The sequence below is a fragment of the Mesorhizobium sp. ESP-6-2 genome (assembly GCF_020164675.1).
In the GTDB taxonomy this organism is placed as follows: Bacteria; Pseudomonadota; Alphaproteobacteria; order Rhizobiales; family Rhizobiaceae; genus Mesorhizobium.
Window position 1 is genome coordinate 1 of the sequence record NZ_JAIUGT010000006.1, and the last position, 111,411, is coordinate 111,411.

Sequence of the window (111,411 nt, forward strand, 5' to 3'; positions counted from 1 at the left end):
TCTCTTCACGAACAGGCCCGCCAAGGGATCACGGGCCGCGAAAGCGGCCCTTTCATTTGGTGAGCCATCTACCTATTTGTAGGCCTCGGCCTACCGCCAAGGTGACGCGGGGTGGAGCAGCCCGGTAGCTCGTCAGGCTCATAACCTGAAGGTCACAGGTTCAAATCCTGTCCCCGCAACCAAATCAAAACAGCCCGGCTCACCCCGGGCTGTTCTTGTATCCGGCTGATCGTCCCCGGCTGATTTGAGAACCCTCCTCAGAGCCCAGCAAAAACCCAAACCGAAGCCCCGGGACAAAACCAAATCCCGCAACACCAAACACAATCCGCCCGCCAGAACCATACAAGCCAAGCCAAAGCGTCACGGAGCCAGGCAAACCGGGCCACCGCACAAAAGACAGACCTTTCGCCGAAGATAATCCAGCCGGCAAAGCAATCGCGTCCGCCGTGTAAGCCGTCAACACTGCCATCTCGACCTGAACCGGCGGGTGGGTTTGTCCCACCGCCGGCATAGGTGGTTCAACTCTTGATCTCGATCCGCTTTGCCTGCGCTTGCGCTTTCGCGGTCTTCGGCAATGTAACCGTCAGGACGCCGTTCCTGAAGCGCGCTTCGACATTGTCTTGCTCTACCTCGACGCCGAGCGGAATGCGGCGCTCGAAACGGCCGTAATAGCGCTCGGAGAACTGGCGCTCCTTGTCCTCGGTCTCGGACCGCTTTTCGCCCTTCAGAGTCAGCACGTCGTCATCGAGCAGGACCTCGATGTCTTTTTCCTCCATGCCGGGCACTTCGGCCGTGACACGGACCTCCTTTCCAGTGTCGGAGATCTCGACGCTTGGCCAGCGTCCGCCGTCCGCGGCAACGGAAGACAAGGACGGCAGACCGGAGCCGAAACCGCGGAAAACATCGTCGAAAAGACGGTTCACCTCGCGGTGCAACGACATGAACGGATCACGTTCGCCATCGCGCAAAAGGCTGGGCACCTGGCCTCGTTCCCGGCCAAAAGGAATGAGATCACGTACGCTCATTGTCTTTCTCCTCTTTGCTTGCGTCTCCACCCACCGGACGACCGGCGTCCGGGGGTGGAAGCCTTGACCCGAATTGCCTCACGCGGCCTGTTTTTCCACTTGCACGGGCTTTGCCGCGGATTTTTCCTTGGCTCTGGCCATGCTGGTGCCGATCTCGATCTTGCGCGGTTTCATCTCTTCGGGAATCTCACGCTGGAGATCGACGCTCAGGAGACCGTTGACGAGGCCGGCGCCGGTCACCTTCACATGGTCGGCAAGTTCGAAGCGTCGCTCAAACGGTCGTCCGGCGATGCCGCGATGCAGGTATTCGCCATTGTCCTCTCCGGCACGCTCGCCGGCGATGACGAGCATGTTGGGCTCATGCACGATGCTCAATTCGTCTTGACTGAAGCCGGCCACCGCCATGGTGATGCGGTAGGCGTCGTCACCGGTCCTGGAGATGTCGTAGGGCGGCCAGTTGTCGACGTTCGCCGTGCGGCTGGCATTCTCCAGCAGGTCGAAAATACGGTCGAAGCCTATGCTCGACCGATAGAGTGGTGAAAAGTCGAAAGCGGTTCTCATAGCCACATCCTCCTTCGCTGAGCAACATGGGTACGAGGAGTGCCAAGGATGCGGCACTCCTTGACCTGCCAGCCCTTCCGGCGCCGGCGGAATCGATCTGGGAACTGACGGGCGTGGCGTCAAGAGGCCTGATCGAACGTCTCGTCGAAATTCCGGCGGCCCTTGACGCGGCCTGAACGGCTGACCATCTCGATCACGGATGGACGGTCGCCGGTGACGCCATCCGATTGCTTACTCGCAAAAAGACGTCAAAAGACGGAGGAGGTGATGAACGATATTCGGTTTCCTCAGCCGATTACCCTCGAATTATCGGATGCCCCACGCAAGGTCGCCAGCAGCTTCGAGGCTCTGGAATGCCTGGATCAACAATGGCCGAAATGGGCGCGCGGACCAAGCTGGCGCGCCGCAGGTCGTGCATGCCGTGATGCGCTGGATGGCTGGCGCAGCGGGCGTGCTGCCTACAAGGCTTTCTTGAAGGCGGCCAAGCGAGCCGGTCTGACGAGGGGCCGCTCCGCTTCGCCCCAGCAATTCCGTTCCGCGACGATGTCAAGGGCGGCCCGGCCGATGGCTGTCAGAGCAGGATGACATGAATTCCACCACTCATCCTGCTGGGAAGCTCTGACTTTAGGTATGCTCAATCGGGCCTTTGAGCGCGCCGCGTTGCAGGCGACGCGCTTCAGGTTTTTTGATCCGCTCAATGCGCTCCGCTCAATGGATGACAACGATGCGTCAACGGCGCGCCATTCCGACGGTGTGATTAGACGATGATGTGCGACGCGCACGGAATGCAGCGCGCCGTCCAGTTCGCTTTCCCAATAGCCAAGGAAGCCCTTCAGCTCCGGGAAATCGGGAGCGAGGTCGTATTCCTGCCAGACATAGAGCTGCAGCAGGTTGGGGTAGTCAGGCATACGATAGTGAATCTCGGCCGTGGTCAGGCCGTAGCCATCCATCTGCAGGCGGAATTCTCTGCTGACCGCAGTCACCATATGTTTCTCCTTTCGCTTACGACCTATGCATTCATCCTGGCGAAGTCGTGCCGGAATTCGTCCGGCGTGGACCGCGGCGCCGACACGTCGATGTCGAGCTTGCACAAGGCCTCCATGATACGGTCGAAGGAAACCGGCCGCGCGACTCCCGGCGGCAGGCGCAGTTCCGGCATCGACTCCACCGCGCAGGCATCCGAGGCCCAAGACGACAGGATCGCCCGCTTTTCCCAGAGGTCGAGCGCGTCGTTTTCCAATACCTCGTCAGGATGTTTGAAGTGCCTCGCCGGCGAAAGCAGCCGGTCAAGCGAGGTGTCGGGCGTATCAGTCAGGGAAGGCATGATCGGCGAAAATTTCTGTCGGTCCATCGATTGTCCTCCGTCTGCAAAAACTCCTCGATAGCATCCAGTTTCCGGCTGTGCTTCGGCAGCGCCGGCCAGGATAATCTTGTTGGCTCTTTGCCAAAATTCAAGCGGTGAAATCGTCGACATGGCGAGAATTCCTGCATGATAACAACGCGTTGTCACTCTCATGCGACGAGTGCCAAAATTTTTGCGCGAACCTCTTGAAACCGGAAAATTCCAAAACTAGCTCGATATGCGCGCGCGATGCCTGAACAAGGGTCGCGGCACCTCGTGCCGGGCCGATATTGCCGGTCCGGCGCGGAGGAACCTCAAAAACTGTTTGTCCTTGAAGGAGAACGACATGACGTTCCGCCCATTGCACGACCGTATCCTGGTCCGCCGCATTGAAGCCGAGGAAAAGACGGCTGGCGGCATTATCATTCCCGACACAGCCAAGGAAAAGCCGCAGGAAGGCGAGGTGATCGCCGCCGGCCCCGGCGCCCGCAACGAAGCCGGGCAGCTACAGCCGCTCGACGTCAAGGTGGGTGACCGCATTCTGTTCGGCAAATGGTCCGGCACCGAGATCAAGCTCGGCGGCCAAGACCTGATCATCATGAAGGAAAGCGATGTGATGGGCGTGATCGAGCAGACCGCGACCGTGAAGAAGGCCGCCTGACGGCTTCTTGCCAAGTTACCAGTCAACGAAAGCTGCCTAATTGAAGGAGTGATCCAATGGCTGCCAAGGAAGTGAAATTCCATACCGAAGCCCGCGAGAAGATGCTGCGCGGCGTCGACATTCTGGCCAATGCGGTGAAGGTGACGCTCGGTCCCAAAGGCCGCAACGTCGTTATCGACAAATCCTTCGGCGCGCCGCGCATCACCAAGGATGGTGTGACGGTGGCCAAGGAGATCGAACTGGAAGACAAGTTCGAGAACATGGGCGCGCAGATGGTGCGCGAAGTCGCTTCGAAAACCAACGACATCGCCGGCGACGGCACCACGACCGCGACTGTTCTTGCCCAAGCCATCGTCAAGGAAGGCGCCAAGGCCGTGGCATCGGGCATGAACCCGATGGATTTGAAACGCGGCATTGACAAGGCCGTTGAAGCGGTCGTCGCCGAACTGAAGGCCAACGCCCGCAAGGTGACGAAAAACGATGAGATCGCCCAGGTCGGCACGATCTCGGCTAATGGCGATCCCGAGATCGGCCGGTTCCTCGCCGAGGCGATGGAGAAGGTCGGCAATGAAGGTGTCATCACGGTGGAGGAGGCCAAGACCGCCGAGACCGAACTGGAGGTGGTCGAAGGCATGCAGTTCGACCGCGGCTATCTCAGCCCGTACTTCATCACCAACCAGGACAAGATGCGCGTCGAGCTCGAAGAGCCCTATGTGCTGATCCACGAGAAGAAACTGTCCAACCTGCAAGCCATGCTCCCCGTCCTCGAGGCAGTCGTGCAGTCGGGCAAGCCGCTGCTGATCATCGCCGAGGACGTCGAGGGCGAGGCGCTCGCCACGCTGGTCGTGAACAAATTGCGCGGCGGCCTGAAGGTTGCGGCCGTCAAGGCGCCTGGCTTCGGCGATCGCCGCAAGGCGATGCTGGAGGATATCGCCATCCTCACCGGCGGCACGGCGATCAGCGAGGATCTCGGCATCAAGCTCGAAAATGTCACGCTGCAGATGCTGGGCCGCGCCAAGAAAGTGGTGATCGAAAAAGAAAACACCACCATCGTCGACGGCGTTGGCCGCAAGGAAGAGATCCAGGGCCGCATCGCCCAGATCAAAGCGCAGATCGAGGAGACCACCTCCGACTACGACCGCGAGAAACTGCAGGAGCGGCTGGCGAAGCTCGCCGGTGGTGTGGCCGTCATCCGTGTCGGCGGTTCGACGGAAGTCGAGGTGAAGGAGCGCAAGGACCGTGTCGACGACGCGCTGCATGCGACCCGTGCGGCGGTCGAGGAAGGCGTACTCCCCGGCGGCGGCGTCGCGCTGCTCCGGGCTGCCAAGGCGCTCGATGCCTTGCCGATGGACAATGCCGACCAGAGGACCGGTGTCGAGATCGTGCGGCGTGCGATCGAGACCCCGGTGCGCCAGATCGCGGAGAACGCCGGCGCCGAGGGCTCGATCATCGTCGGCAAGCTGCGTGAGAAGAGCGAGTTCGGCTGGGGCTGGAACGCCCAGACCAACGAGTTCGGCGATCTCTACGGCCAAGGCGTCATCGATCCGGCAAAAGTCGTGCGCACCGCGCTTCAGGATGCCGCTTCCGTTGCTGGCCTGCTGGTCACCACAGAGGCGATGGTGGCCGAGAAGCCAAAGAAGGAGGCCGCGACCCCTGCCATGCCCGCCGGCGCGGGCATGGACTTCTAGGACGCTGGGAGGCCGCCCGCTCCCACCAGTGGGAGCGGGCGCTTCCCGGGGAAAGTTTGGAGAGAGACCACTATGACCGGCATCGGTTCCGTTTCGGCGCCCACGCATCCGGCAAACGAATTTCTCGCCTACGAGGCAGAATGCAGGAGCGTGCTGGGGCCATTGTTGATGCGCGTTCTCGACATGGCCGAGTCCGCAGGCTGGAGCCGCCGTACGGCGTCGTCGGCGCTGATGTTCCTGGCCGCGCAGCATGTGTCGGCAGCCTCGGAAGGCTCCGGCGGCTCAACCAGGGATGGAGGACGCGATCATCGGAGCACCACAGCGAACGATGGACCGATGTCCGGTTGGGAAGAGGACCGACATGATCGTGGGCCAATTGCGTGAATGCCTGAAAACGTTGAGGTGGAAAGCGGCAGACCTCGTCGACGAGCTTGGTTGCCCGCAAAGCCAGGTCGCCGCCTGGCTCGATGGGCGGGCGCTTCCGCCGCTTTCCGTCCTTGCCTGGCTCGAGGCGCTCGCCAAGGCGCATAGGGCGCTACCGGCGCCCGGCCGGGGCTCGCCAGTGCTCAAGCCCAGCCCGGTCGAGCCAGCCGAGATCAGGCTCGCGGCTGCCGGAAATCCGACGACACCGGCGCATCCGCCCTATCCGCGCCGACCTGTCTTCGCGCACCAGGCTGCCCGACATGCTTCGGTTCGTTTGCCGTCGAATGGAGGTTTAAATCATGGCACAGATGCGCTTTGAAGAACCCGTGACGATCTTGGTCGGAATGGGGCTTCCGGTGACGATCGAGACTGCGATGGAAGCATATGCCGTGTTGCAGGACTGGCCCGTTGCCAGCCGGAACGGCGCCCATGCCGTCGCCCTCAACGCTTGCAAAGCCGGTATTGCCGGCGAGATCGATGCGGAAACCGTGCGGGCGACCTTGATCGCCTTCGCGCGCCGCAATGACATTCTGGTGCCGAATATGATCTCGCCTGTGAGTACCGCGCCCAGCGGCCGCACCGTGCGAACGAATTGAGGATCTGTTCGCCACCTGTCGGTGGGCGCCCCAGCGACCACGGTCGCGCCCGCAGCGCTTCACCGTCGGTTATTGACTAGGCAGGCCTGGCCAGCTCGAAAGCGAAACGGCTTTCGAGTTGGCGAGCCCGCTGCTTCTTGTCCACCAACGTTCTAAACGTCGCCCGTCATCATCGCTCGCAGCCATGCCGTAATGGCATCGAAGTCGATCGGTTTCGTCGTGTCTACGTCGAAGAGCGGGCCGCGCCGCAGCGGTTCGGCGCGCCCAGCGAGTTCGATCAGTTCAGGAATATAGGCAGCGCCGGGATGACCCGGGAGACGCTGGCCGAGCCGGGCGCCATAGCGTTCGGCCAAAACCTCGCCCGGCGCGTGGCACCAGATTTCGAAAGTCTGTTCGACACCGGCATTCCGGAGATGATCCTCAAGCAGCTCGCGCGGCTGGAAACCGAACCAGGCGTCGACAATGAATGTGGAGCCCGCTGGGGCTTCGCCGACGACTGACCAGATCGCCTGATAGCTGGCGCGGCCGAGCGTGCGGTTGAAGGCGCGGTCGCCGCCGCCGAGCGCTTCGAGAAACGGATTCTTGATCGTATCGAGCGCAAGCAACGGCCATCCCATGCAGTCGGCTAAGCCGCGCGAGACCGTGCTCTTGCCGCTGGCCGGGATGCCGTTGACCAGCACGGCGCGCCTGGCGCCGCCGGTTTGGACAAAAGACCGGCCTAAAATCGGCGCGGTCGCCGTGTCTGTTCCGGCCAGCGCCTGCAATCCCGCGCCGATCACGCCGGCCTCGTCGCCGAGCTGCGCCGGCTCGACCGGGCATTGATACCACGGCGCCAGGGCCGGCGCGCGGCCGAGCGCCTTGTGTGCCGCCCGGCCAAGACCGCCGCCGAGCAGGACGAGATCGGGGTCGAACAGGGCGACGCTGGTATCGATGGCGGCACGCAAGGGCGTTGCCCAGGCTTCCAGTATAGCGCGCGCCTGGATGTCTCCGGCGGCGTCGCGGGCAAAGAGCTGGTCGACCGAAAGATCGGGACGCAAGCCGGCCCGCGCAATATGACGGCCGAGCGCGGTGCCCGAACTGGTGGTCTCGACACAGCCGCGCCGGCCGCAGGCGCATATCTCGCCATTGACGTCGACGGTGATGTGGCCGAGCTGCCCGGCCGTTGCCCGGCCACGCAAGATCCGCCGATCTTGAGCGACGGCGCCGCCAATGCCGGTGCCGATGGTGAACATGGCGATGTCGTCGTGACCCCGGCCGGCGCCGAGCGCCATCTCGGCGACCAGTGCCATGTTGCAGTCATTGTCGATGACGACGGGCTTGCCGGCCATGTCCTCCAGGCACTGCGCCAGCGAGACGGAGGCCAGATTGACGTAGCCGCCGGACAGGACCGCGCGGCGATGCGCGTCGACGCGACCGGGAACACCGATGCCGATGGCTGAAACCTCAGATGTATCGAGCCGGCGCACCATCCCGGCGATCCGCGAGAGCACAAGCTGCGGATCTGGCGCGCTCTTTTCGGACAGGCGTTCGAGGATTTCACCGGTGCCGGAAATGCGCGCGGCCCGCAGATTGGTGCCGCCTATATCTATCCCTATGCTGAGAGGCATGACGTCCTGCACGTGCCGGTGATCCAACGCGGATATCAGGCGGCGGCCTTGCGCCGGTGATGCCCGATTACCGACTGGATCTCACGCAATCGCGGCACCGCGATGGTCTTAAGCCTTTCGCGTTGAATGTCACGATCGAGCGAGATGCAGTCCTTCCACAGCGAGCGGCCGGCGATGACGCCGGAGGCGCCGTTCTGCATGGCAATCTCGACCTGGCCTAGGAAGGTGGCGTGGTCGACGCCGGCCGAAAGCACCGCCCATGGCACCTCGCCAGCCATTCTCGTGATGTTGGCGCAGGCTTCCGCCGTTCCGGGATAGGGAAGCTTCAGAACCTTTGCCCCGCACTCCAGCGAGATCCTTGTGCCTTCCTCGACGAGCCACGGGGTCTTCGCCGCATAATCTTGCGGGCTTTCGCTTTCGAGCTGATAAGTCAGGAATTCGACGACGAGCAGCAAGTCTTCCTGCCCGAAATCGGCGATGCATTGACGCAGGATGGCGATGTTGTGCTCATTCGCGTCGGGCTTGTCGGCCCGTAGATACACCATGATCTTGCCGCCCGTGCCGCCCAGCTCGCGCACGCGGCGCGCATCGATGCCGGGGACAAGGCGCGACAGGCGATAGCCTTCAGGCGAGACGTCGAAGCCCGAGGCGTCGAGGCCGATAAGCAGCGCGGTATCGCGATTCAGCACGCCTTCCTCGACGACCCGCGGCACCGCGCAAAGCGGGTCGAGCAGCACGCAGGACGCAGCACTTGCAAGGTAGCGCGTGATGTCGGCCTTGGTGTCGCCGAGCATGTCGTTGGTGATCCTGGCCTGTTCGGCCAGATCCGACGCCAGCAAGGTGCGCATGCCGCCGCGCTGGTCGCAGGCGATGGCCACCATGGCCCCGTCCTTGCCGCATATCTGCTGATAGCCGCGCAGCTCCGCGGTGGTCATCTTTGTCATGGTCTCTGTCCGATGTTGGCGCTCTCTGGCCGAGGGCGCGGATCCCGTGAAAACAAGAATGTTCAGTTTGCCCGCCTGCCGGCAGGGGAGAATTGCCGTCTGGATGCGCCGTCGATTGCCCGGAAAAGCACACCTTGCCGGCGCCTGGGCAGGAACGGCCTCAAGTTGCGAGTTCGCCGGATTTGCGCGATAACTCTTATCGGCGTATGTGTGTAACACGTTGCTGAAAGGAATTGCAAGCTGGCTGTCCCTCCCATTCAGGACGCGACCGCATCGCGCACGATGCTGCACACGGTCGCCAAACTGCATTACGAGGCGGAGATGTCGCAGGTCGACATCGCGCGGCAGCTTGGCGTCTCCACCGCGACCATTTCGCGCCTCTTGCAGCGGGCGCGGGCGGAAGGGATAGTCCGTATCGAGGTTCTCGATCTGGCGGCACCGGAAGAGATCACCGGGCAACTGATCGACAGGCTGGGCCTCCGTGACGCGGCAGTGGTCGAGACGCCGGCCGCAGGCGCACTGACGGCGCTGGCCGGTCCGCTCGGCGGTCTGCTCAAGCAGGCGCGATTGGGGGCCGGCTCCGTGATCGCCATCGGCTGGGGACGCGCTGTACGCGAGGTAATCCGCGCCGGCCTGCCTCGCATTCCGGGCGTGCTGACCGTTGCCGCCACCGGCGGCATGCAGCAGCACGCGGCGCATTTTCAGGTCAACGAATTCGTCCGCCTCGCCGCCGAGGAGTTCGGCGGCACGCCGCACTTCATTCATGCGCCCTACCTGCCTTCCAGCGAATTGCGTCAGGTCTTCCTTGGTGATGCCGCCATCAGCGATGCCGTCGCGCTGTGGGACAGGACCGATGTCGCGATCGTCGGCATCGGCCTGCCGCATGCCATCAATGCACCCGAGGCGAGCGCAGCCACGCCGAGCGAGCAGGCGCTGGTCCATGCGGCTGGCGATGTCCTTCGGCATTATTTCGATGCCGATGGCGCGCTGATCGCCTGGGAAGGAGAGGGCCGGATGATTGCCATGTCGCCGGCGCAGCTCAGCGCCGTACCGCTGGTGATCGGTGTCGCGGCGTCGCCGGAAAAGGCGACGGCCATCATCGGCGCCGCTCGCGCCCGGCTGATCAACGCCGTGATAACGGATACGAAGACGGCGCAAGCCATCCTCGCTGCCCTGCCGCCGCGATAATGCCGATCGCCCAACGTGACGTCGCCGCCTTACCAGTTCGCAAGAGCGATTTTACGAAATCGGTTGTGCCGCCGAGAAGTCGAGGCAATAGTTCGCCGGGCCTTTGTGGAGCGGTCAGATGTTGCGTGAAGATCCGGCGCTGCTACCCGGAAAAACCGAGTTGCAATTTATTTCTGCAAAGTGTTACAAGTTTGTGGACCTTGGCGTGCGATGCATGCCGGGTGCTGTGGTTCTCTGACCTCGCGGAGGGCGAGGAAGTGACCACGGCTATCGTACCGGTCGGCCAGACCGGCTGACATATCGACTGGAGGGCGCTTGGGAGGAGCTGCCCGCGAAAGGCAAACAGGCGTTTCCGGCCGTCTTGTCCCAAGCGGATGACGGCCATTCGATGTCACTTGCAACGGCAGATCTGCCAACACAATGAGGAGGATGTCATGAAGAAGATCGTTGCCGCGCTCGCGGCTCTTGCCGTCAGCGCGACGGTGCTTATCGCGCCCGCGCAGGCTCAAGACAAGAAATACACCATCGCGCTCGTTCCGGGCCTGACCACCGACGGTTTCTACATCACCATGCGCAAGGGCGCCCAGGCCGCAGCCGACGCGCTTGGCGTGAACCTGGTCTTCCAGGGCGCTCCTGAGTTCAATCCGGTCACCCAGGTGCCGGTGCTTGACGCGGTCATCGCCAAGAAGCCGGACGCGATCCTGATCGCGCCGACCGACAAGGTCCAGTTGGTCGAGCCGCTGCGCAAGGCCAATGACGCAGGCATTCCGGTCATCACCGTGGATACGTTCATCGGCACCGGCGCCTATCAGACCGGCGCGGGTGACGCCGATTTCCCGCTGGCCTACATCGCCTCGGACAATGTGCTGGGCGGCGAGATCGCGGCGCGGGCGCTTGCCAAGGCCGTCGGCGACAAGGGCAAGGTCTATGTCTCCAACGTCAAGCCCGGCATCTCGACCACCGACCAGCGCGAGGAGGGCTTCAAGAAGGAGATGGCCAACCATCCCGGCATCACCGTTCTCGAGACCCAGTTCAATGATGACGATGCCAACAAGGCGGCCTCGCAGCTGCAGGCGGTGTTCGCGCGCAACCCCGACCTCGTGGGCGTGTTCGGCGCCAATCTGTTCTCGGCGCTGGGCGCCGCCAATGGCGTCAAGCAGGCAGGGCAGACGGGCACCGTCAAAGTGGTTGCCTTCGATGCTCCGACCAGCATCGTCGACAACATCAACACCGGTCTTGTGGATGTGGCGATCGCCCAGCATCCCGCGGAGATCGGCTATTTCGGCGTCGTCTCGGCCTATGCCCATCTGACCGGCCAGTCCATCCCGGTCACGATCGGCACCGGCTTCACGATCATGGACAAGTCCAACATCGCCGATCCGAACATCTCGAAGTATCTCTACTCCGAGTAAGTCCGGACCAGCTTGGCTCTTCCCGGTCCGCCGGGAGGAGCCCGTGCCGGTCCCCGCCAGAGGCGGGACCTGTTTGAAGCAGCCGCGCCGCGGAGTACTCATGACCTCGACATCACCAGCACAGCCAGCCGAGAAGCATGTCGCCCCCCAGGCCGACCACGGCGATCCGGCCAGGAGCTGGATCGCACGCATCGCCGAGGGGCGCGCCTGGCTGTTTCTCGCCGGCCTGATCATCTGTTTCGAAATCTGGTCGCGAAGCGCCTTCGGCGCCACTTTCGTGCTCAATCCGTTCAATCTGCAATCCATCGCGATCTTCGCCGTGGCGCCGCTGCTTTTGGCGACCGGGCAGACCTTCGTCATCATTTCAGGCGGCATCGACCTGTCGCTCGGCTTCATCATGGGCCTTGCGGCGGTCATCGCCGCGCATGCCACCAACATGGCGGGCGCCGCCATTCCGTTGCCGTTGGCCATGCTTGCCGGCATCCTTGCCGCGGTGATCGTGGCCGGCGTGCCCGGCGTCATCAACGGCTTGCTGATCTCGCGGCTCAGGGTCCCGCCCTTCATCGGCACGCTCGGCATGTTCGGCGTCGCCCGCGGTGTCGCCTTCCTGCTTGCCGGCGGCACGACGGTGCCGGTACAGAATTCCTGGTTCGCACTGCTCGGCAACGGCAAGTTCTATGGCGTGCCCTATCTGGTTATGATCGCCGCTGTCTTCGTCGTCGTGATGCACTATCTGCTCAGCCAGACCCGGTTCGGCCAGCACAATTACGCCATTGGCGCCAATGTCCAGGCCGCGCGCCGCGCCGGCATCGACATCAGGGGCCACATCCTGCGGCTCTATGTGCTGTCGGCAATGTGCGCCGGGCTTGGCGGCGCGCTCTATGCGGCGCGCTTCACCGCCGGTGCCGCGCAGGCCGGCGAACCGCTGCTGCTCGACAGCGTCGCGGCGGTGGTGATCGGCGGCGCCAGCCTGTTCGGCGGCTCCGGCACCATCTTCGGCACCGTCGCCGGCGCGCTGGTGATCGCGGTCATTCAGTACGGGCTCGTGTTCGTCAATGTCGAGCCGTTCTGGCAGTTCATCGCCGTCGGCGTCGTCATTATCATTTCCGTTCTCATCGACCAGGCGCAGCGCCGGTTCAGTGGAGCCCGTCAGGATGAATAGCACCGAGCCTCTCCTCGAAGTCCGGAACCTTTCCAAGCATTTCGGTGCCGTGCGGGCGCTCAATGATTTCTCCATGGCCGTGCGGCCGGGCGAAGTGGTGGCGCTTGCCGGCGACAATGGCGCCGGCAAGACGACGCTGATCAAGGCGATCTCGGGCGTGTTCCAGCCGACGGGCGGAGAAATCCTGCTCAGGGGGCAGCCGGTGGCTTTCGCCACGCCGCAGGAGGCGCGCGAAAAGGGCATTGAGACGATCTACCAGGACCTCGCGCTGGCCGATAATCTGTCGATCGGCGCCAACATCTTTCTCGGCCGTGAGCCCATGCGCAAGGCGTTTGGCTTCCTGCCGGTGCTCGACCGCAAGGCGATGGCCGAGGCCGCCAGGGAGACGATGAAGCGGCTGGACTTCCACGTCAGCCGACTGAACGCGCCGGTCAGCAATTTCTCCGGCGGCCAGCGGCAGGCCGTGGCCATCGGCCGCGCCGTCTACTGGGATGCGCAAATCCTGATCATGGATGAACCGACGGCCGCGCTCGGCGTGCCGGAGCAGCGCAAGGTTATTTCGCTCATCCACCAGCTCAAGGCGCAAGGGCGCGGCGTGATCTTCATCTCGCATAATCTGCAGGACATCTTCGCCGTTTCCGATCGCATCGTCGTGCTGCGGCGCGGGATCCAGGCCGGCGAGCGCAAGATCTCCGAGACCAACCATGACGAGGTCGTCAAGCTGATGGTCGGCGGCTAAGGCCGTCAATTGCTATCCGGCATCGCGGTTGGTCAGCGTGATATGGCAGCAGCCGCTGCCGTGGCCGGGCGTCCAGGTGACATTGTCGAAACGCACGCCGGTCGCCTCGAACAGGCCACGGTCGAAGGCGCCGGCGATGCGGCAGAGCGTGGCGAGTTTTTCCTCGCCGACGCCAGCGTCGACCCAGGCATCCTTGAGAGGGCAGCGTTTCACCTTGAAAGCGATGCGGTCGGGCCCGCGTTCGACATCCGTCGGATACATCCGGCCGTCATCCGGGCTGACCGACAGGAAAGCTTCGCCTATCGAACGCGCGTCGCTGGGACCGAATGCGGCGAAGGCGGCTGCGGCCACTTCCTTGCCGCGCTGCTCGATGGTCCGGGTCATTATCGCCTCGGCTCTTTCGGCGCCCAGCTCAGCGGTCAACTCATCCAGGAACAGGCGATAGAGGTCGGCCCGGTTGCGGAATGCGGAATCGAGTTCGCGCGACAGTTTCTCGGCTCTGGCTTCGGGGTCGGTCATGATGCTTCCTGCGTGGTTCTTCTGAGCTTTGGTGTGGCCGCCACGAGCGCCTTGCCGATAGCCGATCGCGGCGCATCGATGACGGCGCGGGCATCGCCGCTCTCGGCAATCCGCCCGCCGTCGAGAAGGATGACGCGGTGGGCGACGGCCCTGACGACGCCGAGATCATGCGAAATAAAGAGATAGGCGATCCGTTCCTGGCGTTGCAGGTCGAGCAAAAGATCAAGGATCTGTCCGCGCACCGAGACATCAAGCGCCGACACCGCTTCGTCGAGCACGATCAGCGAGGGTTTCGTGGCTATGGCGCGGGCAATCGCCACCCGCTGCCGCTGGCCGCCCGAGATTTCGTGGATGGCGCGCGAGGCAAGCTCCGCCGTAAGGCCGACGCGCTCCAGCAGGGCGGCGATGCGGCGCGGGCGCTCGGAACGGGAGGCGACGCCGTGGATGCGCAAGGGATCGTCAAGCACGCGCGCCACCGTGGCGCGCGGGTTGAACGCGGCAAGCGGATCCTGGAACACCATCTGCAATCGAGCGCGACGCGCACGCAAGCCGGCGCCGCCCAGAGCCAGGAAATCATGGCCTTCGAACTCGATCCGGCCGGCATCCGGCTCAATCAGCCGCAACACCAGCCGCGCGATCGTCGACTTGCCGCTGCCGGAGGGGCCGGCCAGCGCCAGCGTCTCGCCGGGCCTGATTTCGAAAGAAACGTCGTCGACCGCGGTAACCGTCTTGCCGCCACGGCGGTAATGCCTGGTAAGGTTGGAAACCGCCAGCACCGGGGCGCTCATGCGATCATACCGGGGTGCAGCGGTTCGGCGTCGAGGCCGATATGGGCGTCGAGCAGCGCGCGCGTGTAGGCTTCAGTTGGCGCACCGACGATCTGTTGCGTGGCGCCAAGTTCGATCAATTCGCCATGCCGGAACACGGCAATGCGGTCCGCCAGCTCTGCGGCCAGCGCAATGTCGTGACTGATGAACAGCAGCGTCATGCCGTCTTCTGTCGCCAGCCGCCGGATCAGTGCGACGATCTCGGCCTGCACGATGGTGTCGAGCGCGCTGGTCGCCTCGTCGGCGATCAAAAGTCTCGGACCGGCTGCGATCGCGGCTGCAATCGCCACACGCTGCTTCTGGCCACCGGACAGCTGATGCGGATAGGCGCGCAGGGCGGAGTCCGGGTCGGGCAGGCGGACGCGTTCGAGCAGGTCCTTCGCTTTGGCGTATGCCAGAGGCCATGTGAGACCGAGGTGGGTGCGGGAGACTTCGGCGATTTGTTTGCCGACAGTCATGACAGGATCGAGGCTGGCGGACGGGTCCTGAAAGATGAAGCCGATATCGCGGCCGAGGAGGGGTGTGGGGCCTGGTTTGGAAGTGGTCTTTTGAACGCTGCGTTCTATGAGGGGCGCCTTGGCACCCAACCTCGACGGTCGCAAAACCCACTCGATACGTCCGTCAATCCTGGCGCTCGCCGGCAACAATCCCGCACTCGCCAAAGCCAGCGTGCTTTTGCCCGAGCCGCTTTCACCGATCACGGCCAGCCGCTCGCCAGCCATGATGTCGAGGCTGATGTCTCTCAGCGCCACCACCTCGCTGTCGTCGCGGCGATAGGTCACCGCGAGGTGGCGGATCGAAGCCAGCGCGGTCACGACAGGCCTCTTCTGACCGCCGTGGTCTCGACGATGCCTTCGCCGGCGAGGTAAACACCGAGCACCGTCAGAACCAGTGCTATGCCGGGTACGATCGACAGGAAGGGCGCGGTGCGCAGCACCGCGCGGCCCTCTGCTATCATGCCGCCCCAGGTGACCCGATTGGGGTCGCCAAGGCCGAGGAAGGACAAAGCCGCCTCGGTGAGGATCGCCGCTGCCACGATCACCGAGGACAGCGCCAGCACCGGCGGCAAGGCATTGGGCAGTACCTCGCGAAAGGCGATTTCCAGCGGATGCATGCCGATGACGCGCGCGCCGGCGACGTAGTCGCGCTCACGGATCGACAGCACTTCCGCGCGGGCGACGCGCGCGGGCCCTGTCCAGGTGCCGAGCGCTATTGCCGCCACGACGACGCCGAGCGAAGGGCCGACCACGCTGACGAAGGCTAGCGCCAGCAGAAAGCCCGGCACGGTCTGGAAGGCATCGGTGACGCGCATCAGCACCTCGTCGGTCAGGCCGCCGGCAAAGCCGGCCAGCGTGCCAACCACCGCGCCAATCGCAAGAGCGGCAGCGGCGGCCGCCACGCCGACGGCCAGCGACGTGCGAGCACCATGGAAAAGCTCGGCCAGCACGTCACGGCCGAGGCGGTCCGTGCCGAGCGGCAGCGACCAGTCCTGGAAGGGCGGCAGCAGCGCCGGGCCGGCGATGGCTTGCGGGTCGCCCGGAAACAGCAGCGGCGCCGACAGGGCCATGGCGCACAATGCCGCCAGGAGGATGGCGCCGGCGACCGCCTCCGGCGTGCGCAGAAAGCGGCGAAGCGTGCTCATGTGCCGACCTCGCTGGCACCGACGCGCGGGTCGAGAAAGGCATAGGCGATATCGACGAGAAGATTGATGACGATGACCAGGACGGCGCTGACGAGAATGATGCCGAGCAGCAAGGGCGTGTCGCGCGCGGCCACTGCTTCCTGCGCCAGCCGGCCGAGACCGGGCACGGCAAAGACACTCTCGATGACGACGCTGCCGCCCAGCATCTGCGCCGACTGCAGGCCGAGCATCGTGACCAATGGCAGCAGCGCGTTGCGGGCGACATGGGCAAGCACGATGCGGGGGCGCGACAAGCCCCTGGCGCGGGCGGCCAGCACAAAATCCTGCCGCCAGACCTCGGCCATGCCGGCGCGCATCATCCGCAAATAGAGCGCCAGGTAGATGAAGCCGAGGGCGCAGACCGGCAGGACGAGATGGATGGCGATGTCGGCTGCGCGGTCGAGACCGGCCTTGCCGGACGCGATGGTCTCGATGCCGCCGATTGGCAGCCAGCGCAGGTCGACCGCGAAGACGACGATCAGCACCAGGCCGAGCCAGAAGCCCGGCACGGCATAGAATGCCAGCGAACCGATGGAGAGAAAACGGTCGCGAAAACTGCCCGGCCTGGCGCCAGCATAGATGCCCAGCGCCGAGCCGAGGCCGAAGGAAAGCGCGGTGGCGCTGCCCATCAACCATAGCGTGGTCGGTAGGCGCTCGAGGATCACGTCGCGGATCGGCCGCGAAAAGGTGACGGACTGGCCGAGATCGAGATGCAGCAGCGCCCAGAGATAGTTGGCGAGCCGCGTCAACTCCGACTGGTCGAGGCCCCAGCGATGGCGCAACAGCTCGATCATGCCGGCATCGCCGCCGGTCGAGACGATATAGGCATCGACCGCGTCGCCCGGGGCGGCTTCGAGCAACAGGAACGTGCCGACGACGACGATCAAAAGCACGAAGACGCTACCGACGAGGCGGCGACGGAGGAGCGTGAGGGCGCGGTTCATGGCGGCGTCGAAGAGGTGGTGAGACGACTGAACAAAATGTCGCGCTTGAGCGCCCCCCTCTGTCCTGCCGGACAGAGGGGGGCCTCGTAGAACTCAACGCCTACGATGATTTCGCGAACGTTCATCCGCGAAATACTGTCACGATTCCAGATAGGTGTCCGCCCAGTTCGATACCGCCCAGCGCGGATTGTTGGCGATGTTGCCGACAGTGTCGCGGGCGACGCTGATGAAGCTCCATTCGGCGACATTGATCAGCGGCAGGTCGGCGGCCACCTCTTTCTGGAATTCCTTGTAGAGGTCGGTGCGGGCCGATGTATCGAGCGTCTCGGACGCCTTGGCGATGAGGGCATCGAGCGCATCGTTCTTGTAGCCGCCCTGATTGGAGAACGGCACGCCGTCCGGAATGCCGCTCTGCACCAGGATGGTGGTGGAGATCGCCGGGTCGCCGCGGAACACCGGCGGGCCGACGGCGAGGTCGAAAGCGTGGTCGGTGTAGACGGCCTTGATGTGCGCGGCGGAATCGTTGTTGACGAGCTCGGCGTCGACGCCGATGGCGGCGAGGGCCTGGCGCAGATAGTCGCCGAACTGCTTGGTCTCGTTGAAATAGGGCGCCGGCAACAGTTTCAGCGAAAAACGCTTGCCGTCGGCGCCCTTCTTGTACCCGGCCTCTTCGAGCAGCGCATTGGCCTTGGCGACGTCGAAGGCATAGGTCGGCACATCGGCGGTATAGAACTGCGGATCGTTCTTCGGCACCGGCCCGGTGGCGGTGGCGGCATAGCCGAGGAACACCGTCTTGACGACGAAATCCTTGTCGATGGCATGCGCGATGGCCTGGCGCACCTTGAGGTCGGCGAGCTCCTTGCGGCGATGGTTGATCTCGACGACGAGCTGGTAGGTCAGTCCCTCATAGCCCTTGGTGATCACTTTCAGGCCCGGCACTTTCGAGATGCGGTCAAGATCGGCCAGCGGCACGGCGGAGAAGGCGGCTAGCTGGATCTCTCCGGCCTCCAGCGCGCTCGCCGCCGAAGTGCGGTCGGGCAGCACCTGGTAGATGACCTCATCGAGATAGGGCTCGTCCTTGCCCCAATAATCCGTGTTCTTCGTCAGCCGGTAGTACTGGCCGGCCTTGTATTCGCCGAACTTGAACGGCCCGGTGCCGATAGGCGCGTTGTTGGCCGGGTTGTCCTCGATCTTGCCGACTTCGTAAATGTGCTTCGGCACCACGCTGCTCAGCGCCGGCAGAGCGTTGCGGATCAGCTGGAAGGGCGTCGGCTTGGCGAATTTGAACACGGCGGTCAATTCGTCAGGTGTATCGACCGCGGCAAGATCCTTGAACACGGTGCGGCCGAGATTCTGCAGCGGCTTCCAGATCTGCAGCGCCGAGAAGGCGACGTCGGCCGAGGTGAACGGCTTGCCGTCATGCCATTTGACCCCTTCGCGCAGTTTGAAGGTCGCCGACAGCCCGTCGGCGGCGCCTTCCCAACTGACCGCCAGGCGTGGTGCAAGCCCGTCCTTGCCGTCGAAGGACGCTTCGGCCAGCGTTTCGACGATCTTGCTGGAGATGAAGAAGACACCGTTGGAGGCGACGATGGCCGGGTTGAGGTTGCGCGGCTCGGAATCTGCGGCGAGCACCAGGCGTCCACCTTTCTTCGGCGTCTGCGCCCAGCTCGGGGTCGGCATCGCGGTGGAGGCCAGAAGCACGGCAGAGCCGGCAAGCACCGTGCGGCGTGAAATCCTGAACTCCGGCATCACCCTATTACCCCTCTATCTCATATCTTCCACGGAGGCCCTTCGGGCGTTTCCATGCACATTTGATTATGGGCCTTGCCGAGGGTTTCGCCAGAGACGGAATTGGCGCATCGTGGCGTGGCTTTGAAATTTTTGTTCGCTGGACCAGTTACGGGACAGTGGTCGGTAGACCTGGTCTGGTAAGACCAGATGATGCGATGCGTCCCAGATTACCGGCATCAGCGACGGCCACTCAGTTGGGCGACCTGTTTCTGGCTGGACCAGATACACCAAAATGGTGCAGATATGGCCCCGAAGTCGGGAGATCGGGATCAGGCAGCCAACAGTCCAGCCGACCGGCGCCGGAATTCAGGGAGAGAGACAATGAACATAGCCCCGGGCAAGAACGCCGTCGGCGACATCCCATTCGACCACGTCAGGGTCGATAGCCTGATGGAAGAGGCTGATATCGACGTCCTGCTCGCGACATCCAAGCACAACACCCAATATCTGCTCGGCGGCTACAAGTTCATCTTCTTCGCCGCCATGGATGCGATCGGCCACAGCCGCTATTTGCCTATCGTGATCTACGAAAAAGGCGGCCCGGACCACGCCGCCTATATCGGCAACCGCATGGAGGGCGGCGAACACCAGAACCACCCGTTCTGGACGCCGACGCTGCATGCCGCCTGCTGGGGCACGCTCGATGCCGCCAATCTCGCCGTCGAGCATGTGCGCAAGATCGGCAAGGGCGACGCTCGCATCGGCATCGAGCCAGGTTTCCTGCCGTCGGACGCCTATGCCCTGATCCGCAAAGCGCTCCCCGACGCCAGGCTGATCGATGCCACCGACATGCTGGAGCGCATGCGCGCCATCAAGACCGAGGCCGAACTGGAGAAACTGCGTATCGCTTCCGAGCTGATCACCGATTCCATGCTGGCCACCATCCAATGGGCGCGCGAAGGCACGACCAAGAGCGAGATGATCGAACAGCTTCGGCGCGAGGAAACCAATCGCGGCGCGCATTTCGAATATTGCCTGCTGACGCTGGGCTCCAGCCACAACCGCGCCGCCTCGTCGCAGGCGTGGAAAAAGCGCGAAGTGCTGTCGATCGATTCCGGCGGCAATTATCATGGCTATATCGGCGACCTCTGCCGGATGGGCATTCTGGGCGAACCGGACGCTGAGCTCGAGGACCTGCTGGCCGAAGTCGAGGCGGTGCAGCAGGCGGCGTTCTCGAAGGTGAAGGCGGGTACGCTGGGCGGCGACATGATTTCCCATGCCGAAGGCGTGCTGAAAAAATCCAAGGTCGCGCCCTACACGGATTTCTTCGCTCACGGCATGGGCCTGATCACGCATGAGGCGCCGTTCCTGATGACCAACCATCCGGTGACCTATGAAGGCACCTACGCGGCCAAGCCGCTGGAGAGGAACATGGTGCTGTCGGTAGAGACGACCATGCTTCACCCGACGCGCGGCTTCATCAAGCTGGAGGATACGGTGGCGGTTACCGATACCGGCTATGTGATGTTCGGGGATCGGGGTCGGGGATGGAACCGAGGTGGCATGTAACCTGCCACATTGCAAATGAGCGTGCCGGTCTCGATTGTCTCTAAAGCGCGTCGCGTCGAAACGAATTCATGCGCGGTGCTTTGTCGTTGCCGCTAAACAGAAATCACTTTTGCGCGACATGCATTAAACCATTCCTGTGCAGACGACTTCCAATCTTCCGTCGATCGTCTGGGTGCAGCATATGGTAAGCCCCTCGGATGCGGAGACGACGGCGCAATCGGATGCAAACGTTGACGCCCACGGACTGCCGGACTTGGCGTTGCGATGGAACCAGGAAAGTTGGCTCTGAAGCCCGGCCATGATCATAAGCAGGGCATTGATGTCACGTTGATCCGGCGAGGGCGGTGTAAAAGCGATCTTGACCAGCGGATGCTTGTGGTCTTTGCAGTTGACCGTCCGTACCTGCTCGACCGTCTGGATCAAGCTCAGCGGCACGGGTATCCAGGATTCGCAGGACAAATCGGTCGAAAAGAGAAGCGTTGACGGATCGGCGTCGTTGGCCTTGACAATACCGCCGACCGTCATGGCCGGGTTGCCGTCCGGCAGGCTGCCCGTTGCGAGCTTTTCCACGAATTCCTGGGGACTGAAACGCGTCATCGCACGATCATTCTCTCTCAAGGAGGCATGCTGGAACATAGCATATCGGAAGGGCGCCTCAAAGTCGCGAGCGAGGGGAATTCCCGGCCGGCAGCAACCTGAAATCCGGCAGTTCGCGCAATCCCAATTCCGGCCCTGCCGGTGAATAGACGACGAACAGCTGCATCGGCCCGTCGCCGGTGTTGAGCGTCGAGTGGAAGCGGCTCTCGGGCACGTAGATGGTGCAGCCAGGGCCGACCTTCTCGACAACCGGAGTGCCTTGCTCGTCCTCGACCATCTGCTCGCCATGACCGGAGATGACGAAGATGATTTCTTCCGCGCCGGGATGGTTATGACGGGTATGGCCCTTGCCCGAGGGCAGGTCGACGAGGCCGCCGGAAAAACGGGTTGCGCCGTTCACTTCCGGTGCGACGGTCAGCGACAATTTTCCCCAGTCGAACCCGAAGGCGCTGACATCCTTCGGATACACGAACATCTTGCTCTTGTCGGTCATTCTCATGATCCCTTCTTTTTCTTCGTGGTCGTCTTCAGGCCGCCAAGCGTGACGGCCTTGAAATCGGCGGTCTGCCGGGCGATCGCCGCTTCCGCCGGCAATCGCTCCATCGAGCTCGCGCCATAGAAGCCGTGCAGCCCCTTGCAGCGTTCGAGGATGTAGCGCGCGTCGTCCGGCATCGAGATCGGCCCACCATGGCAAAGCAGGATGACATCCTTGCGCACCGAACGGGCCGCTTCGGCGATCGCGTCGATGGCGACCACGCAATCGTCGAGCGACTTGGCAGAGGTGGCGCCGATGGAGCCCCCTGTCGTTACCCCCATATGAGCCACGACGATATCGGCGCCGGCCCTGGTCATGGCGCGCGCCTCGTCCGGGTTGAAGACATAGGGCGTGGTGAGAAGATCGAGCTTGCGGGCTTCGGCGATCATGTCGACCTCAAGCCCAAAACCCATGCCGGTCTCCTCGAAGCTCTGTCGCATGCTGCCGTCGAACAGGCCGATGGTGGGGAAATTCTGCACCCCGGAAAAACCCATCGTCTTCAGTTCGGAGAGCAGCAGCGGCATGATGACGAACGGATCGGTGCCGTTGACGCCGGCCAGCACCGGCGTCTTCCTGACCACCGGCAGCACCTCGTAGGCCATCTCCTTGACGATCTCATTGGCATTGCCATAGGCGAGCAGGCCCGCGGCCGAACCGCGACCGGCCATGCGGTAGCGACCGGAATTGTAGATGATGATGAGGTCGATGCCGCCGGCCTCCTCGGCCTTGGCCGACAGGCCGGTGCCGGCGCCGCCGCCGACGATCGGCACGCCCTTGTCGATCATTCCCCTGAATTTCTTCAATATGTCCTTGCGCGGTATTGCCGGCATGTCTTGGATCTCACTGTCTGGCGATTTCGAGGAAAGCCGCGACCGCGGCCTTGGCGAATCGGGGATCATTGATGTGCAGCGGCAGGCGCGTCAGCCGGCGCGTCGCGTTCGGCTTGATCGTGCGCTCGATGGCTTCGAACAGGGCGGCATCGGCTTGCGGGTCGAAGAAGGCGCCGCCTTCGATGTCGAGCGCGGAGACGCCTTTCTCCGGGATAAGGAAATGCACGGGCCCCTCGCAGCGGGCGAGCCTTGTGCCGATCCACTCGCCGATCTTGCGGCATTCCTGCGCCGTCGTGCGCATCAGCGTGACGTTCGGGTTGTGCTCGTAGAACAGCCGCCCGCGACAATGGTCCGGAACGGTCGAAGGCGCCCAGAAATTGACCATGTCGAGCGCGCCGACCGAGCCGACATAAGGCAGGCCGGTGCGGGCAACGGCACCGAAACGATCCTCCGTCGCCGGCAGCACGCCGCCGAACAGGAGATCGCAGACCTCCGTGGTGGTGATGTCGATGAGGCCGGACAGCAAGCCGCTGTCGGCCAGTTTCTCCATGCTGCGGCCGCCGGTACCGGTGGCGTGAAACACCATGCAGTCATAGGTCGAACGGAGCTGATCTGCGATTGCCGTCACGCACGGCGTGGTGACCCCGAACATGGTGAGGCCGATCGACGGCTTGCCCTCGGGCGGCGGCGGCGGTCCGGCGGCCATGCCCGATATCGCCTGGGCCGCATTGTGCAGAACGACACGCGAGAGCTGGTTTAGCCCGGCCATGTCGGTCACCGATGGCATCATGATGATGTCCGAGATGTCGACATAGGGCGCGGTGTCGCCGGAAGCGAGCGTCGAAACCATGATCTTGGGCAGGCCGAGCGGCAGCGTGCGCATGCCTGCGCTGATGATCGACGTGCCGCCGCCGCCGCCGATGCCGATCATGGCGGCAATGTCGTTTCGCGATTGGGCAAAGCGAGCGAAGGCGATGCCCATGGCGGCGACCGCCGCGCCGCGGTCATTGCCGGCGAGCACCGCGTCTCGCCCGCCAGGATGGTGGCCCGCCACATCCTCAGCGGCAATGTCGACCGGCACGCTCGCGCCGCGCGTTCCGACGTCGACCCGGCAGACAGCGGCACCCGTGGCGGCGATCGCGTCGGCCAGGAAGGCGAGTTCCTCACCCTTGGTGTCCGCGGTGCCCACCACATAAATGCGCTTCATCGATGCCTCCCTCTGCCGGTCCAAGTCACCCAAAGGCTCAGTGCTCTACAGAGCGTCAACCTAGCCATTCCGAAAACGAGGAGGTCATTGCAATTTTTTGAGACGCGCGTATCATATTGACATGAATGTCTCACGTCAACACGCCGCAACAAGCGACGACACCGCCGGGGGATCCGAACGTGGACCACGCGCGCGCACGAAACGGCTGATGCTGGAGACGGCGACGAGGCTGATGCAGGCAGGCGCAACACCTTCGGTCAGCGAGGTTGCCGAGGCGGCGCAGGTGTCCCGCGCCACCGCCTATCGGTATTTTCCGAGCCAGGCGGCACTGGTGCAGGCAGTGGTCGACGAGGGGCTCGGGCCGATCCTCACCTGGAAATCCACTTCTGCCGATGCCGAGCGCCGCGTTGCCGAGCTCTTCGACACGGCCATGCCTCGCATCGAGGCTTTCGAGGCGACATTCAAGGCGGCATTGAAACTGTCGCTCGATCAGTGGGCGCGGCGCCAGGCCGGTACTTTGGGCGGCGAACCGGCCTTCAAGCGCGGCCACCGCGTCGAATTGCTTCAGGACGCGCTCGCTCCGCTCAAGGGCCGGCTGCCGCCGCGCGACCTCAAGCGGCTGGCGCAGGCGCTGTCGCTGATCTTCGGCGTCGAGGTGCTTATCGTGCTGAAGGACATCTGGGGACTGGACGGTCGCCGGACGATGTCCGTTGCCCAGTGGGCGGCGGTCGCCCTGGTGCGCGCGGCGATCGCGGACTCAGTGTCCGAAGCACAAGCGATCGAACCAACAAGGGTCACGAAATAGCAGGTATCTGGTTCTACCAGATTTGCATGCCGGCTGCCGATATTAACCGCAATGCTGAAGCATGAACAAGGCCGATGTCTATCAATGAGTAGGAAAATTTAGGAAAAACAGGCAGATAAGACTGGAATTCGAGACTTCGAGCTGTCACCATTGCTCAAGAAAGGGCTTGACGGAGCTTCAAAATTGGTAATACCAGATCAAAGGAGAAAAGCGGATCGAAAGTGAGGGCTGCGATCCATTTCCGGACGGGCGAGGAGGCTCCAAACCGGAAGGCGCGACCAAGGGAGGAACTACCAGGGCCGGCCCCGTTTGCCGGCTCGCTTGATACGGTAGAATGCGCACAAGGGAGGAAACATCATGCGCAAGATAGTGACCAGCTTGCTTGCTGGTATCGGCTTGACACTCGCCTGCGGAACATCCGTCTACGCCCAGGACAAATCGCTCACCATCTTCTGGGCGGAATGGGATCCGGCCAACTACCTCCAGGAACTCGGCAACGAGTACGAGAAGGAAACCGGCGTCAAGATCACGGTGGAAACCACGCCCTGGGCCGACTTCCAGACCAAGGCCTTCACCGAGTTCAACGCCCATGGCGACGCCTACGACCTGGTCGTCGGCGACTCGCAATGGCTCGGCGCCGGCTCGACCGGTGGCCACTATGTCGACCTCACGGAATTCTTCAACAAGCACAAGCTCGGCGAGGTGATGGCGCCGGCGACGGTGAAGTACTACGCCGAATATCCTGGCAACAGCGGCAAGTACTGGGCCATCCCGCTCGAAGGCGACGCCGTCGGCTGGTCCTATCGCAAGGACTGGTTCGAGGATCCCAAGGAGAGGGAAGCCTTCAAGGCCAAATACGGCTACGACCTCGACGTGCCGAAGGATTTCAAGGCGCTGCGCGATATCGCCGAATTCTTCCACCGGCCGGACCAGAAGAGATACGGCATCGCCATCTACACCGACAATTCCTATGACGCTATGGCGATGGGCTTCGAGAACGCGCTGTTCTCCTATGGCGGCGAACTGGGTGACTATTCGACCTACAAGGTCGACGGTTTCATCAACTCCGACAAGGCTGTCGCCGCGCTCGACGCCTATAAGGAACTCTACAAGTTCACGCCTCCGGGCTGGGCCAAGTCGTTCTTCGTCGAGGACAACCAGGCGATCACCGAAAACCTGGCCGCGATGAGCATGAACTACTTCGCGTTCTTCCCCTCGCTAATCAACGAGGCGTCGAACCCGAACGCCAAGAACACCGGCTTCTTCGCCAATCCTCCCGGGCCGAACGGCGACCAGTTCGCCGCACTCGGTGGCCAGGGCATCTCCGTCGTCTCCTACTCGCAGAAGCAGGACGAGGCGATGAAGTTCCTGGAATGGTTCATCAAGGACGAGACCCAGAAGAAGTGGGCGGCACTCGGCGGCTACACCTGCAGCGCAGCCGTGCTCAAATCGGAAGAGTTCCAGAATGCGACGCCCTACAACAAGGCCTTCTACGAGACCATGTTCAAGGTGAAGGATTTCTGGGCTGTGCCGGAATATGCCGAACTGCTCCAGCAGCTCAACCAGCGCGTCTATCCCTACATGATCGGCGGCGAAGGCACCGCCAAGGAAACGCTCGACGCACTGGCCGCCGACTGGAACGCGACCTTCAAGAAATACGGCCGCGGCCAATAATCGTTCATGTCCCACGGAGGGGGCGCTCATGCCTCCTCCGTTTCTTTTTCTTCAAGCGGGAGCAGGGTCTTGGCGACCACGATGATCACCACGCTGGACAGATCTTCACGCGCGGCCGCGCGTGGCCTTAGCGATATTTCAATCCGCAATCTTTTCATCATCCCGACGATCCTGTTCCTGATCGTCTTCAACATCTTTCCGCTGATCTATTCGCTCGGCTATTCCTTCACCGATTTCCGCGCCTCGACCAACGCGGCGGCGAATTTCGTCGGGTTGCAGAACTACCGCGACCTGCTCAGCGACCCCTATGTCTGGTCCAACTTCGCCATCACCGCCAAATACGTGATCATCTCGGTCGCCGGACAGTTGCTGGTCGGCTTCGGCGTGGCGATGCTGCTCAACCGCGATATCCCGCTGAAGGGCCTGCTGACGACCCTGCTGCTGCTGCCGATGATGCTGTCGATGGCCGTCGTCGGCCTGTTCTGGAAACTGCTTTACGACCCGTCATGGGGCGTCATCAACTATGCGCTCGGGCTTGGCAATTTCGAGTGGCTGGCCGACCCCAAGATGGCACTCTACGCGGTGGCGCTGACCGACATCTGGATGTGGTCGCCCTTCGTCATGCTGCTGTCGCTGGCCGGCCTCTCGGCGGTGCCGAAGCACCTCTACGAAGCCGCCGCTATCGACCGCGCCGGTCCGTTCTACACCTTCTTCCGCATCACCTTGCCGCTGGTCGCGCCGATCCTGATGATCGCCGTCATCTTCCGCACCATGGAAGCGTTCAAGACCTTCGATCTGGCCTATATCCTGACCACCCAGCCGACCGCTGAACTGATCTCGATCCGGCTCTACAAGATGGCGTTCCAGGAATGGCAGACCGGGCGCTCCTGCGCGCTCGCCTACATCGTGCTGATCATGGTGCTGGCCATCACCAACATCTACGTCAAATATCTCAACAAAGTGAAGGAGCGCTGAGATGGCCGCCGTCCGCACTTCTTCCGAGATCGCCCTCAACCGCGTCGCAATCGTCGCCGTGCTGGTGGCGACAGTGATCTTCCTGGCGCCGATCTACTGGATCGCCTCGACGGCGTTCAAGCCGCGCAATCTTGCCACCACCATCCCGCCGACCGTCGTGTTCCAGCCGGAGATATCGCCCTTCGTGAAGCTGTTCACCAAGCGCTCGCAATTGCGCAGCCCGCCTTCGCCGGAAGAATACGCGGCGGCGCCCTGGTGGGAACGCGTCGTCTTCGACGGCGGCGAAAAGATCGTGCGCGACGGCAAGGGCCAGGTGCAATGGTCGGGCTATCCGAACCGCTTCATGAATTCGCTGATCGTCGCGATCACCTCGACGGTGCTGGCGGTCGGCATGGGCACGTTCACCGCCTATGGCTTCTCGCGCTTCAGGGTCAAGGGCGAGGCGGACCTTTTGTTCTTCATCCTGTCGACCCGCATGCTGCCGCCCGTGGTGGTGGCGATCCCGATGTTCCTGATGTACCGGGCGGTCGGCCTCAACGATTCCCATATCGGGCTGATCATCCTCTACACCGCCTTCAACCTGTCCTTCTCGGTTTGGCTGATGAAGGGTTTCATGGACGAGATCCCGAAGGAGTACGAGGAAGCGGCGCTCGTCGACGGCTATACGCGCATGGAAGCCTTCTTCAAGATCGTGCTGCCCGAAGCCGCCACCGGCATCGCCGCCACGGCCGTATTCTGCTTCATCACGGCATGGAACGAATATGCCTTCGCGCTGATCATGACCAATCGCCGCGCCCAGACCGCGCCGCCCTTCATCCCGAGCCAGGTCGGCTCCGGCCTGCCGGACTGGACGGTGATCGCCGCCGGCACTTTCCTGTTCCTGCTTCCTGTCGCCATTTTCACCTTCCTGCTTCGTAATCACCTGTTGCGCGGCATGTCCTTCGGAGCGATCCGCAAATGAGCTTTCGCGCCATCAACCAGAAATATCTGGAACCAGGCAGCCAGGTGCTGATGGTGCTCGGCATCGTTGCGCTCTGCCAGCCCTGGAACTTGCTGCTGCACAGCTATGGGCTGACCATCATCCTGATCGGCCTGATCGGCTTCAACATCACCTCCAAGATCGCACCGCAAGAGGAAGCCGGGACCGGCCAGTCAGGCGATCCGCAGCGAAATCCGGGAGCGCAGCATTGACCCAGATCGAGCTTCGCGGCGTCCAGAAGTTCTTCGGCGCCGTCCAGGTCATCAAGGACCTCAACCTCAGGATCGAAGACAACGAGTTCATCGTGCTGCTCGGCCAGTCGGGCTGCGGCAAGACGACGACGCTGCGCGCCATTGCCGGGCTGGAGACGATCGACGAGGGCGACATCCTCATCGACGGCAAGCCCATCCAGCATCTGAAGGCCGCCGACCGCGACATCGCCATGGTCTTCCAGTCGTTCTCGCTGTACCCGCATATGAGCGTCTACGAGAACATCGCCTTTCCCTTGCGCGCCACGCGAAAGAGCAAGAGCGAAATCGACCAGGAAGTTCGCTCGGTCGCCAAGACGCTGCAAATCACGGACCTGCTCGGCAAGAAGCCGTCGGCGCTGTCGGGCGGCGACATGCAGCGCGTGGCGATCGGCCGGGCGCTGGTGCGGCGGCCGAAGGCGATGCTGATGGACGAGCCGATCGGCGCGCTCGACGCCAAGTTGCGCGAGGAAATGCGGGCAGAGATCAAGCGGCTGCACATCAAGCAGGGCTCGACCACCATCTACGTCACCCACGACCAGATCGAGGCGATGAGCCTCGCCGATCGCATCGTCATCATGCATGAGGGGGTGCTGCAGCAGGTGGGCTCGCCCGACGAGGTCTATTCGCACCCGGCCAACCTGTTCGTGGCACAATTCGTCGGCAGTCCGGTGATGAACGTGGCCGACGCGGCGGTGGCCGAAAAAGCCTCGTCGGCCTCGGTGACGGTGGGTGATGCGCCAACCGGCTTCGAGTTCCCGCGCGCGCTCCTGTCGAAGCTCAACGGCCATGCGGGCGGCCGGCTGGCACTCGGCATCAGGCCGGAAGGCGTCCTCATCCGCCGTGAGGCGGCGGAGGGTTTCATGCTGGTCGAGACGCAGATCGTCGAGCCGCTCGGCTCGTTCGACATCGTCGACCTGAAAGTCGGCTCCAAGATGCTGCGCGCGCGCACCAAGAGCGGCTTCATTTCGGGTCCCGGCGAGAGGGTGTTCGCCAGGATCGATCCGACACAGGCGCATTTCTTCGACGCGGCGAGCGGCAAGTCGCTCGGAGTGAGACTCTGATGGCCCATATCCAACTCAAGAATATCTCCAAGACCTTCGGCAACCACACCGCGCTGACCGGGCTCGATCTCGACATCGCCGATGGCGAGTTCTTCGTCCTGCTCGGCGAGACGGGCGCGGGCAAGACAACGACGCTGCGGCTGATCGCCGGACTGGAAAAGCCGAGCGAGGGCCAGGTCTTCATCGACGGCATTGACGTTGCCGACTGGGGCGCCGCCGAGCGCGACGTGGCGCTGGTGCTACAGCAATATTCACTCTACCCGCGCTATACGGTGCGCGAAAACCTCGAATTCCCGCTGAAGCCGAAGATCCGGCGGCTGCCCGACGCCGAAATCAAGGATCGCGTCGACCGCGCGGCGCGCACGCTCAGGATCGAGCATCTGCTCGACCGCAAGACCGACCGGCTTTCGGGCGGCGAGATGCAGCGCGTCTCGATCGGCCGCGCCATCGTGCGCAAGCCGCGCGTGTTCCTGATGGACGAGCCGCTGTCGGCGCTGGACGCCAAGCTGCGCGAGGCGCTGCGCACGGAACTGAAGAACCTGCAGATGCAGCTCGGCGCCACCTTCCTGTTCGTCACCCACGACCAGATCGAGGCGATGTCGATGGGCGACAAGGTGGGCGTGCTCAACCATGGCCGCATCGCCCAGACCGGCACGCCGCATGAGATTTACAACAATCCGCGCGACACCTATGTGGCGAGCTTCGTGGGCTCGCCGCCGATGAACCTCATCGACGGCAGGCTTGTCAACGATCGTGCGATCATGGCGCCGCTGAATTTCGAATTGCCGCTTTCGGGGGGAGCCAGGGCGAGTGCGGCGACCGACGGTCGCCCGCTCGTCTTCGGCATCCGCCCCGAGGATGTCTATCTCGAGAGCGGTGCGCCGGTCGAGGCGCGCGTCCACGACGTCGAAAACCATGGCGTGGAAAAGATCCTGACGCTGCGCGTGGGCGAGACCACGCTGCGCGCCACGGTGCCGGCGAGGACCGATGTCGCGATCGAGCAGCCGGTGCGCTTTGCCTGGAATCCGGACAAGGTGGTGCTGTTCGACAAGGGCAGCGGCGTGAGTTTGCGTCACGCCGGATGAGGCGAATATCGCGAATGCTATGTTCCGGACAGCGCCCTAAACAAAAAACCCGCCTTGCGGCAGGGCAAGGAATCCGGGTTAACGGGTCCCTCCGGAGCCTTGGTCGGTGCGCTGTTGCTGAAGCCTTGAACGGAAAAACCCGCCTGTGCGGCGAGTCCCTGGCGCAACTCAGCACCATAACCAAATATCTACCATAGTTGCCTTCACCCAGTCAAGAAAAAATTCCTATCATGGGAAACTGCCACAGCGGGACTGGCTGTGGTCAGGTCTTGTCAACCCGAGTTCTGAAGTCCCGCAGCAATGCCGGTCGACAGCCGTCCCGCACCTCTACTTCGGCAGGTAGGTCTCATAGGGCTCGGTGTTGATCAGCAGGATCACGCACTCCGTGTCCGAGAGGCAGGCGTCGTCATGCATCTCATTGGCCTTCTGGGTCCAGTAGGATCCGGGAGGCAGCTCGACCTTGCTCGCCTCGCCGCCTTCCATCTGCCAGTGCGCCCATAGGCCCTGGATCACCACGGCGCGATAATCGGCGGTGTGCGCGTGAACAGGAGCGCGCCAGTTGCCCGGGACTTTCAGCAAGGTACCCGCGGGGCCCTTGGCCCTTTTTCCCCATAGCGGTCCGAGACGCTGCGGTTGGTCCGGCGCCTCAGAAACATAGGGAATCTTGTTGGCCGGCAGATAGCTGTCCTCAAGGGCAAAGGCATGGTCGGGGATAATGAGCATTGCGGCCAGCGTCAGGATTTTCAGATGATTTGGCATCGCTTCCCCTCTTCGTGCCGAGTTGCCGCCGGCGCTCGCCTTTTGGACGGCAAGCTATTGCAAATGGCCAAACCGGGAATGGCATTCTGTCCGGAACACTTGGCAATTCATCCAGGCCGGAAATCGCCACTCCAAACAGCGTTGATTTAGCCTTTTCCCGAGCCGCCGCCCGCGGCGCGCAAATGGCTGGGCGGGCTGCCGACGATGCGCTTGAAGGCCCGGCTGAACGACGCTTCCGAATCATAGCCCAATCTGGCGGCGATCACCGACACCCGCACCCCTTCTTCCACGAGCCACCGCCTTGCCTGATGCATGCGCACCCCGGCGACATATTTTGCCGGTGTCTCTCCGACGACGGCCGTGAAACGTTCGGCAAAAGCCGACCGTGAGGCGCCCATTTCGCGGGCCAGCGCTTCGACGGTCCAGTTCCTGTCGGGCTGCCGATGAATTGCTACCAGCACGCGGCCGATGTCCCGATCCTTGATCGCCGCGATCCAACCCGTGATGTCACCGGTGCTGTTCTCCACCCAGGAGCGGATGATGGCTGCGGCCAATACATCGGCCAGCCGCGCCAGCATCATGCCGGAGCCGGCCCGGTTCCTCGTCGCCTCGTCGGCCATGGCTTCCAGCAAATGCGGGATGCCTGGCTCGCCGGCCATCAGCTCCTTCGCGCGCAGCATATCCGGCATCATGGCCAGCAGTGGATGCGAGCCATCGTGGTTGAAGTGCATGCTGCCGCAGAACAGCAGGGTTTTTGCACCATGGCCGCCGTTCGAGACGGCGTGGACATTGTCCTGCAGGGGCTCGACGCTGTAGCTTTCGAGCGGTTCGGCTTGCACACCGGGTGCGCTGGCGAGGATATGCTCGGCGCCCCGCGGCAACAGCAATGCATCGCCGGCTTTCAGTTCCATCCATTCGCCTAGTGGCGAAAGCAGCCAGCATCCGGCACGGCCGATGAAGTGAAACCGCGCCGCCTTCTGCACGGGAAAGAGCACGGCCCACGGCGCGCCCAGTTCGCAGCGGCCATAGTCGACGCCCTCGAGCCGCAGCGCGCGCAACATCTCGGTCAACGCACCCCCCGGGCCCGGCACAGTATCGTTGGGCGAGGTCAACTCCATGCCGATTCCTACAGCAGTTCAGCGTCCCACGGAACGCTGAACTGCCGTATCTCTTCGGGCAATTCGGGATGGAATTGCTCCAGCCTGAAGTCACGGCCTTGCGCTTCAGCCGGCCTGGCGGATCTCTGCATGTTCCTCGGCACGCAGGTGGCTGGGAGCCGAGCCGATGACGCGCTTGAAGGCCCGGCTGAAGGCGGCGTCCGATTCGTAGCCCAGGCGTGTGGCGACGACGGAAATCTTCTGGCGATCGCGCACCAGCCATTGCCGGGCCTGGTGCATGCGCACCTGGGTGACGTACCTGGCCGGCGTCTCGCCGACAATGGTGGCAAAACGCTCGGCAAAACCCGATCGCGAGGCGCCCATCATCCTGGCAAGCGCCTCGACGGTCCAGTCGCGGTCCGGTTCGAGATGGATGGCGGCCAGAACGCGCCCGATGTCCGGGTCCCTGACCGCCGCGATCCAACCGCTTGAATCGCCGCAGCCGCGCTCGACCCATGAGCGGATCACGGTGGCGGCAAGGACGTCGGCGAGCCGCGCCAGAATGCCGCCGGAGCCGACGCGCTCCATCGTCACTTCACGCGCCATCGAGTCCAGGAGATGCGGTATACCCGGCTCATAAGCTTCGAGTTCATGCGCGCGCATGACGTCAGGCATCATGCCGAGCAGGGGATGCAGGCCATCGATGTTGAAGTACATGCTGCCGAAAAAAAGCAGCGTGCCCGGACAGCGACCATCGGGGCACATGGCCTCGTTGGACATGCAATAGACGTCCTTGCAGACTTCTTCGGCAGCGTAGCCCTGGATCGGCCAAGCCTTGGTGCCCGGTTCGCTTGCCAGCACATGCGCTGCGCCACGCGGCAGCAGTGCCGCGTCGCCAACCTTGAGCTCTACCCACTCGCCCGAGGGCTGCATCAGCCAGCAGCCCTTGCGGCCGATGAAGTGGAATCGCGCCGCTGCCTGGGCCGGAAACTGGATGCCCCAAGGCTCCCGCATTTCGCAACGGGCGTAGTCGACGCCGTCGAGACGCAGCCCGCGCAATATGTCGGTCAGCGGATCGCCAGTGGTCGAAGTTTTGGACGAACGGTCAAACATAATGGTGTTTCTAGCATGGAAACTCCAGGCCGTCACTCCCTATGTTGCAGTGCAGCCAAATGTTGCGCTGCAACTTCATCGGAGACTGACCATGGCCGAACCCGCGACGGGCGTCGTCGACGCCGCCCTATTGAACACTGTCGATCAGGAGGAACGAACGGAGCCGGCATGGGGGGCCGTTGTTTCGCTGGCGCTTGGTGTTTTTGGTCTCGTCACGGCGGAATTCCTGCCCGCCAGCCTGTTGACGCCGATGGCGAGCGATCTCGGCGTCAGCGAAGGCGTTGCGGGACAGGCGGTCACTGCGACCGCGATCGTCGGCGCCATTGCCGCTCCGACCATGGCGATCATAACACGGCGCATGGACCGCAGGCTGGTGATGTGGATGCTGACGGCATTCCTCATCGCCTCGAACCTTTTGGCCGCCTTTGCCTCGTCGCTGTCCATGCTTCTGCTTGCCCGCGTCGTGCTCGGCGTTGCGCTGGGCGGCTTCTGGGCGATGTCGGCGGCCATGGCTTTGCGGCTGGTGCCGATGCGGCTGATGCCACGCGCCATGTCGATCATCCTGACCGGCGTTTCGTTGGCCACCGTCACCGCCGCCCCTGTCGGCGCCTATGTCGGCGATATCTGGGGCTGGCGCACGGCTTTCATGATCGCCACGGTCGTCGCTGCGCTGGCGTTGCTGGTGCAGGTGGCCACCATTCCGAAGCTGCCGCCGATGGGCGTGGCAAGTTTCCGCACTTTGCTCGAGGTGCTGGAGCGCCCGTCGATCAGGGTAGCGCTGCTGGTCGTGCTGCTGGTCGCTTCGGGGCACTTTGCCGGCTTCACCTATGTGCGCCCCTTCCTCGAGAAGATCCCGATGCTCGGCATCGAGACAATCTCGCTGGTGCTCCTGGCCTACGGCATAGGCGGCTTCTTCGGCAATATCGCCGGCGGCATTCTGGCCGAACGCAATCTCAAGGCCGCCGTCGCGTTGGCGCCCCTGCTGATCGCAGCGGCCGCCGCTTCGATGCTGGTCTTCGGCGCTTCGCCGGCGGTCGCCGCCGCCGCCGTCGCGGCCTGGGGCTTTGCCTTCGGCGCGGTGCCGGTCGGGCTGCAGACTTGGCTGGTGCGGGCCGCGCCCGATCAGGCCGAGAGCGCCGGCGGCCTGATGGTCGCGACCTTCCAGGTGGCGATTGCGCTCGGCGCCGTCTTCGGCGGCCTGCTGGTCGATCATGCCGGCGTCGCCAGTGCCTTCGCCTATTGCGGCGCGGCGACCTTGCTGGCCGCCGTCGTGGTGTTCCTGCTCGGCCCAAAACGCGCCGGGTAGGCTCTCCCGACAATCCTCCCTGACGTGGGCAACGGCCCGAGAACCATCAAGGTTCTCGGGCCGTTGCCGTTGCGATGGCGGCGTCGCTGACAGGCGGGCACGGCAGGCCGCTGGTGAAATTCAGGCTGAACGCCCGTCGAAGTCGAAGATCGACAAGGCGGAAGGATCGACATCGGCGACGCAGTTGATGTTGATATAGGCGCTGCGTTCACTCCCCTCGCGCACATCCTCGGCGAAAGGATGGATGCCGCAGGTGCGACAGAAGCGGTGCGCGATGGCGTGGTTGCCGAATGTGTAGGTGCCGATCTCGTCGCCCCAGGCCAGTACCCGCAGCGCCCGATGCGGAACGGCGCACAGCAAGGCCCCTTTGCGCGCGCAGATCGAGCGATTGCACCGCACGGCTCCGGTCAGTTCCGCCTCGAACTCGAAAGCGACCTTGCCGCAATGACAGCTGCCTTTGTAGAGCATCGTTTTCTTCCTTGCGTCCGCCAGGGGTGCAAAACCGCCCGCACCGGGTTAAGTCTCGGTACGCCACGCGCCGGCTGCTAAGCTTAAGACGTCCCAGAGGTCCGGAGTCCGACACCGAATATGCAATCCGTCCGCGATCACCTGGAAACTATCCTTGCGCGCCTCGCCGCCCGTGCCGGTGAAGAACGTGTGTTCACGAAACTCTATGCCGAAGCCGCGCGAGCCGCAGCCGATGCCGCCGACGCGCGGCGAAGGGCCGGCGTGAGGCTCGGACCGCTCGACGGAACGATCGTTTCGATCAAGGACCTGTTCGATGTCTGCGGCGAGGCGACCACGGCCGGATCGCTGCTGCTCAAGGATGCTGCGCCCGCAATTGGCGACGCCATGATTGTGCGCCGGCTGCGGCAAGCCGGCGCGGTGATCATCGGCAAGACCAACATGACCGAGTTCGCCTTTACCGCCATCGGCGACAACCAGCACTACGGCACGCCCGGCAACGCGGCCGATGCCGACCGTATTCCCGGCGGCTCTTCCTCCGGCGCCGGCGTTTCCGTCGGCGAGGGGACGAGCGAAATCTCCATCGGTTCCGATACCGGCGGATCGATCCGTATTCCGGCGGCACTCAACGGCGTCGTCGGCTTCAAGCCGACGGCGCGGCGGGTGCCGCTCACCGGCGCCTTTCCGCTGTCGGCCACGCTGGACTCGGTCGGGCCGCTCGCGCGCACCGTGGCGCAATGCGCCGCGGCCGATGCGGTGATGGCGGGCGAGGAACTGGCGGTGCCGGCGCCACTCGCCCTTGCGGGGCTGCGCATCGGTCTCCCGCGCGGCGTGCTTTTCGGAGAGACTGAAGACGCGGTGGCGGCAGCGTTCGAGCGCTGCCTCGGCAAGATCGAGCAGGCCGGCGCACGGATCGCGGACCTTTCGATCGACGATATGATCGCGGACCTTCGCGCCGTCACAAAACGCGGTTCGATCGCCGCGATGGAAGGGGCCGAAGTGCATGCAGACTGGCTGGCGGCAGGCGCTCCGGTGCCGGTTGACCAGCATGTGAGCGGACCCCTGTCGCGGGCGGCAATGCTGCCGACCCCGGTCTATATCAGGGCGCTGCGTCGCCGTGCCGCGTTGGCCGCCGCCATGGATGAGCGGCTGGCATCGGTCGACGTGCTGGCTCTGCCAACCACGCCGGTGACGGCGCCGACCATCGTGTCCCTGGCGCAAGATGCCGAGCTGCGCGACCGCACGGAGGGCCTGCTGCTGCGCAACACGCAGGTAGCCAACCAGTTCGATCTCTGCGCGATCTCGCTGCCGATGCCAGGCATGGCGCTGCCGGCCGGCTTGATGCTGGTGGCGCGCCACGGCCATGACCACCGTCTGCTGAGCATCGCCGCCGAAGTGGAGAGGCTGCTGGGCGGCTGATCGGGACCGAACCGAATGTCAGTGTGCTGAGCAGTGCTTGCGCTCGCTGTCCTTGGCGGCGCGCTCGACGGCCGTCGCGACCAGCCACGGCAGGCTGTACTGCTTGCCCGTGATGGTCTGGGTGCGTCGCTCGATCGATCCCCTGACGACAATCCTGCCGGCAGGGAGCGCATCCGACGCCTCGATCATCGCCTTGTCCTTCGTCGGCACTCCGCCGGTGTCGATCGACACGCCCTTGATGATCTTGCCGGTGGCGAGGTCGAGCGCGCTGTTCGATGGGCAGGGAGCCTTGAAGCAGCGCAGCCCGTTGTCGCAATAGACATAGCTGCTTTCGGCCGCGGCGAGCGAGGGCAGCGAGCCCGCTGAGGTGGTGGCAAGGCACAGCAATGCGAGGCGAAGAACGGACATGGCTCCAGCGTCGCGAAGAATTGGGGCGAAACGGCGATGGTCTAGCTGTCGGCGGGAAACCGTCGCCGATAGTGCCCGACCACTTCCGGGTTGCGCAGATTGACCGGCAATTTGCCTGCCAGCACCAGGAGGGCCTCGCCGGCCGCGCCAACGCCCATACGCATCATCGATTCCTCGGTGATGCCGGCCATATGCGGGGTGATGACGACATTGTCGAAGCTGAAATAGGGATGATCCTGTGGCAGCGGTTGCGTCGAGAACACGTCGAGCGCGGCACCGCCGATGCGGCGCTCCCGCAAGGCCTCGATCAGCGCGTCGTCATCGACGACCGGCCCGCGCGATACGTTGATCAGCAACGCGTTGGGTTTCATGCGCGATATGCGTTCGCGGCTGATCAGGCCGCGCGTTTCCGGCGTCAGCGGGCAGCACAGGACGATGATATCGCTCTGCTCGACCAGCGCGTCGATCGACAGGAAGCCGACCTTGTCCGGTGCCGGCTGCATGCTGCGCGTCGTTGCCACCACTTTCAGGTCGAATCCATGCGCGGCGATATGGCCAACGGCCTGTCCGACCGCGCCGAGACCGACGATACCGATCGTCTTGCCGGCGAGCTCGACGTTGGAATTGGCGTGCTCGCGACCGGCAAGCCAGCCCTTGGCGCGCAGGTCGCGGTCGACGACACGGAACTGCCGAAGCAGGGCGAGGGCTGCAAACATAACATGCTCGGCCACCGAGCGTGCGTTGACCGCCGGCACGTTGGCGACCAGCACACCTGCCGCGGTCGCTGCTTCCATCGGGATCATGTCGAGCCCGGCGCCATGGCGGATCGCTGCCCTCAGTTTCCAGGCGCCCTCGAACAGCGCCGGCGGCAGCGGCGCGCGCACGATAACGATGTCGGCATCTTTCGCTTCCCGGGCCAAGGTGGCGGCATCGAGCGCCGAAGCGATCACAAGCTGGCCGGCGCCTGCCAGTTTGGCCGAGGCGCGCGGGTGCAGTGTATGGGTCGACAGGATCTTTGGGACGGTCTGAGCCACGATCAGGCCTGTTCGAGCGTCGGGCTTTGCGGCGCCGCCTCGAGGCCTTCGATCAGGCCCTTCCAGTAGCTTTCCGCGCCCTGCAGGTGGGCGCTCATCAGCGCCTGGGCGAGATTGCCGTCGCGCCGCAGAAGCGCCTCGTAGATCTGGATGTGTTCGGCATGCGAGCGCACGCTGCGCTCCGGATCGTTGAAGTAGATCGGCAGGCGCTGCTCGCCCATCAAATAGTAGACGCTGCAGATGTTGTGGAAGACGCCGTTCTTGGTGGCGCGCACGATCTCGAGATGGAACTCGCGATCCTCCTTGGCGAGGCCTTCGCCTGCCGCAATGCGTTCTTCCGAGGCCTTCAGGATCTCGCGCAGGCGCTCGAAATTCTCCTCGGTAGCACGCGAGCATGCAAGCTCGGCCGCCTTGATCTCATGGATCTTGCGCAATTCGACCGTCTCGTAGATTTGCAAGGGATCGAGCGGCAGGCCGGCGCGCGCGAACAGCGCCAGCGCCTCGACGCTCGCCTGCTTGGTGTCGATATAGATGCCGGACTTGGCCCTGCGCTCGACGATGCGCATGGCCTCGAGAATGGCGAGCGCTTCACGGATCTGGCCGCGACTGACGGCGAAATGCTCCGCCAGTTCGCGTTCCGACGGGGTTCGGCCCGTCTCCTTGTCGGAATGGGAGAACAGATAGGCGGCAAGCTCCGCGAGAAGGTTGTTTTCTTTCATCGTCAATTGCGTTGCGCGTGCGCCTCCAGGAACCGCTCCGAAATGGTGAACCCCAATCCGGGCTTTTCGGGGATCGCTATCATACCGTCCCTTGCTTCGACAGTCTCTTCGACAAGGTCGTGGATCATCGGATTGGCGCCGAGCGAGTATTCGACGGTGAAGCTCGACGGCGAGGCGGCGCAGACATGCAGCCCGGCGAAGAAGCATGGCGCGCCAGCCCATAGATGCGGCGCAAAGCGGAGGTTGAAGGCGCTGGCAATGGTGCCGATCTTCATGGCTTCGCTGATGCCGCCGCAGAAGGCGGGATCGGGCTGGAAGATGTCGGCGGCCTTGAGCACGGCGAGGTCGCGGAAGGCATAGCGGGTCGCATCGCTTTCGCCGGTGGCGATCGGTATGGCGCCGGAGGCACGGACTTCGGCAAGGCCGGACTTGTCGTCGGCGATCACCGGCTCCTCGAACCAGGCAAGGTCGAGATCGCCGGCGAGATGGATGAAGCGCTTGGCCTCCGCCACCGTATAGGTGCCATGGGCGTCGACCATCAACTCGACGTCGGGGCCGAGCGCCTCACGGGCGGCGCGAACGCGAGCAGCCGACACATGCGCGGCGCCGTCCATGGCGCCGATGCGCATCTTCAGCGCCTTGAAGCCGCCCCTGGCGACATAGGATTTGAGTTGGTCGCCGATCGCGTCGGCGGACGCCCAGCCGCCGGAGGCGTAGGCCGGCATGCGATCGAGCTTGCGGCCGCCGATCAGCCGCCAGACCGGCTGCCCGAGTGATTTGCCCAGGATGTCCCAGAGCGCGATGTCGACGGCGCTGATGGCCGCCACGCTCATGCCGCGCCGCGCCAACTGCGGCATGGCATGGCCGGCGCGCGCCGCGCTGTCGTGGCGCACGCCGTTGTAGAGCATTTCCCAGATGATGCCGATATCGGCCGGATCGCGGCCGACGAGCTGCGGCCCGACCTCGCGGTTCAGCATGTGGACGAGCGCGCCATAGCTGCCGGCGCTGCCGGCGGCGTTCTTGCCTTCGCCCCAGCCGACCAGCCCGTCATCGGTTTCGATGCGCAGGATGGCGGCGTCGAAGGTCGTCACCTGACCGAAATCGCTGCGGTGCTGCTTGGCCGCCTCGATCGGTATGCGAATCCACCAGGCCTGGACGCTTTTGATGCGCATGGTCTTCCCCGGCCCTGCCGCCGGATGGCGGGAGGGCTCATTCCCAATCGGATCGGCTACTTGATCAGCGGCAGCAGCGTTTCGGCAGTGATCCGCATCTGGTCGGTGTAGAATTTTTCCGTCAGCACGCTGGAGCCGTGATCCTGGATGAATTTGAGCTGCTCGGGCGAGATGTCGACCGGGTGGCGTTCGACCATGTCGGGGTAGGGTGCGGCCGGGGTGCGGTCGACAGGCGCGACGAACTCGTTGGTCAGCGCCCCGTCATAGCCGACCTCCCGCAAGGTCGCGACGATCTTCGGCCAGTCGATCTGGCCGAGGCCTGCGGCGAAGCGGTTGTTGTCGGCGACATGGAAGTCGAACAGGCGCTTTCCGACCTTACGGATGGCGTCATAGACGTTAAATTCCTCCATATGGATGTGGTAGGCGTCCAGGCAGACGCCACATTCCGGGCTGACGGCGTCGGCCAGCGCCAGGGCCTGGGCGCCGCGATTGAACAGGTAGGTCTCGAAACGGTTGAGCGGCTCGACCGCGATCTTGACGCCGACCTTCTTGGCGTGGGCGAAGCACTCCCTGGTGGCATCGACCACCCACTTCCATTCCTCTTCCTCGGTGCCGTCCGGCACGACCTTGCCGACGGTCGCGGGAACCAGCGTGATGATCTCGCCGTCGAGTTCGCTGACCATGGTCAACACGTCCTTGACGTATTGCACGGAGCGCTCGCGCTGGCCCTGGTCCCGGGCGGCAAGGTTGCGTTCGCCCAGCATCAAGGTCACTGCGCCCCAGCAGCGTATGCCGTGCTCCTTGAGAAGCGCGCGCGTCTCCCTGGGCTTGTACTGGTCGGGCTCGCCGGAAATCTCGATCGACTCATAGCCGAATTTCTTGATGCGCTTGAGCGTCGTCTCCAACGGTTCCGCGCGCATCCAGTTGTGCGTCGAAAGATGCATGGTCTGTCCTTCCCGGATCGTCCCTAATGGTTCGCCTGCAACAAGCCGTCACCGGATGTGACGGACGGTTCCTCCCCAAGGCGTTCCAGTATTTCGTCGCAAACTGGTTCGACCAATTGGGCCCAAGACGAGGTCTACAGCAATTTCCCACGCGCGGCAAGAACTGTGCGATGGCAACCTAATGTCTGGATTACTCCATTGATTATATTGGACTATGCTGCCCTCTCGTGGCACGGCGGAGGGCTCTGAGTGTGAGTGGCAAGGCTTGACCAAATCGCCACGTTTGGTAATACCAGAATGACAATGCACGCAAGTGACCGTTGAGAACAGGCCAAAGTGGCTGGCCCTGTCTTCAATCGGCGCTATGCTCGGTCGCGACAACAATGAGGGAGGATGCCGATGCCGACGACGATGAAGGGCCCTGGACTGTTCCTGGCGCAGTTCGCGGGCGATGCAGCGCCGTTCAATTCGCTTGCATCGATCACAAAATGGGCGGCTGGCCTCGGCTATAAAGGCGTGCAGATCCCGACCTGGGACGCGCGCTTGTTCGATCTCCAGAAGGCTGCGTCTTCCAAGGCCTATTGCGACGAGGTGAAGGGCATCTGTGCCGACGCCGGCGTCGAGATCACCGAACTGTCGACGCATCTGCAGGGGCAATTGGTGGCGGTACATCCGGCCTATGACGCGCAGTTCGACGGCTTTGCGCCGGCTTCGATGCACAACAACCCCAAAGCGCGGCAACAATGGGCGGTCGAACAGATGCAGTTCGGGGCCAAGGCGTCGCGCAATCTCGGGCTCGACGTCTCGGTGAGCTTCAGCGGCGCGTTGGCCTTCCCCTATCTCTATCCCTGGCCACAGCGGCCGGCCGGATTGATCGAAGAGGCGTTCGCGGAACTAGGCAAGCGCTGGAAGCCGATCCTCGATGTCTACGAGGACAATGGCGTCGACGTCGGCTACGAAATCCATCCCGGCGAGGATGTGTTCGACGGGGCGACGTTCGAGATGTTCCTCGACGCGGTTGGTGGTCACAGGCGCTGCAACATCAATTACGATCCGTCGCACTTCCTGTTGCAGCAGCTCGACTATCTCGAATTCATCGACATCTATCACGAGCGCATTAAGGCCTTCCACGTCAAGGACGCCGAGTTCAACCCGACCGGGCGGCAAGGCGTCTATTCCGGCTACCAGAGCTGGACGAACCGCGCCGGCCGCTTCCGCTCGCTTGGCGACGGACAAGTGGATTTCGGCGGCATCTTCTCCAAGCTGACGCAGTACAACTATGATTCCTGGGCGGTGCTGGAGTGGGAGTGCTGCCTGAAGCATCCGGAGGACGGCGCGGCCGAGGGCGCTCCCTTCATCCAGCACCACATCATCCGGGTGACGGAGAAGGCGTTCGACGATTTCGCCGGCGGTGCCACGGATAAGAAGGTGCTGCGCGCCATGATGGGAATCTAGCGCGGGTTTCCCTCTCCCTCGAGGGGGAGGGGTATCTCAGACACGAGGGAGACGACATGGTCGGTGCATCGAAGTCGGAAGCGGGAGGCGGCCCGATCCGCTATGGCATGGTCGGCGGCGGGCAAGGCGCATTCATCGGCGCGGTGCACCGGATCGCGGCGCGCATGGACAATGAGTTCGTGCTGGTCGCCGGCGCGCTGTCGTCCGATCCGGCGCGCGCCAAGGCCTCTGCCGCCGAGCTCGGGCTCGACCCTTCGCGCAGCTACGCGTCCTATGCCGAGATGGCCAAGGCCGAGGCCAAGCGCCCGGACGGCATCGAGGCGGTGGCCATCGTCACGCCTAACAATGTGCATGTGCCGGCGGCCAGGGCGTTCCTCGAAGCCGGCATCCATGTCATCTGCGACAAGCCGCTGGCGACGACGCTGGCCGAGGCAAAGAAGCTCGCGGCGATCGTCGAGAAGACCGGCAAGGTGTTCGTGCTGACCCATAATTACACCGCCTATCCGATGATCCGCCAGGCACGCGAGATGGTGGCCAAGGGCGTGCTCGGCGACATCCGCATCGTGCAGTCGGAATATCCGCAGGATTGGCTGACGGAGGACCTTGCAGCCACCGGTCAAAAACAGGCGGCGTGGCGTTCCGACCCCAAACAGGCCGGCGCCGGCGGTGCGCTCGGCGACATCGGTACCCATGCCTACAATCTCGCCCGTTTCGTCTCCGGCCTCGAGCTCGATTCGCTCTCGGCCGACCTCGACGCCTTCGTGCCGGGACGGCTGCTCGACGACAATGTCAACGTCATGCTGCGCTTCAAGCCGGTCGGCAAGACGCACGCGGCAAAAGGCATGATCTGGGCAAGCCAGGTGGCGCCCGGCCATGAGAACGGGCTGAAGCTGCGCATCTACGGCTCGAAGGGCGGCCTGGAATGGGTGCAGGCGGATCCGAACTATCTCTGGTACACGCCGTTCGGCCAGCCCAAGCAGTTGATCACCCGCAACGGCGCCGGCGCGCTGCCGGTGGCGGGCCGTGTCAGCCGCGTTCCCTCAGGCCATCCCGAAGGCTATCTCGAAGGCTTCGCCAACATCTACCAGGAGGCCGCACGCGCCATCCGCGCCGCGCGCAGGAAGGGTGGCAAGCCGGGCAAGGACGTCGTGTTCCCGACCATTCAGGACGGCGTCGAGGGCATGGCCTTCATCGAGGCCTGCGTGAAATCGTCGAAGAAGAATGGAGCGTGGACGAAGCTTTAAATTTGACCTCGCGGGGGGATCATTTGGGGGGGCGTCGATGAAAATCGGCATGTGCATGTTCTTGTGGACGACGGCCGTATCGAAGAAGCACGAGCCATTGCTTCGCGACATCAAGGCCACCGGCTTCGACGGCGTCGAGATACCGATCTTTGCCGGCACGCCGGACGACTACAGGAAATTGGGCGAGCTGCTCGATCGCATAGGGCTTGAACGGACCGCGGTCTCGGCGATGGGCGATCCCGCAATGAACCTGATCTCGCCGGATGCGGCAACGCGCAAGGCCGGTGTCGACTACATGAAATGGGCGATCGATTGCGCAGATGCCCTGGGCGCCCGAACTTTGAGCGGCCCGCTGCATTCGACGCTCGGCGCCTTTTCCGGGTCCGGCCCGACTGCGGCCGAGAAGAAACGCTCCGTCGCCTCGCAGCGCGCCATCGGCGATCATGCAGGCAAGAGGAACGTCACCATCGGGCTCGAGGCGCTCAACCGCTTCGAATGCTATCTCCTCAACACGATGGCCGACCTGTCGGAGCATATCGATGCCATCGACCGGCCGCACATCAAGGCGATGTACGACACCTTCCACGCCAATATCGAGGAGGCCGACCCGATCGGCGCCTATACGAAGCATCGCCGGAATGTCGTGCACATCCATATATCGGAGAACGATCGCGGCGTGCCGGGGCGCGGCAACATCCCCTGGAAGGAAACATTCTCGGCCATCCGCAAGAGTGGCTATGACGACTGGTTGACGATCGAGGCGTTTGGACGTTCGCTGAAGGATCTTGCGGCGGCGACCAAGGTGTGGCGCGATTTTTCCGAGAGTCCGGAAGCGGTCTATCGGGATGGGTATAACCATATCAGGAATGGGTGGAGGAAGGCGGCTTAAACCGCTCACTTCGTCATCCACGGGCGGAGCGGGAGCGAAGCGGACGCGGAGACCCGAGGATCCATGCCGTGACCTTTGAGCACGCCGACGGTGGGCAATATGCGGTTATTCTGAATCGCTGAATTCTACGGCGAACGTCACGGCATGGATCCTCGGGTCTGCGCCGCGTCGCTTCGCTCCTTGCTCCGCCCGTGGATGACGAAGATGTGATGGGCTGTTGTCAGTCACCCGGTCAGATCGATCACCCGTCCCCAGCCTGCAACCTGTTGTAGTCGTGGATCGTCCGGCTCAGCCTGCGGCGCAGGAAATTGGAAATGTTGTCGAAGATGAAGACCACGACCAGCGTCAGCAGCACCATGTAGAAGACGTTGGCCCAGTTGGAATTGGTGCGCATCGCTTCCCACAGTTTCAGGCCGATACCGCCGGCGCCGACGGCGCCGATAATGGTTGCGCCCCTGGTGTTGGATTCCCACTGATAGAGCGTCTGGCTGATGAACACCGGCACCACTTCCGGCAAAACGCCGTAGCGCTGCACCAGAAGACGGTTGGCGCCTGTCGACACAACACCCTCGCGCGGCTTGTCATCGATGTTCTCCAGCGCCTCGGAATAGGTTTTGCCAAGGGTGCCGATCTCGGTGAAGAAGATCGCGGCGCTGCCGGCCAGCGGACCGGGGCCGAAGGCGCGTGTGAAGAACAGCGCCCAGATCAGCATGTCGACGGAGCGCATGAAGTCGAAGAAGCGCTTGAGCAATTGGTTTAACAGCCGGTTGGGGGTGCTGTTACGGGCGGCGAAGAAGGCGAGCGGGAAGGCGACGATGCCGCCGAGCGCCGTGCCGAGAAAGGCCATGACGATGGTCTGCAACAGCTTTGTCCAGACATCGCCATGCTGCCACTGCGCATTGTTCCAGATGTTGTCGCCGGCGAGCGCCAGATTGGAGGTGCCCGGTTTCAGCTCGGGCCCCGATGTGATCAGCGATATCACTTCGCCGGGCGATTTTCCGAAGAAGGGCGAGTGTGTGTCGAAGACGAAGTTCGCCCAGCCGAGAAAGCGCTTGCGGATCCTGACGCGGTCGGGAGCAACGCGGACTTCGCCGGCGAAACCCATGTCGGCGACGACCTCATCCTCATGGACGGTGACCCAGTCGGGAACAGGTCCCGAGACCAGCGGCTTGCCGCTGTCCAGCGCCACTGGAACGCTCTTGCCAGCGGCGACGATCGTCGCTCGTGTCTTGTCGAAGGTGACCGACTTCGCCGTGCCGTCGATCAGGACCGTCACCGAACCATCGGCGTTGGTCCTGACCCAATCCGGGTCGGGATTGGGGCCGAGTGCCGAAAATCGAGGGTATTTGGCAACTATCTCAGGCTCGTCGAGGCGGAAGATCGGCTGCACGTCGTAGCTGATCCATTGGGTCAGGAAAAGCGGCAGCCGCTCCCAATGCGAGTCCCTCATGACCTGCGGCAGATTGAAGAACCACAGCGCATAGAGCAGGTAGAGCAAGGTGCCGCCGACCAGCAGCAGCGGCCCGAAACGCTTGTGGAACGGCCGGCGGAACACGTGCGGGAAGCGTTGCTCGATCGACTGGATCTCAGTGGCGGTCATGATCAGGCGCTCGCCACAAAGGCCTGTTCGCCGACCAGCTTGCGGCGCAGCCAGGCGGAGAACTGGTCGACGATGAAGATGGTCGTGAACAGGAGCAGCACCAAGGCTATCGTCTTGGCGCCGAAGCCGCGCGAGATCGATAGCTTCAGCTCCTCGCCGATGCCGCCGCCGCCGACGGCGCCCATGATGGTGGAGATGCGCACGTTGATCTCGATCCTGAGCAGTGTGTAGGACATGAAATTGGGCAGCACCTGCGGCAGGCCGGCAAAGCGCACCCGCTCGAACCAGTTGGCGCCAACCGCGCGCAGCCCTTCCTCGGCGCGCATGTCGATGTTCTCGTTGATCTCGTAGAACAGCTTGCCCAGCGCGCCGATCGAGTGCAGGCCGATTGCGATGATGGCGGCAATCGGGCCGATCGAAACGATGGCGGCGAACAGGCCGGCGATGACGATCTCGGGAAAGGCGCGCAGCAGTTCCATGAAGCGCTTGACGACGAGCCGCAGCAGCGGGTGCGGCGTCAGGTTGCGCGCCGCGATGAAGGAGAACGGCACGGCAAAGACGAAACCGATGAAGGTGGAGACCAGCGCCACGTTAAGCGTGGTCAGCATCAGCTCGAAATATTCGGGGATGTAGAAACCGCCCCAGACATAGGCGCGGCCGAGCGGAAAGTTGAATTCCTGCGTGCCGGTGTCATGCGGGGAGGCGATGTCGAACAGCGCCCGCCAGACATCGTTCCAGTCCTTAGGGACGAGCCAGCTCAGGAAATCCAGAATATGCGGCAGCCGGTCGAAGAAGTGCCCGGCATTGGCCTCGTCGGCGAACCACATGGTGCCGCCGAGTGCGACCAACAACAGGCCGACGCCGATGGCGGTGTAAAGCCGGCGCAAGGAGGTCTGGCGGCGCCAGGCGTCGGCCATCTGGTCAGTGGCGCCGGAAGGAGCTGTCACGGAAAGAGTCATGATCACACATGTAAGAAGGGCGGCGTTTTCTCGACGCCGCCCTTCATGATTTTGCCGTTAGCCGCCGATGGCTGCCTTACGGGCTTCGACGATGACGTTGTAGAAGTCCGCCTTCACCGGCACATAACCGGTGAAATCACCGCCTTCGACGCCTTCGAAGCAGGCCTTGTCCTTCTTGGGCAGGTCGGTGAAGAAGGCGGCGAGCTTGGCCGTCATCTCCTCGCCGAGCGCCGTGCGCACGACCAGCGGGCCGTTCGGGATCAGACCCGAGCGCCAGACTTCGACGAAATCCTGGGGGTCGACAGCGCCCTTGGCGACTTCCTTGTGGAAGGTGCCAGAGGTGTAGCCGTCCTTGAAGTCGCCGATGCCCGAGGAATCGTCCACCGCCACGTCGACCTTGCCGTCACGCACGGCGAGCACGTTGTTCTCATGGCCGCCATTGAACTGGGTCGAGGCGAAGAAGGTCTCGTTCGACGCGCCCGTGTCCTTCGGAATCTGCGTCAGCGGGATCAGATAGCCGGACGTCGAATCCGGATCGGCGTAGCCGAGCTTCTTGCCCTTGGCCGACTTGATGTCCGTGATGCCGGAAGACTTCAGCGCCAGGCCGATCGAATAATAGCCGGTGGCACCGTCGGTCTGCTGGGTGGTGAGGATCGGGGTCACCGCCTTGGGATCCTTGAGGACGACGCCGGCATAGCCGGAAGCGCCGAGTTCGGCGAAGTCGAGCGTGCCGCCGAGAAGGCCCTGGATCACACCGTCATAGTCGGCGGCCGGAAACAGCGAGACCTTCTCGAAGCCGAATTCGGCCTTCAGGTGATCGGCCAGGCACTGGTAGTTGCGCAGGCGGTCGGTTTCGTTCTCGCCGCCGAGGATGCCGACGCGGAATTCCTTCATATCGGCGGCATGCGCCGCGCCGGTGGCCATTGCGAGCACCGAAACGGCGCCAAAAACCATTTTCCTGAACATCTGATTTCTCTCCTGTAGGTTCCGGCCCCGCGCCGGCGGCGTTGGTGATTTTGACGGGTGCCCTGACGCGGGCTGGCGATCCAGGTCGCTCTCAGTAACCCGGGAACGCGGGTTCGAGCGGTCCGGCGGATGCGGCGATCTTTTGCTTGAAGGCAACGCTGGTCGAGGTGATAGCCTCGGAGATCTCGCCGCCATTGCTGTCGGCGCCATAAACGAGACGGACGGCCTCGCGGTTAAGCTCCTCCGGCGGCCCGTCGAACACGACCTTGCCCGCGGCCATGCCGATGATGCGGTTGCAATAGGTGCGGGCGGTGTCCAGCGTGTGCAGGTTGGTGACCACGGTGATGCCCTCGCGCAAATTGATGTCCTGCAGCGAATCCATCACCACCTTGGCATTGAGCGGGTCGAGCGAAGCGATCGGCTCGTCGGCCAGGATCACCCGGGGCTGCTGCATCATGGCGCGGGCAATGGCGACACGCTGCTGCTGGCCGCCCGATAAGGTGCCGGCGGGCTGCAGCGCGGTACGGGCGATATCGAGCCGCTCGAGGGCGGCTACCGCCTGCGCACATTCGGCGCGCGAGAACATGCCGAAAAGGTTCGACAGGGTCGGACGATGGTTCAGCCGGCCGAGCAGCACATTGGTCAGCACGTCGAGGCGCGGCACAAGGTTGAATTGCTGGAAGATCATGGCGCAGTCGCGCTGCCAGCGCCTGAGCGGCGAACCGCGCAATTGCGAGACCTCGGCGCCGTCGAAGAAAATCGATCCATGGCTGGGATCGATGAGGCGGTTGATCATACGCAGAAGGGTCGACTTGCCGGCGCCGGAACGGCCGATGACGCCGACCATCTGACCCTGCGGGATCGAGATGCTGACATCGTTGACGGCGGTGTTCTTGCCAAATCGTCGGGTGACGCCGCGGATTTCGAGCGTGGCTGACATGGTGCGTTCCCGTCCAGTCGCGGTTGAAGGTCCTGTTAACCCTCGCTAGCGCAGCGCCATGAACCTGCGGTGTCGGATTGATGTCAGTTTTGTTACCACCCACAGCCGTTTCGTGCGCGATCAGGCCAAGACCATCAGTTGCTCGAAATGCTCCATGTCCCTGAAGCTGCAGAAGGCAGGCGGCTTGAGAAGACGGCCTCCTGTCCGAACCCTAAGGGATGCGAATAGTGAGCAGCCCTGTTCCATTCACCACCGTCATCCGTCGTATTTTTCCAGGAAAGCTTCGGCCTCGAGCTGACGGAAATCGTCGAGGGCGGCGCGCAGCCTTGCATGGTCCCAATCCCACCAGGCAAGCGCCTGGTAGCGCTCGGCGGTGCGGCGGTCGAAGCGCTCGCGGACCGGCTTTGCCGGCACGCCGGCGACGATGGTGTAGGGCGCGACATCTTTCGATACCACCGCTCCGGCGCCGACGGCGGCGCCATCGCCGACGGTGATGCCGGGCAGGATTGTCGAGCCGTGACCGAGCCAGGTATCGTGGCCGATTGTGACGCGCCTGGCGCGGCGCTCAGCGAAAAATTCGCTCTCGTGTTCGGCATCGTCCCAATAGTCCGATGCGCGGTAGGTGAAGTGGTGCAGCGTCGGCCGCCAGGTCGGGTGGTTCGTGGCGTTGATGCGCACGCTTGCCGCGATGTTGGAGAACTTGCCGATCGTCGCACACCAGACGGCGCAGTCCTGCATCATGTAGGAATAGTCGCCGAGTTCGCTTTCCGAAACCCGGCTGCGGTCGGCGATCTCGGTCCAGCGGCCGAGCGTCGAATTCTGCACCTCCGCCGTGGGATGGACCAGCGGCGTCTCCGACAATTTCCTGCTCATGCGGCGAGCTTTCCCGGGGCAAAGGCGGTGACGTCGATGATGCGGTCGGCCACCGCTTCGCGCACATCATGGTCGTGGAAGATGCCGAGCAGGGCGACGCCTGCCGTTTTCTTGGCGGCGATGAGTTCGATCACCACATCGCGATTCCTTGCGTCGAGTGAAGCGGTCGGCTCGTCGAGCAGCAGGATCGGGTGCCCGGTGATGAAGCCGCGCGCGATGTTGACGCGCTGCTGCTCGCCGCCGGAGAAGGTCGCCGGCGGCAATGCCCAGAGCTTTTCCGGCAGGTTGAGCCGCGCCAGCAAGGCGCGCGCCTTGCTTCTTGCTGCCTCGCGATCCTCGCCGCGCTCCACCAGCGGCTCGGCGACGACGTCGAGCGCCGATACGCGCGGCACGGTGCGCAGGAACTGGCTGACATAGCCGATGGTCTGGCGGCGCACGGCAAGCACGGTGCGCGGGTTGGCGCTGGCAAGATCGATAAGCCCGCCTTCGTGTGTGACGATGATCTGGCCCTCATCGACGGCGTAGTTGCCATAGAGCATCTTCAGGATCGAACTCTTGCCGGCGCCGGACGGACCGCCGAGCACGGCGCATTCGCCGGCGCGGATCGAGAAGGAGACACCGGCGACGACAGGCAGTTTGATGCCGTCGCGCAGATGCATGGTGAAGCTCTTGGCGACATCGGAGACAACGAGAGGCGTCGGCATCAGAAGGTACTCCAATCGTCATTCGTTTGCGGGCAGGCCAGAGGGGGGTGACTTGGCGCCATCGTCAGACCTGCAGAATCGAAGAAACAAGCAATTGCGTGTACGGCGCGCGCGGGTCATCGAGCACGCGGTCGGTGAGGCCGCTTTCGACGACGCGGCCGTCCTTCATCACCATCATGCGCTGCGACAAAAGCCGCGCCACCGCGAGGTCGTGGGTGACGACGATGGCGGCGAGGCCGAGATCGGTGACGAGGCCGCGCAGCAGGTCGAGCAGGCGCGCCTGCACCGAGACGTCAAGGCCGCCTGTCGGCTCATCCATGAACACCAGCCGCGGGCCGGTGACGAGGTTGCGGGCAATCTGCAGGCGCTGGCGCATGCCGCCTGAAAAGGCGCGCGGCTCGTCATCGATACGATCTTCCTCGATCTCGACGCGTGACAGCCAGTCGACGGCGGTGGCGCGGATCTTGCCGTAGTGGCGGTCGCCCACCGCCATCAAGCGTTCGCCGACATTGGCGCCCGCCGACACCGTCATGCGCAAGCCGTCGGCCGGATTCTGGTGGACAAAGCCCCAGTCGGTGCGCATCAGGAAGCGGCGCTCGGCCTCGCTCATGCGGTAGAGCTCGCGGAACTGGCCGCCGCGCATGCGGTAGCTGGCGGTGCCGGAGGAGGGCAGCAGCCGCGTCGACAGGCAGTTGAGCAATGTCGTCTTGCCGGAGCCGGACTCACCCACGACAGCCAGGACTTCGCCTGGCCACAGGTCGAAGGTGACGTTGTCGCAGCCGACGCGCGAGCCGTAGAATTTCGAGAGCGCGGAGACGCGCAGCAAGGGTTCGTCGGTCATTGCGCCGGCTCCATGGTTTCTGGGGCGAGATGGCCGCGATGGCCTTCTTCGCGGCGCTTCTCGCAATGGTCGGTGTCGGAGCAGACAAACATGTGGCCGCCATGGTCGTCGAGAATGACCTCGTCGAGATAGACGTTCTCGGCGCCGCACAGCGCGCAGGGCTGATCGAAGGTCTGCACCTCGAACGGATGATCCTCGAAGTCGAGACTGACGACGTCGGTGAAGGGCGGTACCGCGTAGATGCGCTTCTCGCGGCCGGCGCCGAACAGCTGCAAGGCCGGCGAGCGGTGCATCTTGGGATTGTCGAATTTCGGCGTCGGCGACGGGTCCATCACATAGCGGCCCTCGACCTTCACCGGATAGGCATAGGTGGTGGCGATGCGGCCGTGCTTGGCGATATCCTCATAGAGCTTCACATGCATGAGGCCGTATTCCTCCAGCGCATGCATCTTGCGTGTTTCGGTCTCGCGCGGCTCGAGGAAGCGCAGGGGCTCGGGGATCGGCACCTGGTAGACCAGCACCTGGCCCGCAGCCAGCGGATGTTCGGGAATGCGGTGGCGGGTCTGGATGATGCTGGCGCTGGCGGTGTCGGTCGTAACCGCCACATTGGCGACCTTCTTGAAGAAGGCGCGGATCGAGACCGCATTGGTAGTGTCGTCGGCGCCCTGATCGATGACCTTCAGCACATCGTCGGGGCCGATGATCGAAGCGGTAACCTGGACGCCGCCGGTGCCCCAGCCATAGGGCATCGGCATTTCGCGGGAAGCGAACGGCACCTGATAGCCGGGAATGGCGATGCCCTTGAGGATCGCACGGCGGATCATCCGCTTGGTCTGCTCGTCGAGATAGGCGAAGTTGTAACTGGCGATGTCGGTCGGTTGCGCGCTCATTCCGCGGCCTCTCTCTTGTCTTCAACCTTGCCGCCGTTTTCGCGGGCATCGTACTCGGCGCGCATCCGGCGCACGAGGTCGAGTTCGGCCTGGAAGTCGACATAATGCGGCAGCTTCAAATGTTCGACGAAGCCGGTCGCCTGGACGTTGTCGGAGTGCGAGATGACGAATTCCTCGTCCTGGGCGGCGGCGACAATGTCCTCGCCCAGTTCGCTCGCACGAAGAGCGCGGTCGCAGAGTGCCATGGCCATCGCCTTGCGCTCGCTCTGGCCGAAGACCAGGCCATAGCCGCGGGTGAATTGCGGCGGCGCCTTGGCCGAGCCCTTGAACTGATTGACCATCTGGCATTCGGTGACGCGCACCGTGCCGAGCGGCGCCGCGAAAGGCAGTTCGGGCACGTCGAGTTCCAGGTCGACCTCGCCGATGCGGATCTCGCCGACAAAGGGATGGTTGCGGGCATAACCGCGCTGCGTGGAATAGCCGAGCGCCAGCAGAAACCCCTCGTCGCCGCGCGACAGCGCCTGCAGGCGGATGTCGCGGGCCATCGGGAACTCCAGCGGCTCGCGGGTGATGTCGCCGGGTGCATGGTCCTGCGGCATGTTTCCGTCCGGCTCGATCAGCCCTTCGCGAGCGAGGATCGCCGAGACGCGCGGCATTGCCTGCGCTTCCGTCTCGCGCTGCAAGGGCGCGGGGACATCGGCGCCGGCGGCAAGCTCGGGATCGAGCAGCCGGTGCGTGTAGTCGAAGGTGGGCCCAAGCAACTGGCCGCCGGGCAGGTCCTTGTAGGTCGCCGAAACGCGACGTTCGACCAGCATGGTGGCGGTGTCGATGGCATTTGTATAGCCAAAGCGCGGCAGCGTGGTGCGGTAGGCCCGCACTAGGAAGATCGCCTCGATCATGTCGCCACGCGCCTGCACCATGGCGAGTGCGGCGAGTTCGCGGTCGTAGAGCGAGCCTTCGCTCATCACCCGGTCGACGCCGAGCGCCAGCTGTTCGACGATCTGGTCGAGACGCAGCGCCGGCACCGAGCGATCACCGCGCCGACGGTCGGCGAGCAGGCTGTGAGCGTTGGCGATTGCCGCTTCGCCGCCTTTTACCGCGACATACATGGTCAAGCCTCCATCGTCTTGATGCGGGTGGTGCGCGGCAGGCAGGCGAGGCTGTCATGTGCCGCCAGGATGATGTCGACGCCGCGCGGAAAGCGCCTGATATTCTGCTTCCACTGCTCGATGAAATGACGCGGCATCAGTGCCGGCGCGATCGCTGCCGTCTTCTCGATGCCGGGACCTTCGAGCAGCAGCGGCGTGCCTGACGTGAGATCGCCGACCTGCAGGATCAATGTGGTCGAGCGGTCGGGATAGTCCTGCGTGCCTTGCGAGAAACCGTCGAGCGCCATCATCTCGGCCGGCGAGGCGATCAAAGCGAAATGCGCGTCGGCCGGGGTGTTGGCCAGGGGCGCACCGCTGTGAAAGCCGAGCCAGGACATGACCGCCGCCGAGGCGTGCAGGGCCGGATCGAGCCAGAGCGGCGTGTCATTGTCGCACAGTGCCAGCGCAACCGCGCCCGATGTCGCCGAAAGCGGCGCGGGCGGGCGGGCCAGGACCGGCAGGGGCTGCACGGTGCCCGGCCGCGCCATTGCGTCCATGACGGTGCGAAACACCGTCTGGGCGTTGAACACCGGATCGGCGAACCCACCCTCGATCGATTGCGCTGCGATATCCATCAGTCTTCTCCGCGAACCATGGTGAAGAAATCCACCTTCGTCGCCGCCGTTTCGGCGCGGCGCTTTTCTCGTACCGTGGTCAGGGCCGCCCGCAGCGGCGCGAGAAGGCCCGTTTCGACGGCCTGCCGGTGAGCGGGGTCCTGCCACAGCGCGTCGGCGATGGCCGCCAGCTTCGCCTTCTGCTTGTCGCGTCCGAGCGCATAGCAATGGCCGACCTGTCCGGACGGCAGGCGCACGGTGGCGCGGGTCACGGTGGCTTCGCCGACATTGAAGGGCGCGCCGCCGCCGCCGATGCGGCCGCGCATGGTGACCAGGCCGGTCTCGGGCCCGCGCAGCAGTTCGGCCTTGCTAGGCAGGCCCGATTCATTCCAGAGGCGAACGATGTCGTCGCCGCTGGACTGCGCCAGGGTTGCCATGGCCGCCTTGCGTTCGGCCTGGTCGCGGGCTTCTTGTCCTCGCATGAGCAACATCCTTGTCTTGCTTCCAATTTGTCTATTGATATAGACAACTATACGAATTATACCCATTACCTAACGCGAGTCCATGACGGGTGCGTGACAGGGGCCGGCCAAGGGCGAAACCGTGAACGGACAACACGTGGCTGACGGTATCGAGCGGCGCAGCGGCGTCTCATTGTGGCGCCAGATCGCCGACCGAATCCTGCAATCGATCGCCGCCGGCGATTTCGCCGAGAACGCCGCGCTGCCGCCGGAGGTGGCGCTGGCCGAGCGCTATGGCGTCAACCGCCACACGGTGCGCAGCGCCATCGCGGCGCTCGTGCAGGACGGGGTACTGCGGGCCGAGCAGGGGCGCGGCACTTTCGTGCTGTCCCGCAGGCGGCTGTCCTATCCGATCGGTGCGCGCACGCGATTTTCGACCGGCTTGCAGGGCCAGGCGTCAGAGCGGCATATCGTGCTGCTGGCCTCATCGGTCGAGCCGGCCAGCCGGCGCGTCGCCGAAGCCCTGGGGGTTGCCAGGGGATCGGATGTCATTCGCCTGGAGACGCGTGGCGAGGCCGACGGGCAGCCGGTGTCGCGTGCTTCCGGCTGGTTCGATGCCAGGCGCTTCGCCGGCATCGACACCGCCATGGCCGAGACCGGGTCGATCACCGCATCGCTCAAGCGTTTCGGCATAGACGATTATCTCAGGCAATCGACGGTGCTGTCGGCGCGTCACGCCGATGCTTCCGACCTTGCCGACCTAGATCTGCAGCCGGGCGGCATCGTGCTGGTCACGGTGGCCGTCAACATCACGCCGGACGGCCGGCCGATCCAATTCGCAGAGGCGCGCTTCCCGGCGGAGCGGGTGGAGCTGAAACTGTCGGCATTGTGAGTCGCGGAACGGGTGTCTATCCGATCTCTATCACGGCCTTGATCAGGCCGGATTTCTCATGCGCCCAGCGGGCGAGGTCACGTGGCGTGTCGGCAAGCGTGGTGCGGTGGGTGACGAGCTTGGCCAGCGGCACCGCGCCATCGCGGATCGAGGCCGCGACGTGGTCGAAGTCGGCCCGCAAGGCATTGCGGCTGCCGACAAGCGTCATCTCGCGCTTGTGGAATTCGGGGTCGGAAAAGGCGATGTCGTCCTTGACGACGCTGACCAGCACCAATGTCCCGCCATGCGCGACATGAGCGAAGGCCGACTGCACCGAGGCGGTGTTGCCGGTGGCGTCGAAGACGACGTCGAAGCCTTCGCCTGACGTCGCTTCGCTGACCAGATCGGATGCCGCGCCGCGTGACCCGTCGAGGGTCTTGAGGCCGAGTTCATTGGCGGCGAAGCCAAGCCTCTCGCTGCTCATATCGAGCAGCGTCACGTCGAGCCCGGCGATGCGGGCGAAGATGGCGGTGCCGAGCCCGATCGGTCCGGCGCCGATGACGAGCGTCCGTGCGCCGGGATCGGCACGCGAGCGCCGCACCGCATGGGCGCCGATGGCCAGGAATTCGACGGCCGCGGCATCGGCCAACGACAGGCCGTTGGCTGGATAGAGGTTTTGTTCCGGGACAAGGATCTGTTCGCACATGGCGCCGTCGCGATGCACGCCGAGCACTTCGATCCGGACACAGCAATTGGGCTTACCGTGCCGGCAGGCGATGCATTTGCCGCACGCCAGATAGGGATTGATGATGACCGGCTCGCCCGTGGCAAGACCAACGCCTTCGCCCGCCTCGACGATGGTCCCCGACACTTCATGGCCCATGATGCGGGGGTAGGCGAGGAAGGGATGCTTGCCCTCGAAGATGTGGTAGTCGGTACCGCAGATGCCGACATGGCTGACCGCCACCCGCGCCCAGCCGGGAGGCGGCGAGCCAACCGCGGGACGGTCTTCCACGACAAGGTCGCCGGGCGAACGGCAGACAACGGCTTTCATGCTTCAATCCAGTCGGTTTCATGGAATCGCCGGCCGATCTTCCGACCCGGCCGGCGATCGATTTTACTTGCCACCTCGGCGGCGCAGGCCGTCGAAATAGACGATGACGATGATCAACATGCCGGTGATGACGCGCTGCCAGAACGTGTTGACGTTGAGCAGGTTGGCGCCGTTGTTGATGGTGGAGAGGATGAACGAGCCGATTAGCGGCCCGTGCACCGAACCGATGGCGCCGAACAGCGACGTGCCGCCGATCACCGACGAGGCGATGGCTTGCAGCTCGTAGGTGTCGCCCTGCGTCGGATTGCCGATGCCGATGCGGGACGCGAGCAGCACGCCGACGAAGGCCGCGCACAGGCCGGACAGCACATAGGCCATGTAGATCGTGCGCGGCACGTTGACGCCGGAGAGGCGCGCGGCTTCCGCGTTCGAGCCGACGGAGAAGAGATAGCGTCCCCATCGCGTGTGATGCAGGAAGACGTAGGAGGGCAGGGCAACCACGATCACCATCCAGAACAGATAGGGGATCCCCAGCAGCGAGCCGCGCGAAAACGCCTGGAACGTGTCGCTGTTGATCGATATCGAATTGCCATTGGTCATCAGGAGACCGATGCCGCGCAGCGAGGTCATGGTCGCCAGCGTGATGATGAAGGGCGGCAGGCCCATCCTGACGATGCCGAAACCGTGGAACAGGCCAATGGCGACGCCGACCAGCAGCGTCGCCAGTACTGCGATCCAGACCGGCCAGCCGGCATTGATCAGCAGCGCGACGATGACGGTGGCGAAGCCGACGATGGCGCCGACGGAAAGGTCGATGCCGCCGGTGATGATGACGAAGGTCTGGCCGACGGCCAGGATGGCGATCAGAGAACCCTGGCGCAGCAGGTTGGTGATGTTGAGCGCCGAAGCGAAGGACGGCGTGGCGACCGCCAGGATGACCCACATCAGAAGCAGCAGGCCAAGCAGCGTCAGCCCGAACAGGGCATTGTAGTTGCGCTTCGGCTTTTCGGCAGGGATCGCCTCGGTGCTCATGTCTGTCCTCCCGTCTTTTCTTGTTTCTCGGCCAGGGCCTGGCTCAGAATGTCCTCGTGATCGGCGGTGCGGAAACCATGCGTTGCCACCAGCTTGCCGCGCCGGAACACATGCAGCGTGTCGGCCAGTTCGTACACCTCAGGCAGATAGGACGAGATCAGGATGATGCCCGCGCCCTTGGACAACAGCACACTGAACAGCCGGTAGATCTCGGCCTTGGTGCCCACATCGACGCCGACCGTCGGCTCGTCGAAGATGAACAGTTTGGCGCCGTGCGCCAGCCACTTGCCGATGACGATCTTCTGCTGGTTGCCGCCCGACAGGCTGGAGGCCAGCGCGCCGCGCGTCGGCGTCTTGATCCTGAGGTCGGCGATCTGCCGGTCCGCCTCGGCCTTCTCCTGCGCAGACGAGATCAGCAGATTTTTCGATATACGCTTGTAGATCGGCAAATTGAGGTTCAATGCAACCGGCAGGTTGAGGCACAGGCCCTGGTCGCGGCGGCTTTCCGGTGCCAGCGCCATGCCGAGCTTGATGGCGTCGTGCTCGGAGTTGACCTGCACCTCCTTGCCTTCCCAAAGCACCTGGCCGGCCGATTTGCGGTGGCGGCCGTAGAGGGTGGTGACGAATTCGCTGCGCCCGGCTCCGATCAGGCCGTAGAGCCCGACGATCTCGCCCGCGCGCACCGACAGCGAGACGTCCTCGAAACCCTTGCCGGACAGGTTCCGCGCCTCGGCGATGACGGCGCCCGGCGTGAAATGCTCCTTGTGGTAGATTTGCTCGATCGAGCGGTTGATCATCAGCTTGACCAGTTCCGGCTCGTTGGTCTCGGCGATGTTGCGGGTTCCGACCAGCGTGCCGTCACGGAGCACCGAGACGCGGTCGGCGAGCTCGAACACCTCCTCCATGCGATGGCTGATGTAGATGATGGTGACGCCTTCACCCTTCAGGCGGCGGATCAGCGTGAACAGCTGGTCGGCCTCCTTGCGGGTGAGATAGGCGGTCGGTTCGTCGAAAATCAGGAATTTGGTGCCGCGCACGGTGGCGCGGGCGGCGGCGATCAACTGCTGCTGGCCGATGGTCAGATCGCCGAGCACGACATGCGCCGGCAGGTCGAAGCCGAGACCGTCGATGATCTTCTGCGCTTCCCTGACCATGGCTCGCTGCTGGAGGATGCCGAAACGCGAGTTCTCCTCGCCGAGGAACATATTGGCGGCGACGGTCAGGTGACGGCAGAGCACGACTTCCTGGTGCACGGCGTTGATGCCGAGCGCCATGGCTTCGTGCGGCGTCGCCAGGGCAGCCGGCTTGCCTTCCCACACAACCTCTCCGGAGGTGCGCGGAATGACGCCGGTCAGGAGTTTGATCAGGGTCGATTTGCCGGCACCGTTCTCGCCGACGATGGCGTGGATCTCGCCCGCCTTGAAGGCCAGGGTCACCGGCTTCAGCGCATGCGTGCCGGGATAGCGCTTTTCCAGACCCTGCAGCTCGAGGATCGTCCTGCCGGGCTCCAGTACGGGGGCCGGATGCAGTTCCTGCGCGGTCGGCGTCATGGCAATCCTCCCTGTTGTTTCCGGGGCGCAGAGGCCCCGGAAACAGTTGCGCGTGCCGATGCTCAGTTGAGCTTCGGGTTGAGCAGCGCGTCGATCTTGGGATCCTTCATGTTGGCCTTGGTGACCAGGTTGGCGCCGGTGTCGACATTGGTCTCGACCTTTTCGCCCTTGGAGGCGGCAAGTGCGGTCTTGATGCCGTCATAGCCCATCCGGTAGGGATCCTGGACGACGAGGGCGGAAATGACGCCATCGTTGAGGAACTTGATCAGCTTTTCGTCGCTGTCGAAGCCAACCAGCGCCAGCTTGCCGCCGAGGCTGTTTTCGGCGACAGCCTGCCCGACGCCCTGCGCCATGATCAGGTTGGAAGCGAAAATACCCTTGAGGTTCGGATTGGCCGTGATCAGGTCGGTCGCGATGTTGAGGCCGGTGGTGGCCTGGCCGTCGGCATATTTGTCGGCAACCAGCTTCAGGCCCGGATATTTCGCCTTGAGCTGTTCGATGAAGCCCTGCTTGCGCTGTTCGAGCGAGCCGGCGCCAGGCGTGTTGGTGATCAGGGCAACGTCGCCCTCGATCTTGCCGCCATTGGCTTCGCCGATGGCCGCTGCGAGGCCGTCAGCGGCAACGCGGCCGCCCTGGACGTTGTCGGTGGTCAGGAAGGAGGTGAAGGCCTTGGAGTCGGCACCGGAATCGATGCCGATAACCTTGACCTTGGCTGCGGCTTCGTCGATCGGCTTGCCGAGCGCCTTGAACTCGGTCGGCGAGATGACGATCGCCGCCGGATTGCTGGCGACGGCGTTTTCGAGGATCGAGATCTGGCCGTTGACGTCAGTTTCTGCCTGGGCGCCGAGCTCCGGCACGTTGACGCCGAGATCCTTGCCGGCCTTGCGGGCCCCGGCCAGGACGATCTGCCAGTAGAAGGACGTGGTGTCCTTGACGATGATCGGAATGGTCACGTCCGCCGCCGAAACCGGCGCCGAGTGCATGACGCCGGCAAGCATCGACGCCGCCGCCAGCGCCATGACTGCGCGGCGATTGAGAATGCTGGTCACGAATTTCATGGAATTCCTCCCTAGGTCGCCCGGTGAACGATACGGAAGCTCGGTTCGGATAGGCGTGGCCAAACAGAACTTTATCAATAAAAAACAGTTACACTATTTTGATAGTGCATCGATCCGGTCGATGCAAGCGGTGTTTGTGCCATCCTCCGGGCCTGGTGGTCATGATCGCACTGGCGCCTTGCTCTTCCCTGCGCTGCCGACGCTTCCGTTTCGCTTGACTAATGTATGGAATATTAATTCCATACATTAGTCAACATGGAATGCCTGTTCCCTATCGGATCGCGGGATCGTGAAGCCCGCGATCGCACGCCTTCGCCCGGGTGGACCGGCAGCTTCATGCCAATTCCTGCACCACGGTGTAGGGGCGGTATCTGGCGTAGTCCGCCTGAGGCACGTCGACATCGAGCAGTTCGAGATTGCGGGTCAGGTTCGCCAGCTTGGCGGTGCCGGTCAGCACGGTGGCGACCGAGGATTCCTGGAGGGGGAACTGGAACGCGGCGGCGGCGAGCGGGTAACCACCTTCGGCGGCGATCCGCTCCATCGCGCCGACGCGGTCGAGCACGTCACCGCTGGCGGGCTTGTAGTCGAAATGGGCGCCCTGCACCGGTCCGGTCGCCAATATGCCGGAATTGAATACACCGCCGATGACCAGCGAAGTCTGTCGGGCGCGGCAGAGCGGCAAAAGTTCGGCTTCGGCGCTGCGATCGAGCAAGGAATAGCGGCTCGCGAGCAGGATACAATCGAGCGGCGCACGACGCATCACGTCGAGACATATCCGGACTTCGTTGACGCCGAGCCCGTAGGCGGAAATGACGCCGGAGTTTTTCAGTTCCTCGAGCGCCTTGAGCCCACCGTCCATCAACTGGCGAAAGTGCATTTTGGTCTTCTCGACGCCATGCGTGTACACGCCGATGTCGTGCACAAACAGGATGTCTATCCTGTTTAGACCAAGCCGGGCGTAGCTGAAGTCGGCCGAGCGCATGATGCCGTCATAGGAATAGTCGTAGTCGAGCGCGAAGGGCAGCGGATCGACGTAGGAGTGATCGGGGACCTGGTTCTCCGGAACGGGCCGGAACAGGCGCCCGACCTTGGTCGACAGCACATAGGAATCGCGCGGCTTATAGCGCAGGAAGTCGCCGAAACGTCGTTCCGACAGGCCGAAGCCGTAAAAGGGCGCGGTGTCGAAATAACGCAAGCCGGCATCCCAGGCGCCTTGCAGCGTCTCCATTGCCGCCTCGCGCGAACAGGCGCGGTAGAGCCCGCCGATCGCGGCACCGCCGAAGCTTACTTCGGTGACCTCGAGCGCCGTCTGGCCGATGCGGCGTTTTTCCATGCACAACTTCCCCATTGCCCGCCATCGTCCGGCGCGGCGGATTCCAAGACCTCAAGCCGCAGCATTCCAGGAAAGTTCGCCGCCACTTTCCGGACTGCGCGAATTCAAAGAGCTAGAGCGTCGCGCCGAGGTGCCAGGGCACGAACTCGTTGTCGCCGTAACCGAAATCCTCGCTCTTGGTCTTGCGGCCGGAGGCCGTCTCGACGATCAGTTCGAAGATCTCGCGGCCCATGCCGGCGATGGTCTTCTCGCCGGAGGCGATGACGCCGCAATTGACGTCCATGTCCTCTTCCATCTGATGATACATGGTCGAGTTGGTGGCGACCTTGATCGATGGCGTCGGCCGGCAGCCGAAGCAGGAGCCGCGGCCGGTGGTGAAGACGATGATGTTGGCGCCGCCCGCCACCTGGCCGGTGGCGGACACCGGGTCGTAGCCGGGCGTGTCCATGAACACCAGCCCGCTGCCGGTGACCTTTTCGGCATAGCCGAAGACGCCGTTGAGCGGCGTCTGGCCGCCCTTGGCGACCGCGCCCAGCGACTTCTCCAGGATGGTGGTGAGGCCGCCGCGCTTGTTGCCGGGCGAGGGGTTGTTGTCGATCGAGGCGCCGTGCTTGGCGACGTGGTCCTCCCACCACTTGACGTAGCCATCGAGCTTCTTGGCGATCTCGGGCGTCGCGGCGCGATAGGCGAGCAGATGTTCGGCGCCGTAGATTTCCGTCGTCTCGGAGAGAATGCCGATGCCGCCGACGCCGGCCAGAATGTCTACCGCAGCGCCCAGCGCCGGATTGGCCGTGATGCCCGACATGCCGTCGGAGCCGCCGCATTGCAGGCCGACGACGATCTCGCTCACGGGGATCGGTTCGCGCTTGAGCTCGCCGACTTCCTCGGCGATCTCGGCCAGTACGCCCATGGCCTTTTCGACCGATTTGCGCGACCCGCCGGCGTCCTGGATGTTGAAATGGCGCTTGCCGGCGGCCGCACCCTTCTGGCCGTACAGCGTGAGCTGGTTGACCTCGCAGCCGAGCCCAACCATCAGCACACCGCCGAAATTGGGATGGCGGGCATAGCCCGCCAATGTGCGGTGCAGCACCATCATGCCGTCGCCGGTGGCGCTCATGCCGCAGCCCTGGCCGTGAACGATCGGGACGAAGCCGTCGATGCCGGGATATTTTGGCAGCAGTGTGCGGTTGGCCGCGTCGGCAATGGCGTGGCAGACGGTGGCCGAACAGTTGACGCTGGCGATGATGCCGATGAAGTTGCGGGTGCCTGCCCGGCCGTCGGCGCGGCGATAGCCCATGAAGGTGCGGGCTCGGTCGGCCTCGGTCGCATGCTCGGCCTCGCTTGGCGGCACCACCGGCAGGCGGCCGGCCTCGAACACCAGATTGTGCGAATGGACATGCTCGCCGGGCGCGATGTCCTGCGTGGCGCGGCCGATCGCCTGGGCATACTTGACCACGGCGGACCCGGCGGGAATCGGCTTGATCGCCACCTTGTGGCCGGGCTCGATGACGGCAGCGGCAAGCGCACCGCCCGGCAACGCAGTGCCGATCTCGATGCGACCGTTGGCGACCGCGACATTGTCGGCTGGGGACAGAAGAATGGAGTTGGAGGCGTTCACGGGCGTTTCCTGGGGTGATCCTGGGCGGCGCGCGGATTGACACGCGCTTGTTAAGAGTTAATGTCTTTTATCGTGAAAAAACAGTTTTGCGTCAATTGTTTTTTCCCCGGCAGTCCCCGTGCCCCTGGATGAGTAGCGGCGCTGCAACCGGTAAGCGAGCTCCTCGGCAAAGCGATTCCGCTTTCAAGGGTGACGGGAACGTCATATTTGCGCTTCAAGCCGGCCGCCGCAAGCGCCGGCCAGCGATGGGTCAGGGCATGTCGAAGAGCAACAACGTCTATAAGGATGCCTACAACAGGTGCCTCAGGCTGCTCGACGAGACGCGCAGCCTGCCTTCGGAACCGGAACTGGGTACGCTGCTCGGCGTCAGCCGCACCACCGTGCGCAGCATCCTTGCGCGCATGGAAGAAACCGGGCTGATCGCCTGGAACAAGCGCGCCAAGACGGTGCTACGCGAAACGCGCCCCGATGATTTCTTTCCCGAGGAAGAGACCGACACGCTGGCCGAGATCATCGAGCGGTCGTTCATGCGCAGGCTGCTCGCCGGCGGCGCCGAGGCCGGCATGCAGATCAACGAGCTCGAACTGGCGCGCGAGATCGGCGTCGGCACCACCAGCGTGCGCGAGTTCCTGATCCGCTTCTCCCGCTTCGGCCTGATCGAGAAGCGCCGCAACAGCCATTGGGTGCTGAAGGGTTTCACTCGCGCCTTCGCGCTGGAGTTGACGGAAATCCGCGAGATGTTCGAGCTGCGCTCGGCATCGGCATTCACCGCACTGCCGCAGGATAGCGCGGTGTGGGCCGATCTCGACAATCTCGAAGAGGAACACCGCGGCCTGGCCCGTGACATCGCCACGCGTTTCAACGAGTTCTCGGAGCTCGACGAGCGCTTCCATCGGCTGATCCACCGCGCCTCGCACAACCGCTTCATCGTCGATTTCTATGATGTTATCGCCATGATCTTCCACTACCACTACCAGTGGAACAAGGCGCAGGAGCGCGAGCGCAACGAAATCGCGATCGGCGAGCATCTGGCCTATATCGCTGCGCTCAAATCACGCGACCTGGGCAAGGTCGATGCTGCCTGCCGCAAGCATTTGAAGTCGGCGCGCCAGACGCTGCTGACCTCGATCCCCGAGAGCCGGCACCCACAGAGGCCCTGATCGCGCCCCGTTGCCGCAGCACCGATTTGCCGATTTTCCGTCTCTTGCTGCCGTGGTAGACATCTTCCGGTGATCGCTTGAAGATGCAGATGGTTTGAACAGGCAAGTCATTTGACCAAAAAGGGGAGACGGTGGAGCATTCCGGTCGCACTTGTCGCGGCCTACCTGCTGCTGCTTCAGTCGACGCTGAGCGCGTTCGCCTTCGCCACCGGGCCGGCCGCCTCGCAAATCGACGCCTTCGGCAACGTCATCTGTACCCACGAGGGCACTGCCCAGCTTCCCGATGGCGGCCCGCATCCGTCGCATCTGCCGGCATGCTGCATGCTGGGCTGCAGCATGGTTTCAGCGGCCTTTGCGCCGCCAGCCGATGCCGGGCTTGCGCTGGCCTCGCTTTCGTTCGAAGCCGTCGTTTTCATCTTTCCGGCGGCCACGCATCTCGATTTCGCGCGCCAGCGCTCGCCGTCGAACCCACGCGCGCCGCCGCTGTCGGCCTGAGCCTGCTCTACGCTCGGCGGAACCTTCCGCCGGTGCTTTCATCCAAAGAACGGATCTTTCGCGACCGGCCATCGGCGCGATTCCCTATTCATGGAGCAAACCATGTCCCAAGCCTTTCATATCGCGGCGCCTCCTTCGGGCGGCCGCCCCAAATTCCTGCGCCGTTTCAACGAACGTGTCGGCCTTGCCGTGCTGGCGTTTGTCCTCTTGTTCTTCGGTGCCCAGGCCGTCTGCGCGCATGAATTCAAGGCCGGCGATCTCGAAATCGAGCATCCCTGGTCGCGCGCGACACCTACAGGCGCCAAGGTGGCCGGCGGCTATTTCACCATCACCAACAAGGGCAATGCACCCGACCGGCTGCTGTCGATTTCCTCCGACGTCTCCGAAAAGGCAGAGCTGCATGAAATGGGCGTCAAGGACGGCGTCATGACCATGCGGCCGGTGGTGGGGGGGCTGGAAATCCCGGCCGGCGGCAAGGTGGCGCTGGCGCCTGGCGGCTATCACCTGATGTTCGTCGGCCTGAAGCGGCAACCCAAGCAGGGCGAAGAATTCGCCGCCACGCTGACGTTCGAAAAGGCTGGCGCCGTCAATGTCGAGTTCGCTGTCGAAGGCATGGGCGGCGGCATGGACGACCACGCCAATTGACCGCGCCATCCACGAATATTGAATCCAGAAGGACTATCATGAACAAGTATCTTCTGTCGGCCGGCGCGCTCCTCGCGCTGGGGACCGGTGCCGCCTTCGCGCATGTCACGCTCGAAACCCAGGAAGCGGCGGTCGGTTCGACCTACAAGGCCATCCTGCGGGTGCCGCATGGCTGTGACGGCAAGGCGACGACCGCCGTTTGCGTGCAGATCCCGGAAGGGGTGATCGCGGTGAAGCCGATGCCGAAGCCCGGCTGGACGCTGCAGACCAAGAAGGGCAAGTACGAGAAATCGTACCAGCTCTACGGCCAGGCGGTGGCCGACGGCGTCAAGGAGGTCGATTGGAGCGGGGGCAATCTGCCGGACGAATTTTACGACGAGTTCGTCTTCCGTGCGATGCTGACGGCAGACCTCGCGGCGGGTCAGAAACTCTATTTCCCGGTGGTGCAGGACTGCGATGGCGCCGCCGACCGTTGGATCGAAATCCCGGCGGCCGGGCAGGACGAAGACACCCTGGAGAACCCCGCGCCCGGCATCAAGCTCACGCCGAAAAAGTAAGCTCTCGCGGCGCGCTCCATTGTCAGGAGCGCGCCGCATTTCATGGCAATGACATGACGGTGATATTCCCTTCCAGGATGGTTCGCACGGCCGGCAAGCTCATCGGCCGGGTTTCCGCTGGGCTGCTGGTCGTGGCCGTGCTGCTGATTGCAATGGCGGCGACAAATCAGGCTTTCGCCCACGCTGCGCTGATCAAGACCGATCCGGCCGATGGCGCCGTGTTGGCGCAGGCCCCGGCGCAATTCGCGCTGACTTTCAGCGAATCGGTCTCGCCGCTGGTGCTGACGCTGGTGAAGCCCGACGGCACGCCCGTTCCGCTGACGTCCTTCCGCCTCAGCGACCAGACCGTCGTGATCGATGATCCGCAGGCACTTGGATCGGGCACGCATGTGCTGAGCTGGCGAGTCATTTCCGCCGACGGTCATCCGGTCGGCGGCTCTCTGCTGTTTTCCATCGGCGCGGCGAGCCAGCCGCCGGCCGTTTCCGAAGCCGTCGACTGGCAGTTGCGCTCGGCGATCTGGATCGGCAAGGTCTGCCTCTATATCGGCCTGTTCCTCGGCGTCGGCGGCGCCTTCGCCCTCGCCTGGCTGGCGCGGGGTGGCCGCGCCGGACAGCGCTTCGTCGCCGCCGCAATCCTGTGCGGGCTGGTCGCGGCATCCCTGTCGCTTGGCTTTCAAGGGCTGGATGCGCTCGGCGCGCCGCTCTCGCATATGGCGCAGCCGGCCATCTGGACCGCCGGTCTCGGCACCAGCTTCGGCTGGACGGTGTTGATCGCGCTGATCGCGCTGGGGCTCGGTCTTTTGTCGCTGGCCGGGCCGCGCGCGGCCGCCAGGCCCCTCGCGCTCGCCGGCCTGGCCGGAACGGGTCTCGCACTCGCCGCCAGCGGCCACGCAAGTGCTGCCGAGCCGCAATGGCTGACGCGGCCGATGGTGTTCCTGCATGGCGCCGGCATTGCGTTCTGGGCCGGTGCGCTGGCGCCGCTGGGGCTCGCGCTGAAACGGCAGGATGCCGAAGCCGTCACGTTCCTTCGCCGGTTCTCCGCCGCTATCATGCCGGTGGTGGCCTTGCTCGCCGCCGCCGGCGTGGTGCTGGCCGTCATCCAGGTGCAAACACCCGCAGCGCTGGTCAACACCGCCTATGGCCGGTTGCTGCTGGTCAAGCTCGCGCTGCTGGTCTTCCTGTTCACGCTCGCCGCCGTCAACCGCTGGAGATTGACGGCAATGGCCGAGGCGGGGGCGACGGAAGTGCGGCGCAGGCTCACCCGTTCGATCGGCGTCGAACTACTGATCGTACTCGCCATCTTCGGTGTTGCCGCCGGCTGGCGCTTCACGCCGCCGCCACGGGCGTTGGCGATTGCCGCGGCGCAGCCGGTGTCAGTTCATATCCACGCGCTGAAGGCGATGGCCGACCTCAGCATCACCCCCGGCCATGCCGGGCCGGTCGCCGCCTCGATGATCATCATGACCGGCGATTTCGGGCCGCTCGACGCCAAGGAGGTGACGCTGGTGCTGTCGAAGCCGGACTCCGGCATCGAGCCGCTGAAGCGGGCCGCGACGAAGCCCGGCGACGGCAGCTGGCGTGTGGACGATCTCGTCATCCCGGTCCCTGGCCGGTGGACGGCGCGCATCGACATACTGGTCTCCGACTTCGAGATGGTGAAGATCGAGGCGCCGGTAGACATCAGGCCGTGATGGCTCTCCAACACAATTCGGCGAGGCGGTTGACGCGAGCCTGAAGGCCCGTCAATCATCCCCCGACAGAATGCATCTTGGCGAAACCCCGGCAATCGCGGGCTCGAACAAACAAGATCCGAAAGCAGGGAAGAAACATGGAAAAAGCCGAAATCGGCCTGATCGGCCTTGGCACGATGGGCTCCAACCTGGCGCTCAACATCGCCGAGCACGGGCACCGCATCGCCGTTTTCAATCGCACCAAGGCGCGTACGGATGCCTTTGTCGAGAATGCCGGCGCGCTCAGGGATATGGTTGTCCCCTGCTACAGCCTGGAAGAACTCGCCGCCGCGATCCGGCCGCCGCGTCCGATCATCATCATGGTGCTGGCCGGCAAACCGGTCGATGAACAGATCGCCGCCTTGCGCGGCGTGCTGTCCCATAACGACATCGTCATCGATGCCGGCAACGCCAATTTCCGCGACACGATGCGGCGCTTTTCCGAGCTGGCGGGCTCCGGCCTCACCTTCATCGGCATGGGCGTGTCCGGCGGCGAAGAGGGTGCGCGCCACGGGCCGTCGATCATGGTCGGCGGCACGGAAGAGTCCTGGAAGCGCGTCGAGAAGGTGCTGACGGCAATCTCCGCCAAGTTCAAGGACGAGCCATGCGCGGCCTGGCTCGGCACCGACGGCGCCGGCCATTTCGTCAAGACCATCCACAACGGCATCGAATATGCCGACATGCAGATGATCGGCGAGATCTACGGCATCCTGCGCGACGGCCTGGGCATGGGGCCGAAGGAGATCGGCGCCGTATTCGCCGGCTGGAACAAGGGCCGGCTCAACTCCTATTTGATCGAGATCACCGCCAAGGTGCTGGCGTCAGACGATCCCAAGACCGGCAAACCGGTGGTCGACATCATCCTCGACCGCGCCGGCCAGAAGGGCACCGGCAAATGGTCGGTCATCGAGGCACAGCAACTCGGCATTCCGGCGACCGCCATCGAGGCGGCGGTGGCGGCACGCGTCCTATCGTCGATCAAGGACGAGCGGCTTGCGGCGGAAAAAGCCTATGGCAACATCGGCGTCACCAGGATTTCGGGCGACAAGGCAGACCTGCTCAAGGACCTGGAATTGGCACTGTTCGCCGGCAAGATATCAGCCTACGCGCAAGGCTTCGCCGTGATGAGCGGCGCTTCGAAGGAGTTCAACTGGAACCTGCCGATGCCGACCATCGCCAAGATCTGGCGTGCCGGCTGCATCATCCGATCGCAGATGCTCGACACCATGGCCGAAGCCTTCGGCAGCGGCGGCGCTTCGACCAATCTGCTGATGGCCCCGGCCTTCATCACCATGATGCAGGAGGCGCATCCGTCACTGCGGCGCGTCGTGGCCAGGGCTTCCGAAGCCGGATCGCCGGTGCCGGCGCTGTCTTCGGCCCTTGCCTATTTCGACAGCTATCGCCAGGGCCGCGGGACGTCGAACCTGATCCAGGCACAGCGCGACTTCTTCGGTGCGCACGGCTTCGAGCGGATCGACGACAAGGGCGCCTTCCATGGACCCTGGGGGAGCGGCGCGGCCGGCTGACGGCTCGGCTTCAAATCAGCCGCGATAGGCCATAACCCCGCCCGGAGCGCTGAGCGACTGCAGCGAGCCGGGCGCCGCGCCGCCGATCCAGCCGAGCACGGCGCGGGCGAGTTCGGAGCCGGCCAGCCGGAAGTTCTCGTTGACGATCAGCAGTTCCCGGCGGAACAGATGCAGCAGTTCCGACGACTGTTTCGACACAACGTCGATGTCGCGGCCGAGCTTCAACCCGGCGTCCTCGATGCCTGCAACAATGGCGAGTGTGGCGGCCGCGGCGCTGCTGACGATGCCGTCCGGCCTGATGTCGCGCCGCATCAGCTGCGCGGTCCTCATCCTGATCTGCTCGATCGAGTGGTCGATCGAAACGGTGTTGAACGGCACCTCCGAGGCGCCGACTTCGCTCAGCGCGTCGGCAAAGCCGTTCACGGTGTGGCCGTGATAGGTCAGGCCGACCGGCGGCGTCACCAGGGCCAGCCGACGCCGGCCCAAGCCGGCCAGATGGCGCACCGCCTCGGCCGCGAAGGCGTAATTGTCGAAATCATGATAGGGGTGCACGAGCCCCATATCGGTGCGGCCGTGCGTTGCAAAGGGGATGCCGCGCTCCAGCATGTAGCGGGCCCTTGGATCGTTGGGCTGGGTGCGCGAAATGATGACGCCATCGGCGGAGCCGGTCTCCACCAGATAACGCACCGGGTCCAGCGGATCCTGCGAGCGCGAGTAGGGCGTGACGATCAGATGGTAGGGCGTATCGGCGATGACTTCGGTGACGCCGTAGATGATGTCTGAGACAAAGCTCATGATCTCGTGCTCGGTGTTGAGCACGAGGCTGATGACGTTGGTCTTGCCGGTTCGCAGGCGCACGCCGGCGCGGTTCGGCCGGTAACCGATCTGCTTGGCCACGAGCTGGACGCGGCGCCTGGTCTCGGCGCCGATCTCCGGCGCGTCCTTCAGCGCCCGCGACACGGTGGTGACGCCGAGCCCGGTCATGAAGGCAAGCGTCTTCAGCGTCGGCCGCTCCGTGGCCGACGTCTCGTCATCGCTGTCCGTGCGCCGTCTGTCCATTCATCCCGCCCCGTCAGGCGCTTAGCAGCCGCCGGGCAGGCCGGCAATCGCCGCCGTCGCTCCCATGGCGTGTCTCTTGAGCTGAACAAGCCTATACTGAAACGTTACAGCTTGTCACGACCGGTGTGCGACCAGGCCGTGGCCGAGGTCGAAAGCTCGCACGGGCTCGCCGTCGAAAAGCATTGGGAATCAGCAGGAAAGGCGTTAGGAGCAAGCTTCTTGCGAGCTTTCTGCCTTATCATGTGCGATTTTGCGTATTGCGCTGCACAATGGGTGCCGCCGTGAAAGGATTTTGTTCGCAGCTCGAAAAATATCGAGCTGACTTTCAAGGGAAGGGTTGCGCATGTCTTGCAATTGCCGTATCGAAAATCTGTAACGTTTCAGATTCTGGGAGGAAACCGAAATGCGATACAAATTCCTGACCGCCGCGCTTGCGGCGACGGTGGCGTTGAATTTTGCCGGGCCGGCAGCCGCAACCGATCTGGAAGTCACCCATTGGTGGACATCCGGCGGCGAGGCGGCGGCGGTCGCCGAACTCGCCAAGGCCTTCGACGCAACCGGCAACCACTGGGTCGACGGCGCCATCGCCGGGTCCGGCGGTACGGCGCGGCCGATCATGATCAGCCGCATCACCGGCGGCGACCCGATGGGCGCCACCCAGTTCAATCACGGCCGGCAAGCGGAAGAGCTGGTGCAGGCAGGCCTGATGCGCGACCTCACCGATGTCGCCACCAAGGGCAAGTGGACCGAGGTCGTGCGGCCGAAGAGCCTGCTCGACGGTTGCACCATCGACGGCAAGATCTATTGCGTGCCGGTCAACATTCACTCCTGGCAGTGGTTGTGGCTGTCGAACGCGGCCTTCGAGAAGGCCGGCGTGCCGGTGCCGAAGAACTGGAACGAATATGTCGCCGCCGCCCCGGCGCTGGAAAAGGCCGGAATCGTCCCGCTCGCGGTCGGCGGGCAGGCCTGGCAGGCGTCGGGCGCCTTCGACGTGCTGCTCGCCGCGGTGGGCGGCACCGACACTTTCCTCAAGGTTTACAAGGACAAGGATGCGACGTTCGCCGCCGGGCCTGAAGTCGCCAAGGTCTTCAAGGCGGCCGACGATGCGCGCAAGATGGCCAAGAACACCAATGTCCAGGACTGGAACCAGGCGACCAACATGGTCATCACCGGCAAGGCCGGCGGCCAGATCATGGGCGACTGGGCGCAAGGCGAATTCCAGGTCGCCGGCAAGACAGCCGGCAAGGACTATACCTGCCTTCCCGGGCTTGGCCTGAACGAGGTCATCGCCACCGGCGGCGACGCCTTCTATTTCCCGCTGCTCAAGGACGCCGAGAAGTCCAAGGCTCAGGAAGTGCTGGCCGAGACCTTGCTCGATCCCAAGACCCAGGTCGCCTTCAACCTCAAGAAAGGCTCGCTGCCGGTGCGCGGCGACGTCGACCTCAACGCCGCCAACGATTGCATGAAGAAGGGGCTCGACATCCTGGCCAAGGGCGCCGTCATTCCGTGGACGGACCAACTGCTCTCGCAGGACAGCCAGAAGCAGAAGGAGGACCTGTTCTCGGAGTTCTTCGCCAAGCCCGACATGACGCTTGAAGAAGCGCAGAAGCGCTTCGCCGACATCATCGCCTCGGCCGATTGACCCCGGCAAGCCGCCTCGCTCCCGGCCACCCCTCAGGGCCGGGAACGAGGGGTACTGACCTTGTCGCCCTTTCCCGATCCAGCATGGCTGCACCGATGAGCAAGAGCGAACGCCCGAGCCAACTCTTCCGCAACCTCAATGCGAAGGTTGCCTCGATCCCGATGATCCTCACCGCGCTGGTGGTGTTCGTCGGCGGCACAGCCTGGACGGTGCTTTATTCCTTCACGAATTCGAAGCTTCTGCCGCGGCTGCATTTCGTCGGGCTCGACCAGTACTACCGGCTGTGGGCGACGCCGCGCTGGCTGGTCTCGATCGAGAATCTCTTGATCTACGGCGTGCTGTCGCTCGTCTTCTCGCTGGCAATCGGCTTCCTGCTTGCGGCACTGCTCGACCAGAAGATCCGTTTCGAGGACACGTTCCGCACCATCTTTCTCTATCCCTTCGCGCTTTCCTTCATCGTCACCGGCCTCGTCTGGCAATGGCTGCTCAATCCCGATTTCGGCATTCAGGGCGTGGTTCGCGACCTCGGCTGGACAAGCTTCAATTTCGATCCGCTCTACAATTCGAGCATCGTTATCTACGGCATATTGATCGCCGCGCTATGGCAAGGCACCGGGCTGATCATGTGCCTGATGCTGGCCGGCCTGCGCGGCATCGACGAGGACATCTGGAAGGCCGCTCGGGTGGACGGCATTCCCACCTGGAAGACCTATCTCTTCATCATCATCCCGATGATGCGGCCGGTCTTCATCACCACGCTGGTGATCATCGCGTCGGGCATCGTCAAGGTCTACGACCTCGTCGTCGCGCAGACCAGCGGCGGGCCGGGCATTTCCTCTGAAGTGCCAGCCAAATACGTCTACGACTACATGTTCTTCGCCCAGAACCTCGGCCAGGGTTTTGCCGCCTCGACCATGATGCTCTTGTCGGTGATGATCGTCATCGTGCCGTGGGCCTATCTCGAATTCGGAGGCCGCAAGCGTGTCTGATCATGCCGTCTCCCTAGCCCCATTCCAAGCCGCCATCCGCGCCGATGCCTCGGGACCGAGCGGACCGAAGCCCCGGCACATGTTCTCGCGCCGCAACATCTTCCTGTACGGCACGCTCATCGTGGTGGCGCTCTATTACCTGCTGCCGCTCTATGTGATGGTTGTCACCTCGCTCAAGGGCATGCCGGAAATTCGTCTCGGCAACATCTTCTCGCCGCCGGTCGAGATCACGTTCGAGCCCTGGGTCAAGGCATGGTCGCAGGCTTGCACCGGTCTCAACTGCGACGGTCTCTCTCGCGGCTTCTGGAACTCGGTGCGCATCACCGTGCCCTCGGTGATCCTGTCGATTGCAATCGCTTCGGTGAACGGCTACGCGCTCGCCAACTGGCGCTTCAAGGGCGCCGACACGTTCTTCGTCATCCTGATCGTCGGCGCCTTCATCCCCTATCAGGTGATGATCTATCCGATCGTCATCATCCTGCGCGAAATCGGCCTCTATGGCAGCCTGAGCGGCCTGGTGATCGTGCATTCCATTTTCGGCATGCCGATCCTGACGCTCTTGTTCCGCAACTATTTCACCTCCATGCCGGAGGAGCTGTTCCGGGCGGCGCGCGTCGATGGCGCCGGCTTCTGGGGCATCTATCTGCGCATCATGCTGCCGATGTCGCTGCCGATCTTCGTCGTCGCCGTCATCCTGCAGGTGACCGGCATCTGGAACGACTTCCTGTTCGGCGTCGTCTATACGCGCCCCGACACCTATCCGATGACGGTGCAGCTCAACAACATCGTCAACTCGGTGCAGGGGGTGAAGGAATACAACGTCAACATGGCCGCCACCATCCTGACCGGGCTGGTGCCGCTGATCGTCTACTTCATTTCCGGCAAATTGTTCGTGCGCGGCATTGCCGCCGGCGCGGTGAAAGGGTGATGTCGATGGCGGCAAACGGCACCAGCGTTTCGATCCAGGACCTGTCGCTGAACTTCGGCTTGGTCTCGGTGCTGCAGACGCTCAACCTCGACGTCGCCGAGGGCGAGTTCATCGTGCTGCTCGGACCCTCGGGCTGCGGCAAGTCGACCTTGCTCAACTGCATCGCCGGACTGCTCGACATTTCCGACGGCCGCATCTTCATCAAGGGCAAGAACGTCACCTGGGAAGAGCCCAAGGACCGCGGCATCGGCATGGTGTTCCAGTCCTACGCGCTCTATCCTCAGATGACGGTGGAAAAGAATTTGTCCTTCGGGCTGCGCGTCGCCGGCGTGCCCAAGGACGAGATCGCGAAGCGCATCGCGCGCGCCGCCGAGATCCTGCAGATCGAGCCGCTGTTGCAGCGCAAGCCCGCGGCGCTCTCCGGCGGCCAGCGTCAGCGCGTGGCGATCGGGCGCGCGCTGGTGCGCGACGTCGACGTGTTCCTGTTCGACGAGCCGCTGTCGAACCTGGACGCCAAGCTGCGCTCCGAACTGCGCGTCGAGATCAAGCTTTTGCACCGCAAGTTGCAGAATACCATGATCTACGTCACCCATGACCAGATCGAGGCGATGACGCTGGCCGACCGTATCGCGGTCATGCGCGGCGGCGTCATCCAGCAGCTCGACGCGCCCCAGACCATTTATAACAAACCGGTCAACCGCTTCGTCGCCGGCTTCCTCGGTTCGCCGGCGATGAACTTCATCGACGGCAGGCTCGAGAAAGACGCCGGCGACTGGTTTTTCGTGGCCGATAATCTCAAGGTTCCGCTCGGCACCTATCAATTCGACAAGCAACCGGACGCCGGCCCTGCCGTGTTCGGCATCAGGCCCGAGCATGTCAGCCTGAACAGCGGCACGGGCTGGCCGTTCTCGACGGCGGCCAATGTCCAGGTGGTCGAACCGATGGGCTCCGACACGCTGGTGTGGCTGAAGCTTGCACAGCAGAATTTCAGCGTCCGGGTGACGTCCGAACGCACGCCCAAGAACGATGAGGCGGTGACGGTGGGCTTCGACCCGATGCGCGCCTCGCTCTTCGACGCCCAAACCGGCAGCCGCATCTAACGCCCGATAACCATCCCCAAGCAGAACGGACAAAGACGATGAACTGGTCATTCCAACTTTACAGTGCGCGCAATTTCCAGCCCTGGGAAGGCGTGCTCGAGATGCTCGGCAAGCTCGGCTACACAGAGGTCGAAGGCTTCGGCGGCGTCTATGACGATCCCAAGGCCTTCCGGGCCGAACTCGACAAAAACGGCCTTGCCATGCCGACCGGGCATTTTTCGATCGACGCACTGGAGAAGGATTTCGACGGCGTGCGCACGATAGCCGAAGCGCTCGGCATCGAGCTTTTGATCTGCCCCTACCTCATGCCCGATGCCAGACCGTCGGACGCTTCCGGCTGGCGCGGCTTCGGCGAGCGCCTGGCCAAGGTCGGCGAGACGGCGAAAAAGGCCGGCTACGGCTTTGCCTGGCACAATCATGATTTCGAGTTCAAGAAACTCGCCGACGGCTCGCTGCCACAGGATCACATCCTGGCTTCCGCGCCCGACATCGGCTGGGAGATGGATGTCGCCTGGGTGGTGCGCGGCGGCGCCGATCCGCTGCCCTGGGTCGAAAAGCATGGCAAGCGCATCGTGGCGGTTCATGTCAAGGACATGGCGAAACCGGGCGAAGGGCTGGACGAGGACGGTTGGTCCGATGTCGGCCACGGCACGATCGACTGGGCTGGCCTGATCAAGGCGCTGCGGGCCAAGAGCGCGGCCAAATACTTCGTCATGGAACAGGACAATCCCAATGACATCGAGCGCTTCGCCCGTCGTTCGATCGCAACCGTAAAGGCCTATTAGGAACAAGCATCATGGCAAACAAACTTGGCGTCGGCGTCATCGGCTGCGGCAACATCTCGAAGGCATATTTCTCGCTGGCGCCGCTATTTCGCGGCATCAAGATGCGGGCTTGCGCCGATATCAACATGGACGCCGCGAAAGCGCGGGCGAAGGAGTTCAAGCTGCGCGCCGAGACGGTCGAGGACCTGCTCAAGGCCGACGACATCGATATCGTCGTCAACCTGACCATTCCGGCCGTGCACTACGAAGTGTCGAAACAGGTGCTCGACGCGGGCAAGCATGTCTATTCGGAAAAGCCGTTCGTGCTTTCGGTCAAGGAAGGGCTCGACCTGAAGAAGCGGGCGGAGAAGAAGGGACTTCGCATCGGCTCGGCACCCGACACCTTCTTCGGCGGCGCGCATCAGCTGGTGCGCAACCTGATCGACACCGGCAAGCTCGGCAGGATCACCAGCGGCACCTGCCATGTCATGGGGCACGGCATGGAGCACTGGCACCCCAATCCGGACTTCTTCTTCCAGCCGGGCGCCGGCCCGGTGCTCGACATCGGGCCGTACTACATCACCAATCTGATCCAGCTGATCGGACCGGTGAAACAGGTGGCGGCCTTCGCCACAACCCCGGCCAAGGAGCGCACGATCAGTTCGAAACCGCGCGCGGGTGAAAGGATCCCGGTCAACACGCCGACCACCATCCACGGCCTGCTGGAGTTCGAGAACGGGGCCGTGATCACGCTCAACACCAGCTGGGACGTCTGGAGCCACGGCCACGCGCCGATGGAGCTCTATGGCGAGATGGGCAGCGTGTTCGTGCCGGACCCGAACTTCTTCGGCGGCGAGGTGCGCTTCACCGAGGCGGCCAAGCCCGTGAAGAAGCTGCCGAAATGGCAGCATCCGTTCGGCGTGCCCAATGAGATGCATTCGCAGGGCATGATGGCCAATTATCGCACCGCAGGCCTGGCCGACATGGCAATCGCGATCTCTGAGGGAAGGCCGCACCGCTGCTCGATGGAGCTGGCGCTGCACGCCGTCGACGTCATGACGGGGATCCTGCGCTCGGGCGAAACCGGCAAGTTCGTCGCCATGCAGACCACCTGCGAACGTCCAGCCGCGCTCGGCATCAAGGAAGCCAAGGCGCTGATGGCGAAGAAGAGCTAGATCCCGGATTATCGATAATTTTGATGAACCCTCTCCCCGTTTTCGCCGGGAGAGGGTAAGGGTTGGGGCGCTGGGCCTACGCGTCGCGTTCGCGATGACAGTGTCCAATCCATCCAGCTTCGAGGATTTTCCCCATGCCCTATGTCGCCGCCGAAAACCGCTATGAAAAAATGGTCTATAACCGCTGCGGGCGGTCCGGCCTGAAACTGCCGGCGATCTCGCTGGGGCTGTGGCACAATTTCGGCAACGACACGCCGCACAGGACCAAGCAGGCGATCGTGCGCAAGGCTTTCGACCTCGGCATCACGCATTTCGACCTCGCCAACAATTATGGGCCGCCGCCCGGCTCGGCCGAGATTGCTTTCGGCGAGATACTGCGCACCGACTTCGCCGCCTATCGCGACGAACTCATCATTTCGACCAAGGCCGGCTACGAGATGTGGGAGGGCCCCTATGGCCAATGGGGCGGACGCAAATATTTGCTGGCCAGCCTTGACCAGAGCCTGAAGCGGATGGGGCTCGACTATGTCGACATCTTCTATTCGCACCGCTTCGATCCGGATACGCCGCTGGAGGAAACGATGGGTGCGCTCGACCATGCGGTGCGCTCGGGCAAGGCGCTCTATGTCGGCATCTCATCCTACAATTCGCAGCGCACGCGCGAGGCGGCCGATATACTGAAGCGGCTCGGCACGCCTTGCGTAATCCATCAGCCGAGCTATTCGATGCTCAACCGCTGGGTCGAGGACGATGGCCTGCTCGATACGCTCGATGGGCTGGGCGTCGGCTCGATCGTGTTCTCGCCGCTGGCACAGGGCATGCTGACCGACAAATATCTCGGCGGCATCCCCCAGGGCAGCCGTGCCTCCCAGGGCAAGTCGCTGCGGCCGGCCTTCATCAACGACAAGACCATCGCCAACATACAGGCGTTGAATGCGATCGCGGGCCGCCGCGGCCAGACGCTGGCGCAGATGGCGCTGGCGTGGGTGTTGCGCAAAGGCAAGGTGACATCGGCGTTGATCGGCGCCAGCCGGCCGGAGCAGGTGGAGGACTGCGTCGGCGCGCTGGAGGCGCCCGATTTCAGCGACGCCGAGCTTGCCGAGATCGACAATTACGCGCGCGAGTCCGACATCAATCTGTGGGCCGCCTCAGCCGAGCGCAACGGCCCGCCAAGGAAGTAGGCATGGAAGCCGGCAAAACAACAACGGCAGGAGCCCTCCCGCCGTTGTCGTTTGCGCAATGTCGCGTCAGCGCGGTTCAACAGAAGAGTAGCAAAGACGGCGGTTCGTCGCTATCTGAATGGGCAGCGGGCCGTTTGCGTGTTGAAACGACCAGCATGTGACGCAAGACAGGTCGGAAACGGATCATGGCGGCAAGGGATGTGCTGACGAAGAACCAGTTGTGCGTGCTCGAGAAACTCGAGGCCGCCAGCGGGCCGCTCAGCGCCTACACCTTGCTCGACCAGCTGCGGGAGCGGGGTTTCCGCGCGCCGCTGCAGGTCTACCGCGCACTCGACACGCTGGTGAAGTCCGGCTTCGTGCATCGGCTGGAAAGCCTCAATTCCTTCGTCGCCTGCGTCGAGCCGCACGACCACAGCCATTCGATGACCGCTTTCGCCATCTGCGACACATGTGGCCAGGTGACCGAAATGTCCGACCATGATGTCGGCCACCGGCTGGACGAATGGGTGCGCTCCTCAGGTTTTGCCGCCAAGAAGGCGGTGATCGAGTTCCGTGGGACCTGTGCCAAGTGCTTGTCGGAAGCTGCCTGACGCGTTCTCGCAATCCGAAATATTCGCTCCACGACGACCAAGTCCACGCTAATGCGCCTCGTCCCAATTGTCAGCGGCGCGCGCATCGACATGCAGCGGCACCGACATCGACACGGCCGGCATGGCAGCATTCTCCATGACATGGCGCACGACGGGAATCGTCGCCTCGACTTCCGCCTCGATCGTCTCGAAGATCAGTTCGTCATGCACCTGCAAGAGCATGCGGGCCGAAAGCCTGGCCTTCTCCAGCGCCTCGTCCATGCGCACCATGGCGCGGCGGATGATGTCGGCGGCGGTGCCTTGCAGGCGCGCGTTGATCGAGGCGCGCTCGTTGAAGGCGCGGATCGAGGGATTGGAGGACCGGATCTCGGGGTAGTGGATGCGGCGGCCGAAGATGGTTTCGACGAAACCGTGCTCGCGGGCATAAGCCTTGGTCTCTTCGATATAGTCTCGGATGCCGGGGAAGCGCTCGAAATACTTCTTGATGTAGTTGCTGGCCTCCTCGCGCGGAATCGACAGCTGGTTGGCGAGGCCGAAGGCCGAGATGCCGTAGATGATGCCGAAGTTGATCGCCTTGGCGCGGCGGCGCACCTCCGAAGGCATGCCCTCCACGGGCACGTTGAACATTTCCGAAGCGGTGATGGCGTGGATGTCGGCGCCGTCGGCGAAGGCCTGCCGCAATTGCGGGATTTCGGCGACATGGGCGAGCACGCGCAATTCGATCTGGCTGTAGTCGGCCGAAACCAGGCGGTTGCCCCTGTCGGCGATGAAGGCCGTTCTGATCCTGCGCCCCTCGGCGGTGCGCACCGGGATGTTCTGCAGGTTCGGTTCGGAGGACGATAGCCGCCCCGTTGTCGTCGCGGCCAGCGCATAGGAGGTGTGGACCCGCTTGGTGTCCGGATTGACGAAGCCCGGCAGCGCATCGGTGTAGGTCGATTTCAGCTTGGTCAGCTGGCGCCAGTCAACGATCTTGCGCGGCAGTTCGTGGCCTTCGGCGGCGAGGTCTTCCAGAAGCTGCGCCGAGGTCGACCATTGGCCGGTCTTGGTCTTGGAGCCGCCGGGCAGGCCCATGCGGCCGAACAGGATATCGCCGAGCTGCTTGGGCGAGCCGATGTTGATGCGCTCGCCGACGAGCTGGTAGATTTCTTCCTCGAGCCGGGCCGCGCCCTGCGCCAGTTCGCCCGACAGCCGCGACAGGATCTGCCGGTCGACCGAGATGCCGCGCTGTTCCATGCGCGCCAGCACCGGCACCAGCGGCCGTTCCAGCCGCTCATAGACAGACACCAGGCCCTTGGCGGCGAGCCGCGGCTTCAGCACCTGCCAGAGCCTGAGCGTCACATCGGCGTCCTCGGCCGCATGGGCGGTCGCCTTGTCGATGTCGACCTGGTCGAAGCCGACGGAATTTTTCCCGGAGCCGGTCACGTCCTTGAGCTGAAGCGGACTATGGCCCAGCCATTTCTCGGCAAGCGCGTCCATGCCGTGGCCATGCGAGGTGCCGGCATCGAGCACGTAGGAGATCAGCATGGTATCGTCGAAGGGGCCGACGTCGATGCCGTAGCGGCTCATGATGACGAGATCGTATTTCAGGTTCTGCGCGATCTTGAGGACAGACTTGTCCTCGAGCAGCGGTTTCAGCACGGCCAGCGCCTCCCGCAGCGGGATCTGGTTGTCGATCGGACCACCGCCGAGCAGGTCGCCATTTCCGCTCCTGTGGGCGAACGGCACATAGGCGGCGCGACCCGGCGCCGTCGCCAGCGACAAGCCGATCAGTTCGGCCTGCATCGGATCGGGCGACGTCGCGCGGGCATCGAAGGCGACGATGCCGGTCTCCAGCGCCTCGGCGACCCAGGCCTTCAGGCTGGCGATGTCGCGGACGCACTGATAGGCCGAAATGTCGATCTTGCGGGCGGTGGCGGCCTCCAGGCGAAGCGCCGACAAAAGCGAGGGGGTGTTGCCTTCCTTCGTGCCGCCGCCTGCGGCCGGGACCGTCTCGCCGTCCTGCTCCGCCTCGGCGCTGGGGGCGACCGGCGCGCCGGCGCCGACATCAGGTCCATGCGCGGAGTCGGCGCGTTCGACCGTCACCGCGACCGCCTGCACGTCGCTTGCCTCGGTTCCCGTCGTTTCCGCCACGCGGCGGGTCAGCGAGGAGAATTCCATGGTCTTGAGGAAGCCGATCAGTTTCGGTCCGTCCGGCGCGTGCAGGACGAATTCGTCCAGCCCCTCGGCCACCGGCACATCGTTCTTCAACGTCACCAGCTGGCGCGAGATGCGCGCCTTGTCGGCATTGGCGATGATGGATTCGCGTCGTTTCTCCTGCTTGATCTCGCCGGCGCGGTCAAGCAACCCGTCGAGATCGCCGAACTGTTCGAGCAATTGCGCCGCGGTCTTCGGTCCGATGCCCGGCACGCCGGGAACATTGTCAACGGAATCGCCGGTCAATGCCTGCAGGTCGATCATCTTCTCCGGCGGCACGCCCCATTTCTCGATGACCTCGGGAATGCCGATCTGGCGATCCTTCATCGGATCGTACATGCTCACCGTCGGGCCGACCAACTGCATCAGGTCCTTGTCGGAGGAGATGATGGTGGTGTCGCCGCCGGCCTCGCAAGCCAGCCGGCAATAGGTGGCGATGAGGTCGTCGGCCTCGAACCCTTCCATCTCGAGGCAGGGCAGGTTGAACGCCCTGGTCGCCTGGCGGATGAGGCCGAATTGCGGGATCAGGTCTTCCGGCGGCGCCGAACGGTTGGCCTTGTACTCCGGATAGAGATCGTTGCGGAACGTCTTCGACGAATAGTCGAAAATGACCGCGAAATGCGTCGGCACGATGCCGACATCGGTGTTGCGGGCATCCTGCATCAACTTCCACAACATGTTGCAGAAGCCGGACACGGCGCCGACCGGCAGGCCGTCGGACTTGCGGGTCAGCGGCGGCAGCGCGTGATAGGCACGGAAGATGTAGCCGGAGCCGTCGACAAGAAAGAGATGATCGCCTTTTTTCATGCCGGCAGGGATAGCGCGGCGCGGCGGCTTGGTCCATGCCAAAGGCACCGCTTCCAGCAACACCCTGACAGGCAGGCGACAGGTTGGTTGGAAAGAGGTGAAATCGGCATTATTTTCGCACGCAGGACTGCCTGGCTCCGCCTGTCCAACGGCTGCTCACGGCCATGTTACAAAAGTGTAATATTCGTGCCCTTGAATCGCCACGTTCGATGACACAGATAAATGTCATCGGCAATTTTCGCCGACGTCCGGAGCAAGGCCCGTCCCCCGCCTATCCCGGACACCTGCGGCAGCCTATCCCCCCTCTCCGGGCTGCCGCATCGTTTCGAGTAGAAGGGCCGCCGTGGTTCCCCCTCCACCACGGCGGTCTTTTTTGTTCGAACACGCGCTTGGAGCCCGTGGTCCAATGGTCCCGGGCTTTTCGTTTGTCCGCTCTGCCTTTACGGTTCCGGCACTGAATCGAAAGGCTTGCCAAATGTCAGTTTCCCCCGTCCTCGACCGTCTCGACAAGAATCTCGACCAGAGCCTGGAGCGCCTGTTCGGCCTGCTCCGGATCAAGTCGGTCTCCACCGATCCGGCCTATGCCGCCGACTGCCGCAAGGCGGCCGAATGGCTGATGGGAGAACTCAAGGTGATCGGCTTCGACGCCAGCGTGCGCGATACGCCAGGCCACCCGATGGTGGTTGCGCATCATGACGGGCCGGCCGGTTCGCCGCATGTGCTGTTCTACGGCCACTATGACGTACAGCCGGTCGATCCGATCGACCTTTGGGAAAACGACCCGTTTGCGCCGGCGATCAAGGAGATCGGACCCGGCCACAAGGTGATCACCGGGCGCGGATCGGCCGACGACAAGGGTCAGTTGATGACCTTCGTCGAGGCTTGCCGGGCCTGGAAGCAGGTGCATGGCAATCTGCCATGCCGTATCACCATCCTGTTCGAGGGCGAGGAGGAGTCGGGCTCGCCGTCGCTGAAGCCGTTCCTCGAAGCCAATGCCGATGAACTCAAGGCCGACTTCGCGCTGGTTTGCGATACCAGCATGTGGGACCGCGATACGCCGTCTATCTGCGTGGGGCTGCGCGGGCTGGTGGGCGAGGAGATCACCGTCAAGGCCGCCGACCGCGACCTGCATTCCGGCCTCTATGGCGGCGCCGCCGCCAACCCGATCCGCATCCTGGCCAAGGTGCTGGCCGACATTCACGACAAGGACGGCCATATCACCATCCCGGGCTTCTATGACGGCGTCGAGGAAACGCCATCGCAGATCCTGAAATCATGGGAAACGCTGGGCGAAACGGCCGAGACGTTCCTTGGCCCCGTCGGCCTGTCGATCCCGTCGGGCGAAAACGGCCGCTCGCTGCTGGAACTCACCTGGGCACGGCCGACGGCCGAGTTCAACGGCATCACCGGCGGCTACACCGGCAAGGGCTTCAAGACGGTGATCGCGGCGCAGGCCTCTGCGAAAGTATCTTTCCGCCTCGTCCACAAGCAGGATCCCGGGAAGATCCGCGCCGCCTTCCAGCAATTCGTCAAGGAGCGCATTCCGGCCGACTGTTCGGTCGAATTCCACTCGCATGGCGGCTCGCCGGCGATCCAGCTCTCCTACGACTCGCCGTTCCTGGCCAAGGCCAAGACGGCGCTGTCGGACGAATGGCCGAAGCCGGCGGTGACGATCGGCAGCGGCGGCTCGATCCCCGTGGTTGGCGACTTCCAGACCTATCTAGGCATGGAATCGCTGCTGGTCGGTTTCGGCCTCGACGACGACCGCATCCACTCGCCCAACGAAAAGTATGAGTTGAGTTCCTTCCACAAGGGCCAGCGCTCCTGGGCGCGCATCCTGGACGCGCTGACGCGCTGAGCCGGGAAATCACGAAAGGCGGGGAAATCAAGTTTATGTTGATTTTTCCGCCGATCACGGCAAGGACGGGTTGCCAGCGCAACGTGCTGGAGCGCGCGCGTCCGCTTCTGGGATGCGTGCAAGGCGCGACCGGAGAAGACGATGAGCGACATCCGTTTCCACAGACACGATCTGCCCGACCTGTCCCGCTACAATGTCGGAGCGGTTGCCATCGATACGGAAACGCTGGGCCTGAACCCGCACCGCGACCGGCTGTGCGTGGTGCAGATCTCGCCGGGCGACGGCAGCGCCGACGTCATCCAGATCGCGCCGGGCCAAAAGGAAGCGCCGAACCTTGTGAAGCTCTTGGGAAACCACAGCGTGACCAAGCTGTTCCACTATGGGCGCTTCGACCTTGCCGTGCTCTACCATGCGTTCGGGGTGATGCCCGAGCCGGTGTTCTGCACCAAGATCGCCTCGCGGCTGACCCGCACCTACACCGACCGGCATGGGCTGAAGGACATCTGCTTCGAGCTTCTGGGCGTCGGCCTGTCCAAGGCGCAGCAATCGTCCGACTGGGCGGCTGAAACGCTGTCGCCCGAACAACTCGAATACGCCGCGTCCGACGTGCTCTATCTGCACCGGCTGCGCGACGTGCTGGCGTCGCGGCTTGCGCGCGAGGATCGCACGAAGGAGGCCGACGCCTGTTTCCGCTTCCTGCCGACACGCGCCAAGCTTGACCTCATGGGCTGGGACGAAGAGGATATTTTCGCTCATAGCTGACGGCGTCGCGGCGCCCTGCCGCCGATGGCCGTCCGGGACAGATGCCGGCCGTCGCGTTCCGTCGGCTCGAAAAGAGGGATGACATGGCCGACAGGAAGCCCATATCGACCGCGCCCACCGACGGTTCCAAGGTCACCGTGACCTGGAAGGACAGCGACGGCGTGCTCAACGAATCCATCGCCCAATACCGAGACGGCGGCTGGTGGGTCTACATCGACAGCAGCACGCAGAAGAAGGTCGAGCCGACCAGCTGGCGGCCCGCCGCGAGCGACGACGGCGACCCATGACCAGGCCGCTGGCGAGGCCGGCCGCTTTCGCATAGCGTGAAGCCGTTGATTGAGGCCGATTCGGAGCCTCCGCTCCGCGCTCGCCCTCTTGCTTGGAGGAAGTCCCTATGGGTGTCGAAAGCCTGCTCGTCTTCATCATCATCGGTGCCGTCGCCGGCTGGCTCGCCGGTCTCATCGTCTCCGGTTTCGGCTTCGGCCTGATCGGCAACATCATCGTCGGCATCATCGGCGCGTTCATCGCCGGCTGGCTTTTCCCGCGGATCGGTTTCTCCATCGGTGGCGGCATTCTCGCCTCGATCATCCACGCCACCATCGGCGCCATCATCCTGCTGGTGCTGGTCAGGGTCCTGAAGCGAGCCTAAGGCCCGGCACAGAGGAGCGCGCCATGAAACAGAATCCGCTCTATCTCGTCATTGGCGCGCTCGTCGTCGTGGTCATCGCGCTCGGCATCTTTGTCTATCGCGAACAGACCAAGCCGAAAGGCGTGGAGCTCAAGATCGACGACAAGGGCATCTCGATCCAGCAGAACTGAACGAAGCCCTCGCCATGCTGTCACGGGAGGGCCGCCGGAACACCCCTAGTTGTTCCTGGCCTCGGTTTCAAAAAATGCATGGCAAAATCTGAGCCCGTAGCGACAGCCCGTCTAAAGCTCGATCGTTTGCCATCTTGCGTCTTTATTATTTTTGCGTGATCCTCCTTGAATATTTGGGAGGGGACAATGAGCGTTGAAGAAAAACTGCGTGTACTGGCGGACCGGATCAGGACCCATTCGAGCGCAATGCTCACAGAGGAAGCACTTAAAACGGCAATTATCCTGCCATTCTTATCTGCCCTCGATTATGATGTGTTCAATCCGGACGAGGTAATCCCTGAATTTTGCGCAGATGCTGTTGGGAAAAAAGGGGAAAAAGTCGACTATGCAATCAAGTTAGACGGAGAGATCCGGATACTTATTGAATGCAAACCTATATCTATGGCGCTTGAAAAGGTGCATTTAGCTCAGCTCTATCGCTACTTTTCAGTGACGAACGCAAAATTTGCAATTCTCACAAACGGTCGAACGTTCCATTTTCATACCGATTTGGTTGCGCCCAATCGCCTCGATGATCGACCGTTCCTCACCTTCGACTTGTCCGACATGCAGGGGCAGCTCGTTACCGAGCTAAAAAAATTCGCCAAAGCTGAATTCAATATCGACGGGATTCTTCAGTCGGCACATAGGCTGAAATACACGTCTGCGATCAAGAAAGAGATCGCGAACGTCATGGAGAACCCTCCCGAGGACTTTGTTCGGATGGTGACGGGGGGACTCTATCAGGGTCGCTTTACGAGCCAGGTGAAAGAACAGTTCACACCTATGGTGAAGGCCGCGTTTCGTGAAATTGTGAGGGAGTCTGTTCAGTCAAGATTGTCAACGGCGTTAGCGGAAACGGAAGTTTCCGAGATCGGCGTCGAGGGAGAAGAGACCGAGGAGGTCGTTACAACGGAGGAGGAGCGCGAGGGGTTCATGATCATAAGAGCGATCGTGCGAGACACCTTGAAGCCTGCCCGTGTAGTGATGAGGGATCAGAAAAGCTATTGCGGCATCTTGATCGATAATAACAATCGTAAACCACTCGCGCGGTTGTGGTTCAATCGCTCCATAAGGTATCTTGGACTCTTTGATGGTGAAAAAGAGAATAAAGTCAAGATCGACACACTTGACGAGATCTATGATTATTCAGATCGCCTGAGGGCTACCGCGAAGGAATACACGGCTCCTGTACATATTTTGGCGCCGACAGTTATTTCGTAGAGATAGTACAGGGGGCCGCTCTGAAAAAACTATGCCGAGGGTCGTGGTTCGACAAGTCTGCCGAATGTGGGCGTGCAATGTGACAGGCACTGCGTGGGAGAGCTCTCGCCACCCGATATGGCATTTGCGCAGAAGCGGGTGACTTAACCCGCCTTTAAACCGCCGCATCTACTCTGCAACCCGAACGCCATAGGCATCGGGATATCAAGCGCAGCGCATGGCGAACCGCAGAGACAGCCGCATCGAACCCAGTTTCGAGGGACCGCCACAAGCGAGATCCCAGACAGGTCTTTCGGTGAGCGAGGAGGACCGCGTCGTGCCCAGCAACCGCAAAGCCTCCGCCAAACGCAAATCGCCGAAGGCAAAGTCGTCGCGTGCCAGGCGCGGCCGAAGCCGGCGCGGCCTGTTCGGCGTGCTCGGCCGGCTGGTCTACTGGTGCTTCGTGCTGGCCATCTGGGGCGGCATCGCCGTGGCCGGCGTCGTCGTCTACTACGGCGCCAAAATGCCGGCGGCAACAACCTGGTCGATCCCCGATCGCGCGCCCAATATCAAGATCGTCTCCGCCGATGGCCAACTGCTCGGCAATCGCGGCATGAGCGGCGGCGAGGCGGTCGGCCTGCACGAAATGTCGCCCTACATCCCCGAGGCGGTCATCGCCATCGAGGATCGCCGCTTCTATTCGCATTTCGGGGTCGACCCGATCGGCCTGTCGCGCGCCATGGTCGCCAACCTCGCCGGCGGGCATTTCTCGCAAGGCGGTTCGACGCTGACGCAGCAACTGGCCAAGAACCTGTTCCTGACGCCGGACCGCACGCTGGAGCGCAAAGTGCAGGAGGTGCTGCTGGCGCTGTGGCTGGAGCACAAGCACACCAAGGACCAGATCCTCGAAATGTACCTCAACCGGGTCTATTTCGGCTCCGGCGCCTATGGCGTCGAAGCGGCCTCGCGCCGTTATTTCGGCAAGAGCGCGCGCGACGTCACCTTGTCGGAGGCGGCGCTGCTTGCCGGTCTCCTGAAGGCGCCGTCGCGGCTGTCGCCGGCACGCGATCCCAAGGCCGCCGAGGAACGCGCGCAGCTGGTGCTCGCCGCCATGCGCGACGAGGGCAAGATCAGCGCCAAGGAGCTGACCACGGCGATGAGCGCGCCGGCGACGCGCGCGCCGTCCTACTGGACAGGCTCGGAAAACTACGTCGCCGACACCATCATGGAAGAACTGCCCGATCTGATCGGCGACGTGCGCGGCGACATCGTCATCGATTCCACCGTCGACCTGAACCTGCAGAAGCTCGCGGAACAATCGATCCGCCGGCTGATCGACGAAAGCGGCAAGAAGCTCAACGTCACCCAGGGCGCGCTGGTGTCGATCGACGATTCAGGTGCGGTGCGCGCCATGGTCGGCGGCTACGATTATTCGACCAGCCAGTTCGACCGCGCCTCGGAAGCGCGCCGGCAGCCCGGTTCGGCGTTCAAGCCGTTCGTCTACATGGCCGCCCTCGAGGCCGGCCGCACGCCCGACAGCGTGCGTAACGATGCGCCGATCAAGATCGGCAAATGGACACCCGACAATTACGGCGGCAAGTATTTCGGCAAGGTGACGCTGGCCACCGCGCTGGCGAAGTCGCTGAACTCGGTGGCGGCCCAGCTGACCATGGAGGTCGGACCGGACGCAGTGGTCGAGGCGGCGCATCGCATGGGCATCCAGTCCGATTTGCAAGCCAACACCTCGATCGCGCTCGGCACGTCCGAGGTGACGCCGCTGGAGCTGACCTCGGCCTATGTGCCTTTCGCCAATGGCGGCTACAAGCCGGATATCCATTTCATCCGCCGCGTGACATCAGCCGACGGCAAGGTGCTGTACGACGCCGGCAGCGGCAGCGCGCCACGCGTGGTGAAGCCCGAGATCGTCGGCATGATGAACTCGATGATGACCGGGACGGTGGAGATCGGCACGGCCAGGAAGGCGGCCTTTACCTGGCCGTCGGCCGGCAAGACCGGCACCAGCCAGAATTCGCGCGACGCCTGGTTCGTCGGCTACACCGCCAATCTCACCACCGGCGTATGGTTCGGCAATGACGACGGCAGCCCGATGAAGAAGGTCACCGGCGGCGCGCTGCCGGCGCAGGCATGGCACGAGTTCATGGTCGCCGCGCATGAGGGCGTGCCCGTGCGGCCGCTGCCTGGCACCTGGAAGTCGACGCCGGCCGATAGGATCGTGCCGGACGAAATCCCGTCGGCCGAGGCGACGCAGCCGGCTCCGAAGCCGCAAGCGCCTGTCGGCCAGTCGCCCGCTGCCGTCGCGGCGCAGCCAGCGCCGGTCCGCGCGCCCCGCCCGGCCCAGACGGTCGACGCCGACGGTTTCGATATGCCGGGCGACTCCGGAACCACCGCGTCGGTCGGACATCCGGTGCCGCCGGGCAGTGTCGGCGGTCCGCTCAAGAAGCGGCAGACCTCGATCCTCGACATTCTCGGCGGCGGCTAGCGGCAACTCGCCTCTCGCCAGCGCCACACCGTTCGGCTACACCTCCCGACATGGCAGAGATCGACACCAGGAAGACCATTGTGCTGACCGGCGCCAGCCGTGGCATCGGCCATGCCACGGTCAAGCGTTTCTCGCGCGAGGGTTGGCGCGTCATCACCTGCTCGCGCCAGGCATTTGCCGAGGATTGCCCGTGGCCGGCCGGGCCTGAGGACCACATCAAGGTCGATCTCGCCGACCAGGAGGATGTCGGCATCGCCGTCTCCGAAATCCGCCACCGGCTCGAGGCGCATGGCGGCCAGCTGCACGCGCTGGTCAACAATGCCGGCATTTCGCCGAAGCTCAAGGACGGCAACAGCCGCATGAACTCCATCGACACGCCGATGCATGTCTGGCGCGACGTGTTCCAGGTCAATTTCTTCGCGCCGATCATGCTGGCGCGCGGCCTGTTCAAGGAACTGGCATCGGCGAAAGGGTCGATCGTCAACGTCACCTCGATCGCCGGCACCCGGGTGCATCCCTTCGCCGGCACCGCCTATGCGACATCGAAGGCGGCGCTCGGCTCGCTGACGCGCGAGATGGCGCATGATTTCGGCCCGCACGGCATCCGCGTCAACGCCATTGCGCCGGGCGAAATCGATACCGCGATTCTCTCGCCGGGCACGGACAAGATCGTCGAGACCATTCCGCTCAGGCGGCTGGGTACCACGGCCGAGGTCGCCGACATCATCTTCTTCCTGTGCTCCGGGCAGGCGTCTTATGTGACCGGCTCGGAAATCCACATCAATGGCGGCCAGCACGTGTGAGCGGACTGGTCTCAGGCTAGGGATCGTTCATCCGGTCATGGTGAGAACGGCCTTGCCGCTGAAGCTGCGCTGTCGCAGCGCGTCCAGGGCTTGGGCGATGTCGGTCCATGGCATGGTCAGGGCGACGCGGGTTTCCAGCCGGCCGGCCGCAACGAGAGCGAGCAGCGAGGCGATGTCCGAGCCAATGCCCGCGCCAGACGTGTAGTAGGCGAAAGTCTGAAGCCTCGCCCCCTCGTGACCCGGAACGAACTGGCGGAAGCCAATTGGCGTGAGTTCGCCACTGCTCGAGCCGAACATGACGATCGTCCCGCCAGGCGCGACGCGTTCGATCGCGTGGGCAAGGCTTTGGCCGCCGACCGACTCGGTGATCAGGGAAAACGGCCCCTCAGCCAGTTCGATCGCCTCGACGACCTGCCCGGCACCCAGGCGGCGGAGATCCTCGCCATGCCGGGCGGCCGCGACCGCGGTCACGCTCGCGCCCTGTTCGCGCGCGATCTGGATCTGGAAACGGCCGACCGCACCGCTTGCGCCGGTGATCAGGACCCGCTGGCCGGCAAGGTCGCCGCCATGGCGCAAAGTCCTGAGCGCTGTGGTGCCCGCGACCGGAAGCGTGGCCGCGGAAACGAAACTGACGTCATCCGGCAGGACGGCGAGGCGGTCGGTCGAAACCGCGACGCGTTCGGCCCAGCCCGCCTGGTCCACCAGAGCCGCGACCCGGGCGCCCACGGGTGGCCCGGAGCCGTCGGCCGCTGGCCGTTCGACGATCCCGACGATGTCCTGGCCGGGTATCCAGCCGTCCGGGCGTATGGTGAGCAGGCGCAATTCGCCGCGATTCAACGAAGTTGCATGGACCGACACAAGCGCCTCGTTTGCGAGAGGCCGAGGGTCCTCGACCTCGGCAAGCGTCAGTCCGGTGGGGCTGTCGGAAGACATGACTAGGGCGCGCATGGACGTACCTTCCTGCTGGTTGTGGGCGCAAAGCGCGGTGGCATCCTGATCAACCGGTGCATGGGCAAGCTGGAACCTATCGACTTCCCAACTTGAGGAATTTAGCTATCATGGCGTTTAATCGCTAAAAGCCGTCAATCATGAGACAACCTCTTCGCTACCCATGGCTCGATTTCAATGTGGATGACGTCCTCGCACCGGCAATCGCCGTGCGCGTCGACGTTACCGAAACCAGGGCCGAAGTACCCTCCCATCGGCATCGCAAAGGCCAACTCGTCTTCGCGCTCGGCGGTGGCGTCACATGCCGCGTCCCGAGCGGCATGTGGATGGTGCCGCCGCATTGCGGGGTGTGGATTCCCGGCGACATGGAGCACAGCAATATCGCGACCGCCAACGCCCGGATCTTCTTCGTCTATATCGAGCCGGGAGCCACCGAATTGCCGGACCGGTGCTGCACCCTTTCGGTCTCGCCGCTGCTGCGCGAACTGATCATCGAACTGTCCGATGGCCTGGGGGATGATGAAGCGCGGGATGCGCTTTTGATCAGGACGCTGCTTGCCGAGCTGCCGCGCATGCCTGTCCAGCGGCTGCATCTGCCAATCCCATCCGAGCCGCGATTGAGGCGGATCGCCGAAGCGTTGGCGCAGGACCCCGCCGACCGCAGCACATTGTCGGAATGGGCCAGCCGGGTTGCGCTCAGCGAGAGCAGTCTCGCCCGTCTCGTCGTGAAGGAGACCGGCTTAAGCTTCGGACGCTGGCGCCAGCAGTTGCATCTGATCGTCGCAATCAGGGAACTGGCCTCCGGTGCGAGCGTGCAGCAGGTCTCCGGCGATCTCGGCTATGATTCCGTCACCGCCTTCATCACCATGTTCAAGAAGGCGCTTGGCAAGCCGCCGGCAAAATACCTCGGCAGCGTCGCGCAAAATGGCGGCTCTGCCTTTGTGGCGTGATCAACCTGGCTGCAGGCGGAGCACCTCGAGCATCCATTGTTAGACCAGGCGACGCCTTGTAGATTCGAACGACACCTTGGAGACTGAAACATGGCGCTCAAGCGGATGGACAACGTAGGAATCGTCGTCGAAGACCTCGGAGAGGCGATTGATTTCTTTCGCGAACTCGGCCTCGAGCTTGAAGGACGGGCCACGATCGAAGGAGAATGGGCCGGCCGTGTCACCGGACTGGGCGATCAGCATGTCGAGATTGCCATGATGCGTACATCGGACGGCCACAGCCGGCTCGAGCTCTCCCGCTTCCTCATGCCGCCTGTCGTCGCCGATCACCGGAACGCCCCGGTCAACGCCCTAGGCTACCTCCGCGTCATGTTCACCGTGGACGACATAGACGAGACGCTTGAGAGGCTCCGCACGCGCGGCGCGCAGCTCGTAGGCGAAGTAGTCCAGTATAAAGACGTGTATCGGCTCTGCTACATCCGTGGGCCTGAGGGGTTGCTCATCGGACTCGCCCAAGAACTCGGTTGAGTGCGATACGAAGACAAATGACAGGAGTGACCGATGTCAGCGGGCGCGTCCAAGGCCGCCCACCTGTCCAAGGTCCAGACCTCCACGGTCGGCCGCGTTCTCGCTAGGTACGGATGGGGTCCGTGCAGGATCGGCTCAGGCGGCGGACGGTTCAGCCGCCCGCGGCTTGTCACCAAGCACCTCTTCCACGATGCCGCGCGCGATCTCGCGTTCGCCCATGATCACCGTATCGGCGCCGAGCCCCTTGAGATGCTCGACCTCGGCATCGGAATGGGCGCGGGCGACGACGTTGATGGCGGGGTTGGCGGCGCGCGCACGCAGCACGATCTGACCGGCCTCGAAGGCATTGGGGATGGCCAGGATCAGCCGTTTTGCGCCTTCGGGATTGGCGGCTGCAAACACTTCGGCATTGGCGGCGTTGCCGGCCACGGTCTCGATGCCCTCGGCCTTGAGCTTCACCAGTGTCTTGTCGGCATCCTCGACCACCAGGAAGGGCAGGGCGGCTTCCTTCAACGCAGCGCCGACGAGACTGCCGACACGGCCGTAGCCGATCAGGATCGCGTGGCCGCTGAGGGCTGTTCTTGGCGGCGGTCCATCTTCCTGCTTCGCCGCCGAGGCGACTGAAGCCACCTGGCCGGGCGCCGTCGCCGGGCCGACCGGTTTGGGCTCCACAGGCGGCGCCGTCCTGGCGGCGCGGGCCTCGAGCCATGGCTTCATCCAGTCGATGACCAGGAACATCACCGGGTTGAGCACGATCGACAGGATGGCGCCCGCCAGGATGAGGTCGCGCCCCTGTTCGGGCAGCAGTTTCAGCCCGACGCCGAGTTCGGCCAGGATGAAGGAGAACTCGCCGATCTGGGCAAGGCTCGCCGAAATCATCAGCGCCGTCGCCAGGGGATAACCGAAGGCGACGACGATGAGGAAGGCCGCCAGCGACTTGCCGACGACGATGATGGCGAGCGTCGCCAGGATCGGCAAGCCGTTGCTGAACAGGCTGAACGGGTCGAACAGCATGCCGACCGAGACGAAGAACAGCACCGAGAAGGCATCGCGCAGCGGAAGCGATTCCTCCGCAGCGCGGTGGCTGAGTTCGGATTCACTCATGATCATGCCGGCGAAGAAAGCGCCCAGTGCCAGCGAGACGCCGAACAGCTTGGCCGCGCCGAAAGCGACGCCAAGCGCTATCGCCAGCACCGAAAGCCGAAACAGCTCGCGCGAGCCGGTATGGGCGACATAGTGCAGGATCCAGGGAATGACGCGACGGCCGACCACCAGCATGACGATGACGAAGGCTGCGACCTTGGCCAGCGTGATGCCGACGACGCCCCAGATTCCGTAGCTCGCGGGCAGGGACAACAGGCCGCTCGCATGGGCATCCGCCTGCTCCTGGCCGCCAAGCACGCCGGCAAGCGCTGGCAAAAGCACCAGCGCCAGCACCATGGCCAGGTCCTCGACGATCAGCCAGCCGACGGCAATGCGACCGCGCTCGGTCTCGATCAGTCGACGCTCCTGCAGGGCGCGCAGCAGCACCACGGTCGAGGCCACCGACAGCGCCAGGCCGAAGACCAGCCCTGCTCCCGCCGACCAGCCGAGCATCCAGGAAAGCCCCGCGCCGAGTGCCGTGGCAAAGCCGATCTGGACGATGGCGCCGGGCACGGCGATGGCGCGGACCGACAGGAGATCCTTCAGCGAAAAATGCAGGCCGACGCCGAACATCAACAGAATGACGCCGATTTCGGCGAGCTCATTGGCAAGGCCGGCGTCAGCGACGAAACCGGGCGTGTTCGGCCCGACCAGCACGCCGGCCACGAGATAGCCGACCAGCGGCGGAATGCGGAAGCGGTTGGCGAGAGCGCCGAAGACGAAAGCGAGCCCCAGACCGGCTACGATGGTGGCGATAAGGGGAGTGTCATGCGGCATTGTCTATGGAGCGCCTTTCAAGCCAGCGATGCAGGATATGCGCCGCCCGAAGCCGCCGCTTGTTTGCAATATGGTGGATTGAGTGTCGGCCATGCAACCCCACAAACCGGGAATTGCCGGTGACGCTACAAATACCTCGCCGGTGGGCAAGCAAGCCGGAATTCGAGATCAGCCGAAATCCTGCGCCGCAATGGCGGCGCTCGATAGCCAACGATCAAGCTGCCCGCAACAGAGCCTCGATCTCGAATACCGCGTGGTTGGTCAGCGTCTTGGGAATTTCCGCGCTGACCTTGTCGCTGACTTCCTTGTGCAAGGCCTTGCGCATCGCGCCGAGCACGAGCGGCGGCGCGATGAGGATGATTTCATCAAAAGAGCCTTGATGAGCCAGCTTGTAGAGCCGTTCGGCGAGTTCGTCGGCAAAGCGCTCCTTGCCGATCCGATGCCAATCCGTCTCCTCAACCGCGCTGCGGTGGACAGAGGGACCGTCATTGTAGCGGCCGGGACTGTCGCTGCCTTGCTCGCGCGTTGGCGGGTTGTCCTGTCTCATTTCCTGCACCACTTCGAGGTTCGGAAATTTGGTGTCACCTGCATTTCTGAGGAAGAGCGCTTTTTCTCCGTCGGCTACCATGATCCAGATGCCGTGCTTCAACTTGATCGCGCTCATGACGCCGGGCTCCTTCCTTCGCTGCCGCCACGCTTGGCTTCACGCCGCGGCCAGATATGATTTTGCATTGCGCATGCGGAAGGAACGCGCCTCGATCCGGTAATGTTCCAGCCAAAAAGCCAGGTCATACAGGCGCTCCGTCGGGGCGGAGACGCGCGCACGACCGCCGGGCAGCTTTAATCTACTAAATTAGTAGAATTTAGAAAAAACTGTTTCGTCATGAAGCGCGTTCGGCCCAAAAAGAGGAGAAATCAAGGCCCGCGACCAGCGGCTTGACGCCGGTCTCCGCAGCAAGGTGGAATATTTTTCTCTTGGCCGCAGCCCTTTAGAAAAAGCGATTGCATCCCGGGAGGTGATGCGCGAGTGGGTTTCTTCAGCTTTTTCGCGCCCACGCGTAGAAGTGAAGACCAGATCAGGATTCCGTTCGTATCCATGCCGCAGCCCGCCCCCAAGCTCAATGCCTTCCCCGTCTTCGTACGGGTCGAAGACGAAGCCGTAACGATCGTCGGCGGCGGCGACGAAGCTTTGGCCAAGGCACGATTGCTTGGGCAGTCCAGCGCTGCGCTGCGCATCGTTGCGGAGAGCGCCTCACCGGACATGCTCGGCTTCATCGCGCAGAGCGGCGCCACCCACATCGCGGCCTATGAGGCGAGCCGGCTGGAAGGCTCGGTGATGGTGTTCGCCGCCAGCGGCGATGAGGCGCTCGACCGGCGCGTCGTCCGAGATGCGCGCCGGCTCGGCATCCCCGTCAATGCGGTGGACCGGCCGGAGCTTTGCGATTTTTTCACCCCGGCGCTCGTCAATCGCGCACCGGTCGCGATCGCCATCGGCACGGAAGGCGCTGGGCCGGTGCTGGCGCAGATGCTGCGTGCCCGCATCGACCGCATGCTGTCGCCTTCGTTGGGCAGGCTGGCGGCTCTCGCCGCGTCCTTCCGGGCCGCCGCTGAAAGCCTGCCCAGGGGCAATTCCCGCCGCCGGTTCTGGAGCGAGTTCTTCGGCGGTGCGCCGGCGCGCGCCGTCGAAGCTGGCGAGCTTTCGCAGGCGCATGACGCAGCCGCCGATCTTCTGCTTTCGGATGCATCCGCTTCAGGCCATATCGCCCTGGTTGGCGCGGGCCCCGGTGCCGAGGACCTTTTGACGCTGCGCGCGCATCGGCTGCTGATGGAGGCCGATGTCATCGTCCACGATGCGCTGGTGCCGGAGGCTGTCGTCGCCATGGGCCGACGCGACGCCGAGCGGCTGGCGGTCGGCAAACGCAAGGGCTGTCACACCAAGAGCCAGGCCGAGATCAACGCGTTGCTGGTCGAGCTTGGCCGCGAAGGCAAGCGTGTGGTGCGGCTGAAGTCGGGCGATCCCCTGGTGTTCGGCCGGGCCGGCGAGGAGATGGCGGCGCTGCGTGATGCGGGCGTGGCCTATGAGGTGGTTCCGGGCGTCACCGCTGCTTTCGCCGCCGCCGCCGATTTCGAACTGCCGCTGACGCTGCGCGGGGTTTCCTCCTCGATGGTGTTCACCACCGGTCATGATCTCAAGGGCAATTCGCTGCCCGATTGGGCCAAGCTTGCCATTTCGGGTGCCACCGTTGCTGTCTATATGGGCCGCTCGGTGGCCGCGGAGGTTGCCGGCCGGCTGATCGAGGCCGGGCTTTCGCCGGATACGGCGGTAGCCGTGGTCGAGAATGCCAGCCTCGGCAATCGCCGCCGTTTCCATGGCACGCTTGCCGACCTGCCGTCGCTGGAAGCGCGCGCCGATCTCTCGGGTCCGGTCATGACCATCATCGGCGATGCGGTCGCCGGCGCCAATTTCGAACGGTCCGAACCGCTCGCGGCACACAGGCATGAAGGCGCGCCGATAGTTGCCGCCGAGGGAGTTCAGCAATGAAGATACTGACCGCCAACCGGCTCGCCGACGGCATCGCCGTCTGGTACGCAGACGGCGGCTGGGCCGAGAGGGCGGACCATGCCGACCTTGCCCATGACAAGGCGGCCGAGGATCGCCTGGAAGCGATCGGTGCCAAGGCCCACGCCGACAACGAAGTCCTCGACGTCAACCTCATAGATGCCGAAATCGTCAACGGCGTTGTCGAGCCGGTGCGGTTGCGCGAGAAGATCCGCGCCGCCGGCCCCACCATTCGTGGCGATCTCGGCAAGCAGGCCTCCCGGGCGGCGTAAGCCCAGACCAGAAGTGAACACGGGCGGACGCGCCCTGAAAGACGAAGCATGTACCGCTACGATGAGTTCGATCACGATTTTGTCCAGGCCCGCGTCGCCGAGTTCAGCGACCAGGTCCAGCGCCGGCTCGCCGGCGAGATCACCGAGGATCAGTTCCGGCCGCTCAGGCTGATGAACGGCGTCTATCTGCAATTGCACGCCTATATGCTGCGCATCGCGGTGCCCTATGGCACGCTGAACAGCAAGCAGTTGCGCATGCTCGGCCATATCGCGCGCAAATACGACAAGGGCTACGGCCATTTCACCACGCGCCAGAACATCCAGTTCAACTGGCCGGCGCTGTCCGACATTCCTGCGATCCTGGCCGATCTGGCGAGTGTCGAGATGCACGCCATCCAGACCAGCGGCAATTGTATCCGCAACGTCACCGCGGACCATTTCGCGGGTGCGGCCGCCGACGAGGTCGCCGATCCGCGTCCCTACGCGGAAATCCTGCGCCAGTGGTCATCGGTTCATCCGGAGTTTTCCTACCTGCCGCGCAAGTTCAAGATCGCGGTAACCGGCGCGGAGCGCGACCGCGCCGCCATCCAGACCCATGATATCGGCCTGCACCTGAAGAAGAACGCGGCCGGCGAGCTCGGCTTCGCCGTCTATGTCGGCGGCGGCCAGGGCCGTACGCCGATGGTCGCCAGGAAGATCCGCGATTTCCTGCCGGAAGCCGACCTTCTGTCCTACTGCACGGCGATCCTGCGCGTTTACAACCTACATGGCCGCCGCGACAACAAGTTCAAGGCGCGCATCAAGATCCTGGTCCACGAGACCGGCGTCGAGGAGATCACGCGCCAGGTCGAAGCGGAATGGCAGCAATTGAAGGACGCCGAGTTGAAGCTGCCGGAAGCAGACATCCGCGCCATCGACGCCTATTTCGCGCCGCCAGCGCTGACCGCACGGCCGGATGGCGACGAGGCTGTAAAGCTGGCACGCCTCGATTCCAAGGGCTTCTCGGATTGGCTCGACCAGAACGTGGTGACGCATCGCCACCCCGACTATGCGGCGGTGACCATCTCGCTGAAGGGTATCGGCGAAGTGCCGGGCGATGCGACCGACAGCCAGATGGAAGCGATTGCCGATATCGCCGAGAAGTATGGATACGACGAGTTGCGCGTCAGCCACGAGCAGAACCTGATCCTGCCGCATGTGGCGCGCGCCGACCTGAAGGCGGTCTATGACGCGCTGGTCGATATCGGCCTGGCGACCGCCAATTCCAACCTGATATCGGACATCATCTCGTGCCCGGGCCTCGACTATTGTGCGCTCGCCACGGCGCGTTCGATTCCGATCGCGCAGGAGATCTCGCGTCGCTTCGCCTCGCTGGAGCGGCAGCGCGAGATCGGCGAGTTGAAGCTGAAGATCTCCGGCTGCATCAATGCCTGCGGCCACCACCATGTCGGACATATCGGCATTCTCGGAGTCGAAAAGAAAGGCACCGAGCTGTACCAGGTGACGCTTGGTGGTTCGGCCGACGAGAACACTTCGGTAGGCGAGATCATCGGCCGCGGCTTCTCGTCGGAAGAGATCACCGACGCCATCGAGCAGATCGTCGAAACCTATCTCGGCCTTCGGCTCAATCCACAAGAGAAATTCATCGACGCCTACCGCCGTGTCGGTCCCGCGCCGTTCAAGGAGGCGCTCTATGCTGGCGAAGCCAAGGCCGCTTGACCCCATACTCGACGTCGATGACGGCATCGCCGCCAAAGCGGCGGGGCTTGACGCGCTCTATGGTCATCTGAAGCCGCTCGAGATCATCGAACGCGCGGCCAACGAACTGTTCCGCGACGAGATTGCCGCGGTGTCGTCTTTCGGGGCGGACTCGGCGGTGCTGCTGCACATGATCGCCGAGATCGACCGGACGCTGCCGGTCATCTTTCTCGATACGGGCAAGCATTTCGAGGAGACGCTCGACTATCGCGATGCGCTAGGCGCCGATTTCGGGCTGACCAACATCCAGGTGATCAAGCCCGAGGAAGCAGCACTCGAACGGATCGATCCGACCGGCAATCTGCACCAGAGCGATACCGATGCGTGCTGCAACGTGCGCAAGGTCGAGCCGCTGGCGCGGGGCGTGGCGCCTTTCCGCGCCTGGTTCACCGGCCGCAAACGCTTCCAGGCTTCGACGCGCGCAGCACTTCCGGTGTTCGAGGCGGTCGGCCCACGTATCCGCATCAATCCGCTGGCGCACTGGACGACGTCGGACCAGGCGGACTACATGCGCGCGCATGCGCTGCGCGAAAATCCGCTGGTCGCCTATGGCTATCTGTCGATCGGCTGCTTCCCGTGCACGCAACCGGTGCAGCCGGGCGAGGACGCGCGCAGCGGTCGCTGGGCCGGTCATGCCAAGACCGAGTGCGGCATTCACCTGTCGGGACTGGAGAAGTCGCTGACCGACGCATCGCTATAGGGTATGCTGATATTCAGGTGAGGCCAGCCTGCAAACGGCGGTTTCGGGGGCTCACGTACTACAAGTACGCTCCGCCCCGGCTCTCGGAAGCTACCGTTTTCGACCCAGCCTGACCTGAATCTCAACACACCATTGAGCTTCTTTGAATTTTTAGGAAATTCCTATGACTGAACCGACGATACCGGAGACCCGCCTCTGGACCCCGACGGGTTTTCGGGAGGATGAGTGGGCTCATGCCGAAGGCGCGGAAGCACTGTCCGGCAATGGCCGTTTCATCCTGCCGCTGCAGGCGTTTCTCGATCTCGATCCGGAGGTGCGCCGGTCGGCCAAGGAAAGGATCGGTGTCGTGCTGCAACCCGGCGATCAGCTCGAAAGGATCGCCGGCCTGCTCGACCAGCTGTCGCTGGTGGCGCTGGCCTTTCCGTCGTTCAGCGATGGCCGCTCCTTCTCAAAGGGCGAATTGCTGCGCAGCCGACATCATTTCGAAGGTGCCGTGCGCGCCACCGGCCAGGTGCTGGTCGACCAGCTGCCGCATATGCTGCGGCTCGGCTTCGATGAATTCGAGATTTCCAATCCCGTGCTCTTGAAGCGGCTGGACGAAGGCCGCACCGGCGGATTGGGACTCTACTACCAGCCTGCCGCCGTGCCGAAGCCCAAGGGACCAAAATACTCTTGGCGTCGGCTGCGTGCCGGCTGACATCACGATATTCCCAGCGGCAGGTTTATGCCGCCTGTCCTCTCCCGTCACGACGGCGGGATGGCCGCCGGTCGGCGGATCGGGGAGTAGCAGAGCCAGACAGAAAATGGCTACGCCGCCGTCCGTGCCTGACGAAACGATACCAGTTTCCCGCTGTTTTCATCCCACAGCGCCAGCTTGACGCAGCGCAGGCTCTCAAGAAGGGTGATGCGGCCTATGCCGCGCAATTCCGGATAATCGCGTAGCACTTCCTGCAGACGATAGCCTGGCACCTTCGCGGAGAGGTGATGGACATGGTGGACACCGATGTTGCCGGTGAACCAGTTCAGCACCGGCGGCAGGTCATAGTAGGAGGATCCGTGCAAGGCGGCGCGCTGGAACTCCCATTCATCGTCCTTCGCCCATTCGGTCTCCTCGAACTGGTGCTGGACATAGAACAGCCAGATGCCGGCCGATCCGGCGAGGATGACGATCGGTAGGTGGACCACCAGGAAAGCGCCAATACCGACGAACCATATCAAGATCGACGCCGCCAGCACGATGGCGAGGTTGGTGGCCATTGAGGATACCCAGGGCTTCAGGCCACCGCGCATCATCCCGATCGGCAGCCTTTGCTCGAAGATGAAGAGCCATATCGGTCCCAGTCCGAACATGACCAGGGGATGACGATAGAGACGATAGGCGAGGCGACCTCTCCAGGACATCCGCCGGTACTCCGCGACCGTCAATGTCTTAATATCGCCAACGCCGCGCTCGTCGAGATTACCCGCGCTGGCATGATGGGTGGCATGAGCACTCCGCCAGCAATCATAAGGCGTCAGCGTAAGCACGCCCAGGACGCGGCCTATCCAGTCGTCGGCGGTGCGGTTGGCGAAGAAGGATCCGTGCCCGCAATCGTGCTGGATCATGAAAATCCGCACCAGGAAGCCTGCCGCCGGCAAGATCAGCACCAGCCCCCACCAATGGCCATAGGCAAAGGCGATCGAGGACAGCGCCCAGAGCGCTGCGAAAGGGATCAGGGTGATCGCCAGTTCGACGGCGCTGCGCCGCCTGTCCGGCTTCTTATAGCGCGACAATATCTTCAACCAGGCGCGCTTGCTATTGGCGGCAGTCTCGGGGGAAATCATGTTCATCAGGGACCATAGACGGAGCCGGCCCGCTCCCGCAAGGCTGCACTCACGCAAAATTACCGCGTGTAATTGTCGCGATGGGCGAGGGCCCGTCCGGCCATTGGGCCGGTACCATCCGAAATTTCGCCGGCGCGCCTACTGACGTCCGCCGCCAGCCATCCCGCTGTCCATGCCGTCGAGACGATCGAGCAGGTCGCGGAAGCGGTCAGGAATGTCTTTCTCGGCGCGAAAGGCCGGCAGCGCATGCAGAAAGCGTCTCATCGCCGCGGTCCCCAGCTGGCGCCGGATTTCGGCGGCGATCCGATCTCTCTTTTCGCCTTTGTCGCGGAGTGTCATTTCAAAAATCCTGTGTCGGTTCGAAAATCCTCCAGCCAGCAAATGGTTCCCCGATCACGACATCGGGGCAAGGAAAGGCGATAGCTATGGTAAAGTTTGAATTAAAATCGAGACATAGCGCTGGCCGCCATGCAGTTCGAGCGGCTGGCCTTCCATCGCTTACCCCTTGATTTTTGCCCACTAAACCTCGATATCGGGCTCAAAATCCACACTATTCGAGATGACGGGAAACGGCATGAGCGACCAGGCAAAAGACGAACGCGCGCCCGACGAAATCGAGGCGACCGAAGCCGATGCCGAGCGCACGGAAGGCGGCATCGATGGCGATTATGAAGCGGTTGTGCGGCTGCTGAAGGAGAATGAAGAGCTGAAGGACCGGGCGCTTCGCGTCGCGGCCGAGATGGAAAATTTGCGCCGCCGCACCGCGCGCGACGTGCATGACGCGCGTACCTATGCGGTCGCGAACTTCGCCCGCGACATGCTGTCGGTTTCGGACAATCTGCGCCGCGCGCTGGACGCGATTCCCGCCGAGGCCAAGGCGTCCGGCGATGCGGGTTTCAAGGCACTGATCGAGGGCGTCGATCTCACCGAGCGTGCCATGCTGTCCGCACTGGAGCGGCATGGCGTCAAGAAGCTCGCGCCGGAAGGCGAGAAGTTCGATCCCAATTTCCACCAGGCCATGTTCGAAGTGCCCAATCCTGATGTGCCGGCCAACACGGTGGTGCAGGTCGTGCAGCCGGGCTATTCGATCGGGGAGCGGGTGCTGCGCCCGGCCATGGTCGGCGTCGCCAAGGGCGGCCCGAAACTCGCCGCCGGCGAAGCGCCGGTCGAGCCGGGCCCCGTGAACGAGCAGGCGGAGAAGGATGCGTAGTTAGGGGAGTAGGGGAGTAGGGCAGTAGGGGAATTAAGGCAGTAAGGGGTCGTACCAACAGTGCGGCTTCGTGCTAAACATACTCCCCTACTCCCCTACTGCCTTACTCTCTTGGTCCCGCCCTTGAACCCCATCGCGCTTCTCGACTATGCCGGCGTTGCTGTCTTCGCGGCGACGGGTGCGCTTGCCGCGTCGCGCAAGCAGCTCGATATTATCGGCTTCCTTTTCCTGGCGTGCGTCACCGGCATCGGCGGCGGCACTCTTCGCGACGTCATCCTTAACCTGCCGGTTTTCTGGATCGCCAATTCCAGCCATGTACTGATCTGCGCGGCGGTTGCGGTGCTGGTCTTTTTCAGCGCACACCGTGTCGAATCCCGCTGGAAGTGGCTGCTCTGGCTCGACGCCGTCGGGCTGGCCGCTTTTTCGGTGATGGGTGCGGCCAAGGGGTTGGCCATCACCGGTTCGCCGGTCGTTTCCGTCGTCACCGGCGTGCTGACCGCCACATTCGGCGGCATCCTGCGCGACGTGCTGGCAGGGGAGCCTTCGGTGCTGCTGAGGCCGGAAATCTATGTCACGGCCGCCCTGGTTGGCGCGTCAATCTTCACATTGGGCGATGTCGCCGGACTGCCGCAGATCGTCTCAGGCCTGGCCGGCTTCGCTGCGGCATTCGCCGTGCGCGGCGGCGCGCTCAAATTCGGCTGGTCGTTTGCGTCCTACAAGAGCCGGCCCGGCAGACGGCCAGAGGATATTTCGTGAAGTAGGGAGCAGTCTGTAGGGAAATAGTCAGTAGGTGTGAATTATGATGTCTTCACTACTCACTACTCACTACTCACTACTCACTACTCACTACTCACTATTGTTCACGCCGCGAAGCGTTGCGCTTCCCCGCCGTAATAATTGACGTAGCGGGCGCCGATCTCCTTGACCGGCATCACCACGAACACATCGACCGTCGAGAATTCACGATCGATGACGCAGCCGTCGCCGATGCGGGCGCCGACCCTGAGATATCCCTTGACCAAGGGCGGCATCGCCGCGATCGCCGCCTTGGCATTGACCGCCTCGATCGGCATCAGATCCATGGAACAATAGCGCCCGGCGACGGCGCGCACGTCCCAAGCCGAATTCGTGCGGCAGTGATGCGCCAGATAGGTGAGTGCCTCGGCATGGGCCGCCGGGACGGTGCCGTGGAAGGACGCACAGCCGGTCATCACGCCGATGCCATAGTGGTTGATATACGCCCAGATGCCTTGCCACAACGCCTCGATGGTGCGCTTCGAACGGTATTCCGGCAGGACGCAGGAGCGGCCGAGCTCGAGAAAGCGCTGCCCCGGGTGACGGGCGATGAGCTTGGTCAGCTCGAATTCGCCTTCGGAATAAAAGCCGCCGGCGGCAGCAGCGATTTCTTGCCGCAGCAGCCGGTAGGTGCCGACGATGCGGCGATGTTCGGGGCCGGAAAGCGAGGTATCGAAGACGAGCAGATGATCGCAGTGCGGATCGAAGCGGTCGGCATCACGGCGGTCCTGCACCTGAAACAGGTTCTTCCTGGCGCCAAGCTCGTCGTAGAATACCCGGTAGCGCACTTCCTGCGCGGCCGCGATCTCGGCCTCGTTGCGGGCCAGCCGCACTTCGAGGTTGCCGATACGGCCGAGCGGTGCGCCCTTTGTGACGGAATCGACGTTGCGCCCGGCAAGCAAGGCGCCGCCGGCGTTCGGCCGAGTGTCACATTCCGGCATAACTGTATGCACGAGTGATTCTCCTTCGAGCCATCCCTCTTGGCACGGGGATACGGTGTAGGTGCAACAGGATTGTGACAGTACCGTGATACGGCCTCGCGGGCAATACTTCGTCGGCTGGCGAATACGGTCAACCGGCTACGTTGTGCAGGGCAAGGTGGCGGCGCTCGGCAGGAGATCGATGGAAAAAAGGCTCAGGCGGCGACCTGCCCCTCGATGGCGTCGACCAGCGCATCGGGGTCGAGCGGCTTGGTGACAAAGCCGCTGGCGCCGTGGGCGAGCACTGCATGGCGGGTCTTTTCCTGGCTATCGGCCGACAGCACCATGATGGGCACGGGCGGCGCGGCCGTCTCCTCCTCATGGCGGCGGATGGCGGCGATGGCGTCCATCCCATCCATCACCGGCATGTGCAGGTCCATCAGCACCACGTCGAAGCGGTGTTTGTGTCCGGCACCGGTAACGGCCTCGACCGCTGCCTTGCCGTTGCCGACAACCTTGACGCGATGACCGGCCTTCAGCAGCGTGGCGCGAGCGAGCATGGCGTTGATGTCATTGTCCTCGGCGATCAGCACCGACAGGCCATGCTGGCGGTCACTGGCGGCGCGAAGCGCCGGCGGGTGGGGCTTTTCCGGCCGTGTCGGGGCAAGCGCCGGCGCATGACTGCTCAGAAGCACACGCAAAAGTGTTCCGCCTCGCACCGGTCTGGCGAGGAAGGTCGCGTAGCCGCTGGCGCGGAACTCGCCGAGCATGCCGCGGTCGGTCGGGGCGATCAGCGTGATGGCTTCGCAATCGGAAAAGCCGCTTTGGCGCAGCCGCTTGAGCAGTCTTCCGTCGCCCTCTTCCATGGCCGCGTCGACCAGCAGCACGTCGCAACCGCCGGAGAACGCTGCCGCCTGCGCCACGGTGGTGGCGATGTCGACCGCGCCGCCATTGGCGCGGATGCTGCGGGCGATGGCGTCGGCTTCGACGATGTTTCTCGACAGGATCACCGCGCGCCTGCCCTGAAGTGCGTCCGTCCGGCCCGGCGGTGGCTCGCTCGCGGATATGGCCGGGATATCGAAGACGAATTCCGAACCCTGACCCAGCCGGCTTGAGACGGAAATCGTGCCGCCCATGGCGGTCACCAGGCGCTTGGAGATGGCAAGACCGAGGCCAGCCCCGCCATGCGCGCGCGTCGAGGTGCCGTCGGCCTGTTCGAACTCCTCGAAAATGCGCTCCATGTCGTTTTCATGCAGGCCTGGCCCGGTATCGGCGATGGTGAAGCATATGCGGTCGGTGGTTTCGGTGCGGGCGCGCGCGATGCTCACCAGCACGCCGCCGCTGTCAGTGAACTTGATGGCGTTGCCGATCAGGTTGAGCAGCACCTGCCTGACCCGGCCCGGATCGGCGGTGATCAATTGCGGCACGTCGGGTTCGACATGACAGCCGAGGCCGATATCCTTGGCGAAGGCCCGCGCGGCGAGGAGCTCAACAATGTTGTCGGCGATCTCGCGCACCGACATCGGCTGCGGTTCCGGGTCGAAACGTCCGGCCTCGATCTTGGAATAGTCGAGCAGGTCCTCGATGAGGGCCAGCAGGGCGCTGGCCGAGGTCGAGATCGCGCCGACATAGGTCTGCTGCTCCGGCGACAGGCTGGTATCGGCCAACAGCCTGGCCATGCCCATGATGCCGTTCATCGGCGTGCGGATTTCATGGCTGACGGTGGCGAGGAAGCGCGATTTGGCCTGGCTTGCGTATTCGGCCCGCTCGCGCGCGGTGATCAGCGAGGATTCGGCACGTTTGCGGGCGGTGATGTCGCGGGCGATGGCGCGATGCGAGACAGCACCGCTGTCCTTGTCGCGCACCGACAGTTCGATCCACGAGAACCAGCGCGAACCGCCCGGCGTGCGGATGGCGACGTCGGTGGAACTCAGGCACTCATGGTCGGAAAACGCGGCGTCGGGAACGATACCGACCTCGATGCCGAGTTCCGCCAGAGTTTTGCCGGCGAGGTCGCGCTGATCGATCTCGACGAGATCGGCGAACACCTTGTTGGCATAGACGATATGGCCGTCGCGGTCGCGATGGATGACGAGATCGCCAAGCGCGTCGATCAGGCCGCGAAAGCGCTCTTCGCTCTCCTGCATCTCCCACATGCGGTCGGCCAGTGTCTCGATCTCGGCACGGCTGCGAGCCGTGGTTTCATCAAGCAGCGCGGCGGTGTGGTATTCGCTCCTTCTGGCGCGTAGGTGCAGGCCGAAGCCGGCAAGCCCGGTCACCAGCAAAGCGAGGCTGATGAAGATCGGCGCGCCGGTCAGGTGCGTCAGCCCCGCCAGCATGACGACGGCCACGAAGGTCAGCAGCGGCAAGCCTTCGCGGCTAGCCAATCGCGGCTCATGTGGGGCCTGTTGCGGCTCAGGCGCCAGCGGCGGTGCGGCGACGAACCGCCGCGCCGACGCCGGCGGGGGTACCGCATCGACGTCTTCGCCAGTCTCCGCTTCCTGGATGCCGGATTCCGCGACCATGCGAAAATCCTACCGGACAGAAATTATGGAAGCCTGCGGGGGATCGTTCGAATTTTAGCGGATAGGTTGTTTTACCCCCGCGAACTCACTGCATGTCGACGACGACGCGGCCGCGGATCTTGCCGTTGACGATGTCGCGCGCGGCGCCGATGATGTCGTCGAAGCCGATGGTCTTGGACAGGCTGGCGAGCTTGCGCAGGTCGAGGTCGGTGCCGATGCGGCGCCAAGCCTCGAGCCGCACCGGCTTCGGCGCCATCACCGAATCGATGCCGAGCAGCGAAACGCCGCGCAGGATGAAAGGTGCCACGCTCGAGGGCAGGTCCATGCCGCCGGCCAGGCCGCAGGCCGCGACGGCACCGCCATAGGAGGTCATCGAGAGCACATTGGCCAGTGTGTGGCTGCCGACGGAATCGATGCCGCCCGCCCAACGCTCCTTGGCGAGCGGCTTGGTCGGCTGGCTGAGTTCGTCGCGCGATATCACCTCCGCGGCGCCGAGATCGATGAGATACGGGCTTTCGGCATTGCGCCCGGTCGAGGCAATGACGTGATAGCCCAGGCTGGACAGGATGGAGACCGCGACCGAACCGACGCCGCCGGCCGCGCCCGTCACCACCACGGGCCCGCGATCGGGCATGATGCCGTGCCGCTCCAGTGCCATGACGCACAGCATGGCGGTATAGCCGGCGGTGCCGACCGCCATCGCGTCATGCGCGCTGATGCCGTCGGGAAGCGGCACCAGCCAGTCGCCGTTGACGCGGGCGCGCCCGGCATAGGCGCCAAAATGGGTCTCGCCGACGCCCCAGCCGTTCAGGATGACCTTGTCTCCCTTGCGCCAGTCGGGATGGGAAGAGGATAGGACCGTTCCGGCGAAATCGATGCCTGGCACCAGGGGCCAGCGGCGAATGACCGGCGCCTTGCCTGATATTGCGAGCCCATCCTTGTAGTTCACCGTCGTCGCTTCGACGGCGACGGTGACGTCGCCGTCCATGAGATCGGCTTCGGTGAGGTCGGTCACCGCCACCGACTGTTTCTTGTCGGCGTCGCGCGAAACGAGGATGGCTTTGAAGGTCTCGGGCATTTTTCTCTCCTCGATCTATCGACGTTGGGACTCTGCTGCGGCGGCCGCGCCGGGTCAATCGCTCAGGCGTCGGGACCCTGCGGCTTGGGCTGGCGCCGCCAGCCCAAAACTTCGTCAAGCACGACCAGCGCGGCGCCGACCGAAATGAAGGCGTCGGCGAGATTGAACACGGCGAAGGACCAGACCGGAGTGTGGAACAGGATGTAGTCGATGACGTGGCCGTAGACGGCGCGGTCGATCAGATTGCCGAACGCGCCACCGATGATCAGGGCAAAGCCGGTGCGGGCAACCACATGGCCCGCAGGCGTGTGCGTGGCCAGATAGAGCACGAAGGCGACGACGAGCACGGCGATGACCACCAGGCCGGTATCGCCAAAGGATGAGAACATCGAGAAGGCGATGCCGGTGTTATAGGTGCGAAACAGCGCCAGGAAGGGCAGGAGATCGAGCTTTTCCTGGAAGGGAAGGCCGATCTCGACCAAATGTTTTATCCACTGGTCGAGCGCGATGGCCGCGATGACCAGCAGCGCATAGGGAGACCATGATTTCACGATTGGGCAACCCTCATTGTGGATCCATCATCGGGTCCAGTTTCAGCGCGCCGCGGCGGATCTCGAACAGCATGACGCCGGTGGCGACGGCAAGATTGAGCGAATCGGCACGGCCTGCCTGCGGAATCCTGAGCAGCCTGTCGCAACTCGCCGCCAGGCTTTCGGGCAGGCCTTGCTGTTCATTGCCCATCATCAGCAGCACCGGCCCCCGGGAAAAATCGACCGAGCGGTAGTCGACCGCGCCTTTGAGGTGCGTGCCGGCGACGAGGCCAGAAAACCCGCCGCGCCAGGCGAGAAATGCCTCGGTCGTCGCCTTGGCCACCGGAACGGCGAAGATCGAGCCCATGGTGGCGCGCACCGTCTCCACCGAAAAGGGATCGGTGGTGTCTCCGACCAGGATCACGCCCTTGGCGCCGACGGCGTCCACCGTGCGGATGACGGTGCCGAGATTGCCGGGATCGCGCACCCGGTCGAGCGCCACCCAGACATCGCCATTGTCGGCGCGAATATCCTTCAGCGCCAGGAGTTTCTGCGAGAAAACGCCGATCACCATTTGCGGATTGTCGCGGCGGGTTATAGCGACAAGCACTTTTTCCGAGACTTCGAGCACGGTGCCGCCTGATGCAACCGTACGCGCAGCGACCTTCTCAACCGCCGCGTTGCCGCGTCCGGCCTTGGCGAAGACCAGGGTCCTGATCTGCCAGCCGAGGTCGAGCGCATCGATGACCAGCTTCAATCCCTCGGCCATGAAGGCGTTCTGCTGGTCGCGGAATTTTTTCAAGGCCAGCGCCTTGATGTCCTTGACCAGCGGATTGGCGAGGCTGGTGACCTCTTTTACCTGCCCGACCGGACGGGCGCCGTCATATCCACTCATCAGGCCACCCAGCGCGAGAACAGCGAGGTCGACAGCGCGCGGCCCGCCGATTTTTCGCGGATGATCAATTCGCCCGATTCAACCCTGCCGCCCATGCCGGCAAAGGTGTCGCGCATGAGGGCATGGATGGCGAAGAAGGAGGCGCGGATCGAATAAGCGGTCAGCACCACGGCTAGCGGTTTCGGGGTCAGGATCGATCGGCAGAGATCGGTCAATGCCGGCAGGTCCTCGAACAACTGCCAGACCTCGCCCTTGGGGCCGCGGCCATAGGCGGGCGGGTCGAACAGAACGATGTCATAGCGGCTGCCGCGGCGCTCCTCGCGCTCGGCGAATTTCACCGCGTCTTCGACGATCCAGCGGATTGGCTTGTTGCCAAGCCCGGCCATCTCCTGGTTTTCGCGGGCCCAGCCGATCGCCTTTTTCGAGGCATCGACATGGGTGACCTCGGCGCCGGCGCGCGCCGCCACCAGCGAGGCAAGGCCGGTATAACCGAACAGGTTGAGCACCTTGACCGGCCGCCTGGCCGCCGCGATCAGTCCGGCCATGTGATCCCAGTGCGAGGCCTGCTCGGGAAACACGCCGACGTGGCGAAACGAGGTGAAGCGGCCGAGATAATCGATGCCGTCGTGCTTCATCGGCCAGGTCTCGCCGAGCGGCGTCCCGGGGAAGCGCCAGCGGCCAATGCCTTCCTCGTCGGTATCGCCGGTGAAGACAGCGTCGGCGCGGTCCCATTCCCTTGCCGGCAGCGCCTTTTGCCAGATCGCCTGGCCCTCGGGGCGGACGATCCGATAAGGACCGTATTGTTCGAGCTTCTGGCCGGCGCCGCTGTCGAGCAGCGCATAGTCTGCATTGGGTGCCACTTCGAGGATCAGCGGAAGCTGTTCGGCCGGAAGAGCGCCGTCGCGACGGGCCAGGATGCGGGGCGCCGATTTCGGTTCGGGGCGCTCGTCGGCCCTGGCCTCGGGCCGCTCATGCGGCCTGGCCGTTCCACGACCTTCATGCGGACGCGCCTGTTGTGCACCGCTTTTTGCGGGCAGACGGCTGTCGCGGCGTTTGTCGCGAAAAGATTTCAAGCAGGAGCATCTCCGAGGCGTGGCCGCTTTTGACATAGGGCAACCGGCTTCGCAACCAAGTCCGCCGCGCGGGCGTCGCCTGGTCATGTCGGCTTGCGATGGACCAATGTCAAAGAAACAGGCAAATCTTCGATATGTCCCGCTCCGAACGCCTGCTCGACCTGATCCAGACATTGCGCCGGCATCGCATGCCGGTGAGCGTGCAGTCGCTCGCTGACGAGCTCGGGATTTCAATTCGCACGCTTTACCGCGACATCGCGACGTTGCAGGGCCAGGGGGCGCCGATCGAGGGCGAGGCAGGGCTCGGCTATGTGCTGAAGCCCGGCTTCATGTTGCCGCCGTTGATGTTCAGCGACGAGGAGATCGAGGTGATTGTGCTCGGTTCGCGCTGGGTCGCCAAGCAACCGGATTCGCGGCTTTCGGCAGCGGCCGTCAACGCGCTTGCCCTACCAAGGCGACATGGGCGGCGGCTTCACGCCCTTTCGCCGCGACGTCGACTGGGCGGCGGCCGGGGAAGCGCCGATCAAGCCATTGCTCGACAGGCTGGACTTCACGGCCGGCAAGCCGAATTGGGGGTATCAACTGCGCTTCGGCCTGTTCTCGGTAAGCGGGGCCGATTTCTCCGTAATCGCCGAAGCAATGGGCGCTAAACCAGCCGAGACAGTAAACTAGGTCCTGAGCGCCTTGTAGACGGCGATGCCGGCGGCAAGGTCCTCGAGCGCGGCGCCGACCGACTTGAACAGCGTGATCTCGTCGGCGCTCCGGCGCCCTTGCTTCTGGCCGCGCGCCAGCTCGTGCAAGTCGGCTATGACGGCTTCCGGTTTCAGCACGCCCGAAGCGAGCGGTATGACGATGTCGCCGGCCTCCTTGGTGGCGCCGGCGCGGGTGTCGACATAGACGCGGGCGCGCCTTATCGCCTCGTCGTCGCTTTCGCGCATTGTCGGGGTGAAGCCGCCGACCATGTCGACATGGCTTCCCGGCTTCAGGCGGGCGCCCTTGATCAGCGGATCGGTCGCGATCGTCGCCGACGAGACGATGTCGGCCTGGCCGAGCTCGGCATCGAGATCGGTCGCTACGCTCGCCGCGAAGCCCTCGGCGCGCAGTCCGGCGGCGACCTTCTCGGCGTTGTTCAAGGTGCGATTCCAAATGCGGATGGTCCTGATCGGCCGCACGGCGCAATGCGCCTTGGCGAGGAATGGCGACAGCGCACCGGCCCCGATCACCAGCAGCCGGGAAGCGTCTTCGCGCGCCAGATAGGATGCGGCGAGCGCCGAGGCGCAGGCCGTGCGCCATTGCGTCAGCCGCT

General features: G+C 63.8%; 109 protein-coding genes, 1 tRNA gene and 2 pseudogenes (1 of these 112 only partly in view). 56 read left to right on the plus strand and 56 right to left on the minus strand.

Features of this window, described 5'->3' with window-relative positions:
- The first annotated feature begins 105 nt into the window (after positions 1–105).
- Positions 106–182: transfer RNA gene (locus tag LB532_RS16940), tRNA-Met, on the plus strand.
- 336 nt (positions 183–518) lie between these two features.
- Here the strand turns inward: LB532_RS16940 and LB532_RS16945 are convergent.
- Together LB532_RS16945 and LB532_RS16950 are read right to left on the minus strand one after the other, a co-directional pair.
- Positions 519–1,025, minus strand: coding sequence for an Hsp20/alpha crystallin family protein (locus LB532_RS16945; RefSeq protein WP_140640366.1), 507 nt, complete (start codon positions 1,023–1,025; stop codon positions 519–521).
- A gap of 78 nt (positions 1,026–1,103) precedes the next feature.
- Positions 1,104–1,586, minus strand: coding sequence for an Hsp20 family protein (locus LB532_RS16950; RefSeq protein ID WP_140640368.1), 483 nt, complete (start codon positions 1,584–1,586; stop codon positions 1,104–1,106).
- A gap of 267 nt (positions 1,587–1,853) precedes the next feature.
- On the opposite strand from LB532_RS16950, the gene LB532_RS16955 reads away from it, so the two are divergent.
- Positions 1,854–2,171: a DUF982 domain-containing protein gene (locus tag LB532_RS16955; protein WP_140640370.1), complete on the plus strand. Its 318-nt coding sequence runs from the start codon at positions 1,854–1,856 to the stop codon at positions 2,169–2,171.
- 143 nt (positions 2,172–2,314) lie between these two features.
- Here the strand turns inward: LB532_RS16955 and LB532_RS16960 are convergent.
- A pseudogene (locus LB532_RS16960) lies at positions 2,315–2,572 on the minus strand (usg protein); the annotation flags it as partial.
- Positions 2,573–2,595: 23 nt separating this feature from the next.
- Complete coding sequence (locus LB532_RS16965) at positions 2,596–2,937, minus strand: hypothetical protein (protein WP_140640372.1); 342 nt, start codon at positions 2,935–2,937, stop codon at positions 2,596–2,598.
- 337 nt (positions 2,938–3,274) lie between these two features.
- Here LB532_RS16965 and LB532_RS16970 point away from each other — a divergent pair, with 337 nt between their 5' ends.
- From LB532_RS16970 to LB532_RS16985, 4 genes are all read left to right on the plus strand, one after another.
- Positions 3,275–3,589: a co-chaperone GroES gene (locus LB532_RS16970; protein ID WP_140513826.1), complete on the plus strand. Its 315-nt coding sequence runs from the start codon at positions 3,275–3,277 to the stop codon at positions 3,587–3,589.
- 56 nt (positions 3,590–3,645) lie between these two features.
- A complete protein-coding gene (groL, locus tag LB532_RS16975; protein WP_140640373.1) occupies positions 3,646–5,277 on the plus strand; it encodes a chaperonin GroEL in 1,632 nt (543 codons plus the stop codon).
- Positions 5,278–5,349: 72 nt separating this feature from the next.
- Positions 5,350–5,661 (plus strand): hypothetical protein, encoded by a 312-nt coding sequence (locus tag LB532_RS16980; RefSeq protein ID WP_224556996.1) that lies wholly within the window; start codon positions 5,350–5,352, stop codon positions 5,659–5,661.
- Between the two features lie 338 nt (positions 5,662–5,999).
- The gene (locus LB532_RS16985; RefSeq protein WP_140640375.1) at positions 6,000–6,296 is read left to right on the plus strand and encodes a DUF982 domain-containing protein; all 297 of its coding nucleotides are present in this window, start codon (positions 6,000–6,002) and stop codon (positions 6,294–6,296) included.
- Positions 6,297–6,448: 152 nt separating this feature from the next.
- On the opposite strand, the gene LB532_RS16990 is transcribed toward LB532_RS16985, so the two are convergent.
- Together LB532_RS16990 and LB532_RS16995 are read right to left on the minus strand one after the other, a co-directional pair.
- On the minus strand, positions 6,449–7,903 hold the full coding sequence (locus tag LB532_RS16990; RefSeq protein WP_140640377.1) for an ROK family protein: 1,455 nt from the start codon (positions 7,901–7,903) through the stop codon (positions 6,449–6,451).
- A gap of 35 nt (positions 7,904–7,938) precedes the next feature.
- Positions 7,939–8,847 carry a tagatose-bisphosphate aldolase gene (locus LB532_RS16995; protein WP_140640379.1) on the minus strand — a complete coding sequence of 303 codons (909 nt, stop codon included), beginning with the start codon at positions 8,845–8,847 and terminating at the stop codon, positions 7,939–7,941.
- A gap of 282 nt (positions 8,848–9,129) precedes the next feature.
- Between LB532_RS16995 and LB532_RS17000 the strand changes: the two genes are divergently transcribed.
- The 4 genes from LB532_RS17000 to LB532_RS17015 all read left to right on the plus strand — a co-directional run bounded on the left by LB532_RS17000 (position 9,130) and on the right by LB532_RS17015 (position 13,348).
- Positions 9,130–10,035: a sugar-binding transcriptional regulator gene (locus LB532_RS17000; RefSeq protein WP_140640381.1), complete on the plus strand. Its 906-nt coding sequence runs from the start codon at positions 9,130–9,132 to the stop codon at positions 10,033–10,035.
- A gap of 434 nt (positions 10,036–10,469) precedes the next feature.
- Positions 10,470–11,447, plus strand: a complete 978-nt coding sequence (locus LB532_RS17005) for an ABC transporter substrate-binding protein (RefSeq protein ID WP_140500438.1) — start codon at positions 10,470–10,472, stop codon at positions 11,445–11,447.
- 100 nt (positions 11,448–11,547) lie between these two features.
- Complete coding sequence (locus tag LB532_RS17010; protein ID WP_140640383.1) at positions 11,548–12,609, plus strand: ABC transporter permease subunit; 1,062 nt, start codon at positions 11,548–11,550, stop codon at positions 12,607–12,609.
- Positions 12,602–13,348 carry an ATP-binding cassette domain-containing protein gene (locus tag LB532_RS17015; RefSeq protein WP_140640385.1) on the plus strand — a complete coding sequence of 249 codons (747 nt, stop codon included), beginning with the start codon at positions 12,602–12,604 and terminating at the stop codon, positions 13,346–13,348. Before LB532_RS17010 ends, LB532_RS17015 begins: the two co-directional genes overlap by 8 nt.
- 12 nt (positions 13,349–13,360) lie before the next feature.
- On the opposite strand, the gene LB532_RS17020 is transcribed toward LB532_RS17015, so the two are convergent.
- The 6 genes from LB532_RS17020 to LB532_RS17045 all read right to left on the minus strand — a co-directional run bounded on the left by LB532_RS17020 (position 13,361) and on the right by LB532_RS17045 (position 19,068).
- Entirely contained in the window at positions 13,361–13,867 is a 507-nt protein-coding gene (locus LB532_RS17020; RefSeq protein WP_140640387.1) for an L-2-amino-thiazoline-4-carboxylic acid hydrolase, read from the minus strand.
- The gene (locus LB532_RS17025; protein WP_140640389.1) at positions 13,864–14,655 is read right to left on the minus strand and encodes an ATP-binding cassette domain-containing protein; all 792 of its coding nucleotides are present in this window, start codon (positions 14,653–14,655) and stop codon (positions 13,864–13,866) included. The genes LB532_RS17020 and LB532_RS17025 overlap by 4 nt, the downstream gene beginning before the upstream one ends.
- Positions 14,652–15,509, minus strand: a complete 858-nt coding sequence (locus tag LB532_RS17030) for an ABC transporter ATP-binding protein (RefSeq protein WP_140640391.1) — start codon at positions 15,507–15,509, stop codon at positions 14,652–14,654. The genes LB532_RS17025 and LB532_RS17030 overlap by 4 nt, the downstream gene beginning before the upstream one ends.
- The gene (locus tag LB532_RS17035) at positions 15,506–16,336 is read right to left on the minus strand and encodes an ABC transporter permease (protein WP_140640393.1); all 831 of its coding nucleotides are present in this window, start codon (positions 16,334–16,336) and stop codon (positions 15,506–15,508) included. Before LB532_RS17035 ends, LB532_RS17030 begins: the two co-directional genes overlap by 4 nt.
- A complete protein-coding gene (locus LB532_RS17040) occupies positions 16,333–17,319 on the minus strand; it encodes an ABC transporter permease (protein ID WP_140640395.1) in 987 nt (328 codons plus the stop codon). The genes LB532_RS17035 and LB532_RS17040 overlap by 4 nt, the downstream gene beginning before the upstream one ends.
- A gap of 138 nt (positions 17,320–17,457) precedes the next feature.
- Positions 17,458–19,068 (minus strand): ABC transporter substrate-binding protein, encoded by a 1,611-nt coding sequence (locus tag LB532_RS17045; protein WP_140640397.1) that lies wholly within the window; start codon positions 19,066–19,068, stop codon positions 17,458–17,460.
- A 363-nt stretch (positions 19,069–19,431) separates the two neighbouring features.
- On the opposite strand from LB532_RS17045, the gene LB532_RS17050 reads away from it, so the two are divergent.
- Positions 19,432–20,619 (plus strand): M24 family metallopeptidase, encoded by a 1,188-nt coding sequence (locus LB532_RS17050; protein ID WP_140640399.1) that lies wholly within the window; start codon positions 19,432–19,434, stop codon positions 20,617–20,619.
- 123 nt (positions 20,620–20,742) lie between these two features.
- On the opposite strand, the gene LB532_RS17055 is transcribed toward LB532_RS17050, so the two are convergent.
- From LB532_RS17055 to LB532_RS17070, 4 genes are read right to left on the minus strand one after another with little or no spacing between them, the layout of a single operon-like run.
- Complete coding sequence (locus tag LB532_RS17055; RefSeq protein ID WP_140500419.1) at positions 20,743–21,216, minus strand: hypothetical protein; 474 nt, start codon at positions 21,214–21,216, stop codon at positions 20,743–20,745.
- A gap of 58 nt (positions 21,217–21,274) precedes the next feature.
- Positions 21,275–21,709, minus strand: a complete 435-nt coding sequence (locus tag LB532_RS17060; protein WP_140640401.1) for a cupin domain-containing protein — start codon at positions 21,707–21,709, stop codon at positions 21,275–21,277.
- Between the two features lie 2 nt (positions 21,710–21,711).
- Entirely contained in the window at positions 21,712–22,581 is an 870-nt protein-coding gene (locus LB532_RS17065) for a phosphoenolpyruvate hydrolase family protein (protein WP_140500416.1), read from the minus strand.
- Positions 22,582–22,591: 10 nt separating this feature from the next.
- Positions 22,592–23,788 carry a Tm-1-like ATP-binding domain-containing protein gene (locus LB532_RS17070; RefSeq protein WP_140640403.1) on the minus strand — a complete coding sequence of 399 codons (1,197 nt, stop codon included), beginning with the start codon at positions 23,786–23,788 and terminating at the stop codon, positions 22,592–22,594.
- 121 nt (positions 23,789–23,909) lie between these two features.
- Between LB532_RS17070 and LB532_RS17075 the strand changes: the two genes are divergently transcribed.
- The 7 genes from LB532_RS17075 (at position 23,910) to LB532_RS17105 (ending at position 30,618) form a co-directional block, all read left to right on the plus strand.
- Positions 23,910–24,593: a TetR/AcrR family transcriptional regulator gene (locus LB532_RS17075; RefSeq protein WP_140640405.1), complete on the plus strand. Its 684-nt coding sequence runs from the start codon at positions 23,910–23,912 to the stop codon at positions 24,591–24,593.
- Between the two features lie 357 nt (positions 24,594–24,950).
- Positions 24,951–26,267, plus strand: coding sequence for an ABC transporter substrate-binding protein (locus LB532_RS17080; RefSeq protein ID WP_140640407.1), 1,317 nt, complete (start codon positions 24,951–24,953; stop codon positions 26,265–26,267).
- A gap of 69 nt (positions 26,268–26,336) precedes the next feature.
- Complete coding sequence (locus LB532_RS17085) at positions 26,337–27,242, plus strand: carbohydrate ABC transporter permease (protein WP_140640409.1); 906 nt, start codon at positions 26,337–26,339, stop codon at positions 27,240–27,242.
- Position 27,243: 1 nt separating this feature from the next.
- On the plus strand, positions 27,244–28,203 hold the full coding sequence (locus LB532_RS17090) for a carbohydrate ABC transporter permease (protein ID WP_140500406.1): 960 nt from the start codon (positions 27,244–27,246) through the stop codon (positions 28,201–28,203).
- Positions 28,200–28,433, plus strand: coding sequence for a hypothetical protein (locus LB532_RS17095; protein WP_140513808.1), 234 nt, complete (start codon positions 28,200–28,202; stop codon positions 28,431–28,433). Before LB532_RS17090 ends, LB532_RS17095 begins: the two co-directional genes overlap by 4 nt.
- The gene (locus LB532_RS17100; protein ID WP_140640411.1) at positions 28,430–29,533 is read left to right on the plus strand and encodes an ABC transporter ATP-binding protein; all 1,104 of its coding nucleotides are present in this window, start codon (positions 28,430–28,432) and stop codon (positions 29,531–29,533) included. The genes LB532_RS17095 and LB532_RS17100 overlap by 4 nt, the downstream gene beginning before the upstream one ends.
- Positions 29,533–30,618 (plus strand): ABC transporter ATP-binding protein, encoded by a 1,086-nt coding sequence (locus tag LB532_RS17105; protein WP_140640413.1) that lies wholly within the window; start codon positions 29,533–29,535, stop codon positions 30,616–30,618. Before LB532_RS17100 ends, LB532_RS17105 begins: the two co-directional genes overlap by 1 nt.
- A gap of 327 nt (positions 30,619–30,945) precedes the next feature.
- On the opposite strand, the gene LB532_RS17110 is transcribed toward LB532_RS17105, so the two are convergent.
- The 3 genes from LB532_RS17110 to LB532_RS17120 form a co-directional block, all read right to left on the minus strand.
- Positions 30,946–31,377: a DUF4437 domain-containing protein gene (locus tag LB532_RS17110; protein WP_140640415.1), complete on the minus strand. Its 432-nt coding sequence runs from the start codon at positions 31,375–31,377 to the stop codon at positions 30,946–30,948.
- A 146-nt stretch (positions 31,378–31,523) separates the two neighbouring features.
- On the minus strand, positions 31,524–32,495 hold the full coding sequence (locus LB532_RS17115) for an AraC family transcriptional regulator (RefSeq protein ID WP_224556999.1): 972 nt from the start codon (positions 32,493–32,495) through the stop codon (positions 31,524–31,526).
- Positions 32,496–32,600: 105 nt separating this feature from the next.
- A complete protein-coding gene (locus tag LB532_RS17120; protein WP_140640419.1) occupies positions 32,601–33,587 on the minus strand; it encodes an AraC family transcriptional regulator in 987 nt (328 codons plus the stop codon).
- Positions 33,588–33,678: 91 nt separating this feature from the next.
- Here LB532_RS17120 and LB532_RS17125 point away from each other — a divergent pair, with 91 nt between their 5' ends.
- Positions 33,679–34,893, plus strand: a complete 1,215-nt coding sequence (locus tag LB532_RS17125; protein ID WP_140640421.1) for an MFS transporter — start codon at positions 33,679–33,681, stop codon at positions 34,891–34,893.
- A 120-nt stretch (positions 34,894–35,013) separates the two neighbouring features.
- Here the strand turns inward: LB532_RS17125 and LB532_RS17130 are convergent, their stop codons facing one another.
- Complete coding sequence (locus LB532_RS17130; RefSeq protein WP_140640423.1) at positions 35,014–35,361, minus strand: GFA family protein; 348 nt, start codon at positions 35,359–35,361, stop codon at positions 35,014–35,016.
- Positions 35,362–35,481: 120 nt separating this feature from the next.
- On the opposite strand from LB532_RS17130, the gene LB532_RS17135 reads away from it, so the two are divergent.
- The gene (locus LB532_RS17135; protein ID WP_140640425.1) at positions 35,482–36,777 is read left to right on the plus strand and encodes an amidase; all 1,296 of its coding nucleotides are present in this window, start codon (positions 35,482–35,484) and stop codon (positions 36,775–36,777) included.
- 18 nt (positions 36,778–36,795) lie between these two features.
- On the opposite strand, the gene LB532_RS17140 is transcribed toward LB532_RS17135, so the two are convergent.
- Genes LB532_RS17140 through LB532_RS17160 form a run of 5 tightly spaced genes read right to left on the minus strand, consistent with a single transcriptional unit; the run spans position 36,796 to position 41,054 of the window.
- Positions 36,796–37,185, minus strand: a complete 390-nt coding sequence (locus LB532_RS17140) for a hypothetical protein (RefSeq protein ID WP_140640427.1) — start codon at positions 37,183–37,185, stop codon at positions 36,796–36,798.
- A 41-nt stretch (positions 37,186–37,226) separates the two neighbouring features.
- A complete protein-coding gene (locus tag LB532_RS17145) occupies positions 37,227–38,219 on the minus strand; it encodes a hydroxyacid dehydrogenase (RefSeq protein ID WP_140640429.1) in 993 nt (330 codons plus the stop codon).
- A 2-nt stretch (positions 38,220–38,221) separates the two neighbouring features.
- Complete coding sequence (locus LB532_RS17150; protein ID WP_140640431.1) at positions 38,222–38,938, minus strand: FadR/GntR family transcriptional regulator; 717 nt, start codon at positions 38,936–38,938, stop codon at positions 38,222–38,224.
- Positions 38,939–38,940: 2 nt separating this feature from the next.
- Positions 38,941–40,110, minus strand: coding sequence for a mandelate racemase/muconate lactonizing enzyme family protein (locus LB532_RS17155; protein ID WP_140500381.1), 1,170 nt, complete (start codon positions 40,108–40,110; stop codon positions 38,941–38,943).
- 56 nt (positions 40,111–40,166) lie between these two features.
- Positions 40,167–41,054, minus strand: a complete 888-nt coding sequence (locus tag LB532_RS17160; protein WP_140640433.1) for a sugar phosphate isomerase/epimerase family protein — start codon at positions 41,052–41,054, stop codon at positions 40,167–40,169.
- 399 nt (positions 41,055–41,453) lie between these two features.
- On the opposite strand from LB532_RS17160, the gene LB532_RS17165 reads away from it, so the two are divergent.
- From LB532_RS17165 to LB532_RS17175, 3 genes are read left to right on the plus strand one after another with little or no spacing between them, the layout of a single operon-like run.
- Positions 41,454–42,509 carry a sugar phosphate isomerase/epimerase family protein gene (locus tag LB532_RS17165; RefSeq protein WP_224557000.1) on the plus strand — a complete coding sequence of 352 codons (1,056 nt, stop codon included), beginning with the start codon at positions 41,454–41,456 and terminating at the stop codon, positions 42,507–42,509.
- Positions 42,510–42,565: 56 nt separating this feature from the next.
- Complete coding sequence (locus tag LB532_RS17170; protein ID WP_140640437.1) at positions 42,566–43,753, plus strand: Gfo/Idh/MocA family protein; 1,188 nt, start codon at positions 42,566–42,568, stop codon at positions 43,751–43,753.
- 37 nt (positions 43,754–43,790) lie between these two features.
- Positions 43,791–44,642: a sugar phosphate isomerase/epimerase family protein gene (locus tag LB532_RS17175; RefSeq protein WP_140640439.1), complete on the plus strand. Its 852-nt coding sequence runs from the start codon at positions 43,791–43,793 to the stop codon at positions 44,640–44,642.
- A 241-nt stretch (positions 44,643–44,883) separates the two neighbouring features.
- Here the strand turns inward: LB532_RS17175 and phnE (LB532_RS17180) are convergent, their stop codons facing one another.
- From phnE (LB532_RS17180) to phnG, 11 genes are all read right to left on the minus strand, one after another.
- Positions 44,884–46,242, minus strand: coding sequence for a phosphonate ABC transporter, permease protein PhnE (phnE, locus tag LB532_RS17180; RefSeq protein ID WP_140640441.1), 1,359 nt, complete (start codon positions 46,240–46,242; stop codon positions 44,884–44,886).
- A gap of 2 nt (positions 46,243–46,244) precedes the next feature.
- Entirely contained in the window at positions 46,245–47,201 is a 957-nt protein-coding gene (gene phnE, locus LB532_RS17185) for a phosphonate ABC transporter, permease protein PhnE (protein WP_140640443.1), read from the minus strand.
- A 57-nt stretch (positions 47,202–47,258) separates the two neighbouring features.
- Entirely contained in the window at positions 47,259–48,167 is a 909-nt protein-coding gene (phnD, locus tag LB532_RS17190; RefSeq protein WP_140640445.1) for a phosphonate ABC transporter substrate-binding protein, read from the minus strand.
- A gap of 91 nt (positions 48,168–48,258) precedes the next feature.
- Entirely contained in the window at positions 48,259–49,107 is an 849-nt protein-coding gene (phnC, locus tag LB532_RS17195) for a phosphonate ABC transporter ATP-binding protein (protein ID WP_140640447.1), read from the minus strand.
- 255 nt (positions 49,108–49,362) lie between these two features.
- Entirely contained in the window at positions 49,363–49,980 is a 618-nt protein-coding gene (locus LB532_RS17200) for a DapH/DapD/GlmU-related protein (RefSeq protein ID WP_140640449.1), read from the minus strand.
- Entirely contained in the window at positions 49,977–50,684 is a 708-nt protein-coding gene (phnL, locus tag LB532_RS17205) for a phosphonate C-P lyase system protein PhnL (protein WP_140640451.1), read from the minus strand. The genes LB532_RS17200 and phnL overlap by 4 nt, the downstream gene beginning before the upstream one ends.
- Positions 50,685–50,748: 64 nt before the next feature.
- Positions 50,749–51,525 (minus strand): phosphonate C-P lyase system protein PhnK, encoded by a 777-nt coding sequence (gene phnK, locus LB532_RS17210; protein ID WP_140640453.1) that lies wholly within the window; start codon positions 51,523–51,525, stop codon positions 50,749–50,751.
- Positions 51,522–52,415, minus strand: coding sequence for an alpha-D-ribose 1-methylphosphonate 5-phosphate C-P-lyase PhnJ (locus tag LB532_RS17215; protein ID WP_140640455.1), 894 nt, complete (start codon positions 52,413–52,415; stop codon positions 51,522–51,524). The genes phnK and LB532_RS17215 overlap by 4 nt, the downstream gene beginning before the upstream one ends.
- The gene (locus tag LB532_RS17220; RefSeq protein ID WP_140640457.1) at positions 52,412–53,524 is read right to left on the minus strand and encodes a carbon-phosphorus lyase complex subunit PhnI; all 1,113 of its coding nucleotides are present in this window, start codon (positions 53,522–53,524) and stop codon (positions 52,412–52,414) included. The genes LB532_RS17215 and LB532_RS17220 overlap by 4 nt, the downstream gene beginning before the upstream one ends.
- 2 nt (positions 53,525–53,526) lie before the next feature.
- Entirely contained in the window at positions 53,527–54,138 is a 612-nt protein-coding gene (gene phnH, locus LB532_RS17225) for a phosphonate C-P lyase system protein PhnH (protein ID WP_140640459.1), read from the minus strand.
- Positions 54,138–54,599: a phosphonate C-P lyase system protein PhnG gene (phnG, locus tag LB532_RS17230; protein ID WP_140640461.1), complete on the minus strand. Its 462-nt coding sequence runs from the start codon at positions 54,597–54,599 to the stop codon at positions 54,138–54,140. The genes phnH and phnG overlap by 1 nt, the downstream gene beginning before the upstream one ends.
- A gap of 121 nt (positions 54,600–54,720) precedes the next feature.
- Here phnG and phnF point away from each other — a divergent pair, with 121 nt between their 5' ends.
- Entirely contained in the window at positions 54,721–55,470 is a 750-nt protein-coding gene (gene phnF, locus LB532_RS17235; protein ID WP_140640463.1) for a phosphonate metabolism transcriptional regulator PhnF, read from the plus strand.
- 16 nt (positions 55,471–55,486) lie between these two features.
- Here the strand turns inward: phnF and LB532_RS17240 are convergent, their stop codons facing one another.
- The 6 genes from LB532_RS17240 to LB532_RS17265 form a co-directional block, all read right to left on the minus strand.
- Positions 55,487–56,503, minus strand: a complete 1,017-nt coding sequence (locus LB532_RS17240; protein ID WP_140640465.1) for a zinc-binding alcohol dehydrogenase family protein — start codon at positions 56,501–56,503, stop codon at positions 55,487–55,489.
- A 63-nt stretch (positions 56,504–56,566) separates the two neighbouring features.
- Entirely contained in the window at positions 56,567–57,535 is a 969-nt protein-coding gene (locus LB532_RS17245; RefSeq protein ID WP_224557002.1) for an ABC transporter permease, read from the minus strand.
- Positions 57,532–59,085 (minus strand): sugar ABC transporter ATP-binding protein, encoded by a 1,554-nt coding sequence (locus tag LB532_RS17250; RefSeq protein WP_140640469.1) that lies wholly within the window; start codon positions 59,083–59,085, stop codon positions 57,532–57,534. The genes LB532_RS17245 and LB532_RS17250 overlap by 4 nt, the downstream gene beginning before the upstream one ends.
- Before the next feature lie 62 nt (positions 59,086–59,147).
- The gene (locus LB532_RS17255; RefSeq protein ID WP_140513786.1) at positions 59,148–60,143 is read right to left on the minus strand and encodes an ABC transporter substrate-binding protein; all 996 of its coding nucleotides are present in this window, start codon (positions 60,141–60,143) and stop codon (positions 59,148–59,150) included.
- A 334-nt stretch (positions 60,144–60,477) separates the two neighbouring features.
- Positions 60,478–61,476: an aldo/keto reductase gene (locus LB532_RS17260; protein WP_140640471.1), complete on the minus strand. Its 999-nt coding sequence runs from the start codon at positions 61,474–61,476 to the stop codon at positions 60,478–60,480.
- Between the two features lie 112 nt (positions 61,477–61,588).
- The gene (locus LB532_RS17265; protein ID WP_140640473.1) at positions 61,589–63,094 is read right to left on the minus strand and encodes a UxaA family hydrolase; all 1,506 of its coding nucleotides are present in this window, start codon (positions 63,092–63,094) and stop codon (positions 61,589–61,591) included.
- Between the two features lie 257 nt (positions 63,095–63,351).
- Here LB532_RS17265 and LB532_RS17270 point away from each other — a divergent pair, with 257 nt between their 5' ends.
- From LB532_RS17270 to gndA, 6 genes are all read left to right on the plus strand, one after another.
- The gene (locus LB532_RS17270) at positions 63,352–64,254 is read left to right on the plus strand and encodes a GntR family transcriptional regulator (RefSeq protein WP_140500297.1); all 903 of its coding nucleotides are present in this window, start codon (positions 63,352–63,354) and stop codon (positions 64,252–64,254) included.
- Between the two features lie 138 nt (positions 64,255–64,392).
- Positions 64,393–64,749, plus strand: a complete 357-nt coding sequence (locus tag LB532_RS17275) for a DUF2946 family protein (RefSeq protein ID WP_140513936.1) — start codon at positions 64,393–64,395, stop codon at positions 64,747–64,749.
- A gap of 102 nt (positions 64,750–64,851) precedes the next feature.
- Complete coding sequence (locus tag LB532_RS17280) at positions 64,852–65,394, plus strand: copper chaperone PCu(A)C (RefSeq protein ID WP_140640474.1); 543 nt, start codon at positions 64,852–64,854, stop codon at positions 65,392–65,394.
- Positions 65,395–65,432: 38 nt separating this feature from the next.
- Positions 65,433–65,951 (plus strand): YcnI family protein, encoded by a 519-nt coding sequence (locus tag LB532_RS17285; protein WP_140640476.1) that lies wholly within the window; start codon positions 65,433–65,435, stop codon positions 65,949–65,951.
- 53 nt (positions 65,952–66,004) lie between these two features.
- Positions 66,005–67,642, plus strand: a complete 1,638-nt coding sequence (locus LB532_RS17290) for a copper resistance CopC/CopD family protein (RefSeq protein WP_224557004.1) — start codon at positions 66,005–66,007, stop codon at positions 67,640–67,642.
- Positions 67,643–67,758: 116 nt separating this feature from the next.
- A complete protein-coding gene (gene gndA / locus LB532_RS17295; protein ID WP_281407142.1) occupies positions 67,759–69,207 on the plus strand; it encodes an NADP-dependent phosphogluconate dehydrogenase in 1,449 nt (482 codons plus the stop codon).
- Positions 69,208–69,222: 15 nt separating this feature from the next.
- On the opposite strand, the gene LB532_RS17300 is transcribed toward gndA, so the two are convergent.
- Complete coding sequence (locus tag LB532_RS17300; RefSeq protein WP_140640480.1) at positions 69,223–70,266, minus strand: LacI family transcriptional regulator; 1,044 nt, start codon at positions 70,264–70,266, stop codon at positions 69,223–69,225.
- A 403-nt stretch (positions 70,267–70,669) separates the two neighbouring features.
- Between LB532_RS17300 and LB532_RS17305 the strand changes: the two genes are divergently transcribed.
- The 8 genes from LB532_RS17305 to LB532_RS17340 all read left to right on the plus strand — a co-directional run bounded on the left by LB532_RS17305 (position 70,670) and on the right by LB532_RS17340 (position 78,635).
- Entirely contained in the window at positions 70,670–71,908 is a 1,239-nt protein-coding gene (locus LB532_RS17305; protein ID WP_224557006.1) for an ABC transporter substrate-binding protein, read from the plus strand.
- 95 nt (positions 71,909–72,003) lie between these two features.
- The gene (locus LB532_RS17310) at positions 72,004–72,897 is read left to right on the plus strand and encodes a carbohydrate ABC transporter permease (RefSeq protein ID WP_140549468.1); all 894 of its coding nucleotides are present in this window, start codon (positions 72,004–72,006) and stop codon (positions 72,895–72,897) included.
- Complete coding sequence (locus LB532_RS17315) at positions 72,890–73,825, plus strand: carbohydrate ABC transporter permease (RefSeq protein WP_140640482.1); 936 nt, start codon at positions 72,890–72,892, stop codon at positions 73,823–73,825. Before LB532_RS17310 ends, LB532_RS17315 begins: the two co-directional genes overlap by 8 nt.
- The gene (locus tag LB532_RS17320; protein ID WP_181169394.1) at positions 73,825–74,925 is read left to right on the plus strand and encodes an ABC transporter ATP-binding protein; all 1,101 of its coding nucleotides are present in this window, start codon (positions 73,825–73,827) and stop codon (positions 74,923–74,925) included. Before LB532_RS17315 ends, LB532_RS17320 begins: the two co-directional genes overlap by 1 nt.
- Positions 74,926–74,963: 38 nt before the next feature.
- A complete protein-coding gene (locus tag LB532_RS17325) occupies positions 74,964–75,710 on the plus strand; it encodes a sugar phosphate isomerase/epimerase family protein (RefSeq protein WP_140640484.1) in 747 nt (248 codons plus the stop codon).
- An 11-nt stretch (positions 75,711–75,721) separates the two neighbouring features.
- Positions 75,722–76,864 (plus strand): Gfo/Idh/MocA family protein, encoded by a 1,143-nt coding sequence (locus LB532_RS17330; RefSeq protein ID WP_140640486.1) that lies wholly within the window; start codon positions 75,722–75,724, stop codon positions 76,862–76,864.
- A 134-nt stretch (positions 76,865–76,998) separates the two neighbouring features.
- Positions 76,999–78,045: an L-glyceraldehyde 3-phosphate reductase gene (gene mgrA, locus LB532_RS17335; RefSeq protein WP_140640488.1), complete on the plus strand. Its 1,047-nt coding sequence runs from the start codon at positions 76,999–77,001 to the stop codon at positions 78,043–78,045.
- A 185-nt stretch (positions 78,046–78,230) separates the two neighbouring features.
- Positions 78,231–78,635: a Fur family transcriptional regulator gene (locus LB532_RS17340; protein WP_140549472.1), complete on the plus strand. Its 405-nt coding sequence runs from the start codon at positions 78,231–78,233 to the stop codon at positions 78,633–78,635.
- A 48-nt stretch (positions 78,636–78,683) separates the two neighbouring features.
- On the opposite strand, the gene polA is transcribed toward LB532_RS17340, so the two are convergent.
- On the minus strand, positions 78,684–81,635 hold the full coding sequence (polA, locus tag LB532_RS17345) for a DNA polymerase I (RefSeq protein ID WP_181169398.1): 2,952 nt from the start codon (positions 81,633–81,635) through the stop codon (positions 78,684–78,686).
- Between the two features lie 475 nt (positions 81,636–82,110).
- On the opposite strand from polA, the gene LB532_RS17350 reads away from it, so the two are divergent.
- The 8 genes from LB532_RS17350 to LB532_RS17385 all read left to right on the plus strand — a co-directional run bounded on the left by LB532_RS17350 (position 82,111) and on the right by LB532_RS17385 (position 89,619).
- Positions 82,111–83,493 carry a M20/M25/M40 family metallo-hydrolase gene (locus LB532_RS17350; protein ID WP_140640492.1) on the plus strand — a complete coding sequence of 461 codons (1,383 nt, stop codon included), beginning with the start codon at positions 82,111–82,113 and terminating at the stop codon, positions 83,491–83,493.
- Between the two features lie 141 nt (positions 83,494–83,634).
- Positions 83,635–84,255, plus strand: a complete 621-nt coding sequence (locus LB532_RS17355; RefSeq protein ID WP_140640494.1) for a ribonuclease D — start codon at positions 83,635–83,637, stop codon at positions 84,253–84,255.
- A gap of 83 nt (positions 84,256–84,338) precedes the next feature.
- Entirely contained in the window at positions 84,339–84,542 is a 204-nt protein-coding gene (locus LB532_RS17360; RefSeq protein WP_140640496.1) for a hypothetical protein, read from the plus strand.
- Positions 84,543–84,649: 107 nt separating this feature from the next.
- Positions 84,650–84,904 carry a GlsB/YeaQ/YmgE family stress response membrane protein gene (locus LB532_RS17365; protein WP_140549477.1) on the plus strand — a complete coding sequence of 85 codons (255 nt, stop codon included), beginning with the start codon at positions 84,650–84,652 and terminating at the stop codon, positions 84,902–84,904.
- Between the two features lie 23 nt (positions 84,905–84,927).
- Positions 84,928–85,074 carry a hypothetical protein gene (locus tag LB532_RS17370; protein WP_140640498.1) on the plus strand — a complete coding sequence of 49 codons (147 nt, stop codon included), beginning with the start codon at positions 84,928–84,930 and terminating at the stop codon, positions 85,072–85,074.
- Between the two features lie 186 nt (positions 85,075–85,260).
- Positions 85,261–86,337, plus strand: a complete 1,077-nt coding sequence (locus LB532_RS17375; protein WP_140640500.1) for a type I restriction enzyme HsdR N-terminal domain-containing protein — start codon at positions 85,261–85,263, stop codon at positions 86,335–86,337.
- A 217-nt stretch (positions 86,338–86,554) separates the two neighbouring features.
- Positions 86,555–88,816: a transglycosylase domain-containing protein gene (locus tag LB532_RS17380; protein WP_140640502.1), complete on the plus strand. Its 2,262-nt coding sequence runs from the start codon at positions 86,555–86,557 to the stop codon at positions 88,814–88,816.
- Positions 88,817–88,866: 50 nt separating this feature from the next.
- Complete coding sequence (locus LB532_RS17385; protein WP_140500256.1) at positions 88,867–89,619, plus strand: SDR family NAD(P)-dependent oxidoreductase; 753 nt, start codon at positions 88,867–88,869, stop codon at positions 89,617–89,619.
- A gap of 27 nt (positions 89,620–89,646) precedes the next feature.
- Here LB532_RS17385 and LB532_RS17390 read toward each other — a convergent pair whose 3' ends face one another.
- Positions 89,647–90,567 (minus strand): zinc-binding dehydrogenase, encoded by a 921-nt coding sequence (locus LB532_RS17390; RefSeq protein ID WP_140640504.1) that lies wholly within the window; start codon positions 90,565–90,567, stop codon positions 89,647–89,649.
- A gap of 140 nt (positions 90,568–90,707) precedes the next feature.
- On the opposite strand from LB532_RS17390, the gene LB532_RS17395 reads away from it, so the two are divergent.
- Together LB532_RS17395 and LB532_RS17400 are read left to right on the plus strand one after the other, a co-directional pair.
- The gene (locus LB532_RS17395) at positions 90,708–91,517 is read left to right on the plus strand and encodes an AraC family transcriptional regulator (protein WP_140640506.1); all 810 of its coding nucleotides are present in this window, start codon (positions 90,708–90,710) and stop codon (positions 91,515–91,517) included.
- A gap of 90 nt (positions 91,518–91,607) precedes the next feature.
- Positions 91,608–92,045, plus strand: coding sequence for a VOC family protein (locus LB532_RS17400; RefSeq protein WP_140640508.1), 438 nt, complete (start codon positions 91,608–91,610; stop codon positions 92,043–92,045).
- Between the two features lie 135 nt (positions 92,046–92,180).
- Here the strand turns inward: LB532_RS17400 and LB532_RS17405 are convergent, their stop codons facing one another.
- The gene (locus LB532_RS17405) at positions 92,181–93,965 is read right to left on the minus strand and encodes a cation:proton antiporter (protein ID WP_140640510.1); all 1,785 of its coding nucleotides are present in this window, start codon (positions 93,963–93,965) and stop codon (positions 92,181–92,183) included.
- Between the two features lie 214 nt (positions 93,966–94,179).
- Complete coding sequence (locus LB532_RS17410; protein ID WP_140640512.1) at positions 94,180–94,629, minus strand: host attachment protein; 450 nt, start codon at positions 94,627–94,629, stop codon at positions 94,180–94,182.
- Between the two features lie 432 nt (positions 94,630–95,061).
- Here LB532_RS17410 and cysG point away from each other — a divergent pair, with 432 nt between their 5' ends.
- From cysG to LB532_RS17435, 5 genes are all read left to right on the plus strand, one after another.
- A complete protein-coding gene (gene cysG, locus LB532_RS17415; RefSeq protein ID WP_140640514.1) occupies positions 95,062–96,507 on the plus strand; it encodes a siroheme synthase CysG in 1,446 nt (481 codons plus the stop codon).
- The gene (locus LB532_RS17420; RefSeq protein ID WP_140640516.1) at positions 96,504–96,797 is read left to right on the plus strand and encodes a DUF2849 domain-containing protein; all 294 of its coding nucleotides are present in this window, start codon (positions 96,504–96,506) and stop codon (positions 96,795–96,797) included. The genes cysG and LB532_RS17420 overlap by 4 nt, the downstream gene beginning before the upstream one ends.
- A 48-nt stretch (positions 96,798–96,845) precedes the next feature.
- Positions 96,846–98,516, plus strand: a complete 1,671-nt coding sequence (locus LB532_RS17425) for a nitrite/sulfite reductase (RefSeq protein WP_140640518.1) — start codon at positions 96,846–96,848, stop codon at positions 98,514–98,516.
- A complete protein-coding gene (locus LB532_RS17430; RefSeq protein ID WP_140640520.1) occupies positions 98,491–99,255 on the plus strand; it encodes a phosphoadenylyl-sulfate reductase in 765 nt (254 codons plus the stop codon). The genes LB532_RS17425 and LB532_RS17430 overlap by 26 nt, the downstream gene beginning before the upstream one ends.
- A gap of 163 nt (positions 99,256–99,418) precedes the next feature.
- Positions 99,419–99,952, plus strand: a complete 534-nt coding sequence (locus LB532_RS17435) for a DUF934 domain-containing protein (RefSeq protein WP_140500236.1) — start codon at positions 99,419–99,421, stop codon at positions 99,950–99,952.
- A 110-nt stretch (positions 99,953–100,062) separates the two neighbouring features.
- On the opposite strand, the gene LB532_RS17440 is transcribed toward LB532_RS17435, so the two are convergent.
- On the minus strand, positions 100,063–101,085 hold the full coding sequence (locus LB532_RS17440; RefSeq protein WP_140640522.1) for a fatty acid desaturase: 1,023 nt from the start codon (positions 101,083–101,085) through the stop codon (positions 100,063–100,065).
- Between the two features lie 132 nt (positions 101,086–101,217).
- Positions 101,218–101,343 (minus strand): hypothetical protein, encoded by a 126-nt coding sequence (locus LB532_RS30200; protein WP_318011226.1) that lies wholly within the window; start codon positions 101,341–101,343, stop codon positions 101,218–101,220.
- A 310-nt stretch (positions 101,344–101,653) separates the two neighbouring features.
- Between LB532_RS30200 and grpE the strand changes: the two genes are divergently transcribed.
- Both grpE and LB532_RS17455 read left to right on the plus strand, forming a co-directional pair.
- Positions 101,654–102,289, plus strand: coding sequence for a nucleotide exchange factor GrpE (grpE, locus tag LB532_RS17450; RefSeq protein WP_140640526.1), 636 nt, complete (start codon positions 101,654–101,656; stop codon positions 102,287–102,289).
- 123 nt (positions 102,290–102,412) lie between these two features.
- A complete protein-coding gene (locus LB532_RS17455) occupies positions 102,413–103,045 on the plus strand; it encodes a trimeric intracellular cation channel family protein (RefSeq protein WP_140640528.1) in 633 nt (210 codons plus the stop codon).
- 104 nt (positions 103,046–103,149) lie between these two features.
- On the opposite strand, the gene LB532_RS17460 is transcribed toward LB532_RS17455, so the two are convergent.
- From LB532_RS17460 to LB532_RS17485, 6 genes are all read right to left on the minus strand, one after another.
- Positions 103,150–104,037 carry a GNAT family N-acetyltransferase gene (locus LB532_RS17460; RefSeq protein WP_140640530.1) on the minus strand — a complete coding sequence of 296 codons (888 nt, stop codon included), beginning with the start codon at positions 104,035–104,037 and terminating at the stop codon, positions 103,150–103,152.
- A 182-nt stretch (positions 104,038–104,219) separates the two neighbouring features.
- Positions 104,220–106,529 (minus strand): PAS domain-containing hybrid sensor histidine kinase/response regulator, encoded by a 2,310-nt coding sequence (locus LB532_RS17465; RefSeq protein WP_140640532.1) that lies wholly within the window; start codon positions 106,527–106,529, stop codon positions 104,220–104,222.
- 85 nt (positions 106,530–106,614) lie between these two features.
- A complete protein-coding gene (locus tag LB532_RS17470; protein ID WP_140640534.1) occupies positions 106,615–107,607 on the minus strand; it encodes an MDR family oxidoreductase in 993 nt (330 codons plus the stop codon).
- Positions 107,608–107,669: 62 nt separating this feature from the next.
- Positions 107,670–108,158, minus strand: coding sequence for a signal peptidase II (gene lspA / locus LB532_RS17475; protein ID WP_140640536.1), 489 nt, complete (start codon positions 108,156–108,158; stop codon positions 107,670–107,672).
- Positions 108,159–108,171: 13 nt separating this feature from the next.
- Positions 108,172–109,032, minus strand: a complete 861-nt coding sequence (locus tag LB532_RS17480; RefSeq protein WP_140640538.1) for a TrmH family RNA methyltransferase — start codon at positions 109,030–109,032, stop codon at positions 108,172–108,174.
- Positions 109,032–110,105 (minus strand): class I SAM-dependent rRNA methyltransferase, encoded by a 1,074-nt coding sequence (locus LB532_RS17485; protein WP_140640540.1) that lies wholly within the window; start codon positions 110,103–110,105, stop codon positions 109,032–109,034. Before LB532_RS17485 ends, LB532_RS17480 begins: the two co-directional genes overlap by 1 nt.
- A 134-nt stretch (positions 110,106–110,239) precedes the next feature.
- Here LB532_RS17485 and LB532_RS17490 point away from each other — a divergent pair.
- A pseudogene (locus LB532_RS17490) lies at positions 110,240–110,551 on the plus strand (helix-turn-helix transcriptional regulator); the annotation flags it as partial.
- A gap of 222 nt (positions 110,552–110,773) precedes the next feature.
- On the opposite strand, the gene LB532_RS17500 reads toward LB532_RS17490, so the two are convergent.
- Positions 110,774–111,411, minus strand: partial view of an ornithine cyclodeaminase family protein gene (locus LB532_RS17500; protein ID WP_140640542.1) — the 3' portion only. The gene runs 328 nt beyond the window's last position; only the last 638 of its 966 coding nucleotides appear in the window; its start codon lies off the right edge, out of view; its stop codon occupies positions 110,774–110,776.

Excerpts from the sequence above, each read along its gene's own strand:
- LB532_RS17045 (WP_140640397.1), bottom strand. The coding sequence starts at position 19,068 with ATGCCGGAGTTCAGGATTTCACGCCGCACGGTGCTTGCCGGCTCTGCC.
- LB532_RS16990 (WP_140640377.1), bottom strand. The coding sequence starts at position 7,903 with ATGCCTCTCAGCATAGGGATAGATATAGGCGGCACCAATCTGCGGGCC.
- LB532_RS17070 (WP_140640403.1), bottom strand. The coding sequence starts at position 23,788 with ATGAAGCGCATTTATGTGGTGGGCACCGCGGACACCAAGGGTGAGGAA.
- LB532_RS17055 (WP_140500419.1), bottom strand. The coding sequence starts at position 21,216 with ATGACGCGTTTCAGTCCCCAGGAATTCGTGGAAAAGCTCGCAACGGGC.
- LB532_RS17380 (WP_140640502.1), top strand. The coding sequence starts at position 86,555 with ATGGCGAACCGCAGAGACAGCCGCATCGAACCCAGTTTCGAGGGACCG.
- LB532_RS17385 (WP_140500256.1), top strand. The coding sequence starts at position 88,867 with ATGGCAGAGATCGACACCAGGAAGACCATTGTGCTGACCGGCGCCAGC.
- LB532_RS17005 (WP_140500438.1), top strand. The coding sequence starts at position 10,470 with ATGAAGAAGATCGTTGCCGCGCTCGCGGCTCTTGCCGTCAGCGCGACG.
- LB532_RS17255 (WP_140513786.1), bottom strand. The coding sequence starts at position 60,143 with ATGAAATTCGTGACCAGCATTCTCAATCGCCGCGCAGTCATGGCGCTG.
- LB532_RS17305 (WP_224557006.1), top strand. The coding sequence starts at position 70,670 with ATGCGATACAAATTCCTGACCGCCGCGCTTGCGGCGACGGTGGCGTTG.
- LB532_RS17280 (WP_140640474.1), top strand. The coding sequence starts at position 64,852 with ATGTCCCAAGCCTTTCATATCGCGGCGCCTCCTTCGGGCGGCCGCCCC.
- LB532_RS17075 (WP_140640405.1), top strand. The coding sequence starts at position 23,910 with ATGAATGTCTCACGTCAACACGCCGCAACAAGCGACGACACCGCCGGG.
- LB532_RS17120 (WP_140640419.1), bottom strand. The coding sequence starts at position 33,587 with ATGTTTGACCGTTCGTCCAAAACTTCGACCACTGGCGATCCGCTGACC.
- LB532_RS17010 (WP_140640383.1), top strand. The coding sequence starts at position 11,548 with ATGACCTCGACATCACCAGCACAGCCAGCCGAGAAGCATGTCGCCCCC.
- LB532_RS17435 (WP_140500236.1), top strand. The coding sequence starts at position 99,419 with ATGACTGAACCGACGATACCGGAGACCCGCCTCTGGACCCCGACGGGT.
- phnG (WP_140640461.1), bottom strand. The coding sequence starts at position 54,599 with ATGCGAGGACAAGAAGCCCGCGACCAGGCCGAACGCAAGGCGGCCATG.
- phnE (WP_140640443.1), bottom strand. The coding sequence starts at position 47,201 with ATGACTCTTTCCGTGACAGCTCCTTCCGGCGCCACTGACCAGATGGCC.
- LB532_RS17240 (WP_140640465.1), bottom strand. The coding sequence starts at position 56,503 with ATGAAAGCCGTTGTCTGCCGTTCGCCCGGCGACCTTGTCGTGGAAGAC.
- LB532_RS17090 (WP_140500406.1), top strand. The coding sequence starts at position 27,244 with ATGGCCGCCGTCCGCACTTCTTCCGAGATCGCCCTCAACCGCGTCGCA.
- phnE (WP_140640441.1), bottom strand. The coding sequence starts at position 46,242 with ATGACCGCCACTGAGATCCAGTCGATCGAGCAACGCTTCCCGCACGTG.
- LB532_RS17080 (WP_140640407.1), top strand. The coding sequence starts at position 24,951 with ATGCGCAAGATAGTGACCAGCTTGCTTGCTGGTATCGGCTTGACACTC.
- LB532_RS17050 (WP_140640399.1), top strand. The coding sequence starts at position 19,432 with ATGAACATAGCCCCGGGCAAGAACGCCGTCGGCGACATCCCATTCGAC.
- LB532_RS17440 (WP_140640522.1), bottom strand. The coding sequence starts at position 101,085 with ATGAACATGATTTCCCCCGAGACTGCCGCCAATAGCAAGCGCGCCTGG.
- LB532_RS17270 (WP_140500297.1), top strand. The coding sequence starts at position 63,352 with ATGTCGAAGAGCAACAACGTCTATAAGGATGCCTACAACAGGTGCCTC.
- LB532_RS17200 (WP_140640449.1), bottom strand. The coding sequence starts at position 49,980 with ATGAGCAGGAAATTGTCGGAGACGCCGCTGGTCCATCCCACGGCGGAG.
- LB532_RS16995 (WP_140640379.1), bottom strand. The coding sequence starts at position 8,847 with ATGACAAAGATGACCACCGCGGAGCTGCGCGGCTATCAGCAGATATGC.
- phnK (WP_140640453.1), bottom strand. The coding sequence starts at position 51,525 with ATGACCGACGAACCCTTGCTGCGCGTCTCCGCGCTCTCGAAATTCTAC.
- LB532_RS17040 (WP_140640395.1), bottom strand. The coding sequence starts at position 17,319 with ATGAACCGCGCCCTCACGCTCCTCCGTCGCCGCCTCGTCGGTAGCGTC.
- LB532_RS17025 (WP_140640389.1), bottom strand. The coding sequence starts at position 14,655 with ATGAGCGCCCCGGTGCTGGCGGTTTCCAACCTTACCAGGCATTACCGC.
- LB532_RS17110 (WP_140640415.1), bottom strand. The coding sequence starts at position 31,377 with ATGCCAAATCATCTGAAAATCCTGACGCTGGCCGCAATGCTCATTATC.
- LB532_RS17065 (WP_140500416.1), bottom strand. The coding sequence starts at position 22,581 with ATGCCGGCAATACCGCGCAAGGACATATTGAAGAAATTCAGGGGAATG.
- LB532_RS17330 (WP_140640486.1), top strand. The coding sequence starts at position 75,722 with ATGGCAAACAAACTTGGCGTCGGCGTCATCGGCTGCGGCAACATCTCG.
- LB532_RS17115 (WP_224556999.1), bottom strand. The coding sequence starts at position 32,495 with ATGGAGTTGACCTCGCCCAACGATACTGTGCCGGGCCCGGGGGGTGCG.
- LB532_RS17155 (WP_140500381.1), bottom strand. The coding sequence starts at position 40,110 with ATGCGCATCAAAAGCGTCCAGGCCTGGTGGATTCGCATACCGATCGAG.
- LB532_RS17175 (WP_140640439.1), top strand. The coding sequence starts at position 43,791 with ATGAAAATCGGCATGTGCATGTTCTTGTGGACGACGGCCGTATCGAAG.
- LB532_RS17300 (WP_140640480.1), bottom strand. The coding sequence starts at position 70,266 with ATGGACAGACGGCGCACGGACAGCGATGACGAGACGTCGGCCACGGAG.
- LB532_RS17105 (WP_140640413.1), top strand. The coding sequence starts at position 29,533 with ATGGCCCATATCCAACTCAAGAATATCTCCAAGACCTTCGGCAACCAC.
- LB532_RS17395 (WP_140640506.1), top strand. The coding sequence starts at position 90,708 with ATGAGACAACCTCTTCGCTACCCATGGCTCGATTTCAATGTGGATGAC.
- LB532_RS17320 (WP_181169394.1), top strand. The coding sequence starts at position 73,825 with ATGTCGATGGCGGCAAACGGCACCAGCGTTTCGATCCAGGACCTGTCG.
- LB532_RS16980 (WP_224556996.1), top strand. The coding sequence starts at position 5,350 with ATGACCGGCATCGGTTCCGTTTCGGCGCCCACGCATCCGGCAAACGAA.
- LB532_RS17095 (WP_140513808.1), top strand. The coding sequence starts at position 28,200 with ATGAGCTTTCGCGCCATCAACCAGAAATATCTGGAACCAGGCAGCCAG.
- LB532_RS16970 (WP_140513826.1), top strand. The coding sequence starts at position 3,275 with ATGACGTTCCGCCCATTGCACGACCGTATCCTGGTCCGCCGCATTGAA.
- LB532_RS17165 (WP_224557000.1), top strand. The coding sequence starts at position 41,454 with ATGCCGACGACGATGAAGGGCCCTGGACTGTTCCTGGCGCAGTTCGCG.
- LB532_RS17250 (WP_140640469.1), bottom strand. The coding sequence starts at position 59,085 with ATGACGCCGACCGCGCAGGAACTGCATCCGGCCCCCGTACTGGAGCCC.
- LB532_RS17290 (WP_224557004.1), top strand. The coding sequence starts at position 66,005 with ATGACGGTGATATTCCCTTCCAGGATGGTTCGCACGGCCGGCAAGCTC.
- LB532_RS17245 (WP_224557002.1), bottom strand. The coding sequence starts at position 57,535 with ATGAGCACCGAGGCGATCCCTGCCGAAAAGCCGAAGCGCAACTACAAT.
- LB532_RS17425 (WP_140640518.1), top strand. The coding sequence starts at position 96,846 with ATGTACCGCTACGATGAGTTCGATCACGATTTTGTCCAGGCCCGCGTC.
- grpE (WP_140640526.1), top strand. The coding sequence starts at position 101,654 with ATGAGCGACCAGGCAAAAGACGAACGCGCGCCCGACGAAATCGAGGCG.
- LB532_RS17015 (WP_140640385.1), top strand. The coding sequence starts at position 12,602 with ATGAATAGCACCGAGCCTCTCCTCGAAGTCCGGAACCTTTCCAAGCAT.
- LB532_RS17310 (WP_140549468.1), top strand. The coding sequence starts at position 72,004 with ATGAGCAAGAGCGAACGCCCGAGCCAACTCTTCCGCAACCTCAATGCG.
- LB532_RS17130 (WP_140640423.1), bottom strand. The coding sequence starts at position 35,361 with ATGCTCTACAAAGGCAGCTGTCATTGCGGCAAGGTCGCTTTCGAGTTC.
- LB532_RS17170 (WP_140640437.1), top strand. The coding sequence starts at position 42,566 with ATGGTCGGTGCATCGAAGTCGGAAGCGGGAGGCGGCCCGATCCGCTAT.
- LB532_RS17340 (WP_140549472.1), top strand. The coding sequence starts at position 78,231 with ATGGCGGCAAGGGATGTGCTGACGAAGAACCAGTTGTGCGTGCTCGAG.
- LB532_RS17135 (WP_140640425.1), top strand. The coding sequence starts at position 35,482 with ATGCAATCCGTCCGCGATCACCTGGAAACTATCCTTGCGCGCCTCGCC.
- mgrA (WP_140640488.1), top strand. The coding sequence starts at position 76,999 with ATGCCCTATGTCGCCGCCGAAAACCGCTATGAAAAAATGGTCTATAAC.
- LB532_RS17470 (WP_140640534.1), bottom strand. The coding sequence starts at position 107,607 with ATGCCCGAGACCTTCAAAGCCATCCTCGTTTCGCGCGACGCCGACAAG.
- LB532_RS17260 (WP_140640471.1), bottom strand. The coding sequence starts at position 61,476 with ATGGAAAAACGCCGCATCGGCCAGACGGCGCTCGAGGTCACCGAAGTA.
- LB532_RS17150 (WP_140640431.1), bottom strand. The coding sequence starts at position 38,938 with ATGAAAGAAAACAACCTTCTCGCGGAGCTTGCCGCCTATCTGTTCTCC.
- LB532_RS17390 (WP_140640504.1), bottom strand. The coding sequence starts at position 90,567 with ATGCGCGCCCTAGTCATGTCTTCCGACAGCCCCACCGGACTGACGCTT.
- LB532_RS17060 (WP_140640401.1), bottom strand. The coding sequence starts at position 21,709 with ATGACCGACAAGAGCAAGATGTTCGTGTATCCGAAGGATGTCAGCGCC.
- groL (WP_140640373.1), top strand. The coding sequence starts at position 3,646 with ATGGCTGCCAAGGAAGTGAAATTCCATACCGAAGCCCGCGAGAAGATG.
- LB532_RS17215 (WP_140640455.1), bottom strand. The coding sequence starts at position 52,415 with ATGAGCGCGCAACCGACCGACATCGCCAGTTACAACTTCGCCTATCTC.
- LB532_RS17020 (WP_140640387.1), bottom strand. The coding sequence starts at position 13,867 with ATGACCGACCCCGAAGCCAGAGCCGAGAAACTGTCGCGCGAACTCGAT.
- LB532_RS16955 (WP_140640370.1), top strand. The coding sequence starts at position 1,854 with ATGAACGATATTCGGTTTCCTCAGCCGATTACCCTCGAATTATCGGAT.
- phnD (WP_140640445.1), bottom strand. The coding sequence starts at position 48,167 with ATGTTCAGGAAAATGGTTTTTGGCGCCGTTTCGGTGCTCGCAATGGCC.
- LB532_RS17325 (WP_140640484.1), top strand. The coding sequence starts at position 74,964 with ATGAACTGGTCATTCCAACTTTACAGTGCGCGCAATTTCCAGCCCTGG.
- LB532_RS16985 (WP_140640375.1), top strand. The coding sequence starts at position 6,000 with ATGGCACAGATGCGCTTTGAAGAACCCGTGACGATCTTGGTCGGAATG.
- LB532_RS17355 (WP_140640494.1), top strand. The coding sequence starts at position 83,635 with ATGAGCGACATCCGTTTCCACAGACACGATCTGCCCGACCTGTCCCGC.
- LB532_RS17370 (WP_140640498.1), top strand. The coding sequence starts at position 84,928 with ATGAAACAGAATCCGCTCTATCTCGTCATTGGCGCGCTCGTCGTCGTG.
- LB532_RS30200 (WP_318011226.1), bottom strand. The coding sequence starts at position 101,343 with ATGAGACGCTTTCTGCATGCGCTGCCGGCCTTTCGCGCCGAGAAAGAC.
- LB532_RS17410 (WP_140640512.1), bottom strand. The coding sequence starts at position 94,629 with ATGAGCGCGATCAAGTTGAAGCACGGCATCTGGATCATGGTAGCCGAC.
- LB532_RS17400 (WP_140640508.1), top strand. The coding sequence starts at position 91,608 with ATGGCGCTCAAGCGGATGGACAACGTAGGAATCGTCGTCGAAGACCTC.
- LB532_RS17360 (WP_140640496.1), top strand. The coding sequence starts at position 84,339 with ATGGCCGACAGGAAGCCCATATCGACCGCGCCCACCGACGGTTCCAAG.
- LB532_RS17035 (WP_140640393.1), bottom strand. The coding sequence starts at position 16,336 with ATGAGCACGCTTCGCCGCTTTCTGCGCACGCCGGAGGCGGTCGCCGGC.
- LB532_RS17000 (WP_140640381.1), top strand. The coding sequence starts at position 9,130 with ATGCTGCACACGGTCGCCAAACTGCATTACGAGGCGGAGATGTCGCAG.
- phnC (WP_140640447.1), bottom strand. The coding sequence starts at position 49,107 with ATGTCAGCCACGCTCGAAATCCGCGGCGTCACCCGACGATTTGGCAAG.
- LB532_RS17480 (WP_140640538.1), bottom strand. The coding sequence starts at position 109,032 with ATGAGTGGATATGACGGCGCCCGTCCGGTCGGGCAGGTAAAAGAGGTC.
- phnL (WP_140640451.1), bottom strand. The coding sequence starts at position 50,684 with ATGCCGACGCCTCTCGTTGTCTCCGATGTCGCCAAGAGCTTCACCATG.
- polA (WP_181169398.1), bottom strand. The coding sequence starts at position 81,635 with ATGAAAAAAGGCGATCATCTCTTTCTTGTCGACGGCTCCGGCTACATC.
- phnH (WP_140640459.1), bottom strand. The coding sequence starts at position 54,138 with ATGGATATCGCAGCGCAATCGATCGAGGGTGGGTTCGCCGATCCGGTG.
- LB532_RS17285 (WP_140640476.1), top strand. The coding sequence starts at position 65,433 with ATGAACAAGTATCTTCTGTCGGCCGGCGCGCTCCTCGCGCTGGGGACC.
- LB532_RS17420 (WP_140640516.1), top strand. The coding sequence starts at position 96,504 with ATGAAGATACTGACCGCCAACCGGCTCGCCGACGGCATCGCCGTCTGG.
- LB532_RS17160 (WP_140640433.1), bottom strand. The coding sequence starts at position 41,054 with ATGCATCTTTCGACGCACAACTGGATGCGCGCGGAACCGTTGGAGACG.
- LB532_RS17465 (WP_140640532.1), bottom strand. The coding sequence starts at position 106,529 with ATGGTCGCGGAATCCGGCATCCAGGAAGCGGAGACTGGCGAAGACGTC.
- LB532_RS17220 (WP_140640457.1), bottom strand. The coding sequence starts at position 53,524 with ATGTATGTCGCGGTAAAAGGCGGCGAAGCGGCAATCGCCAACGCTCAC.
- LB532_RS16965 (WP_140640372.1), bottom strand. The coding sequence starts at position 2,937 with ATGGACCGACAGAAATTTTCGCCGATCATGCCTTCCCTGACTGATACG.
- LB532_RS17125 (WP_140640421.1), top strand. The coding sequence starts at position 33,679 with ATGGCCGAACCCGCGACGGGCGTCGTCGACGCCGCCCTATTGAACACT.
- LB532_RS16945 (WP_140640366.1), bottom strand. The coding sequence starts at position 1,025 with ATGAGCGTACGTGATCTCATTCCTTTTGGCCGGGAACGAGGCCAGGTG.
- LB532_RS17140 (WP_140640427.1), bottom strand. The coding sequence starts at position 37,185 with ATGTCCGTTCTTCGCCTCGCATTGCTGTGCCTTGCCACCACCTCAGCG.
- LB532_RS17405 (WP_140640510.1), bottom strand. The coding sequence starts at position 93,965 with ATGCCGCATGACACTCCCCTTATCGCCACCATCGTAGCCGGTCTGGGG.
- cysG (WP_140640514.1), top strand. The coding sequence starts at position 95,062 with ATGCCGCAGCCCGCCCCCAAGCTCAATGCCTTCCCCGTCTTCGTACGG.
- LB532_RS17365 (WP_140549477.1), top strand. The coding sequence starts at position 84,650 with ATGGGTGTCGAAAGCCTGCTCGTCTTCATCATCATCGGTGCCGTCGCC.
- LB532_RS17430 (WP_140640520.1), top strand. The coding sequence starts at position 98,491 with ATGCTGGCGAAGCCAAGGCCGCTTGACCCCATACTCGACGTCGATGAC.
- LB532_RS16950 (WP_140640368.1), bottom strand. The coding sequence starts at position 1,586 with ATGAGAACCGCTTTCGACTTTTCACCACTCTATCGGTCGAGCATAGGC.
- LB532_RS17375 (WP_140640500.1), top strand. The coding sequence starts at position 85,261 with ATGAGCGTTGAAGAAAAACTGCGTGTACTGGCGGACCGGATCAGGACC.
- LB532_RS17350 (WP_140640492.1), top strand. The coding sequence starts at position 82,111 with ATGTCAGTTTCCCCCGTCCTCGACCGTCTCGACAAGAATCTCGACCAG.